Raw genomic sequence first — 115,343 nt, forward strand, 5'->3', positions numbered from 1 at the left:
ACGGTTCAATATTCGCTTGGCCTTCCATACGAAAAGACCTAATTGCTTACTTTGATGAACGGTTTGAAGGAAATGACACAGTTTAATGAACACTCCCTTTCAAAACCCCAAAAGGTCTTGAAGTTTAACACATATGCCACAATTGTCTAATGAAATCAGTCTTTGTGATTTTCCTTAATTACCAACCTTCTTAACCCATCAATTGAGTCCGCTTATTTTTTTATCACCAAAATGTCTCGTCTGGAATAATCTGATGGTATAGTCAAGCAAGCTGCTGCCGCCGTGTTTTCCGTGTCCAGGGACGACAATTTCAACATCAGGGAATCTATTTTTAATTTCCTCCACAGTAGCGGACCAAATCTCCACATTTGCATCCCCTAGAAATCCTTTGCTTGCATTCATTTCTTTTATCAAACAACCTCCAAAAAGTACGTCTTCACTAGGAAAATATCCCACGATATTGTCTCTAGTATGTCCTTCTCCAAAATACCGGGCCATGATAATTCCATTCCCCACACTTAGGGTAAGGGAATCGCTGAAGCCATTTTGGGGGATGACAAAATCATTTTCTTTGGCAAGTGCAATGGTTTTGACATGTGCGTAAGACGGGATGTTGTGGTCATTAAATGCCTGAAGCCCGGCAAGACAATCATTATGGAAATGGGTTGGAATGATGGCGTTTATCTTACAATTCAGCTCTTGATTGACCCATCTGATCAATTCTTCGGAGCTTTCATTATTAGTGGGTGTGTCAAAAATGATGGTTTCATCGCTGTTTCTGACAATCAGCCCGTTGCAGGGAACGTTTCCAAAATCATTTGTCTGCAAAAATGAGGTATGCACAAAAGAATTCGGGGCAACTTGGGTAATAATCAAATCATTGGATTTGTATACTTCTTTAGGACTGAAGGCATCTTGTCCTTGCGCAAAACAATTAACAGCTGTCAGAGAAATTACAATTACAAAAAGGCTTTTGATGATGGCTTTCATTGGATCAGTAGTGGTTTTTTTCAGTTTCTAAAGATATATCATTTACCTTTTTGAATTCCGAAAGAAATCTAAGCGGTTTTAAGAATTTTCTTAAAAGCCACACTTATTAATCCTGTTATCAAGATGAATCCAATACCCACTAAAAACTTATAATCCTTAAAAATATTGTCGGGATATATGTCAGTCAGGGCTATGATCAAAAATGCTAAACTCAAGGTCCATACAATTACTAAAACCACTTTTGTAAGTTTTTTCATATTCATAAAGTTTATAGGCTTCTTTCTTTATCAATTTAAAAAGTTGTTTCAATATAGCATGTTTTCCCTCGTATAAAATCCACCCTTCCGTCCCTCCTCCTGCGCAAGCTTCCTTTGGTGATGGAATTACTTCAAGGTTAATTTATAAATCTTAGAATTTTTGTCAGGAAAAACATAGCCATTGGGTAAGTTTTGTTTGTCTGATTGGATAAACCCGTTTCTCTCGTAAAATTGATGGGAGGCAGTTGCCACTGCAGGCGTATCAAGCCAAATGGTTTGAAAGCCTTTCATTTTTGCCTCTTCAAATAATGTGTCGAAAAGTTTTTGGGCAATACTTAATTCTCTCCCCCTCAACTCTTTCTTGACAAACATTTTTCTCAGCACTGCATTGTGGACATCTATTTTTTGAAGTCCTATAGTGCCTACAATTTCGTTTTGGCTTTTAGCTGTCCAAAAACCACCGTCACGATAGAAATGTGCAATATCAATAAGGTCCGGCTGATCCATTTCTGAAAAACCTAAAAGGAATTCGTTATTCTGAATGTTCAGAACAAAATCTTTAACCTCATTTTGGTCATTCAATTGAAAGCTCTCTATGGTGATCATTTGGCTATTTTTCAGTTATTTTTTCAACCCTCATATAAAATCCACCAATCCTTCCAGCTTTATGCCGTGACTTCCCCAGAGTCCCCCGGTTCCGCTCGCTGTATCCAAGTTAATGTTAGCGAAAATTTATTTTATCTCTTTACCCAATTTTCGATTTCAATACCTGAAATTCTTTCAAATTCTTTTTGATTTTCTGTCACCATAATCAGGTCTTTATCCACTGCGGTACATCCGATTAATAGATCAAAATCGCTTATCATCAAGCCTTTTGACCTTAATCGGGCTTTCTCTTTTCCATATAGGTAGATGGCATTAAAAATCGGGAGGATTAATACTTGATTTGAAAAAATCTCAATTAATTCAAGATTCTTTTTAGGATTAGTGCTGTTTTCAGCTCCAAACACTAGTTCAGCAAATGTAATTTCAGAAATAGCAAAGTTTTCAGTTCCTAATTCCTGAAACTTTTCTATCATTCCAAATTTTCCTCTTAAAAAATGGATGCAGATATTTGTGTCTAAAAGATATTTCATTCGAAACCAGGATCTTCTGCTTTTTCAACTCTTGATTCTCTAATTTCTTTGATGATTTCATCAGAATCTTTGTTGTCTTCCCATGCTCCAAAAAGGGTTTTCATGTCAACTTTCTCTTCTTTTTTTTCAAGAGATTCGGTTAATTTTATGATAAGCTTTTTCTTGGAAAGATCATCTAGACCTCGCAACATACCAAAATACTTTTCCAAAGTCTTATTATTTAAAGTAAGGTTTGCCATGCTTTTTTTCTTCAATTTAAGGAATTAATAGATTGATGGTAAATGATTTGTAAAATTAAATTCCCAACTCTCTTTTCTTTTTCTTTATTAAGTCGCCCATTTCACTTGTATCACTATTTGCATTTGAACTATTCAACCAAACACCCAAATGAAAGGTAATTCTTGCTAATTTGAATTGCAAATTCTACTAAATAAAAAGGTGTAGAGACAATCTACACCTAGCGGGGTTACCGTAAACCTGTCTGCGGAGTATGAAACCCCGCCTATTTCAAATGTGCTGTTACAAGCTGCCGTTCTTCTGTCGCTGCTGTCAAATTGGTTTTTTGCTCTTATAGTTTAGTCGTTTAGCCATTTGGAATATTCTCTCCAGTCGTCCAAATAAACACTTTTCATTTGGTTCTTGTCAAAGTCGTCAAAACCAATTTTGGAACATCTCGGATATTCTGCTAGTGATAAAACATCTCTACTGTCAGCATTAGCCATTTCAATGTAATGGTCAATTGACGATAAGTCTTTGTTTGCAAGCTTTAAGATTGCTGATGATATTCTATTTATTCCGTTAGGATTATCACCCTTGACTTTGTACAACTTTAAAGTTACTTCGTCAATATGCTTGGGAAACTCTCTTGCAATAAGTCTTTCAAGTCGAAGGGTTGTCACTTTAGCTACAGGTTGAATTCCTAAATATTTGATTCTAAACTCTTCAAACATAGTGTTGTCTATTTGTCTGTCTATTGTTCGGTGGTTGTTTCATAAGGTTGCCTATAACTTACTTATATATATACCAAAGCTATACATACCCCACCAAAAAATAGGGTTAAAATACCTTTGGTTATTCAATTAAAAATCTTCCAATTGGGACTTAACTAGGTTTCCTCAAATAAAATCCACCAATCCTTCCAACTTCATCCCCCTGCTTCCTTTGATCAGGATCAGGTAATCCTCTAGTTGGGAATCCTGCAGCCAGTTTCTGAAGGAAAAAGGGTCGGGAAAATACAGGGCAGAAATCGGAGCCTTTGATAGCGCTGCGTGCACATGCTTGCCGGTAAAGCAGATCTTGTCAAACTTGTATTGGCTGACCCATTCCCCAAGTTTTTGGTGTTCCGGTTCGGTATGTTCACCCAATTCGTACATATCGCCAAGGATGATCATTTTATGCTTTTTACCGCTCATTTCCCCAAAAGTCTTAATCGCTACTTCCATGCTGGAAGGGTTGGCATTGTAGGCATCGAGGATGATGAGGTTGCTTCTTTTTTCGATCAGTTGGGAGCGCATATTGGATGGCTGATAGGAAACGATGCCTGCCACGGCTTGGTCCATCGGCACACCGAAGTACTTTCCAAGTGTCAAGGCAGTCGCGATATTTCCAAAATTATACGCTCCGATCAGTGCGGAAAGGTGGATTTTATCCTCTCCTTCCACACGGAATCTCACAAAGGGATCTGCCCCTTCGAAAGTCACTTCACAAAAATCTCCTTTCGCCGGATAAAGAATCGGATTCTCAAACCGCTTGGCCATGTTGGAAAGGATCGGGTCTTGGCTGTTGATGAAAACGGTTCCCTTGTTTTCTCTCAGGTGTTGAAAAAGTTCGGTTTTGGTTTTGAGCACGCCTTCCGGACCGCCCATTCCCTCGAGATGCGCTTTGCCGATGTTAGTGATAAACCCATGGGTCGGTTCGGCGATATCGCAAAGTTCCTTGATGTCGCCCTGCTTGTTGGCGCCCATTTCTACGATCGCGATTTCGGTATCGGGGGTGATGGCGAGCAAAGTCAGGGGTACGCCGATGTGGTTATTGAGATTGCCGACAGTGGCAGAGGTTTTGAATTTTTGCTTCAGGACGGCATGCAGGAGTTCTTTGGAAGTGGTCTTTCCATTGCTTCCTGTCAGTCCGATGATCGGAATAGGAAGTTGGTGCCGGTGGTGATTGGCTAACTTTTGCAAAGCCAATAAAACAGCGTCCACCAAAAAGTACCTCGGATCTCCCTCCGGAATTACCCTTTGCTCATCGACTACCACCAAGCTTGCGCCGGCTTCCAAAGCCTTTGGAGCAAAGTCGTTGGCATTGAAGTTTGGACCTTTCAGTGCAAAAAAGATATTGCCTTGGCCGATCTTTCTTGTGTCTGTGCTTACACCTGTGGATTGTAGAAAATGGGAATAAAGGGATTCGATGCTCATAAATATTTTTGTATGGCTAAAATTATATGATTATCGGGAATGTTGCCAGTAAATCAAGTGAATTGACCACAGACCACGGTCGACAGTCCATAGCCACTGCTCTTGAACTTTAATCCAGGTTTTAATAAGCTGACATTTACAGAGTCAAAATACCAATAATGCTCAAATGCTAGAAAGATGTCCGTAAATCTTAAATCAAAAATCGTAAATCAAAAAGGACCTCCAAACATCTTATATCAAATTCATTCGTTTAATTTTATGGCATATAAAATTCTGTTTTGATGAGGTATTTGATTCTGATTTTGTTTTTTTCGACCTGCACCTTGGTAGTGGCGCAACAGACTTTTTCTTTTGACCAAAACAAAAAAATAAGTCAAAATGGGATTGAAATCCCTCTTCCTTTTGCAGTAGGGATCAATGCTTCCCAATACCAGAGAATGGATGTCAACGCAGACGGAGAGGAAGAATGGGTCGTTTGGGATATCAATGCAAGAAGGGTTTTGGTTTTTGAAGAAATCGGTGGGGAGTTCAAATACCTTCCCGAAATGAGCTATTTTTTCCCCAATGACATCAATGGCTTTTTGATTTTGGCAGATTTTAACCTGGATGGCAGAAAGGATTTGTTTACAAGTTCCCCTTTTGGGATCAAGGCTTATAAAAATGTCAGTAATTCAGGAGATTCATTTCCAAAGTGGGAAGTCGCCCAAAATTTTCTCAGACTGGAAAACGGCTCCAACCTCACCGCCAATAACCTAGACATTCCCATGGTCCTTGATATTGACGGCGACGGGGATCTGGATATAGCCTCATTTAATTTGGGAGACTATATAGACTTTTACCTCAATACAAGTGTGGAAAGGAAAGGAACTGCGGACATCGACGGTTTTGCTTTTCCCGAACCTTGGTGGGGCAGATTCGAATTCTGCGGATGCGGGAATTTCAGTTTTGGGATTACCTGTGAAGGACTTCCGATGGGAAGGTTGGCAGATGCCGATGAATCAGCAAGAATCCTGCATACCGGAGGACATTCAGTTTTGTATTCAGACTTTGATAATGATGGGGTGAGGGATTTGCTTTTGGGAAGGGATGAATGCAATTCACTCTATTATTTGCCCAACAAAGGAACCGATCTAGAACCTTTGTTTGATGCTTTTTCGCAGGATGTTCCTGATTTTGGGACTTTGCCGGATTTTCCCATTTACCATGCTGCCTACCCTTGGCAAAATAGCCTGATTGTGAGTAGCAATTCCTCAGCTTCAGCCGGGGTATTCAAATCAGACTTTTCCGAAAATGTGTTTCAAATTTCCAAGGGAAGTTCTGGCTTGCCAAGCAAAAGCCCGTTTTTGCAGTCGGAGATATTGGATTTGGGAGAAAACAGCAGGCCGTTCTTCAAAGGTCTGTCCACTTCCGGGGAAATGATTGTCACTGCCAATTCGTTTGTAGGAGGAAGGAACATTGGTATGGCTCATCGGTATGTAGTCAGCGGTGAGCGTTGGGAGTTGGTAGAAAACGACTATTTGGGTTTGTCTCAATTGGATTTTACTGACCTCCAGTATTTTGAATACCTTAATGCTGCCAATCAGGAGACATACTGGATCACGGGCCTTGATACGGTCAATAATTCACTGCGCCGTCTGGTTTTTTATGGCACCAATCCTGATTTTGGCCAGATGAAACAGATATTCATTCCAAACCGATCTCCAGTTGGTCAGGATCAAATCGAAATGTTTTCATTTGAGGGAAAAGATTATCTTTTGCTCGCAAGACAAACTGGAGAATTACTTCTTTTCTTCTTCGACTTTTCCAATGCTGAAAACATCAAATTGGTACAAAGTGATTTTCTGGGATATACTGACAATCCCGGATCCCGCAACCTAAATGTCCATGTTGTCCCAGGAAAAAACCCCTCTCTTTACGCTGTTGATCAAAGAGGAGTTTTGGTCTATATCCCTGACTTTATGAATCAGGTGGAGCGAGAGACCATTTTGGTAACAACATCTCCTACTGCCACTTCCCAAAGCAGGTTGGGAAGAAATACCTGGATCACTTCTTTGCCAAAGCCATTTACTGACGAAAGGGATTTGGTCTTGGGAAATACAGCGGGAGGGTTGGAATACCTGAAATTTCAGGCAGAAGGTCCCTTGCCGGGTGAAGAAGATTTGTTGGTCAAAGTTTATCCCAATCCCAACAGAGGTTCATTTAAACTTATAGCTTCCCAAACATCTTCTGTGACTTTGATCAGCAGTTTGGGTCAGGAAATAGTGGGCAGTTTTGAGTTGACTGCAAATTCAGAATTGGAAATTACGCTTCCTTTGGCACCAGGATTGTATATCGCACGGTTTACCAACGCAGAAGGGAAAAGTAAAAGCCAAAAAATAGTGGTGTGGTAATTCTCAGATCAAGCCGTTTTTGTATGCAAACAATACCAATCCTGCCAAAGTGTTGTTTTTGGTTTTTTTGAAAATATTCTTTCGGTGGGTTTCCACCGTCCGTTCAGAGATATAGAGTTTTTCACCGATGCTTTTGTTTGGGATTTCCTGCACAAGAAGTTTGAGGATTTCCTTTTCCCGTTCAGACAGCAATTGGGTTTCTTCTTGAAGCCTTTGGCTGCTTTCCAATACCGCATTGATCCCTGAGCTAAAATAAGTCTCGCCTTGGTTTATAGATTCTATGGCTTTGAGCAATTCCTCATGTGATTCACTTTTCAAAACATATCCATTGATTTCTTCTTTGATGATTTCTCTTACCAAATGAATCTCATCGTGCATACTCAGCATGAGGATTTTTAAATCTGGCTGTATTTTTTTAACCATCCTGATCAATGACAGCCCATTCATTTCCGGTAGATTAAAATCTGTAACCATCAAATCCACCGGGTTGGTTTTGATAAAATCCAAAGCTTTGTATGCTGTATTGACTTCACCGATCACTGTCAATGAAATTTCCTTGGCCAGGATACTTTTGATCCCGTCAAGTAAAATTTCATGATCGTCGACCAACAATATTTTTAATGACATATCTATTTTTCCTGCTTTATCGCAATTAATTTTTCTTTTGAAGGTATAGGAAGGAAAATAAGCATAGTACTTCCCCTACGGTCCGGTTGGGAATCCAACTCCCAAGTTGCAGAGATTCTTTGCAGTCTGGATTGGATATTTCGCCAACCATTTCCTTTCCCTTTTTCCAATATTGCAGGGTCAAACCCTCTCCCGTCATCTTCAATCATGATGCTTACTTCATCCTCATGACGGACCAATTGGATGGTTATTGACGTAGCTTCAGCATATTTGAGGATATTATTCACCCATTCTTGGATCACCCTGTACAAAGAGATCTCCTGCATTTCGCTCAGCCTTTCCTCCAAGCCATGCGTATAGGTTTCGACTTTGACGGCCCCCGAAGTATGGATCCGATGTGCAAATTCACTGATTGCTTCCTTGAGTCCTGATCGAATCAAAGTTGCCGGCATCAGGTTGAATGCGATATTGCGAATTTCGCTATGCATTTCCTTTAAAATCAACTCACTTCTCTCCACGGTAATTAATTTTTCCTCCAGGTTGGTCTTGTTTCTGATTTGAAGAATATTGAGTTGTAAGGCAGAAATGAGTTGTCCGAATCCGTCATGCAGGTCTTGTGCAAAACGCTTTCTTTCTGTTTCCTGTGATTCCAAAGCGGCGTGCAGGTAAGCTTCCTTAATGCTTAATTCTTTTTCTTTTTGGAGAATCTGCTGCTTCTTTTTGAACCTGTTTTTATTCAAAAAATGGACAGTAATCAAGAGGCTGACGATAACCATGAGCAAAAAAGTAAGGATTAAAACCCGCTGAAGACTTTGCTCTTTTTCGAGGATTTCTGCCTCTCTATCTTTGATCTCTTGGTCTTTAAGAGCAGTTTGGAATTTTATTTCCAGGTCTTTTGCGACTTTTGCCCTTTCTGATACAAACAAAGAATCTTTGATGCCCAACAAATTTTCCATACTGCTGATTGCTTTGGGATAGTTACCTGTGGCTTTATAGATCTTGGATTGTTCGTCATAAATCCAAGTGTAGAGTTCGGCATATTGGGATTTTTCGGTGTAGACAATGCCCGAATCCAACAAAGCCAAAGCAAGAGGATAATTTTTCGCGGCGTTTTCAATCATTCCAAGATTGATATAGATCACAGCTTTGGCGTAATCATTGTCTGATTTTTCATACAGTCTCAAACCTGCATTGGTATAATCCCTTGCTTTTTCGATATCCCCTTTCAGCAAATATGCATATCCTGCATTCACGATGGTAGGTGCCACTGTCATGGAGTCCAAGGCAGGGATAAATTCCAAAACTCTATTGTAATAATAGACGGTACTGTCAGGAATCTTCATTTCACTAAAAGCCGCCCCGATGATATTCAAGGCCCTCGATTTATAAGTCAGGAATTTGTCCTCTTCAAATTCCACTGCTTCGAAGGATTTTTTACCATAAAAGACAGCTTTGTCATAATCCTTAAACAAGCGGTGGACTTGGGACAATGACCTGTATAAATCACTGATAAGTTCAGCCCGATTGGTAGGCAAGATCTCCTCTACTGCCATTAAGTAATGTTGGATGGCTTGGTCGTACAATCCGGCACTTTCATAATAGTAGGCAATACGCTCGAATACATTTGATTTTCTGATCCTATCCGAAAAAGAATCCAACAGGGGAATCAGCTCTTTTTCTACCAAAAGCATGGAGTCTCTTTCATTGCGAATACTGTGGTAGCGGTGAAGCGCAAAAAGATAATCCGCTTTGTCCTTATTATTATTGATCAGTTTTTTAGCCTCCGAAAAAAAGTATTGTTGTTTTTCACCTGACTGCAATGCACTGTCCAAAATCACCCCAAGATCTTGGGCATTACCGGAAAAGGAAATGAGGAGAAAAGCCAGAAACAGGTATTTCATGGGTGGGCTTAAGAAGCATTTTTCAATTGGAAAGTAAAAGAAATTATTCTATAAGAATAGATAATTCCAATAAAAAATATCAAAAAAAAATTTTATTCAAATACAATTACCAAATAAGGCAAAACTGTCAAAATGCCAAAATGACTCAAAAACCTGATTCAAACCCTCAATAACTCTCCTCTTTGGTTGGGAAGTTCTTTGATTTGACATCCTTGATATAATCTTGAACCGCTTTGGTCATGATGCCCTGAAGGTTGGCATATTGACGCAGAAACCTTGGTTTGAATTCCTGATTGATACCTAGCATGTCATGCACCACCAATACCTGTCCATCTACATCCGGACCCGCACCGATGCCAATGACCGGAATGCTGACTGTTTCGGCAACCTGCTTGGCCAAAGAAGCCGGAATTTTTTCCAATACAATGGCAAAGCAGCCGCAAGCTTCCAGCAATTTGGCATCTTCGATCAGTTTGTTTGCCTCTTCCTCTTCTTTGGCACGGACGGTGTACGTTCCAAATTTATAGATAGACTGTGGAGTCAAACCCAAATGACCCATGACCGGAACACCTGCACTCAGAATCCTTACGACTGATTCTTTGATCTCAGCTCCTCCTTCCACTTTGATGCCATGGGCACCGGATTCTTTCATGATTCTGATAGCAGACCTAAGTGCCTCCGAACTGTTGCCCTGATAGGAACCAAAAGGAATGTCGACCACCACAAATGCCCTTGAAACTGCCCTGACCACTGAAGTGGCATGGTAAATCATCTGATCCAAGGTAATCGGAAGGGTAGTTTCATGTCCTGCCATGACATTGGAGGCGGAATCACCGACAAGGATGATATCAATTCCTGCAGCATCAATAATCCCCGCCATGGAAAAATCGTAAGCGGTCAACATCGAAATTTTTTCACCACGGGTTTTCATTTCCTGCATGGTGTGGGTGGTGATTCTTTTGATATTGGAGGAATTGTGGACAGACATGGGAGACTTAATGAAGGTGTACGGTGTGGTTTTGGGAAGAAAGGTCAACGGATATATGCTCGCTGAGCGTGGTCGCTAATTCCAATCCCGTGTAATCCGGACTTACAGGGAATAGCTTATGGCTTCGGTTGACCAAAACGGCAACCTCGATTTTTTTGACAGAAGATTCAAGAAATGGCAATAAAGCATAGACCAAAGTTTTGCCGGTATTGAGGACATCATCCACCACTACGATACATTTATTGGTCAAATCAGCATGTGAAGAAAGGGAGACTTCACCTCTTGTGACGTCTGATTTGTCAAGGATAATTTCGAGCACTGTGATTTCTAAAGGTGAAATTTCCTTCAGAGCGCCTGCCAATGATTCTGCGAGCTGATGACCCATCCCTGTGATGCCTGCAAAGACAATGCTGGATTCGGAGGCATTGCGCTCATAGATTTCATAGGCCATGCGGGTGATTTTTTGGCTGATCTGACGGTGGTTCAGTACCAAAGTCTTTGTCTTGCTCATGGGCTTGTTTTTGAAAAAGGAAAATTAAATCAATTGGCGGTGGTTTCAAAGCTTCTGAATCAAACTTCTGACTTCCCTCTACCGAAAGTCATCCTCTTCAGTCAGGATTTTGACATAGCTGTCATAGCGGTAAGGATGGATAAATCCTTCCTCAAGTTTTTGCCTAACCACACATCCCGGTTCATTGAGGTGCTGACAGTTGTTGTAGCGGCACTGACCGAGGTATTTTCTAAACTCCGGAAAATAGTGGGACAGCTCAAATTCATCGATATCCAAAATCCCAAATTCTTTGATCCCGGGAGTATCGATCAGGTAGCCTCCGTCTTCGATTTCAAACATCTCGGCAAAGGTGGTCGTGTGTACTCCTTTGGCGCTGAATTTGGAAATTTCCTTGGTGGCCTGCACCGCTTCGGGGACGATTTTATTGAGTAAGGTGGATTTGCCAACACCGGAGTGGCCAGAAAGCAAAGTGGTTTTTCCTTTGAGCAGCGGCAGGAATTGTTCCTGCAATACGGTACTGTTCAGGGCAGAAATTTCATAGACCGGATATCCCAAAGGAACATAGATATCCTTGATGTCTTCTAGGTATTCCATGTCTTTGTCTTTGTAATCCATGTCCATTTTATTGACCAAAATGGAAGTTGGAATCCTGAAGCTCTCCGTGCTGACCAAAAACCGGTCAATGAATCCAAGCGATGTTCTCGGATTTTTTAATGTGATGATCAAAAAAGCCTGGTCGATATTGGAAGCGATGATGTGTGAAAAATGGTTTTTTCTTGTGGATTTACGGATGATGTAATTTTCCCTCGGAAGGATATCCGTGATGACAGATGAGGGTTGGTCCGCTTCCTGCTCGAGCTCGACATAATCTCCAACTGATATTGGATTTGTCAATTTCAGATCATCCTGCTTGAATTTTCCCCTCAAGCGGGCATTGACAAGGCCTTTTTCTGTTTTGACCGTGTACCAGCTTCCTGTGGATTTGAGTACCCTTCCTTTCATATTTTGGAAGCCTTTAGGCTTTTAAATTCCCTTCCATCCATCTGATTATTTTCTCCTGATCGCTTTTATTGCACAATTCCAGACTTTGGACATTCATGAATTTGATCTCTGGATTTTCAACACATTTTTTGATTTTCCTGTCGACATACCCTTCCTTCCGTCCATAGGGATGCAAAAATGAAAATATAGGTTTCGCAAAATTGGTGTTACCGGATCGGATTTCCAGATGATACGTCAATGATGCAAAATTGAACTGATCGTTGTGGCGGAATTTAAATGAAATCTGATTTTCCAGAATTTCCGGGTTCTCATTAAAATATGTTTCTAATGTCTTCTTGCTTACGGCATGAGGCGTGTGGCTTGAAAAAAAATACCTCCATTTAAACCCTAAGAGGGCAGCCGCATTCCATTGCCCAAAATGAAAAGACGGCTTGGGCTGAAAATCATGATTGTTCAAAATATTTTTATTCACACCCTTCCTTAAGGAATTCCATGCTTTTCGAAGCACAGGCGTCAACAGCCATGTCCCTCTCATGACCGGTCGATTTTGGACAAACAAGTCCTCGGGCTTGATTTCTTTGACCAAAAACATGTCATCACTAAAAAAAACAAAATTATCAGACATGCCTTCGATTCTCCAAATCACAGATTCTATGGACCTGCTGTTGAATGTGGGCAGGTATTTTTCATATCCCCTGAAAATTTCCTGATGATCTACAATCCTGATGTCATTGACCCTTTCAGGGAAGTCTTGTTCGATAAAGGGAATTACATTGGGGTCTTGCTCATCTGTGACAATAAAAATCTTTCTGATAAATGGAGCAAAAGTCAGGATGGACAGTAGACAGTATTTCAGTTCATTGGCATTTCCAAATCGCGTGTTGTCTGCACCGGGGATTTTTCTTCTTGATTTACCCCCCAATGCTTTTTCTAATTTCAGTTGGTGTTTTGGATCATTGCCGTCAACCCAAGTGATCACTGCGTCTATCTGTCCTTGTTTTTCAGAATCCATAACTGTATTTTAAACAATGCCTTTAAACCGCACAGGAATCTTGACTACCAATTTCCACTTTGCCATTGAAGGTTTATTGAGCGCATAGATCGGCCTGAATAAAGTCTGAAAAGTACGCGCTCTTGCCAACCATTTTTCGTCTTCTTTGGGTTCTGAGTTGGTGATGATATCTATGGTTTTCGCTCTTTTTTTGATGTGGCCTTCTCTCCCTGTTGCCATCCTGTCCTTGTCCAAGAAGCGGTCCTGAATCATTTTGTAATCCACAGACCCAAAATGGAACAGGAATAAACCCGGATCAATCCTAAAATTGTGGCCTTTTACGCGATGAAAACCTGAACCCCAATTCACCGGTTTTGCGATCACAGAAGGTTTGGTATACCTGGACGAAATCAGGGCATATTCCCTTTGGTCTAAAAAAAGTAAATCCATATCCAGGTCTTTTTCTTTTCCCAAAACCTGCCCTACATCTATTCCAAGTCCGGAAACCGATGGATTGATTTCGATTTCGCTGAGATATTCGACCAATGTTTTGCCGTAATTGGGATCCACAAGCAGGAATTCATCAGCATCTACGCCGATGACGATGTCGTATCGCTTGAACAAAGATTTGGCAACGTCAGATAAAAAGCCCAATCGGCGTTTTTCTGCTGAAACGACATGTTCAACAACCCTTTTTTCATGAAATACATTGACACCATCGGCGTTTTTCGGGATTGGCTGATCTTCCCCGTCCAAATAAATATAGAGGTTTTCTTTACCCAATTCCCGGCCGTAATAATTGATCCACCTTGTCAAGAAAAAATCATCATTTCTTGCCATGGTAATCACTGCAACCTTCTTGATATTTGTAGCTGTAGGAGTTTGAGGCATATATTTTGAATCGCTTCTAAGCCCTGTAAAGGTACTCGTATTGTTACTAAAATGAAATGAATGGGGAGTTTAAACCAGTTGAATTTAAGTGAATCAATTAAAAAAGGATTTAAATGGGAATTGGTAACTGTCAGTAAATAATATCAGGGCTGTTTGTTATTCATATCAATTGACAGGTCTTGGTAGAATTAGAATTCAATTAGCCCAAAAAGGTATGATGGGACAAAATCAGGAAAAGAAAGGCTGCGTAAAAAATTCAGAAAGCCTTGAAAAAATTTCAAGGCTTTCTGATTGAAAGATGGAAAGTTAAATTGCTGGGTCTTTTTTGTTGGAGCAATTTTTAGCTAACCCTTTGATAAAATCAGGAACTTTGATCGGGACTTTCCTCTGATTTTCCCAAGCTCATTCTGTTCCAATCAATGTTTCTAGTGATATACATCGTGGTAGCCAATATTATAAATAATCCGATACTTCCCATCAAAAGCGCATAGTCTTCCATCTGCAAAGTCACAAATAGGAATCCAAACGAGCCAAGAAGTACTGTCGCCAAGATGAAGGTATATTTTTTTACCTTGAACAATGAAAGTGAATAAAGACAGATCGTACCCACCACTGCTATGGTAGAAATCAGATAGGCAATATTGAAACTGACCTGTTCTGAAATGGAGACTAACAGGATATAGAAAAGGCAGATGGCAAATCCCACCATGGCATATTGGAAAGGATGGATGTTCTTTTTGCCTAATACCTCTACAAGGAAAAACATTAGGAAAGTCAATCCTATCGTCATCAGGGCATATTTAGCTGACCTGGTGGATTTTTGATAATCCTCCATCGGCGAAAGTAAATCCACTCCAAATGATGCTGATTTCAGGTTTTCAGCATAGGCGTTGTTGACCCAGGATTGAGGGAAATTCCTGTTCAGTTCGAGGACTTTCCAGTCTGCGGTAAATCCTTCTTCGCTCAGGTTCCTGTTGTTGGGCAGGAATTTTCCATCAAATTTTGGGGCTGTCCACGGAGATTGGATGTGTACATCGGTGGTCTTTCCTGTCGGGATAAAGGAAAGATTTTTGCTTCCCTTCAGCTTAAGCCGGATGGTAAATGGGATACTGTCCCCCACGACAAGTTCGCTTCCTCCCATGGAAATGCTGAATCCTGATGCAATCATCTTGAAGTTTCCGGTACCGGGATTGACCTGTTTCTTTTCACCATTTATGGTAAAATCGACCTCATCCTCAATTCCCCGGAGATCGGTGACTCCGAATGAAACTTTGGCCTCGTGAGTTTTGAAACCCACAAAATCCTTTTTGTCAAAATCATCCAAGACGACAAAGCTTCCCTTTATCACGAGGTCAGAGCGGTAGACAACTCCTTTGTATATCCCCCGCTTCAGGATTTCGGGAAGTACTTTTCCTTCGATTTTAAGTTGGTGGGGGAGGATCTGGTAATCTTCATTTGTGATGGTTTTTTTTCCGTCTTTTTCAGTTTCGTAGACAAGAGGAATAGATAGGATCGGTCCAACGATTTCTTGTGATTCGGCCCATTTGGAGCCGATTTCTTTGATGGCTTCCTCATTGAGAATAGACCTTTCTTCGATGATAGAAACGATAAATGCATTGGGTATTAATAATACCAATGCCAGAAATCCGATAATCAGTAATTTGAGCGTGACTGAATACTTGAGGGAGATAAGGGGTTTGAGCTGAGAGTTTTCCATAGTTGTTTTTGAAAGTACTTTGAATTTCAAAGTGAGTGAAGAAATTTTTTTATTTCAGTAAGTTTTCAATTGCTTTAAGGTGTCTGAGAAAAGCATCTTTGCCGGTCTCGGTAGCCATATATTTGGTATTTGGTTTTCGGTCCAAAAATTCTTTTGTAAAGGTGATATAACCTTCTTTTTCCAAGGTTTTGAGATGGCTTGCCAGGTTTCCGTCTGTGGCGTCGAGGATTTCTTTCAGGGCATTGAAATCCAGGAAATCATTTACCAGCAATGCTGACATGATTCCAAGCCTGAGCTTGTTTTCAAAAGCTTTGTCCAAATCCTTCAGTATGTCTTTCACGATCCGTAGCGGTAGTGCATGATGATGCCGTACACAATATGCAATAAGCCAAAACCGATTGCCCAAAATAAAAGCCCGAATCCGATGAAATAAGCGGACATAAGTCCCAAAATGATCTCAATGATCCCGAGACTCCGGATTTCTTCATGGGTATATTTGGATGCATTGACCAATGCGAGTCCATAAAAAATAAGTGTCAAAGGTGCGATGATGCCGATAAATCCCCTTGATAGAAATATAAGGCTGAGCAATCCTCCTGTGACCAAAGGAATGGAAAGGTTGACCAACAGTCTTTTGGCTTGGGAATTCCAGATTTTTTGATTGGACTTTTTAGCTTTTTTTGCTGTAAAAAACAATCCTGCTCCTATGGCCAAGGTTAGGATCACCGCTCCCAATCCGATCAATGACCTGACGTCTCCGGAGCTGAGCAGGATTATATTGTAGCTGAAGTAGTCACTTTCGGTGTAGATGTAATTATAGGCATACCAAGCTCCGGCCAAAGCAATAACACCGGCTGCGATTCCGGATAAGCCACTGAGCGAAATAAACTTGGAAGACCTGTCCATGATCTCTTTGATCTGTCGGAGGTCTTGGATATATTTTTCTTTTTCCATCTAAAAGTACTTTGTGATTCAAAGTAAAAAAATAAAACAATAGAAACCAAGAAGACAAAAAATAAAATCTTGATGAGCGGAATGGCAAAGGAAAAATTTCTAAAATCTTATCATTGGAATGTAAACAAAATGATGAAATTTTGAACTTTAGGAAACCGTTTTCCGCTTTCGATTTTTATGATTTGAAAAAAAATTGAAAAACGAGTAAAAAAATTATCAGAATTTTGTTTGGAATAAATTGCTGTTATCCAGAAAAACCACATTCAAAATATGGAAAAGTTTAATTTTTTCGCATGCTATTCCTGCAAAAATGAAATAATCCAAAATATTATTTTGAAATTTCCTCCTATTCTTTGCCGGAAATAATTTCTGATATCAAGACATCAACAAAAATTTTATAACTTGTACATCTCTTTCACCTCGAAAACCTATAAGCCCTGGAGTATGGTAAAAGTCTTGTTCATTTGTTTGGGAAATATCTGTAGATCTCCTTTAGCGGAAGGTATTTTTAACCATAAAGTCAAACAACTTGGACTTGAAGGAAAATTCACGAGTGACAGCTGTGGAACTTCGGATTATCATATCGGAGAATTGCCGGACGAAAGGACTTTGGCTTGTGCCAAAAACCACCAAATTCCCATTTCTCACAGAGCGCGACAGTTAAATAGAGTTGATATCCGTGAATTTGATTACCTCGTCGCTATGGATATGTCCAATAAGCGGAACATCCAAAATGTAATGACAAGGTATAATATCAGTCATGACCAATTGTTTTTGTTAAGGGAATTCCATCCCGACCCGGACCATTTGGAAGTTCCGGACCCCTATTATGGTGGTGAAGAAGGTTTTGAACAGGTATACAAGATTATCGATGAATCTCTTGACCATTTTTTGGAGAAGCTGAAAGTGGAGCATAATCTTTATGTTTGAGCACAATGCCATATTCGAACGCATTTTATTTCTAAGTTTTGGTCCCACTATCCGCCTGAAGCAAGCAAGGCTTATTGCAGCAGGAAATGTAAACCAAGGTGTATTTTTAGAAACCTCAGAAGGCAGTTTTTTTTTGAAAACCAATTTTGAAGAAGATAATGACATTTTCGAAAAAGAAGCTGACGGCCTGAATGAAATGCGGGCCAACAGTCCTTTAAAGATTCCTAAAGTTTATCAATTTGGAAAAGAAGGGGACTATAGATTTATCCTGATGGAATGGATTCAGACTGATAAACCAAACCCTGTTTATTGGCAGGAACTTGGAATGGGATTGGCCCAGATGCATATGACTACCCAACAGGATTTTGGGTACAAGACCCCAAACTACATCGCTTCAATCCCACAGAAAAATACAGTAATTCATGCTTGGTCTGAATTTTTATCCAAAACAGACTTGAGCCACTTATCGGAAGGGCTTATTATGAAAATCTTATTGACCTGGATTTTTTCAAAAAATTTCAGCAGATCTATCCGGTTTTGGAAGATTTTTTCCCAAAAGAAAAACCCGCCCTGCTTCATGGAGACCTTTGGTCAGGCAATATCATGCGGGGAAAAAACGGCATGCCTGTATTGATTGATCCAGCTGTTTATTATGGTCACCGTGAAATGGATCTGGCATTTTCAAGACTTTTTGGCGGATTTGAAGCCCCTTTTTATGAATCCTACGAGACGGTCTTCCCCTTGGAACCGGGTTTTGAAGATCGTATTCCTGTCTATAACCTCTATCCGCTATTGGTTCATTTGCTCCTTTTTGGCAAAAGCTACCTGCCGGGAATTGAAAAAACTGTCAACAGGTTATTGGGCTAAAGGCTTCACAACAATCTGAAAAGTCGTCCTGGTAACTTGTTCCAAAAGGACCTCCTTTTCTGACATTAACTCTTCTGTAATCTTTCTGTTGTGGTTTTTGACTGTGATGAGTTGCAGGGATTCATTGTATCTGATATCAAAATCCTTTGCCAAAACAGCGATCAGTTTTTCCATTTTAAATAGTTGTTTGTCTATCACAATCGAAATACTGATAGCTGAGGTCTGCAAAAGATTCACCCTCAGTTTGAGTTTTTCGATTTCGGTATACACTTGATGGATGTGTGATTCATTGATAAAAGTGAAGTCCGTCACCCTGAAACTGACCAAAACCTGTTCATCCTTCACTACGATGCAGGGAACGGTATTCGGCTTGTCAACATGGTGGATTTGCGTTCCGCTTCCATCAGGATTCAAAAATGACTTGACAAAAAGCGGAATGGAAAGATTGGCCAAGGGCTTGATGGTCTTGGGATGGATGACCGACGCCCCATAATATGTCAACTCAGCGGCTTCCTTGTAATCCAACTCCTCAAATTTCACTGTGTTGGGAAACCGCTTCGGGTCGGCATTGAGTACGCCTTCCACATCTTTCCAAATGGTGACGGATTGGCTATGTAGGCTGTGGGCAATGATGGCAGCTGTAAAATCCGAACCTTCTCTTCCTAAAGTAGTGGTTTTCCCTTTTTCATCCGAACCGATAAAACCTTGGGTGATGACAGGAAACCGCTCCAACTTTGCCATGAGGTGTTTTTGACATTGGGAGGCGGTTTTATCCCATTTTACTTTGGCAAACCGATAGTCACTGTCGGTAGAGATAATCTCCCGCGCATCTTGCCAAAGGCAAAAAATCCCTTCTGCACAAAGGTATTCCTGGACAATCCTTGAGGAAATCAGTTCCCCGAATGAAACTACCTGATCGTAATATTCATCATAGTTTTCTTTGCTAAGGGGTTTTTCCAAGATCCTGTCCAGTTGGGAGAAAAAGTTTTCAATAGCAGGAAAGATCAGGTTTTCTGGTAGGAAAAGTTCCCTGCAGATCTCAAGGTGATAATGTTTTAATTTTGTACTTTTCTCATAAATAGGCTTGTCTTCCAGTTTGAGATTCAATAATTCTTCTAGGGCGTTTGTGGTTTTTCCCATGGCAGAAACAACGATTACAGTATGATTCCGCAATCGATTGAATAAAATTTCACGTAAGTTTTTGATAGATTTGGCATCTTTCACAGAAGCCCCGCCAAATTTAAATACAAATGTTTTTGCCATAAAAATTAATTTGTAATTTTAAATATATAAACCCAATAATTGTATTTTTCCTATTTTATGAAAATCAAACATTACAGCCCCTCTGATTCCTCTTTGGCGTATTCTGTCGGCACCACTTTAGACCGTTTTATCAAAATGAAACAAGAGGAATTTTCCTTTGCCTCCGGGGAATTGTCCCAACTGCTAAGAGATATTGCCCTTGCTGCCAAGATTGTAAACCGCGAAACCAACCGCGCAGGTCTGGCAAATATCGGTGGTGCATTTGGACAAACCAATGTGCAGGGCGAAGAACAGCAAAAACTCGATGTCATCGCCAATATCCGTTTCACCCGGGCCTTGACGAAAGGCGGAGAAGTCTGCGCCGTCGTGTCCGAAGAAGACGATGAAGTTATCGACTTGCAAAACGGCTCCGGCAAATATGTTGTCGCCATTGACCCTTTGGATGGTTCATCCAATATCGATGTGAATATCTCGATCGGGACGATTTTTTCAATCTACAGGAGAGTGACGCCCATCGGCAGTCCCATCCAACCTGAGGACATCATGCAGCCCGGCAACCAACAGGTAGCGGCAGGATATGTGCTCTATGGTTCTTCGACAATGTTGGTTTACACTACCGGACATGGCGTCAATGGCTTTACCTATGAACCTTCGCTGGGGGAATTTTTCCTTTCCCACCCCAATATGTGTGCTCCGGAAGACGGCAAAATATACAGTGTGAATGAAGGAAGTTACAACCTTTTTGAACCGGGATTAAAAGCCTATATAGAAAAATGTAAATCCCAAGAATACAGCGCCAGGTATATAGGAAGCTTGGTGGCAGACTTTCACCGCAACCTGCTCAAAGGTGGTATTTACATGTATCCTGCTACCGCAAAATCACCCAAAGGAAAACTCAGATTACTCTATGAAGCCAATGCTTTGTCTTTTATCGCTGAACAGGCGGGAGGTATGGCGACAGATGGACATGGCCGGATTTTGGATATCCAACCTACCTCCTTGCATCAGCGGACGCCTTTGCATATCGGTTCCAAAAAAATGGTGGAGGAAGTAGGGGAGTTTTTGAATGTTGGAAAAGAAAGTACTGTAAAGATTTAAAAATATTTAGCTTTCTGAATACTTCCTTCTGATTTCTGCTTTCAGGATTTGTCTTGCGACCAAGGCACGGGCAAAGTCGGAAGCCAATGTTTCTGTATCTGATTTGTGGAGGATGGTTTTCAGCTTTTCTTCCCCTAAATCTACCCGATAGCAGATCTGAAGAAGTTTTTCGAAATCCCGGCCGAGCATGGTTTTGATCAAAGGAGTCAGCAGGGAAACCAACTCCTCCTCTGAAAATGCTTCCGCTATTGCCGGGAGTGCAAAATCCTTTTGGAGGGAATGTGCTGCTTCTGTGATCAAAGGAAGATTCATGGTAATTCAGAGTTTGGTATAAACAAAGAAAGTGGGGAAAGACCCCCACTTTTATTCTAAGATTTAAATTCAATACATTGATTGAAATCAAGCTTCCGGTTCTGTTTCTTTGGTTTCTTCGGTGTTCTCAACTTGATCTTCCAAAACTTCGGGAGCATGTTCGCGGATGATTTTGTACCAAGCGACGAGTTTCTTGATGTCGGATGGATATACTTTTTCCTCGTCAAAATCAGGGAGTATATGCTTAAGAAATGCTTTTAGTTCGTCAGTGTCCGCATCTGCCTCAAGACCGATATCGCCCTTGAATTCTTTTTCGATGCTCTTGAGGATATTTTCTAAAGGCGTCGCACCTTCTTCATTCATGGTGTACATGGAGATTTCGGCAAGAACAGACACCCTGTGGTTGGCACCGGCGATGAGTTTTCCTTTTTTTCCATCCATAGTTTCCAAGATGACTCCACCCCGGGAAGGTTTCAGTATTTTATAAAGACCCGGCTTGCCGGAGATGGTAGCGATTTCGTTGAATTTCATTTTCTGCTTTGATTTAAAGGCTGCAAATATAGGAAGATATGATTATCCGCAAATATGTATGAAGGTTAATTATGAGTCATTTTGGGTGCGGATAATTGTCCATAGTCTATAGTCCACAGCAGATAGTTTTTTCCTTCAGGGATTAATTTTCTAGCCACAACAATTAACATTTATCACTTTAACCAAATAACCATTTTCACTTTTTCGATTCCAAATATTCCCTGACTTCCCCTTCAATGAACGCACTCAGTTCCTCCCGGCCTTCTTTCTTTTCGGCGGAAGTGATAAAGTATTGGGGTTCTTCGCCAAAGATTTCAATGGCTCTGTCAAGAAAAACACGGGCGTTGGCAGTGGACTTTTCGATTCCTTTTTTATCTGCTTTGGTAAAAACAAGTACAAACGGGATTCCGTTTTCGCCACACCAAATGATAAACTCAAGGTCTATTTTCTGGGGCTCAAGTCTGCTGTCGATGAGCACAAAAATGGCCGCTAGGTTTTCCCTTTTAGTCAGGTAATTTCGTATCATTTTCTCCCAAGTTGCTTTCATGGCCTTGCTTGCTACCGCAAATCCATACCCGGGAAGATCGACCATGTACCATTTGTCATCTATGTGAAAGTGGTTGATCAATTGGGTTTTTCCGGGTTTTTGAGAGGTTTTCGCCAAGCCTTTGTGGTTGGTGAGCATGTTGATCAAAGAGCTCTTGCCTACATTGGATCGACCGATAAAGGCAAACTCGGGTTTATCCGGAGGTGGACATTTGGTGTAGTCAGAGTTGCTGGTAAGAAAGACCGCTTTTTTGATCATGGGAAAGAATGTTTGGCACAAAGGTAAGTCATTTGGCTTAAAAATAGTCAAATACCCGCAAGGGCCAATTTTCACACACTTTTGGGGAGATTACCTCTTGATGGATTAGGTAAGTTCATTTAAATTTTTTAGTGTACCCAGATTAACGGAACTTCCAAAATGAACTTTAAAGAGATTCTCAAGGCTTTATGAAATCGATCATTTATTTTTATAGCTACTTTTTTTCTTGACAAAAAAAGTAGCCAAAAAAGTCAAGACGGCGGAATCCTATCCGCGTACAAGGCCTGTGCCGGCCCGGTCCGCCGTCATTCCTCCCCACCTCGATCAAATGGAGTTCAGTTTTCAGGTTGAAAATTTCGAAATCTGTCAAGTACGTGCAATAATTCGGATACATATTTAAATATTTATCTAGGATTAAAACCCCTTGAAGAAATTGAAAAGGCATTAATTCCCAACAATTTTAGATTGCTCGGGTTTCCTTAGTAATATTGCACCACAGTTTCAAAAATGACATGTCAGTAGTTCCGTACAAAGAAAAGCAGGAAGGCAAAAAAGAGCAGGTTGCCGAGATGTTCAACAACATCAGCAAGAAATATGATTTTTTGAATCACCTTCTTAGCCTGGGTATTGATATTACCTGGAGGAAAAAAGCCATCAAACTATTGCAGAAGGACAAGCCAAAGTTGATTTTGGACATTGCGACCGGGACGGGTGATTTTGCTATTGAGGCATTGGCACTCCATCCTGATAAGGTGATCGGCGTGGATATTTCTGCCGGAATGCTTGAGGAAGGCAAGAAAAAAATGAAGAAAAGAAACCTCGACCATATCATCGACCTACAGATGGGTGATTCGGAGAAGTTGCTTTTCGAAGATAATAAGTTTGATGCTGTCATCGTTTCATTTGGTGTCAGGAATTTTGAGAATCTGGAAAAAGGACTTTCGGATATGTACAGGGTATTGAAACCGGGAGGCAAGACTGTAATCGTCGAATTTTCCAAACCCAAAAAATTCCCGATGAAGCAAGGATATAACTTTTATTTCAAATATATTTTGCCTCAGATCGGAAAATTGGTGTCAAAAGATAATGCAGCATATACCTATTTGCCTGAATCAGTCCAAGCCTTTCCCGACGGGGAGGATTTCTTAGCAGTATTGAAAAAAGTCGGATTTAAACAAACCCAATGCAAACCACTCACTTTCGGAATCAGCTCAATTTATATCGGAGAAAAATAGCATTCTCCATTTTTGGCGTACTCATTCTGATCGGCGAGGCAAGTGGTCAATCCCGATTCAATGAAATCAGTAAATCCGGGCAGGATGAAAAATTTATTTCTTATGGATTTTTCTTGGCCGGTCATTCCAATTCCTGGCGGATGAAATATTCCGAGGCCTTCCTTGATCCCAATAATGCGGACCTTAGAAGGATCCAAAGTATTGTACCTGTCTATTCAGCAGGTTTTTCATTGGGATTTTTGGCGACCATCAGGTTACATGATCAACTCAATTTGCTATTCACACCCAAAGTCGGTTTTTACGAGTTCAGGACAGATGTCAATTATTTTGAACCCAACACCAGCAACAATAACCCAAACAACGAAATTACATTTAAAAGAGAGACCTACATCAATGAAGCCACTATGGTGGAATTTCCATTGATCTTCAAATACAAAGCCCAACGTTTCAACAATACAAGGATGTTTTTTACAGGAGGTGGGTCGGCGATGTTTCGTACCAAAGACCAGGAAGAGGCAAACATTGAGGATCTGGTCACCACAGGAAGGGACTTTACTGTAGACTTTGGAATGGGTTTCGACCTCTATTTCAAATTTTTCAAATTTTCTCCGGAAGTCCGGTTTTCCCACGGTTTGTTGGATCTCTATGTACCGGAAGAGTCAAATCCGGCATTCAGAGATGCCATTTCCCAAATCAGAAGGAAATCGATCACACTCTATCTGAATTTTCAATAGTTTTTTTGACCATAGTCGACAGTCCATGGCCACTTCATTTGATATTCAATCCGGGTTTTAAATGGTTAGGGGTCAAAAAGTAAGTATACATTTTCAAAGCCAAGTTTTTAAATAATCCCATTAGTTGTCAATTTTTTATTTTAAGAAATCATCGGTAATCTGACATTGGTCTTTTTACCTCTTGCATTTAAATTTTCAATCCATACCTCTGAATACTGCCCTCTGAAATACTGATCACTGAAAACTGTCCACTGAACTCCACCTCTCACTTTTCACCTCTTACCATTTACTTCCAATACCGCTGTCTCAGAAAACTGCCCAAGCCTTTTTTCCTCCTTTCATAGATTCCTTATTTCATTCCATGGCAATAATTTTTAGATTCAGGCTATGGAAAGGAAAATTGCCTGCATCACAGGTGCTACTTCAGGAATAGGAAAAGCCACAGCCATTGCTTTGGCAGGACTTGGCTATGCCATCATCGCAACAGGAAGGCGCAAAGAACGCTTGGAAGATCTTTCAAAAGAACTTCCGGCAGGAACTGATTTATTGACGCTTTGCTTTGATGTCAGAGAAAAAGAAGAAGTCCAAAAGATTTTGGGCAACCTTCCCAAAGGATGGCAGGATGTTGATATCCTCGTGAACAATGCAGGAAATGCCCACGGCCTAGATCCGATCCAAAGTGGCAGTCTCGAAGATTGGGATGCCATGATGGACATCAATGTGAAAGGATTGTTGTACGTTTCGAAAGAAATCATGCCGGGCATGATTGCCAGAAAATCCGGCATAATCGTCAATATTGGATCCATTGCAGGCAAGGAAGTCTATCCAAACGGCAATGTCTACTGTGCTTCCAAGCATGCTGTAGATGCTATTACCCAAGGAATGCGGATGGATCTCAATCCATTTGGGATCAAAGTGATCGGCTTACATCCCGGCTTGGTGGAGACAGAGTTTTCCATGGTCAGGTTCAAAGGAGATGCCGAACGCTCCAAAAAAGTTTATCAGGGTTTTCAGCCCTTGACTCCGGAAGATATCGCAGAGACCATTGCATTTGCAGTAACCAGACCGGCACATGTGGTTTTGGCAGATATAGTAATGTTACCCACAGCACAGGCCTCAGCCACTGTCATCAACAAAAAACTTTAAAATAAATCTCCCTTGAAATACCTATCCTATTTATTCTTCCTTCTAATCTTATTCGGCTGCGAGTCTAAGATCAATGAACAGACTTCCAACGGAGTGGAAATCGACGACTTGGTGGCTATAGGCGATGAGCAGTTTAAGATCAAATATGAGGTCAGCGAATTGGAGCAGAAAATCATTGAAGCGGGGTTGGTGGATGTGGAGGTAGTGATTCCTGGGATTTTTGTGGATTTGAAATATTCAACCACCGATAATTTCTTTGGCAAAGATGTGTATGGAGACCTGACGAGATGCTATGTGCAGCCCGAAGTCGCCGAGATGCTCAAAAAAGCCCATGAAAAACTGAAAGAAGAACACCCTGATTTGACTTTTTTGGTTTTTGACGGTGTCAGACCACAGAGTGTACAACAGATCCTTTGGGATGAATTGGACAAACCCGATAGCGTCAAACCCCTGTATGTCGCCGACCCTAAAGTCGGTGGTCTGCATAATTTCGGTGTTGCAGTAGACCTTACATTGGCTTATCAGGAAAACGGCAAAGAATTGGACATGGGAACGCCTTTTGATTTCTTTGGCTATCCGGCCTATCCCGAGCGTGAAGCCCAGATGCTGTTGGAAGGGAACATCACAAAAGAACATATCCTCAACCGTGAAATTCTGAGAAGCGTTATGGCATACGGTGGATTTACTGGAATCGGATCAGAATGGTGGCATTTCAATGCATTCTCTAGAAAAGAGGCAGGAGAGAAATTTTCCATGGTGAAGTAGGGATTGGAAGATTACAAAATTTTAAAATTGAAAAATTGGAAAATTTCACAAAGTCTCGCTTCTCGCTACTGGTTTCTCGGCTCTAATCTCTCGCTTCTAAATACTTGATACTAAAATCTTGATACTAAAAATTAACATGAACCTAAAAACCTACTTATCATCCCTACTGCTCGTCTGCATCATGATGCTGGGCTTGAGCTTGGAAACATTTGCGCAAAGCAATCCCCAATTTCGTGTCTTGGTTTTTAGCAGGACCAAAGGATTTCGTCACCAATCGATTCCTGATGGTGTTGTGGCATTGAAAAAAATGGCAAGAGACCAGATATTTGATATTTTCACCACCGAGGATGAAGCCTTCATCACAGACAAAAACCTGGAGCGTTTTGATGTAATCGTCATGATGAGCACTACCGGGACGATTTTCAACGACGAGCAAAAAGCCGTTATCCAACGTTTTGTCCAGGCAGGAAAAGGAATAGTGGGTATCCACAGCGCCACTGATACCGAATACCAATGGCCATGGTACACAAAACTCATCGGAGCGCAGTTTATGAACCATCCGCATCAGCAGACTTTGAAGCTGAATGTTGTCAACCGTGAGCACCCGGCAACCTATCACTTGCCTGAAAAATGGGTTTGGTCCGACGAGATTTATGCTTTCAAAAATTTCAATCCTGATGTAAAAGTCTTGATCACAGCAGATGAAAGAACCTACGATCCCAAAAACGGTATGGGAGAATTCCATCCTATGTCCTGGACCAATGAATATGACGGAGGAAGGATGTTCTATACTGCCATGGGCCATACAGATTGGGCATTTTTGGACGCAGACTTCCTCAAACATGTCTATGGAGGAATCTGGTGGGCAGCCAAAGGGTTCCCGATAGATTAATAATTTGAATTTCATCTCTTTAATTCAAGGCAGGTTTCCCAAACCTGCCTTTTTTTTATTCATTTTTTGGGGAAATACTTTCTAAAAAAACCATCTGCTACCTATCAATTATTTCAATTTATACCTTCCATATTTCCATTTAAATCTAATCTCCCCAAAAATTCTTGGAGAACTTTGTCATATAATCGTAACTTTTTGACACTAAAGATCAGAAATGAAAAAACACTGGCTGGAAACCATACTCAAAGAACTTCATCCTGAAGCTTACCATTGGTCGCGACAGTGTTGCTCATTTGATGAGGACAAGGCAAAAGATGTCCTTCAGTTGGTGTATCTGAAAATCCTGGAAGGCAAAGCAGTCTATAAAGAAAAGTCCCAAGTGAAAACCTGGCTCTTTTCAGTGATCAGGATTACGGCTTACGAAGAATTTAAAAAAGAAGGTAAAAACACCTCATTGGATCAGCTAGCAGACATGGCCTATGAAGATGATCCTCCGGAAAATGATTCCCATGAAGCTTTGCTCCAAGCGCTGCCGGATAGGCAAAAGGAAGTGTTGCTGATGGTATTCTACCACGACATGACTTTGGAGCAATGTGCCGAAGTGATGCAGCTACATATCGGCACGGTGCGGACCCATTATGACCGGGGAAAGAAAAAATTGAAAGAGTGGATTGAAAAAACAAGAATCGAAAAGTGATGAGAAACGAAACCGATAAAGAAATACAAGGCTTCTTTGATCAATTAAAGGAGAAGGACCAAAAGATTCAAATTCCGGCTTTTCCGGAACCTGCAAACCAAAGAAGCATTAATTGGTGGATTCCTTTGGGGATTGCAGCTTCGTTGGCGGTAGCAGCTTGGTTATTTCCAGGAAATGAACCGAATCAATCCTTGCATAAGGATGTGATCATCATTACTCTCGAGGAGGGTAAAAACCATGAACTTCAATTCAAAATTGAAAGAACATCCGAGTTGGAATCCTGGGAATCCCCAACATCATCACTATTGACAGAATTTTAACTCAAATCGTATGAAAAAGCTATTGATAATTGGGATGATTCTATGTTCAGGTGTAACCAATGCACAGGATATGTTCCAGGAAGTACTCTTTTCGGCCGATCTGGTTTTCCAAAACAGTTTTGCCATTTCCCTAACGGACAAACAGGCAGATAAAATCACCAAAATTTACAGCCAAAATTTCATGGACTTCAGGAAGGTAAAATGGGACTTAGATGAGGCTAACGTAAAACTGAGAAAGATGCTCAAAGAGCCAAGGATTAATTCGGAGGCCGTTTCCAAGCAATTGGACTTAATCCTTGGATTAGAAAACTTACTGAAGAAGAAGCAATTATTGACTTTGGTTGCGATCAAGAATGAACTTAGTGAAACACAACAAAAGGAGCTTCAGGAACTTAAGGAAATAAGCGATATTTCAATACCATTTTCCCACGGCCGTAGCAAAACTGCGACTGAAGCCAACAATAATCCAAACGTAAAACTCAGGCTTTCAGCAAATTCTGAAAATAGCCCATTGATGTTATTATCAACAAAGGATGGTATCATTAAGATAGCGGATATTAATAAAATCAATCCTGATGACATCCAAAGTCTTGAAGTGTTAAAAGACAAATTTTTAATCGATAAATATGGGGAGAAAGCCAAAAACGGCGTCGTCATCATCACTCTCAAAAAAGATAAGCAGTAAGCGATACCCTCTAAAAGTTCGGACCCTAAGATTAGAATTACATTTTTCCTCAAACCAATCCAAACCTATTTAACATGAAATTCATACTCCTTGCATTTTCAATTTTAATTCTTTTTTCATGCGCAACTTCAGTAAAAGAAAATGTCGAAGATTACTCGAAAATCACCCTGACAATGGACACGGTGGTGGTGGATTCAGGTGATGATATTATTAATCTTAAATATGGAATCTGGACCAATACCCTAAGTGAAGACAATAAATTTCTTTATCTGTGGAACACTGGAGAAAGCACCATGGACAAAATCAACCTTGAAGCATTGCGGTTGGAGAAAAAAATCCCATTTGAAAGGGAAGGGCCTAATGGTGTAGGGGATTATGTGTCTTGGATGAGTTTTTTACATGAAAATGAGGTATTGTTGGCGGGTTTCGGGACGCTGTTGAATTTTGACATGGAGGGGAAAAAAATCCGTGATCTTGATTTAGGTAAAGTAACATTCGGGAAAGTCAACTTAGAGGCAGGCGATGGCTTTGACAGAAATCCAATCCCCTTAGAAAAAGGAGATGTTATTTACGGATACCTTGGCAATGGAATTAAGGGTACATGGACTTTTGTCAAGGCTAATTTTAAAGAAAATAAACTGACAAGGATTGAGTTGCCCGGGATCAATGAGCTTCCCGACTACAGGATTCTGTTGGAAGGAGATAACATCAATTCCTCCGCTTCACCCGAAAAGTTTTTGAAAAAAGCCGGCAATAGAATCATCATTTCCAGTTCAGCCTATAGTACCCTGTATGTGTTAAATTTAAACGATGATTCTGTTTATCAGGCCAATTATACCCCAACGCTTTCTCCCAAACAAAAAAAAGGGGGATATCCTGAGAAAGTGGAATCAGTGGAACGATTTAGGGAAGTAATGGCCGAGATTGATACTGAGATCAACTTTCAGGCCCCGGTTTGGGATGAACAAAACCGCAGGTTCTACCGCTTCTCATTTGAAACACTTCCTAAAGATATTTACAAAGGGCCATTATTTCTAAGCGCACATCAACGACCCATTTCCAAGGTTTACCTCAGTATTTTAGATGAAAACTTGAACCTGTTAGGGGAGACTCTTTTGAATATCAAACAAGTCCCAAATACTGTATTCGTCCGTGACGGCCAAATATGGTCCTATGTCAATGTGGAGGATGAATTGGGTTTTGTGAGGATGACTATCAATTATGAATAACTGACACTTCAAGGGTTCTGAACCCTTGGAGGATTTATGAGAAAGACCGTTGAGGTTTTTTTCAAACCTCGAAGGTCTTCTGGTTAAATTTTTAATGACTGATTTGAAGAATTTGATAATCTTCGAGGTCTTCAAGACCTCGAAGATTATAGCATACGGCCTTTGAGTTTTATATCAAACCTCAAAGGTTTTTTTATTATAGACCCCAAAACCCTCGAGGTCGAAAAGACCTCAAGGGTTCAAAAACCTCCAAGTACTCTTAAAATTCCTTGGCAGATTTTCTTCTTTCATCCTTGCACGGAGCAGTTCGATCGGCATGTAGTTTTGACTGATAAAGAAATCATGGAATTGCTTTTCGGTCATTTTTCCCGAGGCCAACATCTCGTTTTTCAAAGCATAGACCTGCAATCCCCCGATCATATACGCCAACTGGTAAAGCGGGCCATAACTTCCTTCAAATGACCTTCTGACTTCCGCCTCGGCATTAGCCCGCTCATGACCGACCTTGTCCACGAGGAAGTCGATGCATTGCTGCGGTGTCCATTTGCCAAGGTGGTAATTGAGCGAAAAGACAATCCTTGCTGCCCGGTGCATTCTCCAAAACAACATACCCACTTTATCCTCGGCATTTCTTGGGAAATTTTTGTCCCAAAGGTTAAACTCCCAATACAATGTCCATCCTTCCACCCAAAACGGCGTATTGAACATCCTTCTGTGTGGAAAATGCCGCTGATTCATGAATTGCTGCATGTGGTGTCCGGGGATGAGTTCATGCTGCACTGTCGCCCTAGAGAAGTGGGGATTGTTTCCCCGCATGCTCATCATTTTGTCGGCATGCGACATTTCGGAGGTGGGATAGGAGATGATAATCGTTTCCCCACCCAAAAAGAAGGGACTGACTTTTTGCCTTTCTGCCGACATCATGGAAGTCCGCCAGGTTTCTTTGGCCATCTCCGGAATGGTCATCAGGTCTCTTTCTTCCAAAAAGGTGATCGCTTCCTCTGCCATTTCGGTGACCATCTGCGGCCATTCTCCGGCAGGAACGTAGGTATTTTTGACTTTCTCCAAAGCGGCTTTCCAGTCATTTCCAAATCCCAATTCCTGCGAGGCTTTTAACATTTCGCGCTCGCACCAGGCATACTGCTTTTCCCCTTCTGCCAAAAGTTCTTCTGCTGTATAGGGAATCATGTTGTAAGCCAGTTCCTTTTCAATGGCTGTTTTGCCTACCACTTTGCCGATGATTCCCGAACCGTCATCCTTCACAACGGTATTTTCAAAATGGTTTTTCAAAAATTCGCCATAGGCTTTTAAGCTTTTGTCCATGCTAGACATGGGTTCTTTCATCCACCAAGTGAATTCCGGGTCATAATCAAAGTAAAACTTGTAAGCTTCTTCTGTACTCTTTCTCATCGCTTCTACCACTTGGGAGGCAAGTTCCGCTTTTTGCCAACTGTCGTAAGGCTTGCTTTTTTTGCTTTGCTCCCATTTGGTTTTCATGGCCATTTCGACTTGGGTAAAAGTAGCCGCCAATTCCTGCGCATTGGGTTTGATGGCCATCCTTCTTGCCTGATAGAATTTTTCCAGTGGGGCTTCAAAATCCACCACGTTTTTTACGGCTTTGTATTCTTCAAAGGCAGCGGAATGAAAGTAGCTTTCCTTTTCAAGGTAATTTTTGAAAATCTGATAGTCCAACTTGCCATCTGCCGAATAAGAATCATAAGGCATATTCTCGAGGGCTTTCAGCCAATCAAGATACAGGCGGCCGATCCTTTCAAAATATTCATCCGAAAGAGGATTGTTATACTTTCTGTTGAGGGCAGTCCTGTCAGCCTGATAGCTCATAATGGCAGGATAGAGTTCGGAGGCGGATACCTGCCAAGCCATCAAGAACATGATAGAAATGAGGAGCAGTTTTTTCATAGGTTTTGAAAATGGATTTGTTTGCGGAATGATTTCGGGGTGGTCAGTATATATTTTTTAAATGCCCTATTAAAGTAAGAAAGATTCTGGAAACCTGTCTGATAAGCGATTTGGGAAATGGAAAGGTCGGTTTCTTGGAGCAGGTGACAGGACTTGTGAATACGGAGTTCATTCAGGAATTCGGTAAAGGTCTTGCCAGTTCTCTGTTTGAAGAACCGGCAAAATGCTTCCTTGCTCATATTGGCAGTTCCTGCAACTTCTTTGAGGCTGATGTTGCGGTGGTTCTCCGCAAGGATAAAAGCCATGACATTCCCCATGCGTTTGCCTTCAAGTTCGGAATAATCCCTGGTAGGAAGCAGACGGTTAAGTGGTTGCATCGCATTGGTTTGTTGCAAGGTTCTGATCATTTCCAAGGCTGCAAGGACTTTTTCCATTCCTGTTTTTTGGCCAAATGTCCGGATGCTGTTTTTAAGGAATTCCTGATTTTCGCACCTGACCACGTAGCAACCTTTGATGGCGTTGACCCATTGCCTGAGTTCCAGAAATTCTTCTACTTCCCAGATTCCTTTACCGAGCGCCTCAAAATCAAAGAAGATCGTGTTGCTGACGGATTTGATGAAATTGGTTTTTTGGAAGTACTCCTCATCAGAACGGAAAACATGCGGCACATTTGAACCAAGCAGGTAGATATCCCCCGGTTCAAACCTTCCCAAATAATCCCCAACCATCAGTTGGCCTTTTCCTTCCAGGATGAGGGTAAGTTGCCACTCCGGATGCTGGTGGAGTTTGTCATAGAAGTGACTCCCTTCATCGACCTGAAAGCGGACAAATTCCTTTTGTGATTTGGGGATTTTGAAGGGGATAATTTTTAGACTCATAATTGAGAAGCGAGAAGCGAGAGCCGAGACAACAAGAGACTATCTAGTTTGATTACTTATGAAGAACATTGAATATAATTTGTATCTGCTTTCATCCACGTAGCCAAATCAAAACCATGGTTGGAAAACGATTAGCAGCTCTGTTGACTGTCGACCATGGACTATGGACTAATTAATTTTCAATATGATATTAATTAATTTTTACCAAAATATCTAATTCAAAATCAATATGGTATTACTATTGACTAATCAAGTGTAAGTATAAAGCCATTAATCGCTTTACCTTTGGGTAAAAAAAAGAAAAGAATATGAATTGGCAAGGTGTATTTCCGGCAGTGACGACCAAATTCCATCAGGATGGAAGCTTGGACATGGACATGTTTTTCAAAAACCTCGATGCCCAGCTCGGAGCCGGCGTACATGGTATCATTCTCGGAGGCACTTTGGGTGAATCCTCGGTACTTAGCTTGGAGGAAAAAATCCAATTGACAACCGAAACGGTAAAGTATGTCAATGGCAAAGTTCCAGTGATCCTAAACATTGCAGAAGGCGCAACGAGAGAAGCTATTTTTTGGGCGCACAAGGCAAAAGAAATGGGCGCTTCAGGATTGATGTTGTTGCCTCCGATGCGGTATGGTTCTGACGCGAGAGAGACCGTGGCTTATTTCAAGGCGGTGGCCAACAGTACGGATTTGCCTATTATGATTTATAACAATCCAGTGGATTACAAGACTTTGGTGACTTTGGCGATGTTTGAGGAATTGACCGATTGCCCAAATATCCAAGCCGTCAAAGAATCTACCAGAGACATCTCCAATGTGACGAGGATGAGAAACCTATTTGGTGACAGGTTCAAAATCCTATGCGGAGTTGATACATTGGCAATGGAAGAATTGCTGATGAGCGCGGATGGATGGGTTGCCGGGTTGGTATGTGCTTTTCCAAAAGAGACTGTCGCCGTCTATAACCTCGTGAAGGCCGGAAAGACAGAAGAGGCTTTAAAAATCTACCGTTGGTTCTTACCTTTATTAGAACTCGATATCCATCCGAAGTTGGTGCAGTACATCAAACTCGCAGAGCAGATGGCTGGCATCGGAACAGAATGGGTTCGCGCTCCAAGACTGACTTTGATCGGGGAAGAGAGGGTTAAAATCGAAAACATCATCAAAAGGGGTTTGGAACATAGACCGAAGTTGTAATCATGGTACGAAGTACGATGTACCAGGTACGAAGTAAATGGGGTAAAAAAAGGTATTCTTATGACATACTAAAACACGGCTTGAAATTTAAGAATCTAGGTGATTTAGATCAAAAAGATGTGGTAAATCGGGAATAAGTATGAGAATACTAGCAGCAGTACTTTTGATGTTCTCTTTTCTTTCAAGTTGCTCTGAAATTCAGACAAACGACCCAGTCGAGGTTTACAAATATTGGTCAGGTTCAAAAAACCCAAAAGAGCTTGAATTATTAAAGGGTCAATATTGGCAATCCGCTCACTGGACAAAAGAATATATAGTTTATTTGAAATTTAGACCAACTGAAAAATGGTGGGATGAATTTACATATCAAAATAAATTAAAAATTAAGGATGAAAGTTGGACTAAACCGATTAATGCACCTAATTGGTTTAAACCCTCTAAAGGTATGATCATCTATGGTAGCGGAGATAAATTTGACCAAGGATCAAGATATTTCATAGACACATTGACCAATGAGAGCTACATTTATGAAATTCAACTTTGAAAAGACTTCTCTCTACGTTCGAAGTGACAATGTGAACTTTATTAGGTTTCTTGACCTTTTGATTTGTAGAATCTATATTTTACAAAACTCGACAACTTGATAACTCGACAACAATTAGAACCATTACAACAATTACAACCAATCATCAATAACCATTAACTCAATTACTTATTTACCAATTCCAAACTCCATGACCTACGACCAGATTTTTGCCAAAGCACAGGAAGCATTTTTGTTTTATAAAAACCTTCCAGGAAAAGAGAAAGCGGCTTTTCTCCGAAAAATCGCAGATGGATTGGAGGCTGAAAAAGCCACCATTATCCCTTTGGCATCCAAAGAATCAAACCTTCCCGAAGGAAGGATTACCGGTGAACTCGGTAGGACCACAGGTCAGATCCGCATGTTTGCAAAGTTGGTGGAGGAAGGAAGCTGGGTGGAAGCGACCATCGACCATGCAGATCCAAACCGCACTCCGGCACCAAAACCGGATATCCGAAGGTTTTTGACACCACTCGGTCCGGTCGTCGTATTTGGAGCGAGTAATTTTCCCTTGGCATTTTCTACAGCCGGAGGTGATACGGTCTCTGCTTTAGCAGCTGGTTGTCCGGTGATTTATAAGGCACATCCTGCCCATCCTGAGACTTCCAAACTTGTTGCCCAGGTCATTCATAGAGCGGTCGTAGATTCAGCTTTGCCGGATGGAATATTTCAGCATGTGGAAGGTGGAGCCAAAGAAGGACAGGCCTTGGCAGTTCATCCGATTGCAAAAGCCATTGCATTTACCGGTTCACACTACGGAGGAATGGCATTGTTCAAAACGGCAAGCCAAAGGAATGAACCGATTCCTGTTTATGCCGAAATGGGTTCTGTGAATCCGATTTTTACTTTCGAACAAAAACTTTCTAAGGATATTGCAGGAAGTGCCAAAGCATTTATATCTTCTTTGACCCTTGGAGTGGGGCAGTTCTGTACCAATCCGGGTTTGATCTTTGTCCCAAAAAGTCTGCAAAAGGAATTTGCGGCAGCAATAAAATCCGAAATCGAGGACATAGTCGCCGCACCGATGCTGCATGAAGGCATTGCGGATGCTTATTACAATGCACTGCAATACCTTCAGGGCAGAGAAGAATTGGAATGGGTCAAAGTAGCTGCAGCCAAAGACTTGATCAAAGGCCATCCTGCCTTGGCAAAAATCAAAGCCAAGGATTGGTTGAGTGATGATAAATTCCAACAGGAGGTTTTCGGGGCATTTGCGCTGATGGTGGTGTATGAAGGAGAGGATGATTTGCTTGCCATAGCCGAAAAACTCCATGGACAGCTGACAATCACCATTTGGGCTGAAGAAGAAGAACTCAGCGACAAACTTTTTCTGATCAATCTTCTTGAGGAAAAATGTGGCCGAATGCTGTATAAAGGCGTTCCGACCGGAGTTGAAGTGGGCTATGCCATGCAACATGGAGGTCCTTATCCGTCCACCTCTGACAACAGGAGTACTTCCGTCGGTGTCTACGCGATCAAGAGATTTGCAAGACCGATAGCATTCCAAGACATGCCGGATATTTTGTTGCCGGATGCACTGAGAGAAAGCAATCCTTTGGGAATATGGAGGACTGTTAATGGGGAATTCAAGAAATAATTTAGTCCACAGTCCACAGTCCACAGTTTGGTTTAGTTTGTAGGTTAGTTTGGGTTAAAAACCTTGTAACTTTCAAAACCTTACAACATTGCAACATTAAATTTTCGGATTTTCCCAATCTTCCAATTTCTTATGTCCTCTAGAAGTACATTCTCCTGCATCGACGCCCATACCTGTGGCAACCCTGTACGTGTTGTCTCAGGTGGTGTGCCTTTTTTGAAAGGTAACAACATGCTCGAAAAGCGTCAATATTTTTTGGATAAACTGGATTGGATAAGGAGAGGTCTGATGTTTGAACCACGGGGTCACGATATGATGTCAGGCTCCATGCTATTCCCACCCCATGACCCTGAAAATGACTTTGCGGTGCTTTTTATCGAGACCTCAGGTTGTCTTCCTATGTGTGGGCACGGGACCATCGGTACCATCACCATCGCCATTGAGGAAGGATTGATCCATCCAAAGACTCCGGGATTTTTGAGGATGGAGGCCCCGGCAGGATTGGTTTTGGTATCCTACAAACAGGAAGGCAAGAAAGTTAAATCCGTCAAACTCACCAATGTCAAAAGTTATCTTGCTGCCGAAAGTCTGGAGATCGAGACCGAAGAACTCGGAAAACTCATCGTGGATGTGGCTTATGGCGGCAACTTCTATTGCATAGTCGATCCGCAAAAAAATTTTCCTGGATTGGAGCATTTCAGGGCAGAGCAGTTGATCTCTATGGCTAGGAATCTCAGACAAAAAATGAATGAAACCTATGAATTTGTTCATCCTGAACATTCCCAAATCCGCGGTTTATCACATGTGATGTGGACCGGAAAAACCCTTGATCCAACAAGTTCCGCAAGAAATGCGGTTTTCTACGGAGACAAAGCCATCGACCGCTCACCCTGCGGGACGGGCACTTCGGCCAGGATGGCTCAGTGGTTTGCCAAAGGACTTTTGAAGCCCGGAGATGATTTTATTCATGAGAGTTTTATCGGGTCCAAATTTACAGGACGGATAGAAGAAGTGACTGAGATCGGAGACAAACCCGCCATTGTTCCAAGTATCGAAGGATGGGCCAAGGTATATGGCTACAATACAATCATCTTGGATGATGATGATCCTTATGTGCATGGATTTCAGGTAATCTGAAAGAAGCGAGAAGCTAGAGGCGAGAATTAAGTTCAACATTGTACGAAGTACCAAGTACCAAGTACAAAGCACCTAGAAAAGATAGACAAAAAGCGAAAATTGAGTACAAAGTATCAAGTATCAAGAACAGAAAAGCCCATCTTTACAATTTTGAAATTTTCCAATCTTTCAATTTTCCAATTCTCCCATACCCATCCCGAATTCAGTCTCATGTCTCACGTCTCATATCTCCAGTCTCAACCATGAAACCAACCATCATCATCGGCGGCGGGATCGTCGGACTGTTTACTGCATATTTCCTTCAAAAATCAGGAACGGAAGTTATCATCATCGACAAAGGAGACATGCAGGTCAATTGCTCCACCGGAAATGCCGGGATGATCGTGCCGAGCCACATCATTCCGTTAGCCGCTCCGGGCATGATCAGCAAGGGGATTTCCTGGATGTTTTCTTCCAAAAGTCCTTTCTATATCCACCCAAGATTTGACCGGAAGCTCTTGCAATGGTCATGGTTGTTTTACCAATCTGCCAACAAATCCCATGTCGAGAAAAGTATTCCGTATCTGAAAAACCTCAGCTTGATGAGCAAAGCGCTGTACCAACAGTTCAAGGTTGAGCACATCGAGTCTAACTTGGGCTTGGTAGAAAAGGGTTTGATGATGATCTACCAAACTGCCGAGGTTGAAAAGGAAGAGATTGAATTTGCACATTTGGCGCAGAAACATGGTTTGGCGGCAGAAATCCTCAGCCCCGAGGATATCAAGAATATCGAACCCAACCTTGAGGTAAAAGCCCGCGGGGCAGTTTTATTTCCCGGTGATGCCCACCTTTCCCCCGCAGCTTTGTATAGCTTTTTGAAAAATCATTTGGAAGAAAATGGTGTGCAGTTCAAAAACCAAGTGAAAGTCACCGGATTTGAAACAAAATCCGACAAAGTCATCGGCGTATTGACTTCGGAAGGAAAAATCGAAGGGGATAAGTTTGTGCTTTGTGGAGGCGCTTGGTCTGCCGAATTGGCTAAGATGTTGGATTTTTCACTTCCCATGATGGGAGGAAAAGGATACAGTTTTATCCAGGACAACAAGCCTGAAATCAAGCAGGCGAGCATTTTGACAGAGATGAAAGTTGCCGTCAGCCCTTATGGCAATCAGATCCGATTTGGTGGCACGATGGAAATCGCCGGTACAGACGAATCCATCAACATCAACCGCGTGAAGGGAATCTTCGAATCCATCAACCGGTATTATCCGGATTTCCAATCCAAATTTCCCGAAACCGATCAGATCTGGAAGGGCTTGAGACCTTGTTCGCCGGACGGATTGCCTTATATCGGTTTTGCGCCAAATTGGAAGAATGTCCTTGTCGGCAGCGGCCATTCCATGATGGGAATCAGTTTGGCACCCGCAACGGGAAAGATCCTCGCAGAACTCCATACCCAAAAATCCCCAAGCATGGAATTGGAAGGGTTTAAGGTGGATAGGTTTTGAGCATTAATCCGATATTTTTGTAGGCGTATTTCCCAAAATTGTATAGTTGCGCGTACCGTTAAGGATATAAATTTATAGGCGAATGTACATATGCAGAATATTTTGAAAATGCATTGAATGTTTGCAAAGTTTAAGGAGTATTGGCGTTACTAATTCTAAATGAGTAAAAGATGGGCTTATGCAGGTTGGTCAAATTTGGTATTTGGCTGTTTCTTATTTTTACTATCACAAATGAACCTCTAACAAAAAAATGAAATATTATGTCGTTTCAAGCATATATTGACAATATCAAAGCCAAGACAGGAAAGACACCTGCTGACTTTAAAAAAATGGCAAAGGAAAAAGAATTCATCATTGATGGAAAACTTAATCCTAAAATTAAAGCAACAGAAGTTACGAATTGGCTCAAGGAAGAATTTGAACTCGGACACGGTCATGCCATGGCAATTTATGCCACATTCAAGGGAAAAACGGAGTGACCCAAACCACGAACCGCTAACAGAAGTTCGGCAAATGGCAGGTTCAGTTCTTGGTTGACAGTGAAATACTCCGAAATCCTTTACCCCAAACGCCAAACCGTCAAATACACATTCCAAACCCGCCCAATTACCATCCCAATCTGCAAAAACTAGATCTGGAAGTTTACCGGCAGAGAATCGGATAACCACTTAATCTACTCCTCAAAAACCTGATCTTCTGCATCGATAATGATTCTGATAAACCTGATCATATGGTCGATTTCCTCCCATGAAAAACCCAGATTTCCCTGAGAGTGGGCAAGTGCATCGCGCAACTGACCGATGTCATTCATCATCTTGACAAAGCGGTCTCTGCTATACTCCGGATCAAATTTTTTGAAGCGTTGGTTTTTGGAAAAGATAGAACCCAAGTCGCCAAACTGCAGGCATTGCACCAAATCAATCTCTTCCTTCCGTCCCTTTTTCCACTCATAAAGTGATCGGGCGCTGTTGAGCCTGTTTTCGGAAATGCTTTGCTCCCAATGTGGCAGGTACTTGCGGATCAGTTCTTTCAGGTGGGTTTCCAACAGGCTGATCAACCCAAAAAACCCGATCCTGAGCGGAATTTTGTCCAGATCTGTTCTGGTGACAATGTGTGCGATTTTTCCATCTTCTTCAATGAAATACCGTCTCTTTTCGATAAGTTTTCGGAAAGCAAATAATAGAGGCGTATCTGACGGCAAAATATCTTCCGAAGCGATAGGAACCGGCCTTTCGTCACCCAAGTCAAACTTCATCAAAACTCCATTCACGTCCACAACGGCCGATTGGAAATTCCTTTTTTCCATTTCTTCCCTATAATTTTCTATTCCAAAAACAAGCAGATCTTCAGAGATGGGCATGACATTGATCTGTTCTTCAAATAGCAGGCGGAGCCGGTCAAGGGATTTCATACTTTGTTGTTTTGGTTTTGTGAATTTATAAAAATACCCTTTATATTGACCGGATAGTTAGGTAACAAAATCATATATTTTATGTCAGCAATGGAATTGGGAATCGGCAGTCAAGTCAGACATCCAAAATTTGGAAAAGGGGTAGTCGTGGAGGCAGACGCTTCCTATTACAAGATTTATTTCAACTTTATCGCAGAGGTCAAAACCATCGCAAGGGACTTTCAGCATTTTGAACTCATCGAAAAGAAAGAAGCAGAACCGATAGCATTCAGCCTTGCGGATATCGAAAGGGCAGTAGAAAACGCCATCAAAAAAATCCCACCTGCGGAAGCTTTGCCAAAGGTCAGCATGGCCCAAAAGTGGCTCAAAGGTACCATGATTCTCAATCCCTACAATCCCGAACTGAGCAACAAGGAAGTGCCGATCGCGACATTTTTTCACAAGATCGTCATGGTCAGGGAGCGACTCCGCGTGCTTGAGCAAAATATCAACAACCACGAGAAACTCGACGATCAGGACAGGATCGCACTGCAGCAATATATCACCCGAGCATACGGTTCACTGACCACTTTCAATGTGCTCTTTGCCGATAAGGAAGATTACTTTAAAGGGGCGGGGAAGGAGGATTGATTAAGTTTGAAGGTTTCAAGGTTAAAAAAGTTTTAAAGTTGGGAATTGGGTAAGAAGTTGAAGGTTTGAGGTGAAAAGTAGGAGGATCGAAGTTTTGGAGATATGGAAAGATGCGGATTGTCTTAATGACTTGTTAAAATTGATTTTGTGAAATGTGAAAAATAAAGAGTTCGATTCGAGGTATTCTGTTATTGAAAACACATTTTTTTTATATTTGATTAAATCGAAGAGATATGTTGACAAAAACTATGGTTAAAAAGCAATTGGAAAAACTGCCTGAAGAGTTTTCTTTGGATGAATTGGTAGGACAATTGATTTTGATCCAAAAAGTAGAAAAAGGCTTGATGGACTCCAATGAGGGAAGATTTATTTCTGAAGAAGAACTCGAAAAGGAAATCGGCAAATGGTTCGAATAAATTGGACCGCACAATCGGTTATTGATTTGAAGGAAATTGCGGAATATATAAGCAAAGACTCAAAAAAGTATGCCTCGCTTCAAATCCAAAGAATTAAGAATAGAACGCAAATCCTTAAGACAAACTCATATTCTGGTCAGATTTTAGAATTCTTCGGCAAGAAAGAAATTAGACATCTTGTTGAAGGAAATTATTTAATAATATATAGAATTGTTGATGAATCAAGGATAGATATTCTGACAATTCACCATTCAGCTAGAAATCTAGGAAAAAGGATTGATATTTTTACTCCAATAGTTTAGTAGGAAGAGCCATGGATACTAAAAAGGAATTGTCAAGCGATCAGCGCGAAGTGCTTTTCAGAACGTTGAAATCCAGGTTTGAGAAAAACAAAAACCGTCACCAAGGCTTGGAATGGGCTTCGGTCCAATCCAAATTGGAATTCCATCTCAATGGCAAAGGAAGCCTAGAAAAGCTTTGGTCACTGCATCAAATGGAAATCACAGGCGGAGAACCTGATGTGGTCGGCTTCGATGACAACACCGGAGAATTTATTTTTTATGACTGTTCGGCAGAAAGCCCAAAAGGCCGTAGGAGCATTTGCTTTGACCGGGAAGGATTGGAATCGAGGAAAGATTTTCCCCCTGCAAACAACGCTGTAGACATTGCTACTGAAATGGGCATTGACATCCTGACCGAATCCGAATACCGGGAATTGCAGCAGTTGGGTGATTTCGATACCAAAACCTCAAGTTGGATCCAAACACCCGATGCCGTCAGGAAACTTGGGGGAGCACTTTTTTGCGACCGTCGCTATGACCATGTTTTTACCTATCATAATGGAGCCCAATCTTATTATGGAGTCCGGGCATTCCGCGGGAAGCTTCGGATCTGATTTCAATCTTCCAGAATGTATTTTCAGGTAATTGTTTTGGATCAATGATTTGCGATGAGTTATAAAAATCAGATTTATAACTCATAATTTGCCCAATTTTGAGTTATAAAATTTTACCCAAGATTCTATTTCAATCAAAATCAATATTTTCTAAAATGAAAATAGCTACCCGATATCTCAGGTAGCTATTTCTATTTGGTGACTATCCACCGTGGACCGTAGACCGTCAACTGTGGACAATTATTACTTCTTCCAGCTTGCTTTTCCGCCTTTGGCAGAATCCACGTTGATGCTGTAGCTGCTGTTGCCGGAGACGATCCATCTCACTTTTACCGCACCCATTCCCGGGATATTGGCGACAGAGATTTTTTCAGGATTTGTCTTTTGCTCGGAAAGTCTGTTGAAGTCCTCATTGTCCACCACAAATCCCGCCACTACTTTGGCACCGGAGATGCTGACATAATCAGGTCTTTCGATTTTGTATTTCAGATCCTGGCTTGAGTGGGTTGGGATCAACCTTTCGTTATAGATCGTAGCCGTAACTGCTTTTAATCCTCCTCCAAGGTCTTCTTCCTTGACATCCATCACGCTGAGTTTTGGAGTGTGGTAGCCGTGGAGGATGGTGAAGGCAGCATTTCTATGGGCATCCTGCTCCAACAAGAATCCTGGGTGCAGACGGCCAAAGTTTTTCTTGAATCCGCCGACTTCGATTTTGCCATATTGAGGGTGGTCATATTCTGCCCAGTTGACAAAAGCATCGCCAAAAGTCAGGTAAGTGTCTACCATCATTTGCTCATCCTGATTTCCTCTTCCTGCATTTTTGTGTACATAGAGGTAAGAAGTCATCAATTCATTGGAATAGGTGAAAATTCCCCTTCCACCGTAGAACCAATCCAACTGACCGCCAAATACGGAGTAGAGGTCTTTGTATACCACGAGGTATTTATAACCCGGCATGAACTCTTCTCCTTTTTTGGCAATCGCATCATAGATGCGGATGTCAGTTTGGTTATACGTTCCCAAGTCTTCCTCTGCGCCAGGACCTCTGAGGATCATGCCACCATAGTTGTGGTAGCTTTGCGCTGCGGCAATGTTGGGGTGCTTCATCACATATTCCATCACAGCTTTGTTTTCCGGGACACTGAAAGGATACTTCCAAGCACCTCGCTGTACATAATCAGGCTGCCAGTTCCATCCCCAATCTCTGTTGGGATCATAATAGCCTATTGCATCATCATTGACGACTCCGTCTCCATCATTGTCAATTCCTTCAAAACCCAACATTTCATATTCTCCTTTTTGATCTGGAGCGACCATGATGAGTTTTCTTGGATCCATTTGGTCTTTGACATAGCGGCCTGTCGGCGACTTTCTGATCATCATCGTGATATGACCGTCTTTGTTGATGTCATCAAAAGGATCCTCGCCGATCATCCCGTCGCCGTCATCATCCATATTCATCATGCCTGATCGTGGAGAATTCAGCGTGTTTGGTTCCTTGATAAAGTTATCGTGCGCATCCGGATTGATGGTAGGTGCGATATAGAAGGTTTTGTCTTTGAGCAATTGGGTGATGAATTCCAGTTCGCCATACATTTCAGAAAGGTACCAAGCGGTGTAAAGGGTGAATTCAGTTCCCTGAATCTCGTTGGAGTGGATGTTGCCATCGATCCACATACCCGGTTTGTCCTCAGCTTTGCCCGCTTTGAAGTCCGTGACGATCAATACCCAAATGTCGTTTCCTTGGAAAGATTTACCGATACTTTCGAGCTTCACCAGATCGGGATGCTTTTTGGCCATATCCTTCATGATTTCCTCCAAAGCAAGGTTGGTATGGTACCTGTTCCAGGAAACAGGAACTTTGGGATTGTGCGGAGTACCGATGGCGCGGAAATATTTTTCCTGTGCGTTGGTCTCCTGAATGCCTGCAAAACCGATTGCCAGTCCTAAGGCAGTTGTATATATCCAGTTTTTGAATTTCATTTTTTTGTCGGTTTAGAGTTTCACATTGAGTGTGGCGATACCGGTATGTGCTGCACCGGCTTTGATATCCACTGAGCCGCTTCCTTTGACGACCCATGACAGCGTAATTTTGCCATAAGCATCAAGCTTATTGATCAGCTTGATTTTTTCACCGGAAACTAAGTCAGCAGCATCTTTGCTGATGTCTACCCTGATATTCCTCAACCAACGGGATTTTTCACCCATTTCAGAATGTGTCGGCAAAGAAGAATTGTTGAAAAGGTCTGCGGTGATTCTAGTCAGACCGTTGCCAAGTTTCTCTGATTTCACATTGTGAAACTCCAGCTTTGGACTCATCTCGGCTAGCTTCAAGATAAATGCCGTATGCTCAATAGCAATTGAATCCACTTTGGCAAAAGGAGGATTGTACATCACAAAAGGCTTGATGCCGCCTACTTCTACTTTTTGTCCCGGGAAATCGGGGTGCGTCACCGCTGTCCAAGGTGCGAATACATTGGAAAGGTTTTCTTTGGCTGCCCAAGCGAGGAAGTTGATTTCTGCATTGTTGTTTGACTTTCCGTCTTCTCCTTTGACCTCAGGAACCCACCATCCCGGGGTGCTGAAGCTGAGTCTTCCAAAGTGGAAATATGCCCATTGGAAGAAGTCTCCATCTGTACCCTGATTGTTTTGGTTAAAGGCCTTTTGGCTGATGGTTTCATTGTAAATTCCTGAAACCATACTGTTGAGCGCTACATCTTTTTCCAACATAGAGGTGATGATTCTCTTTCTTGCATCACCGGCATTGTATTTAAGTGGGGCCGAAAGGTTGTTAGCCGGACTGAAAGTCACGAAAGCGAAGATGTTCCACTGATTGAAAAGGTAATCTAATAAGGCGCGGCTTTCCACTTGCGATACCGCAAAATCACCTGCCAATGGTTGGAAAATCGGGAATTTGTAAGTCTGATTTTTGTTGAAGGCGATACCTTCAGACAAGTCTTCACCAAAGCTGCCATCTTTGTCTTTGTCCATGCTTTCGGGCATCATTATGTAATTCCCTTTTTGGCCTTTGGACCTGTCAGCTTTGACCAATACCCTGTCATCTTTGTCACTGACCATGTACTCACCCATCGGGCTTTCGACACGCATCATCGTGATGAGTCCGTCTTTATTAAGGTCTTCATATCCGTCCTCTGAGACTTGTCCGTCACGGTCGTGATCGACTTTGGCAGCATTGCCTCTTCTTTCATATTTTAGGGCAGCATGGTACTGCTCATAGGCATCAGGTGACATGTTTGGAAAAACGTAAAAAGTATTTTTGTCCAATGCTGCTGCATGGTCTTTGACCAGTCTTTCGGCAAATTGGACTGCCAATTCCACGCTGAGGACATGGAAACCTTCTGCTCCGCCGACTACTGCGATGGCGGGCTTGTTATCCAGATCTCCTTTTCCGATTTTGACTACCCAGATGTCTTTCCCGCCCTCGGTCTTGGTCAGGGAACTGAGTTTGGCCGAGCTTCCGCTGCCTGAGATGGCCTGCAGCCTTTGGGTAACCTGGTCCAAAGTGGGATAATCCCCTTGTGCCAGCGTGAAAGCGTTTACGGAAAAGAGCAATCCCGCACCCGCTACCAACGATAAATACATTTTCTTCATAAAGTATATCAGGTTTAGTTCTTTAATGAAAAAAGACACGTTCGGTGTCTTTTGCCGTGCTATGTTACAAAATTTAAACCGTTAAATAAAAGCGGTTTCGTCCTAATGATTTGCATGTTTTTAAAAGGTTTGCAGCATGGATAAGTGGGATCTGATTTTGGGCCGTTTAAAAAACAAAGCTGAAAAAGTTATTTCCAAGCCAAAAAAAATGGTATTTTTCCACAAATACTGCTCCCTAGTTATGTTTCGTAAAATTGCCCTTGCTATCGCTTTCTCTCCAAGAATGGAGGCTTTGATTGCCGAATCCAAAAGACTAAAAGATCTCTTTCAAGCCGAATTGTTGCTCATCCATGTCGGTGAAAAAACCGTCGCCCTGGAAGAAAAACTCAATGAGGAACTTCAAAAATACGGTCTTTTGAATAGCGGAGTAAAGACGATCTGGACAGAAGGCAAGCCTGCCAAAAGAATACTTCAAACCTGTGAAGCCGAAAATGTGGATCTTCTTGTGGCCGGAGCACTCAAAAGCGAAAGCCTATTGAATTATTACATAGGATCTATTGCAAGAAAAATCATTAGGAATTCAAAATGTTCTGTATTGGTATTGATAGAGCCCTTGGAAAAGCCCACTCCGTTTGACAAAGTAGTTATCAATGGAACAGAACAGGATCAGACTCCTCTGGTCATTCAAAAAGGGCTGGATTGGTGCAAATTGGATGGAGCCAAGCAGATTTTTATAGTCAATGAAATCAAAATGTATGGACTCCAAATGGCCACTGCAGGAGAGGGAGGCGAAGGAGAAATATCCAGTACGAGAAGAAAACTGATAGCAGAAGAAGTAGCTTATGTGAATAATATATTGAAAGACATTGATAAGGGAGACCTTAAGGTCAACATCAAGATTACCTGTGGAAAGTGGGCTATCGAGTTGGCAAAGTTTGCTGAAGATGTGGAGGCTGATTTATTGGTTGTGGGAGATGAAGGCAAACTTGGATTTTTGGACCGTATTTTTCCCCATGACCTTGAAGAAATTCTAAACAACCTGCCTTGCAATTTATTAATCCTTAAGAAATAATTGGCTACATATGGAGACCCTTTCACACCAAGATGTAGTCAACTTATTTCTTCAATTGGCGGCAATGTTGTTGTTGGCAAGAGTATTTGCAGAACTTGCCAGAAAAGTAAATCAGCCTTCTGTGGTAGGCGAAATCCTTGCAGGAATTTTGATGGGACCCACGATATTGGGTAATTTTTTGCCCGAAATCCACACCTACCTTTTTGACTCAAATGTCAATTCCAATCTTGCCTTGGATGGATTTGTACAAATTTCGGTTGTTCTATTGTTGTTTATAGCGGGACTGGAAGTCGAACTCAATGTAGTGTGGAGCCAAGGAAAAAACGCCTTCAGGATTGCAGTTTTTTCAATGTTGATTCCGATAATTTGTGGCTTTATCCTGGCTTATAGTTTTCCTGAGTTTTTGGGGCTGAATATTGAAGAGCCGTTTGTGGCCTCTTTGTTCTTTGGACTGTCAATTTCCATTACAGCTTTGGCTGTTGTCGCCAGGGTATTGATGGATCTCAATGTTTTTAAAACCCATTCCGGGCTTTTGATCATTGCGAGTGCAATGATCGTTGATATATTGGCTTGGATTGTATTCTCTATTATTTTATCCGTTTCTGATACCGGTCAACAAGGCCTCGGGGTATTTTGGACTATTTTCCTGACCTTGGGATTTACCTTTTTTATGTTGACCATCGGGAAAGGTGTCATTGGAAAAACACTTCCCTGGATAAATAAAAATTTAGCATGGCCTGGTGGATTGCTTTCATTGGCATTGGCTACCTGTTTTTTGGCAGCTTCCTTTACTGAGTTTATCGGCATTCATGCCATCTTTGGAGCTTTTATAATTGGCGTGGCGCTTGGGGATTCTGAACATTTGTCCGAAAGGGCCAAAGAAATTTTACATCAATTCATCAACAATATTTTTGCTCCTATATTCTTTGTTTCTATTGGCCTAAAAGTCAATTTTGTCGAAGGTTTTGATCCTGTAATTGTAGGAGTAGTGGTGGTTGTAGGTTTGTTGGCCAAAGTTGCAGGAGGGTATTATGGGTCAAGACTTTCTGGCTTTCCAAAGTGGAAGGCCAAATTGATTGGTTTTGGGTTGAATACAAGGGGTAGCGTGGATATCATCTTAGGCTTGATTGCCTTGGAAAATGGCTTGATTCAGGAACCAATGTTTATAGGCCTTGTCATCTTAGCCCTGATTTCTGCCATATCCTCAGGACCTTTGATGAAATGGGCCATTCAGGAAAACCATCCTTAAAAAATCTGACGCATTTTCATATTTAGCAAGTCTTCGAAAAACAGTTTTTTATTGAAAGGATTACTCTAAATCATACCCTATGTTTACTTTGAACAGCATATATGATTTTGTTTTATTGGACTTAATCAAAAAAGTTACTGAAATGCTATCAGTATGATTCAGCTTATTCATTGTCCATGCCATAATCCAAAGGCATTTGGTCACCGATTTTTTCCCAAGCCATATAACCTTGCAGAAAAAGGTCAAATGGATGGTAGTAGCTCCCGTTTTCAAATACCTGTACAGCTTTGGCCCTCAGCAACATTATACTGAGTTGACCGGGTCTCTTTTCTTCAGATTCGCCGGACTCTGATCCCAAATTCCGAATGGTAAAATTCAGGTTCCTCAAACTATAAGGGAAAAATGAGCTTTCCTCGATTTCCCGTGAAAAATTGATGTAAACCGGCTTATTGTATGTGATAAATACCTTTCCGTCTGCTGTTTTTTGGATTAATTTCGCCGGATCAAAAGGTTCATTGAATGGGATATCTAAGGAATCCATAGCATTGAACCCTACAGGCCTTTCTTGTTTGGCAGGGTTCTCTTCATCTTTTGAATCATCATCCGGCCAAATTATTTCAGAAGAGGCCTGTTTTTGGGAATTGGGATTGAGTACCCTCTGAGTAGCAAAAACCTTGAAACCTGAAGATTCCATTTCATCCTTGTACAGGCTTCGCATAAAATGCATCACGCTCCCCTGGTAGGCTTTTTCCCTACTTTCAGTCACTTTTTTGATCCTTCTTTTTGGGAGATTTTCTTCCTGGAAATAAGGATATCCGGCATAGGTAATCTGCCCTTGCTCTTTGTCATATTCAAAGCCTGTCAGGACATATTTGATGTTATAGCCGAGGTTAGGGTTTTCGATTTCGAGGATATCTTTTGCGCGGGCGGTAAGGCGGCCGGGTACTGTCTCCCCATCCAATATCAATACTTCGGGGTTTTTGATTTCGCAATTGGAAGCGTTGACACTAGTTCCTAAAAACAAGGTCTTGAATACCGCAAGGTTATCATACCAAGCTTTGTCTCTTTTTTCTTTTACTTCACTTTCTTCGAGCTCTACGGTTTCCTGCAATATTCTAAATTCATAAAAGGGTCTCAACACTTTGGTCGATATGGCATAGCTGAAAGTTTGGAAGCCGATATAGCTGATTATAAGTTCATGATTGCCCTCGGGAATAGTCAGTTCAAATTCCCCTTGCTTATTGGTAGAAGTACCGATACTGGAATTGCTGATAAAGACTGTAGCAAAAAGTAAAGGCTCTAAGGTCTCGGCATCCACTACCCGGCCTTTGAGACTGTATTGGGCAAGAATTTCAGTGGTTACACCCAACCAGATTATCCCAAAGGCAACCAAAAATTTTAAGTTGTACTCGAAAGTGTAACTTTTCATCAAACAGTTTATTTTACCTGAAATCGATATGTAGCACGGATAGGTTCTCCGGATTTGGAGATTCCCTGTAGGTCGACATTAACCTCGGGTTTGCTTTCCGTCAACCTAAATTGAAATCGGGCTTTGCCTTCACTGTCGGTGATGACTTGTGGATTCCAATAGATGGTGGACCTGAAGTCTATCGCAATCGGGGCATTAATGTCATATACACCTGAAGGGGTATAAAATTCCCGAATAGGATCATAGCCTTTGGCTTTGATGGCGGCATTTCCGATGACGGGTTCGTCTTTCCAATCATAGTTTGGATTTCCGGCTTTGGTCAGTACGTTGATGACTCCTCCTGCTCCGTCAGCACCAAAAACAGCACCTTTGCTTAGACCCGTAAGGATGTCGATCCTTTCTATTTCCGAAACAGGCAGCAATGCAACCATTCCAGGCATGGCTCTCATGCCATCAATTAAAAATGTCGCACCACCGGCATTTACAATGGACGCACCTCCACCACGTATTATTACATTTGGGGGAGGGTTGATGCTAAACACATCTCCTACCACATTCACACCGGGAAATCTTCCCCTCAGCAATTGGAATATATTCTGAAAATAGTAATATTCTTCAGTCACAGGCAGCGCCCGATCTGGGCTGTTGTTATATTGTATAGCACGTTTGTCCGGGATAGGTTCACTTCTCCTTCCTCTGACTGTAACTTCACCCAATTCTATCTCTTGACTGAGTCTAAACTGCTCAAGCATGTCCTTGGCTTCTTTGACCGACACAAGGTATTCATCGAAATCCTGAAATTTATCTCCTGAAGGAAGCAATGCTTTGTTTCTGATTTGAAAGTCGGGTGTTGTTGGCACAGACATCACTACCTCATTTCTTTTAAGTTCAGTGGTATCTCCGTTGTTTTTTTCTTTTTCGGTAAATGCCTGCAGGTAGATCCCGACTGAATCCTGATAATCCATTCCTACAAAAGAAAAACTGCCGGATTGGTCCGTTTTGCCTTCATATAAAATGGGCAATCCATATTCATGGGTTACCAACATACGCAGTTCGTGTGGAGCTTCAATCGGTTTGTCATTTACCTTGTATACTTTTCCGCTCAAAGAAAGCCCCTCTTCAAATCCAAAAGCCGGAGGGTTGGCTAATTTTGCCAGGTTTTCCCAAGAGAACCTTCTCCAGCCTTGGGTCAAAAGGAGGTTATCCAAGTATTTTTCAGCATTTGGGTTTTCAGGATTGAAGTAATAATCGGGTTGCTCGATTTCTCCTTTGACTTCCGAACTCAGCTGAAAGTAAGAATAGATGTTTTCCCCGTTTTCAGGGTGCAAAACCTGGAACGCGTCCCTTATTGATACCGAGAAATTTCCTTCCACAGGACTGCCAAATTCATCCACGATGGCGATCTCCATCTGCACAAGTTCTTTGGGTTTATATTCTGTTTTTTCAGATTTGAAATTTGCCATTGCCTGAGAAAATGGATAAACATAAACCAACCTTTCTGCCAAAAGGGTGGTTTCCTCATCCATCAGGGTAAACGTGATGATTCCCGGGAAAAAATCCTCTTTGGAGATCAATACAGAATGATCGGCCTTTTCTCCATCAAATTCCTTTTCATATACTTTTTGGCCTTTGGACAAACCTATCAAGTATAATTTCTTGCGCTCATTCCCCTTCCCTAGGTTGTGATGGATAGTCACTTTGATCTCACCTTCTGAATAATGTGGATCGAAATCAAGCACATATCCTTGTTTTAAAATCCGGCTTAGGGCAAACTTCATCCAATTCTGTTCGGCAGATTTGGCATAGACCTCATAAGCTTCATTCTCTTTTGGGGTAAATTCAAAGCTCCCCATCCCCAAATGTTCTGATTCAAACCTAATCAGGGTATCAGATTTGCTGTTGAGTATGTATCCAATGACATCTGTACTCCGTCCATAAGCATCGGTGGCTTTGAATCCGATTTTGCTTTGAATCCCCTCCACGAGGTCACCGCTTTCGGGAAAAAACCCCAGATTCAGCTTAGAGTCTCCTCCAACATATTCCCAATTTTCACCCAATTCTCCTACCCAAATATCTTTATGAAAAAATGCAGGATCCCCAAAGTTCCTCATCCATTGGGTATAGGCCCTCAGGGAATAGGATCCGGGTTCAAGGTCTTTTGGTAGCAAAATATCCCCCTGACCTTTGCCCTCTTCAAGTTTGATGATGATCCTGTCGATATATCTTTCAAATTTGGCATCGTAAAGGTCCACATATAATGGTACCGATTTGGTTGCTTCAGGGGCTTCTCCGCCATTTTCAATCATCCCATAGGCTTTTATCCAAATGGTATCGTTCAAGAAATAATGGGGTTTATCGGTATGGAGGAAGACTTTTTCCCAGGGGAAAGTTTTATTGTAGTCCTTGTAGGAAGCTGTAATTTTGTCTATTGGGGTTTGGGCAAAAAGGCTGAATTTCAAAAAACTAAACAGACCAAAAGAAAGAAGGCGGAATAGGCATTTTTTCATAAGCATACTGAGGTTTTCTTAAACTTAAGAAATATACGCCTGAATAAAAAAATAGTTTTTAGGTTTTGGATTTAAATCACCTCATTTAAACCAAAATAAAAGGCGCGCTGATCTCCAAAGGCTATGTCCAAACGGATATTTAATCCTTCATCATTGAGTTTGTACCGAAAACCAAATCCTGCGCCATACCTAAACCTTTTCCATCCAAAATCTCCGACTTTTGGAGCCACTTGTCCTGCATGACCAAAAAGTACCATTCCGAGATTTCGGTAAACAGGTAAACGGTACTCTGCTTGATGGACCATGGCATGATTGTCCCTAAATCTTCCTTCAAAAAATCCACGCATTCTGTCGCTGCCACCGATTAGGGAAATATGCTGAAATGGCGGATTTCCCGTTGTAAAACTCCACCAAGACTGCAGTGCAAGGACATGGGTATCGGAGGTCTTGAAGTATTTTCTAAAATCTGTCGTGTATTGGTTGAAGCTGAAGTTACTTCCCAAAAAAGAAGTAAATCCCATCCAACTGAACCGGTTGTTCCATCCTTTGGTGGGTTGGAAGATATTGTCTCTTGTGTCATGGTTGAGGTTTAATCCCAAACCGGAAAGCCGCTGCCCGTCGTATCCCGGGACTTGTGTGGTTTCCAATATTCCTCCGGGAACCCGCCTGTAAATGTCATCTACCCGAAATTCATATCTCGGCCCGAAGAATATTCCCGGTATGATTTGGCGAAGGTAATTCAGGTGAAAATAGGCGAAGCGGGTGGTGTAGGATTCGCCTTCATCTGTGATGGGGTCATTGCCAATGCCATAAAATTTGAAAGGAAAATTGGAAAGTTCGAGGCGTGCATTCAGGTATTCCTTGTTTTCATTTGCCCACAGGTCAAGTTCTGTGGTGAAGATCGTCTGATTGTTGAGGGTGTACAAAACCGTGATAGGAATCGAGGAAGGACGGAGGTTGGGATCGGTCTCTCCCTTGTGTTTGAAAACCCTGATTGCACGGACCCCAAGCCCTAATCTTGTCTCAGGGGAATAAGTGACCGCCGGAATAAAGGCCCATTTTTCCCCCGAAATCAAATCGATGACTCGATCTCCTACATCAAAAAATTTATCAATTGCTCCGGATGTCGGAATGGTATCATTTACTTCTTGAGCATTTGTCAAAGAAATCGTGATTGAAAAAAAGAGAAACAAAAAAAGGGCTGTTTTCATCAGCCCCAAAAGTAAGGAATGTTTTCAAATACCTTAATCCATAAATTTTTCAACTTCTTCTCTGATGATGACATATTGGAAGAGGTCGCCGACTTTACCGTTTTTGATGTAGGCATGTTTCAAAATAGCCTCAGGTTCATAACCTGCATTTTCTAGGATTTTCATTGATGGCACATTGAAATCAAAAACCTGGGCATAAATCCTTTTTATGGACGGAAATTTTTCTAGCACATATTCAGTAAACAACTGCACAGCTTGTGTGGCGATTCCCTTTCCCCAAAACTGTTCAGCCACCCAAAATCCGATTTCCATATTTGTCCGGAGCTCTTCCTTGCCTATTTCACATCCCACAGATCCCACCAATTTGCCTTCATATTCGATTGCGAAATTTTGGGGTGGGTTGAATTTTTGATTATGCTCGATCCAGTGTCTCGCATCGTGAATGGTGTAAGGAGAGGGAAAACTGTCTCTCAGGTTTTTGGCAATATTTGGGTTGTTGGCGATAGGATATAGGCTGTGGTAATGGCCCTCATGCCATGTTACCAAACTTACATTTCCTTTTCCTTGAATCTTCATTTTATGGCTGGTTATTGCTCTTTAAGATAACGGAGTTTTTTGAGTTTCCTTAAAAAGAATTCGTGTTTTTTTGATTTGAGGCAATCATCATTCCCTTTTTAAATACCCTTGAGATAAAATTCCAATTTTAATTTAAATTTTGATGAATCTTCTTCCACGCTATTCTGGCCAATGATTTTGAGAATATGTTTTGAGGTTCAATTTCTCCAACTGTCGACTGCTGCCTGTAAACTGTAGACTTTTTCCTCAATCCTCCAAACCTGAAGCATTCATCCTTTCAAGATTTTCCGAAAGTCTCAATGCAGAAATGAAATCTTCAATATTTCCCTCCATCACATCAGGAAGATTATAGACAGTTTTGTTGATGCGGTGGTCAGTGACACGGCTTTGGGGATAATTGTAGGTTCGGATTTTGTCAGAGCGGTCCCCGCTACCTACCATTGTCCTTCTTTGGGCGCCTACTGCTTCATTGTGTTTATCCAATTCGATTTCGTACAAGCGGGACCGAAGTACTTTCAATGCTTTTTCAAAGTTTTTGATCTGGGATTTTTCATCCTGACAAGTTACGACTAGGCCTGATGGAATGTGTGTTAACCTGACTGCTGAATAAGTCGTGTTGACCGATTGTCCACCCGGACCGGAGGAGCAATAGGTATCCTTTCGGATTTCATTCATGTTGATGTTAACCTCGACTTCATCCATTTCGGGAAGTACTGCGACGGTGGCAGCGGAGGTATGGACACGGCCTTGAGTTTCAGTGGCAGGTACCCGCTGCACTCGGTGGACACCTGATTCATATTTCATCATTCCATACACATCCTCGCCGGTGATGGTGCTGATGATTTCCTTATATCCTCCCGAGGAGCCAAAAGTAAGGTCGAGTACAGTCAGTTTCCAACCCTTTTTTTCGCAAAAACGCTGGTACATCCTAAACAAATCACCTGCAAAAATCGCCGCCTCATCCCCTCCGGTACCGCCCCTGATCTCCAGGATACAATCCTTGGAATCATTCGGGTCTTTTGGGATCAGTTGTTGTCTGAGTGACTCCTCCAATTCTTCTTCCCTTTGCTTCAGTTCGTCAAGTTCAGCTTTGGCCATTTCACGGAAGTCAGGATCTTTTTCTTTTTCCAGAATTTCCTTGGTACTGGTAATATTTTCTTTGACCAACTTATATTCATCATACAGGTTTACCACTTTTTCGAGGTCCCTATATTCCTTGTTCAGTTTGGTGTACTTGGACATGTCGGACATGGAGTCCGGCTGAATGATCAGTTGGCCTACTTCTATAAATCTTTCTTTCAGCGCTTGTAGTTTGTCAAGCATAAATCAATAATTGTTGAGCGGGTGCAAAATTAACAAAAATATCGGTTTTGGGATTTTAAACCTTTGCCTATCGGGCATCGGAATCCTGTTATCTTTGTGCCTCATATAAATATTTGCCATGAAACTCTTTACCAACACAGTCAGCGCTGTCATTGAATCCCTGGATGAAATTTTTAACCAAAACAGGTATGCTGATAAAGTGATTGAAAGAAAATTGAAATCCAATCCAAAATGGGGAGCAAGGGACAGAGGATTTATTGCCGAGTCCATCTATGAAATGGTAAGATGGTGGAGGCTACTCAATCAACTTAGCCCATCGGATGACTTCTACCATCTTTTTGGTACCTATTGGGTGCTTCAGGGAAATGAACTTCCGGATTGGAGGGAATTCAAAGGCTTGGATCCAAAATTCATCAAAGCAAATTATGACAGGATCCAAGAAAGGGCAATCCTTCAATCTATTCCCGATTGGCTTGATGACATGGGTGCTGAACTTTTGGGAGAAAATTGGGAGAAAGAAATCGAAACTCTCAACCAAGAAGCAGATGTCGTCCTTAGGGTCAACACACTCAAAGTCACCCGCGAGCAACTCATGAAAAGGCTTGCTGACGATGGCATCGAATCCTATGCTCCCAAAGGCTACAAAGACGCATTGGTACTTGCAAAAAGGCAGAATATTTTCAAAAATCCGGCCTTTAAAGAAGGGCTTTTTGAGATTCAGGATGCCTCGTCCCAACTCGTGGCAGCAGCTTTGGAAGTGGAACCTGGCATGCGGGTGATTGATGCCTGTGCGGGTTCTGGAGGAAAATCACTTCACCTAGCCGCCTTGATGCAAAATAAAGGTAGGATCCTATCCATGGACGTGGAGGCATGGAAGCTGCAAAACACCAAACTGAGGGCGAGAAGGAACGGGATTAGCATCATTGAACCCAAAGTAATCGAAGGAAATAAGACAATTAAAAGATTAAAGGAATCTGCTGACCGGGTGCTGTTGGATGTGCCCTGCTCGGGATTGGGAGTATTGAAACGCAATCCGGATACCAAGTGGAAACTGACTCCTGAATCCATAGAAAAGGTGCAGGCCATCCAACAGGAAATCCTTCAAAACTATGCCGGCATGGTAAAACCGGGCGGATTATTGGTTTATGCTACTTGTAGTATTTTGCCTACCGAAAACCAAATGCAGGTCGAGAAATTCCTTTCTTCCGAAAACGGTAAAAACTTTGAATTGGTGGAAGACCAAAAAGTCTTGGCACAGGATAGCGGGTATGATGGTTTTTATATAGCAAAGATCAAGAGGAAATAAAATTAGGGTTAGAAAATGATGGTATTCATTTAAACTGAACTGTTTTTTTTGAATCAGAGATTCTTGTATTCTAGCCTATTCTAGAATAATAATTACGTTTCCAAATTTTTCTTCGTGCCTTTGCGCCTTTGCGGGATAATTTTCCCTAAATTTAAAATAACCAAACATCCGATCCCCATGACACTAGAAGCTGTTTTTGGCATGGCCAGTACCTTGGCCTTTTTTTCATGGATTGCACTGTTTATTTTTTATCCAAGGAAATGGATTTACCAAACGCTATTTTCAGGAGTTTTCATTTTGATGGCAATTACTTATGGGTTTTATATCATTCCGGCTTTGTTCAGTGGAGGGGAGGGAGGATTCAGTACATTGTCTGAAGTGAGGTTGCTTTTCGGTTCAGATGAAGCCCTTTTGGCGGGATGGATTCACTACCTTGCTTTTGACATGTTTGTCGGAATGTGGATCGCTCAGGATGCCTGGGAAAAAGATATCAGCCGATGGTTGGTGCTTCCTTGTCTGCTGTTGACATTTATGATGGGGCCTGTAGGCTTGTTGTTGTACTTTTTGGTCAGGGCATCCAAAATCAAAAAACTCAATCAGAGTCCTTATCACCCATGATATTTATCAGAAAGATTTTCAAAAGAAGCATGTCCCTTGGGCAGTTTGGCCTGCTCAATTTCATTTTATTTTTCATATTGTTGGCTATTTCTTTTTTTGATGACAGGACTTTAAATGGGGTCAATGTCTGGATGAAACCTATGAAATTTGCTGTTTCCATTGGAATCTTTTCTTGGACGATGGCTTGGTATTTATTTTATCTCCCCCAAATCCGAAAAGTCCAGAAGATCAAACTAACCATTATCACCGCTATGATAATCGAGATGGTAATCATCATCTATCAGGCTTCTAGGGGAGAGCTCTCCCATTTCAATGTCAGTTCTGTAGGCAATGCGGTTTTGTTCCAAATCATGGGCATTGCCATTCTCATAAATACCATCATGGTTTTTTGGGCCTATCGATTATTTTCAGTTGTGGAATCCCTTTTTGCAGGGTATAAGAGAGGCATTCGCTTGGGCATGTTGATTTTTATTGTTGCGAGTATGGAAGGTTATCTGATGGCCGCCAACTTGAGTCATACAGTTGGAGCGCCCGATGGCCAGGAGGGAATTTTCTTCCTGAATTGGGCAAAGGCCTATGGTGACCTTCGGATTTTCCATTTTTTCGGAATTCACGCCTTGCAGACTGTCCCGCTTTTTGCCTGGTATTTTGCAAGAAAGGATGTCAAGAAGGTAAATATTTTTGCTGTCATTTATTTCATTTTCTCCTTGGGCACTTTCTGGTATGCAATGGCAGGTAGGGGGATATTTTGGGGATGAAATGGTTGTAGTTGTTATAATTGTTGTCAGCTTCGCGTTGTCATAGTTGTCGGGTTATCTACCGTCACCCTGAGGCACGAAGGGTCTCACCTAAGGCAAATGAGATCCTTCAGTTCCCGGAGAAAACGGGACAGGCTGTTCCTTTTTCAGGATGACGAGGAAACCAATGTGAGTTATTTAAGAAAACTGGACTAGCTGTACATCCTATGAACTGAAAAGAGAAGTTCTTCCTCATATAATGGAACCAAGTCTTGGATATTGTGTCTTGCTTCTAGAATCTTAAGTCTCCCATCTCATATCTCACGTCTTACATCTCCTATTTAATTTATTTTCAAACCGATTTGATTGACAACTGAAAATGTTCTTATCTTTGACGGGCAAATAGGGTTACCTAACCGAATTTGCTATGAACCTCAATTCCAATAAATTTCTTTTTGAAGCACTCACCTACGACGATGTGCTTTTAGTGCCGGGATATTCTGAAGTCCTTCCAAGAAATACAGACACATCCTCCCAACTCACCAAAAAAATCCGACTCAACATTCCTCTTGTTTCCGCCGCGATGGATACTGTGACGGAATCCGAATTGGCTATTGCCATTGCGCTAGAAGGTGGACTTGGTTTTATACACAAAAACATGTCCATCGAGAAGCAGGCCGCCCAAGTCAGAAAGGTGAAACGTTCTCAGGCCGGGATGATTTTGGATCCGATTACCTTGGATATTGAATCCAAAGTAAGGGATGCGGATGCCATCATGCGCGAATACCATATTGGAGGGATTCCTGTTGTGGACGAAAACAGGGTTTTGAAAGGAATCATCACCAATAGGGATTTGAGGTTCATCAAAGATCCAAATGTTAAAATCAAAGATATTATGACAAGTGAAAACCTGATTACTGCCAAGGCAGGAATTTCACTTGAACAGGCTGAAGAGATTCTTCAAGAATACAAAATCGAGAAACTTCCGATTGTAGATGAGGATGAAAAACTTACAGGTCTGATCACCTATAAGGATATTTTAAAAAGAAGGGACAAACCGCATGCCTGCAAAGATGAATTTGGAAGGCTTCGTGTAGGTGCTGCTGTCGGTGTCACCGCTGATATTGTCGAAAGGGTCGAAGCCCTTAAGATAGCAGGTGTAGATGTTGTTTCCATAGACACAGCACATGGACACTCCAAAGGCGTCATGGATGCATGCAGAAGAATCAAAGATGCATTTCCGGATTTGGAAGTTATAGTAGGCAATATTGCGACTCCGGAAGCTGCAATTGCACTTGCTGATGCAGGTGCAGATGCAGTGAAAGTGGGAGTAGGTCCGGGAAGTATCTGTACCACAAGGGTGATTGCAGGTGTGGGTGTTCCACAGCTTTCGGCTGTATTTGAATGCGCAGAAGCTCTGAAAGGTAGAAATGTTCCTGTCATCGCTGATGGTGGAATCCGCTATTCGGGTGATTTGGTGAAAGCCATTGCTGCAGGCGCAGGATCTATCATGATTGGGTCTTTGTTGGCAGGAACAGAAGAAGCTCCAGGAGAAATGCTGATTTTTGAAGGAAGGAAATTCAAAACATATAGAGGTATGGGTTCGCTGGAAGCCATGGAATCCGGTTCCAAAGACCGTTATTTCCAGGATGCAGAAGACAATATCAAGAAGCTTGTACCGGAAGGAATCGTTGGTAGAGTAGCATACAAAGGTTTGGTTTCAGAAGTCCTTTACCAATTAGTGGGTGGACTTCAGGCTGGTATGGGTTACTGTGGTACCCCAACTGTGGAAGATCTGCAAAAGAATGGCAAGTTTGTGAAAATCACTGCTGCAGGTGTCAAGGAATCACATCCGCATGATGTAAGCATCACAAGAGAAGCCCCAAACTACTCAGCTAAAATGTAAGCAAAGTTTAAAATGAAAGTGATAACTACTAGAAAAAGCGGCGGGTCCTACCTGTCGCTTTTTCGATTTCAGAGGGAATAAGACCCGGAGAAGATGGGTAATTTGCTAAAAGGGAAATTCCTAAGTTCCACAATGAAGTCAACACAGGAAATTTGTGGCAACGAAAAAAGAGTACACAAATTCAATTTTGAATTCAATTTCTTAAATCAGGATCATAACTCAATTTTTTAAGCATATCATCTGTCAGCGGATCGGAGTATATACCATAGCCATTGACCAAGACCCCTTTCAAATTGAATTTGTCGGAAGATACGGCATAGAGGACCGATTGGTCATCAGGATCAGAATTTCCCTCAAATCTAAAAACCTTATCTATTTGAAATTCATCGTGTAAAATGCGGAATTCACCCCCACGGCATTCAATACAAAATTCTTTGAGGTTAAAATCCTCAGTATATCCTTGGCTTTTCAGTCCGTTTATTGCTTGTGATAGTGTTTCGTAATTTTCCATAACTATCTAGGTTTATTTGATTACAGAATATTGAATAAGGATAAGACCAGGGTCTGAATTTGATAAGAGTTTTTCTCCTGTTTCGGATTGAATCTTTATTCAGAAAACGAAATTTTTGAAAATCGGTTTTTATAAATATTGGTTGTTATATGCTTTTAATATTATTTTCTGACCGGTTTCGTCGATTCGTATAAGTAGACTTGTCAAGTCTTAAAGTCCGAGGCTGTCCATTTTTGCCTTAAGGTAATCACCATTTTCAGCAGGATAGCGGAGATCTTTGTCATACTTTCCACTTTGCTTGGCAAGGGCCCAAATTAGACTTTCTCCGGCAGGAATTACCATTGGGACTTCTTCAAATATCGGATCCTTAAAGGCCTCATCCGCATCCATGATTTCCCATCCTTTTTCTTTGAAATGTACGATCAGGTCATCCAAGAATAATGCCGAGGCAAGGTTATGGTGAAGTAAGATCGTATGGTTGATTTTCCTACCGGTCAATTGGTCAGCCAATCCATCATAAAATAAAGCTCGGTCATACATGTGTTCGATGTAAAAATCCCTAAACCCGCTGATGTCGGCCTGCGGATTTTCTTTGAGCCTATCTACCAATCTGCTGGCGATATACCAATCAGAGGCATCTATGGTAACATGGCCGTTTTTGTAACCTTTTTCTATCATAAAAGTCCTGAATCCTTCCACTTTCTCTTTTGTTTCACCCTCCTTGAGGTAAGGGAATCTGAAGTATTGGTAGAAGTTGGGATAGGCACGGATCACAGCATCATTTCTAATGAGCTCTGTCTTGAACATCTCCAAAGTCGTCTTCGGATCGCTGAATCTCGGATGGGTAAAAGTGTGGTTTGCAATCCGGTGGCCTTCTTTGTCCCAAGAAGAAAGTACATACCTGCCTTTGTCATTGTCCAAGGGTCCGACAGTAGCAAATAGAACCGCTTTGGCATCATGTTTTTTCAAGCTTGTAAGTATCATTTGGTTCCACTCCTCCAATTTTAGATTAGGCATATCACGTGTGGACCCATCATCAAAAGTAAAAGCAACCTTGGGTCGGATGGATGATTGTTCCTTTTCCTGTGATTTGATTACTGTCATATCGCCTAGATTTAGAACGATGGACAGAATTAGGAAGTAGATAGTATTGGCCATTTTGGAAGACTAGGTTTGGTATATATTTACAATCTAATCAACATTCAATTCGATAGTAAGGAAGATTATGCAAATGGATAAAAATCCGGCTTAAAGTAAAACAGGCTTACATACTCCTTGGGAGACTTCTTTTGAAATCTCCTTCTTTGGATTTATTGTATATTTGGGAAATATGGACTTTTGTTTGCCAACATTCCATAATCCGATCAACAAATCAACATTAACAAGCCCAAAGATGAGAAACCGGTTTTTTATTTTATTTGGATGGCTATTGATAATTGCATCCTGCCAATCTCCAAATGAAACTCAGGGAGAAAAAGAGGAACAGACAAAACCACAAAAAGTCTCTATTGCCGAAATAGAAATAGGGATCAAAGCCTATATTGAAAAGGAAACAGAGACAGGTGACGGCTATTTTCAAGTCAATGACGAAAGAGGAAATTTCAATTTGAAGCTCGTTCGTGTCCATACTGAGTACCTTTCGAACCTTGGTCCGAAAAAATATTTTGCCTGTGTGGATTTGGCGGATGAAAAAGGAGATGTCTATGATGTGGATTTTTTTATGGAGGGTGAACCGGGAAACATGAGGGTAACAGAAACTTCCCTTCACAAACTGAACGGCAAGCCATTTTACACTTGGAAGCAGGTGGTGGACAAAACCTGGCGGAGAGTCCCGGTTGAAATTGCATCCACGGATTTGTTAGGAGTTGTCGAAGGTCAGGATGAATTTGATTTTCATTACTATTCCAAACTTCCCAAGATTGACGGATCTGCCAAAATGTGGATTCCTATCGCCAAAAGTGACAGTTTCCAAAATGTTGAGGTGGTCAAAATGAACCTTCCTGGAAAACATCAAATGTTGAAAGAACAGGATTTTGACAATACGATTCTTTACCTAGAACTCGGGCCAGAGGATAGCGGAAAGGAAATTGACATTACCTATCAGGTGGCAAGGAAAGAAAAAGGTCCTTATGATGCTTTTGATCCCGTCGACAAGAAATACTTACAGCCAAATCTTTTGATGCCAATCGGCGGTAGGTTTGAAGAAATAGCCAAAGAAGCCATCAAAGGCAAGGAAAATGACAATAAACTCGTCCAAGCTCGGGCTTTGTATGATTATATTATTGACAACATGCGGTATATGAAATTTGGTAAATTCGGCCGCGGGGATTCCAATTATGCCTGCGATTCCAAGACGGGAAACTGCACTGAGTTTCATTCTTTTTTCATTTCCTTGGCGAGATCAATTGATATTCCGGCGAGGTTTTCCATAGGTGCCTCAATTCCCTCAGATAGGGACGAGGGAGGTATTGATGGGTATCATTGTTGGGCCGAATTCTACGCAGATGGCAAGTGGTGGCCGGTGGATATCAGTGAGGGTAATAAGTACACAGCCCTTGCTACATATTATTTTGGAAGGCATCCTGCCAATAGGATTGAATTCAGTCAGGGCCGTGACCTCAAAGTAAGCCCTGGTCCATCTGGAGGACCGATCAATTTTATGGCTTATCCCATCATGGAAATAAACGGAGAACCTGCTTTTCCACAAACTGTATTTTCATTCAACAGAAAATCAGAGTAAACTTGACCATTTTTCTGAAAAACGTGGGAATTCCTTTCATGGGATTTTGATAATGCCTTCTGATTTTTTTGATTTGGTAAGATTGGATATGGAGGAAAAAAGAAGTGTCTGAAAAAACCATATCCTGAGAGCTGGTTTCCAGACACTTTTAAAACGCCTTTTTGAAATTAATTGGTAGCAGTTGTGTCTGCAGGATGTTCTGAAGTAGAATCAGTGGGGTGTTCTGCACCATCGGATGGATGTTCAGCACCTTCAGCAGGATGCTCGGCACTTTCTACTTGTTCGGTTGATTCTTCTCCTTCTTTTTTACCTCCACAAGAACTAACGGTTGCTACGAAAAGGAAGCCAAAGGCCAATACCAATAAGGTACTTGATTTCAGTTTTTTTAACAGGGTCATAGTCTTTCTGTTTTGTTGTTGGTGATTTGTTTTTAGGCTAATCTAATTTAAGCCAAAACAAATTTATGATTTTTTGCCAGTTTCAAGAATTTATTTGCCATTTCAAAAGTCTTTGCCATTTTTTTTCTTTGGTTTTGAATTGGTTTTCAGATCACCGGATACTATTTATTTGCCTTGTTTCAACCTTTTGTTTTGACTTTGAATTTTATTTACTAATGATCACCCTAGTCGGGGTTGGTCCGGAGATACTGTTTTTGTCAAAAGCTGATCTGATTTCTTCTTGAACAGAGAAGAACGCATCCCAATAATGTGCAGGAGATGAATAAGGCCTGATGGCAAGAGTGACCATTCCATCACCTACTTTCAAAACATTGACAGAAGGAGCTGGTTCTTCCAATACAAACTCATTTGCTTTTAATACTTCTAAGGCAACATTTTTTGCTTTGACCACATCACTGTCTGGGGCCAAAGCCATGGTGATATCTACACGGAGATTGCCATGACGGGAATAATTGACGATCGTACCGTTAGAGACAGCGCCGTTTGCAAGAATGACGGTTTTGTTTTCTGCCGTCAGCAGGATTGTATTGAAAATTTGGATTTCGTTGACCACGCCGGTCTGACCGTTTGATTCTATCAGGTCTCCGATTTTAAAAGGCTTAAAAACCAGGATCAATACCCCGCCGGCAAAATTGGCAAGCGAACCCTGTAAAGCCAAACCCACAGCTAAACCCAAAGCACCGACGACTGCCACAAATGAAGTAGTCTGAATCCCAAGCATGCCCGCGACAGAAATCAGCAATAGCACCTTTAAACCCCCACTCACGAGACTACCCAAAAATGATTGCAGGGAAACTTCTATTCCTCTTTTGTTAAGTGCCTTTGAAACAAGCTTCGAAATGAAATTGACCACGTAAAGGCCAATGATAAATACTGCAAGTGCACCTAGTAATTTTGGACCGAAAACGTATACCCAGTCCATAAACTTTGTTGTGTAAGTGGTTACTTCTTCCATAGATTGTATTTTAAATGAAGATTGTATAAAATTAAAATTCTATAAAAATATAAAAATGATGTGAAATATTTTACCGTTAAGTAGGCCTAGTTTATTGATTTATTATGAAAAAAGAGGATAAAAATCAAAGATATCTAACCTTGGCAATAAATTATTAATTAGCAATTTAATAGGGACATTGGTCTTAATCTTTGGTAGGATCTTCAATATAATAAGTAAGTTCAGGAGCATTAAAAGCAAAAAACCCAATGATATTTATCATTGGGTTTTTTTGAGAAAGAACTTATTTCCTAAGGTTGGATTGGAGTTCACCTTCCAGTTCCATCAGGAAGCTGTCAATCGTTCCCGGCTTGACGTGGGGCATGACGACGATTTTGTACCATTCCGGTTCAAATTCATAGGAATTGGCAACGAGGTAGTATTTGTATGCCAATTCTTTGGATAGGTATTTGGCTTTTATCGCGATGATATTCAGGTAAGGATTTCTGAAATATTCCACTCCCATTCTTTCTAATCTCTTGCAAATTCGCTCTGTTTGGTCGCAAAGGGTTTCCATTTTGTATTTCCATCCTTCCGATCCATGGATCTGCAATATCATCCACATAGAGATGGCATTGGCTCCGGACCGGCTTCCGCTGACGGTATAATCTTTTCCGGGGATATATTGCGCTTCTTCCGTTTTGACATAGTCAAAAAACCCTTTTCGGATCAAGAAAAGCCCTGTTCCGTAGGGTGTCTGAAGCATTTTGTGTCCATCTGCTGTAATGGAATTCATGTAAGGATTTTGGAATGTAAACCTGCTCATTGGGTTTGTAAAAGGGTAAATAAACCCTCCATAAGCGGCATCTACATGGATTTTGAATGGTACATTGAGATTAGTGAAAAAATCGCCTAGTATATCGATGTCATCTACAGACCCAAACATGGTAGTGGAAAGATTTGCGATGACGATGAAATACTTGATGCCTTCTTGCATGGCGGTATTTACTTTGGACTCTAAGGATTCCTTGGTGATCTGCCTGCTTTCCGGTTCCACTTCGAGGATGATGCTGGTAAGGTTAAGCAGATTGGCACCTTTAGGCATGGAATAATGAGAGTCTTGGGAATAAACCAGTCCGATTTCACCAAGTCTGGCATCATATTCTTTTTTGAAAAAATTCCTGTAAATCCACATGGCCTGAATATTGGCTTCTGTTCCGCCGGTTGCCACATATCCGTCTTGTTGGTTTGGATCTCCATTAAGGATTTCCTCTGCTACCAAGCGGATCAGGTCCTTTTCGATTTTCTGGGTACCTTCAAATATCTCCAGGACCGATTTGTCGCTGAGAGAATGTACGCCGATATGGTTTGGATTGCGGACCATGGCAGACATGTATGGCGCATCTTTCAAAAATGGTGCATCTGGATAAAATTCTGCAGTATCCAGGTATGTTCCGGGAATTCCAAGTATGGGGTGATCGCCTCTGTAATCCAGATTTTGGGAAAGGGCATTGAATATGGTTTCTTTGATTTGTTCGTGTGATAGTTTTTTCCAATACATGGCAATAAAATTAAAATGTGAAAAGAAATCAATTCCAGATCTTCCAGGCAGCTTCTGCCTGAAGTTGGAGCATTTCCAATCCATTCTTTACCAATGCACCGCGCGCCTCAAGGGAGCGCATCAAAAAAGTTTTTTCAGGATTGTACACCAAGTCATAGACCTTGTGCATTCCTGTAATGTAATTTGGGTTGATTTCCGGCATTTCTTCGGTTTTTGGAAATGTCCCTACCGGAGTGGTATTGATGATAAGCTGGTGGGACTCAAGTATGGTGGGATTTGACTCCAAATCTCGGTAATTGATCCAACCGGGTTTTTCAGAAGAATTTCTAGAAACCATCAATAAAGAAATTCCCATATCTGAAAGCGCCTGCACCACTGCTTTGGATGCTCCTCCGGTTCCCAGAACCAATGCTTTTGGCTTGCTCGATCCAAGAAAACCCTCAAGTGATTGTCTAAATCCTATATAGTCGGTATTGTAACCTTTGAGTTTTCCTTCTTTGATTTGGATACAATTGACCGCACCGATTTTTTGGCAGGCGGGATCCATTTCATCCAGAAATGGAATAACCTTTTCCTTGTAAGGAATGGTGACATTAATGCCTTCCAGTTCAGTATTTTCGGACAGGATTTTGGGAAAAAGGGAAATGTCCGGGATTTCATACAAATCATATTGACAATCCAAGATCCCTTCCTTTTCGAATTTTGAAGTGAAATACTTTTTGGAAAAAGAATGGGTCAACGGAAAACCTATCAATCCGAATTTTCTCATGATCGCTTCAGGTAATTTGCTGTTCTTTCAATTCCCAGAACCAAAAGGATTCCAAACAAAAATGACAACACTGCATAAAGTATCTGCGGTTCCTGTCCTGTCACTTCCAAATAATGTTGGGGCCAAATATTTTCGGTTAGGAAAGGTTTCTGTTCTCCAGAAGAAGACATCCTGTAAGAGAGGATTTCTTTCCAAGGCCAGATTTTGTTAAGTGATCCTAGCATAAATCCGGACAGAACACCGATAGTCACCGCATGGTAATGTTTCAGCAACCAAGAAATCAACCTACTGAAAGAAAGCAATCCTACAACACAACCTGAACCAAAAACGATAATTATCAGAAAATTTTTATCAGTGACTGCTCCGAGAATTCTTTCGTATTGGCCCATGACTAATAGCAAAAAGCTTCCTGAAATACCCGGCAAAATCATCGCGCAGATCGCTATGGCTCCGGCTACAAAGGTAAACCAAAGCGCATCCGGAGTAGTGGTGGGAGGCAATCCTGTAATCCAATAGGCAGTTATTGTTCCTAAAAGTAGAGAAAGGATCACGCCAACATTCCATCTCTTGATGTCTCTTAGGATAATTACCGCAGAAATGATGATCAATCCGCAAAAAAACGACCACAGAGGAATCGGATGGTTGTCCATCAGGTAAGTGATTACCTTTGAAAGAGAAAAAATACTTGTCAGAATCCCAGCAAGCAAGGTGAATAGAAAACCCCCATTGATATGCTCCCAAAGGCTCTTAATTTCAAATTTGAATAGAAAACCTAGGGCAGTTTTATCAATGGACTTGATACTGTCGAGAAGTTTTTGGTAAATGCCTGCTATCAGGGCAATAGAACCTCCTGAAACTCCGGGAACGACATCAGCAGCTCCCATGGACATGCCTTTGAGGAAGGTTAAAATATAATCTTTGAGATAGTTCATTGTGGATCAAAAAAAGGACTGCCTTCTTAATCAGGCAGTCCAGAAATAGTATTACATAAGGTGTGCACCTAGAAAATGGTCAAAAGTGTCTCCTCTGAGACCTAATCGGATGGTTTCTAGGGGAATAAGTTCATTTGGGGCAATATTGCCCAGATTGACGTTGGCTCCAAGAAGTTTTACAAACCAAACTTGTTGCTCTTTTTGGGGAGCTTCCCAAATAATTCTGTCCTCAGGGATTTTGGTAAGAATTTCTTCCACCAGACCCTGTCTGACTTCTCCTGAATCTCTGAACAAACCCACGTTTCCGCCTTCTCTTGCTTCCCCGATTACTTTCCACGAACCCGCATCAAGTTCACTTTGCATCTGTTCGATCCATTTGTATGGAGGGATGATTTTAGCAGCATCTTTTGATCCAACTTCTGACAAAACGGTGACATCCTTAGATAAAATTTGGATGTATTCACATTTTTTGCCGTGGTTGAGGCTGATTGATCCGTCAGAGACCTCTGCAAAGGAAAGGTCAAATTTCTCCAGAACCCTTCTGTAATCCTCAAATTGACCTCTGATGACAAATGCCTCAAACAAAGTACCTCCCAAATAGACAGGGATCCCTGCATCTTTGTAAATCTGGATTTTCTGTGCAAGATTTTTAGTGAGATAGGAAGTAGCCCAGCCTAGCTTGACAATGTCCACAAAATCACTGTTGGCCTCAACGAAGTTTTCAACCTCCCTGATACCCATGCCTTTGTCCATAACCATGGTAAACCCCGTAGTACGTGGTTTTTCAGTTCGTACAGGCAGATTCTTCAGAACGTAATTCATTAAGTTCGAATTTCAGGTAATTAATTGTTTAGATCGGATGATGTATCGGCATCCTTATATTGGGAGATGATTTTGAAAATAGCCTTTTGGTGTTTGATCTCCGGCATCAAATCGTACAACAATGTGTGTCTCCCAAAGTCCAAAGTTAATGCATTTTCTAAATATGAAAAGGCTTCCTTGTATTTAGCTGATTTAATCAGATAGACCACGAGTCTGTAATATAATTCAGCTTCTTCGGGCAATTCTTCAATACCTTCCTTGATGACGTCTTCAGCTTCCTCAAACCTGTTTTGGTCAAAATAGATGATAGAAAGGTTGACATAGGTTTCTATAATCCCCGGTTCAAGGGTGATGGCTTCTTCATACGCTTCAGAACTGGCCTGAAGGTTGCCGAGGTTGTATTCCGCATCCGCAAGTCCTACCCAATAGGTGGCATTTTCTTTGGTAAGTTTGATTGCTTTTTTGAAATAGTGGATGGCTTCAAAGAATTTTTCTTTTTTGAGCATGCACATTCCCAATCCAAACCAGGCATCGTCATATTCAGGATCAAGCTTGGCTGATTTCTTGAAATTTTTGAAAGCCAGGTCTATTTGATCCAATTTTTCATAGGCGGCACCGAGATAGCAGCAGTTTTCGGCATTTGCACCCTCACAGTTAATGGTGTTTTGGTATGCTTCAAGTGCAAGCTCAAATTGGTTGGTATTCATATAGGCATTGCCCAAATTGAAATAGGCAGAGGCGAAAGCATCATCAATAATCAGGGCATAATCATAGGCCTGTATGGCTTCCTCAAACCTTCCAAGTCTGTTGTAAACCACACCTAGGTTATACCAAGCACCTGCGCTGTACGGGTCCTGATCAATAAATTCCCTATAAAAATCAAGGATTTCATCAAAAGAACCCTCTTCCTCAGTGATCATTGCCAATTGGAACAGTGCATCCTCATGGTTGATCCTGATTTTGACACATTCCTTATAATAATATGTGGCTTTTTCGTTGTTTTCGTTGGCTTTGTAAAGGTTGCCAAGTGTATAATACACTTCAGCTTTGTCCTCGGCCATAGGTAAAAAATTCTCCAGCAGTTCGATCGCTTCTTTGATATTGCTGTTGATCATCAAGGCCTGACTGAGTGCTAAAACGATATCCTCGTTGTTCGGAGACAGGTTGTTGAGATTCTCGAGAATTTCCAATCCCTCCTCCAGTTCATCATTGAATATCAGGCACTGCGCCTTCAACAGCTTGATTTCGACGCTGAAGGGAAATTTTTCCAAAGCATGTGCAGATGCTTTTAGTGCTTTTACAAATTTCTGTTGATCAAAATAAAATCGGACTATGTTTTCTAATTCCTCTTCCTCAAAATAAAGATCCATATTGGACTTAAGTGAATTTTCAAACCGTTCTACGAGTTCTTTGTCTTCTTCCCAATCGTTATCAAAATCTCCGGTCATCTGTTTCTTTTAATAGTTTACTTAAGATACCAAATTATTTTTTGGTACAAAACCCCTCTTTGATTATTTTTTTATGGAAGTGGCCAATATGTGCCAAATCCCCCAAAAAGAGGATTTTTAAATTTTAAATGGATTAACGTCCAGAATTTAATTTTCGTTCGACTTCGCCCACCTGAAACTGTCTTCCAAAGAATGGTACCTGAATTTGATTGCTTCCGTCACTTTTCTATTGTCCATGGTAATCGAAAGCTGTGCAAGCATCGCTGTCTGCTTGTTTAGCGGATTTTTGCTTATTCCCAAGAGCCTTCCTATTCCAATAAAAAATATCGCTAGTTTGATCTGAAAAGGGCTGACTTTCTTGGCAGGAGCCTTTTTTTCAAAAACCTTTGCCATAGTTTCAAAAAAATCCTTGTACAATACAGCGCTGTTGTTTAGAATAAATTTTTCTCCCCAGAGGTTTTTTTTAAATAGTTGATGGGTGATTTCTACGGCATCCCTGATATCAATGAAATTGACAGTACCTGCAGGGTAGTATTTACTTTCTTCCAGGACATAATGGTAGATCTGTGTACTACTGCGGTCATCACTGACTTTGCCCAAAATGATCGAAGGCAGTATCACTATTGCCTCCAAACCTTCCTGTACGCCCCTCCAGACTTCCAGTTCGGCCTGGTATTTAGAGATAGCATAGGGAGTGTTAAGCGTAGATTCTACCCAAGGGGTATTTTCATCAGCAACTTTTGCCTCGGCGGTTCTTCCCAAAGCCGAAACTGAACTGACATGGATCAGTTTATTGACTCCTTTGGCTAGCATTGCGTTTACCACATTGGCAGTGCCATCTACATTGATTTTCATCAATTTACTTTCATCTCCGGGATTGAACGAAACCATTCCAGCTGCATGGATTACGAGATCTACTTTATCCATAGCCTCCTCCAAGGAAAGAGGATCCAAAATATCTCCCTCGACCCAAGTAATTCCCGAATCAGAATTTTCCAATAAACCCTTAGACCTGTGCTCTCTTTTCAAGGCCAGGATTTCCCCTTCTCCCATAAATTTTTTAGAAAGGTAACTTCCAAAAAGTCCGGTAGCTCCTGTGATCAGAATTTTCATAGATAGGTATTGAATATGGAAATTTCCTGGATTTTGTCGTAATATTTACTCTGGGTCAATGATTCCAAAGCATCTAGATATCGGTGATTATGAGTGTCGGTTCCTACGTATTTAATCCTGTTTTCTTTCACCAGCAATTCAGCAAAAGCCTGGACATGCCTGGAATAAAATCCGGTAAGGGACAAAAGATTGAGCTGAAAATAAATATCCCTATCAATCATTTCATGAAGCAATTTTTTGTCTTGGGCAAGGTATTGATAGCGCTCAGGATGTGCCAGTATCGGTTTATATCCGTTCATTTCCATTTCAAAAAATATCTCCACCAGCATCATCGGTTTTGTTACAAAACCTGTCTCCACCAAAACGTGATTTTTGTATACAGTGAGGAGTGGTTCGCCACTTCTGACTTTTTCGAGGAAGAATTCATCTAGGTAATATTCTGCGGCTGCGTTTATTTCTATGTCAATGGATTCTTTTTGAAGGGCTTCCTTCACTTTTTTCAATCCACCAAGAATAATCTCAGGCGTATTTTTATAAAATTCGGACATGATATGGGGGGTAGTCACGACTTTCTTGACCCCAAAGTCCTTTAACCTTGAAATCATTTCCAAAGATTCTTCCAATGACTTAGAGCCATCGTCTATGCCCGGAATAAGGTGCGAATGCATATCAGTCTGCATCCAGCCCAGATCAAGTTTATTTGGGGTTAATGCTTTGCTTTTGCTCTTCAAAAAATCAAATAATCCCATTATAGTCCTCCTTTGGTCATTTCTGTAAATTCTTCGAATGTTGGAAGAATTTGGTCTTTGGCAGAAATTATGGGTGTATCCACCTGCCAGTCAATATTTAAAACCGGGTCATTCCATATTACTCCGCCTTCGCTTGCTTTGTTGTAATAATTGGAACATTTATAGGAAAACACCGCATCTTCCAACACAGAAAACCCATGTCCAAATCCCTCAGGTACGAAGAGCATGTTATGGTTTTGGTCATCCAGAATTTTGCTGTACACTTTTCCATAGGTCTTTGAACCTTTTCTTAGGTCAACCACTACATCTAGAACTTTTCCGCTGATAACTTTGACAAGTTTGGCTTGAGCATGAGGTTCATTTTGATAGTGAAGACCACGAATGGTGCCAACTTTGGAGAATGATTGGTTTTCCTGAACCCATTCTTTATCGATGCCCTGAGAGAGGAGATCTTCTTTTCTGAATGACTCGAAAAAATAACCGCGTTCGTCCTTAAAAATCACAGGATATATTTCAAAAAGACCCTCAAGGGGCGTTGCTGTTATTTTCATTGTTTGTTGGTGAAGGTAAATATGATAGCTAGAAACCGATAATTAATTTGGGAATAGACCAAAAACGGAAACTATTTGGGAGAATTGAATTTAGGATATTACCAGGTCATGGGGTTTTAATGTCGCAAATATAAGGCTTATTGTCCTTAGGATGTTAAATTTGTAGGACATTCCTGTTTGGAACTATTTTCAGTCAGCTTCTCTTTTTCCAATATATCGCCAAAATGTATGAGTAAAATTTCAAGAAAATTCCAAAAATTATTTGAAACTGCCCCTATTCAGGAAACTGCCGTCATGGTAGCCCTGATCCGTCAGGGTCAGACCGAGCAACAGGTCCAGGAATATCTGGAAGAGCTTGCTTTCTTGACGGAGACTCTCGGCGCAAAAACAGTGTATAAATTTACCCAAAGGCTCGAAAGACCTGATGTGAGGACATTTGTAGGCACAGGTAAACTGGAAGAAATAAAAGCTTATGTAACCCATTTTGAAGTGGATATGGTGATTTTTGATGATGACCTTTCTCCTTCTCAAATGAGAAACTTGGAAAATGAACTCAAAGTAAAAGTCTATGACAGGTCTTTATTGATCTTGGATATTTTTCTCAATAGGGCGCAGACAGCACAAGCTAAAACCCAAGTTGAGTTGGCAAGATTCCAATACCTCCTACCAAGACTTACGCGAATGTGGACTCACCTTGAAAGACAGAGAGGCGGTACGGGTACAAGAGGTGGAGCAGGTGAAAAAGAAATCGAAACAGATAAAAGGGATATCAGAAATAAGATTACCCTGCTAAAAGAAAAACTGAAAGAAATAGAAAAACAGAGTGCTACACAGCGAAAAGGAAGAAAGGGAATCGTAAGGGTAGCATTGGTCGGTTATACCAATGTCGGCAAAAGTACATTGATGAACCTGATCACAAAATCGGATATATTGGCCGAAAACAAGCTCTTTGCCACGGTAGACTCCACAGTCAGAAAAGTGGTGTACGAAAATATTCCGTTCCTACTTTCAGACACAGTTGGTTTTATCCGAAAGCTGCCGACGCACCTTATTGAATCTTTCAAATCAACTTTGGATGAAATCAGGGAAGCTGACCTCTTGGTACATGTGGTGGATCTTTCCCATCCTAACTTTGAGGATCATATCAATGTTGTCAACAACACTTTGAATGAAATCGGTGCAGGAGACAAACCGGTCCTTTTGGTATTCAACAAAATCGATTTGGTTCCAAAAATGCCCACAGAAGAGCAGATGATGCACATGACTGAATTGGAATTGGCTGAAAGTAAGTACCTGGATTTTGAAAAACTTTCCCTTGCCTACCAAAAGAAGTATGGGATAACCCCCGTATTTATGGCTGCCGGTGATGGGACCAATGTCGAGACGTTCAGGGAATCACTTGTGAAAGAAGTCAAAAAGCAACATCTCAAAATCTATCCTCATTACCTCGAAGATGAAGTAGTGGATATGTCAAAGTTTGAGGGGGAATGAAAATAGCCCACAGGTTACAGTCCACAGCAATGGATTTCAAACCTTTATTATTTGTTCAGATGCAAGTAATTGTATAAAAATTAAATTTTATTAAGTAAAATCAGGTTGTATAAAAAACAAGCTCTGAAAAACTATTTCATCCTGATCCGCCAATCTTTTGGGTAGTAATTGTTGGTCCGGTTGCCAAGGTTTTTAAGCCATCCCAAAGGCATGTTTTTAAATGTCACCAAAACCCAACCTTCCGGTAAATCCTTTAAAGGAATATCCTCTTTTCTCAAATAATCCAAGGCCTCCTTCAAGTCAAGGTCATAAGTCAAAAATCCTGATTTTGGTAAAATACTTACGGCCAATTCATGGTTGGGGATAAATTGCTGCTTGTTGATTTTGCCAAGTTCTACTCCAAAATACCGGATATTCAAAAACCTGCAAAGGTATTCGAAATGCTGCTGAAAATCTTTGTTTACCCAAAAATAGCTGTCCTGAAGGCTATAAAAACCGCTATATTCAGGTAGTCCCATTTGAACCATCAGCTTTTCTGCTTCTTGTTTTCCAACTGGTTTGATATAAGGATGCTTAAAGTCTTTGGTTCTTTTTGGCTCGTGAAGTAAAGCGTTTTCCGGCCTTTTGAAAACTGTAATAAAAAATCCCTCTCCTTCCACACGGTGAGGGAAAAATCGGTACCCAAAAAAACTGATTCCGTCTATGTCAACTTGCGATTCCACAATTCCCCAAGTGCTATCCAAAGGAATTCTGACAGGTTCATATTCGTATCCAGACACGATAAACCTGATCATTTCCTCATTTTCTTTTTCGTTGAAAGTACATGTGCTGTAAATCAGATAGCCTCCGCCCTTGACAAATGAGCCGGCATGGTCCATGATTCTTTCCTGTCTTGCGGCACATAGGGCCACATGGTCTGCTGACCATTCCGACATGGCGTCCGGATCTTTGCGAAACATCCCTTCGCCCGAACAGGGAGCGTCCACCAATACCAAATCAAAAAAACCTGCCAAATCCCCAAAATGCTCAGGGTCATTCTGTGTGACAAGGGTGTTTCCGATCCCCCATTTGATGATATTTTCTTTGAGAATACTTGCCCGGGATTTAATGACCTCATTGGCTACCAAAAAACCGTTTTTTCCCAAATAGCTACTCAACAAAGTCGACTTGCCTCCGGGAGCTGCCGCCAAATCAAGATAAATTCCATATTGCGGAGCATCAATACTCTTCAATATATGTTGGATAAACATTGAGGAAGCTTCCTGTACATAATAACATCCTGCGTGAAAAAGTGGATCTAGGGTAAATGAAGGCCTTTCCTCCAAAAAATAGCCATCTTCATTCCAAGGTACGTGTTTGCTGTTTTCAGGTTGGAAGTTTGTTTTATGCCTGTTGAGCCGAATGGATACCCTTGGCTCTTTTTCCAATGCCTCGACAAATTCCCTGAATTCATTTTCGCCCAAATAGGATTTCATTTGGGTTTCGAATGCTAAAGGAAGGTTGATTTCGGACATCTTGGTTTTTTAACAAAAATAGGGATAAACATGGAACAGGAAGGAATTCATTCCTGGATAATGGCCGTTTCATCTAAATTCATGGTCTTTATTTCAAAATCTTTTTTCAATTCCTTGATTTCGGCCAATTGCTCTTTGAGAGTTGTTTGGATAATTTTAAGACTACTTTTATTGGCCTTGTTCTTTTTCATCCAAAGTTCCGTCCGGTGGAGGTCATGCCATTTTCCGATTTTATCCTGAAGAAGATCCAGGTAAGACCAGTTTAACTGCAGGTCTCCGATTTGGTCGAATGCAGGTATTTCATGGAGATGAATCAAAACCTTAAGGGATTTTCGGCTTTCATGTAAGTGGTTGAATAGAAGCTTTCTTTTAAGGTTTTTAGCTGCAAGATTTAAATGGAATCTGTAAAAATCTAATGCTTTTTCTTCCTTTATTGGCTCTATGCTCTTCAGGGTTTTTTTTAGACTTTTATTTAGCTGATCCTCAAAAACCCCGGTTTTCGAAAGGAAATCCTTTGTTTCTTTCTGGACAATATTTTGAAGACGAAGCTTCATTTTCTCATCTTGAATTTGAAATGATTCCAAGTTTTCCAGATTCAACTGAGCTTCTCTTATCAGGCCCGCCTTTTTAAAAATTTTCCTTATAGGACGAAAAAAATAAACGGTTTTGGTTTTGGGATTTTTAAACTCCAGAAGTTTCAATAGGGAATTTGCCTTTTTGACTTCAACCCTCACTTGGTGGAGGGCTTCATGGTTTTGGTCTTTGACAAAAAGGGATAAATGGTCTGATACTGATTTTATCCTTTCTTTGATGTAATCCTTTTGGGCAGCTTTTTTCAACCTCTGATTATTTTTAGAAGTTAAATATACCGGTATTTGATTTTTTCTGGAAAAAAGACTTTGCTATTTCCTTTTGAAAGAAAAACCAATGCCCATGTTGTATCGAATTTTTGAAAAATCAAATCCCACAAGACTTGTTCCCCCACGGAGATTGAAACCATTAAAATCCAAAATAAAGCCACTTTCTACCAATGCCTGATTGAGGTTGATTTCAGTGTTTCTTGCCCAAATTTCACCCAAGCTGTTGCCGTTTTCTTCAAAAATTGTTACCTCCCAAAACTCCCTGGAGTGGTTGAGTCCTGCACCAGCATACCACCATAAAGGTTGGTGTATTTTCCACGTCACCCCCATGACAAATTCAGCGGTTCCTTTCCTTATTTTACCTGTTGCCTCTGAATCTTTATTTTGGGTACCATAAATATTCCCATTGCTCCTTACAGTGATTTCGCCACTTTTTGTAAGAATTTCTGAATTTCCTCTGACTTGAAGATAAGTAGCGATCCCATGATGGTTGATACTGCCTACTGCTATGCCAAAAGGTAATTTAGAATCATATGAAAAAGAAAGGAACGACCTATCGTAAAGCCTTATTCCTTTTTTTGGATCATAGTTCAAAAAGAAAGTTTCTTTGATTCCCTTGTTTTCACCCGAATTCAATCTGTCATGCAGTTCTTTTATTTTGGGGTCTAATTCTGTTTGATCCATTTTTCTCAAGTGGTTCATATAGGGCTTGGCCATCTTATTTTTTCCAAGGTTATAAAATGCAAGGGCTGAATAATAATATCCTTCTGCGCGGTCAACGTCAGATTTGATCTGTGATTTTGCAAGTTCAAGTACTCTCAGCCACTCCCCATTATTGATTGCAGACTGAACCTGAGCGTCCAAATCAAGGAATGTAAGGTCTTGTGCATTTACACTGATAGTAATGACAAATGGCAGAATAGCCAAAAATAGAATACGTCTTAGGCATTTCATGGGAAATGAAATTTTTGCTGAAAATTGAAGAGTTATAGTTTAAAATGGGGGGTGATCGCATTTTAAATTCAGATGAAATAACAAATAAAAATCAAATTTACCAAATTTTATTTTGAATATAGAGACTTGCCTTTCGCCTCCAAAAAAATGTGGTTATAACCTATATGAAATAGGCAGTTTAGTTTGTCTTGGAATTAAATTGTAAAAACATATTAGTTTCCTTCCATTGCTAAAGATTGCCGGAAAACTTTTTTTCTTCTTCAAAAAATCAAGTCATAGCTTTTTGGCTTCTTCCCAGTAAACATCCATCTCGGCTAGGCTCATGTCTTCTATTTTTCTGCCGGCTGATTTTGCGGCATTTTCGAGGTATTGGAAGCGTTTGATAAACTTGAGGTTGGTCCGTTCCAATGCTTCCTCAGGATTGATATCGATAAACCTTGCGTAATTGATCAAAGAAAAAAGTAAATCTCCAAACTCCCCCGTTGCCTTTGTTTTGTCAATTTCCTGTCCCTCCAAGGTGTTGAATTCTTCCTTGAATTCCTGCATTTCCTCTTCCACTTTTTCCCATACCTGATGCTTTTCTTCCCAGTCAAAACCCACGCCCCGTGCTTTTTCCTGGATCCTCATGGCTTTGATCAAGGCAGGCAAGGACTTCGGAACACCGCCGAGAACAGACGTATTTCCTTTTTCACTCAGTTTGATTTTCTCCCAGTTTTGTTTGACGGTTTCTTCATCTTTGGCGACCGTATCACCATAGATGTGCGGGTGTCGGCGGATTAGTTTTTCACATAGACTGTCAATTACTGAGCCGATATCGAAGGCTTCTTTTTCGGATCCTATTTTGGCATAGAAAACAATATGGAGGAGAATATCTCCCAATTCCTTTTTGATTTCTTCTAGGTTGTTTTCAAGGATTGCGTCTGACAATTCAAAAGTTTCTTCGATAGTAAGGTGCCTGAGGCTCTCAAGGGTCTGTTTTCTATCCCAAGGGCATTGCTCTCGGAGCTCATCCATAATGGTCAAAAGTCTGTCAAACGATTCCAGTTGGTCTTTTCTATGAGATATATCAGTCATGCGTGGGAAACTAATCGGAAAGTGAGGACGTTTTCAAAGTATTACGTAAATTTGCGCAAATTATATTGATATGGCAACCTTGTATTTGACTTTGGGATTCTTGGCATTGTTCTTCGTTTTGATGTCTGTTAGGCTTATTTTCCTCAAAAACGGTGAGTTTAAAGGAACCTGTGCTTCGCAAAATCCTTACCTGAACAAAGATGGAGGTACTTGTAGCTATTGCGGCAAAACAGTAGATGCAAACAGTTCCTGTGGCAATCCAGACAATGAAGTGGACAAAGTTTTGGCCAAATTCAAATAAAAACTTTTCATCTCCCGGATTTACCGGGATTTTTCAATTAGCACTTAAAACTCTTCAATGTGGCGTTAATCAAATCTATTTCCGGTATCAGAGGTACTATTGGAGGTAAACCCGGTGAGGGCTTGACTCCTTTGGATGTTGTCAAATTTACTTCAGCCTATGGCAGTTGGGTGATCAACCAAACAAGAAATCCAAAAGTGGTCATCGGCAGGGATGCAAGAATTTCGGGTGAAATGGTTTCCAAACTAGTAGCAGCGACGCTTCAGGGTTTGGGAATTGATGTGATCGACCTTGGTCTGAGCACTACTCCGACAGTCGAATTGGCTGTTCCTTTGGAAAAAGCAGGTGGAGGAATCATCCTTACCGCAAGCCATAATCCTATTCAATGGAATGCCTTGAAACTGCTCAATGACAAAGGAGAATTTATATCAGACCTGGAAGGAAAATCCATTTTGGATAATGCAGAGAAAGGAAATTTCTCCTTTGCGGAAGTCAAAAAAATTGGAAAATATATCCAGATCGACGATTACATCGACCGACATGTACAGCATGTTCTCGGTCTCAAGCTTGTAGACAAAGAGGCCATTGCTGCCAAAAAATTTAAAGTAGTCATTGATTGTGTGAATTCCACAGGAGGCATCGCCTTACCAAAATTGCTGAGGGCACTTGGCGTTGAGGATATCGAGGAAATGTATTGTACTCCTGACGGACATTTTCCCCATAATCCCGAACCTCTTCCTGAAAATCTCAGGGACATTGCCGATAAGCTTAAAAAAGGCAAATATGACCTGGGCATCGTCGTCGATCCTGATGTCGACAGACTTTGCTTTATGAATGAAGACGGGAGTCCTTTTGGGGAGGAATATACCTTGGTAGCTGTGGCGGATTACGTGCTTTCGCAGACTCCCGGCAATACCGTTTCCAACCTGAGTTCTACCAGGGCATTGAGAGATGTCACCGAAAAAAGAGGCGGCGAATACCACGCTGCCGCAGTGGGAGAAGTCAACGTCGTCAATAAAATGAAGGAGACAAATGCGATCATCGGTGGGGAAGGCAATGGCGGGGTCATCTATCCTGAATCCCATTATGGACGTGACGCATTGGTGGGAATTGGTTTGTTTTTGACGCATTTGGCCAAGTTTGGTAAGACAATCTCAAGACTGAGAGCGAGCTATCCGAATTACCATATTTCTAAAAACAAAATCGAACTGACTCCCGAAATCAACGTGGACAAGATCCTAGAGGAAGTCAAAAAGAAATATAAGAAGCAGCCGATCAATGATATTGACGGTGTCAAGATAGAGTTTGACAAGGAATGGGTGCATTTGAGAAAATCAAATACCGAACCCATTATCAGGATTTATTCTGAATCCGAAAGTCAGGCCACTGCTGACCACTTGGCCAATAAAATCATTCTTGATATCAAAGAAGTGGTGACGAGCTCAAAGTGATTTCAACTGTTGTTTGTGTCTTCACAAACAATGGCTGACAAAAACAAAATAACCCGACCCAAATAGAAGAAAATGAGAGTTTATTTAGACAATGCCGCCACCACTGCCATGGACGACCGCGTGATCGAGGCCATGCTTCCTTTTATGAGACAGCATTACGGCAATCCTTCATCCGTGCACAGCCATGGAAGGGAAGTTCGGTCTGCTATCGAAAAGGCAAGAAAGAAAGTGGCGGAATTGCTCAATGCCTCTCCTGCTGAAATATTTTTTACCTCAGGTGGCACCGAAGCTGACAATACTGCTCTCGTCTGCGGCATTGAAACTCACGGGATCAAGCATGCCATCACTTCCCCGATAGAGCACCATGCCGTCTTGCATACTTTAGAGGATTGTGCCAAAAAAGGAAAAGTAAAGCTCAGCCTTTTGGATGTCAATAATAAAGGAGAAATCAACCTTGACCAACTCAGGGAATTACTTCAGGCGAATCCCAATTCGTTGGTTTCCTTGATGCATGCCAACAATGAAATCGGAAATATCAATGACTTGGCTGCCATCGGTGCTTTGACAAAAGAATACGGGGCTTTCTTCCATTCGGACACCGTACAGACCATGGGACATTTTGTCCATGACCTCAAGAACCTTCCCGTCGATGCCATCGTGGCCGGTGGGCACAAATTTCATGGACCAAAGGGCTCAGGCTTTTTGTATGTGAGAAAGGATAAAAAAATCCATCCATTCATCCATGGAGGAGCCCAGGAAAGGAATATGCGGGGAGGTACAGAAAATGTCATCGGCATCGTCGGTATAGCTAAAGCTTTGGAACTTGCTTATGAAGACATGGCAGGGCACCGTACACATATCGAAGGATTGAAAAGGTATTTTATCGAATCCCTTCAAAACAATATTCCAGAAGTTGATTTTAATGGGCTTTCCTCAAATTCTGAAAAAAGTCTTTATACTGTATTGAACGTGAGTCTGCCTCCTTCTGAAGAAAACAGGGGCATGCTGCTTTTCAACCTTGACCTTCATGGAATTTCTGCATCGGGCGGTTCGGCATGCAGCAGCGGCGCTACTGTCGGTTCTCATGTACTCCGCGCTATCAATCACGATGCGGAGAGAGAATCAGTTAGGTTTTCCTTTAGTAGGTTTAATACCAAAGAAGAGATCAATTATACTGTGGAGAAGTTGAAAGAATTGTATGGGGTGACGGTTTGAAAGGGTTTTAAGGTTGTAAAGTTTTAAGGTTGAAAGGTTTGGGATACTGACTTCAACTTATTTTCCTTAATGATTAATTAAGCCATGATGAGATCATGGCTTTTATTTTTGAACTATATTTTCCATAAATGGAATTTGATCCTTATTTTTCCAGAAACTTCTCATCAATGAAAAAGGTCTTTCTTTTGGTCGCAACTGTGATTCTTTTATCCTGTTCCAAAAAAGGTAATGAAAACTCCACAGGTGCATTTGAGGAAAATAATTTAGAAATAGACACTGTCCTAGTTGATTCTAAAGGAGAAGTGTTGATGGCAGGGACTTTTTTGGGAGTGTTCGATTTATCTGAAGACAAAAAATTCCTATACAATTTCGATGGCAGTTCCCATCAGATCGAAGTTATTGATTTGGATAAACTTGTGTTGGATAGAAAAATCCAGCTGGAAAAGGAGGGTCCAAACGGTATCGAAAATCCCAATGGCCTTCTTGATCTTGGTGAAGGCCGTTTTCTTTTCTCAAATTTTAACTCGTGGACTGTAGTTAACCAAGATGCCCAAAAAATTTCAATGTTCAATTATGAAAAAGAAAAACTCTCCGGAGATAGTCTTTTTGGAAAGGAGGACCTTAATCCTCATTACTTATTCGTGGAAGGTAAAAAAGAGTTTTACACCATTATTGATCAAATTGATCAAAACAGTACCACAATTGGATTGGTCAATCTGGATACTAAAACCCTAAAAAGAATTGAAATTCCCCAACTGGAAAAACTAAAGGATTTTAGAGTGTTGATGACCATGTCTGGTTCTATAGCGTCAAATAAACCAGTGGTAAGCATGTATTCATGGAATGATAAAATCTTAATTGGTAACAATGCCATAAATCAATTTATCATTTTTGATCCAAAATTGGAATCAGTTAATGTAAAAACCTTTGAAAGTAAACTTACCCCTAATCAAAAAACGCCGAATGAAAAGGTTGAAGTAGGTTCCATTGAAGAATTAATTGCGGCAGGCAAAAAATTGAATGAACAAATTGATTTCAAGAATTTAAATTGGGATTCCGATTCCCAAAGATTTTATAGGCTTTCTAGTATTTCTTTACCAAAGCCTGAGGGTGAAACAATTAATAAGGCTGATGTATTCCTAACGGTTTTTGATAAGGAACTCAATATGATTGGGGAGATGAAGTTGGATGGTTTTACCAAACCGCCGGTTACAAGTTTTTTCAAAGACGGAGCAATCTGGATACACCAAAACCTCAATGATGAATTGGGTTTTATAAGAATAAAAGTTTTAGAAAATTGAAGGCTTGTGAGGAAAGTCAAGATCTGCAAATTGCTTCTTTAATAACTCCACGTTAATGTTTAAAAAACCTCTAAATATGAACCCATACCCAAGTGTGAGATTTGTTTGTCTGATCCTTGCTTTTACGCTTGTTAGTCACTTTTCCATGTCCCAAAAGATAGGTTTGGGAGAAAAAATTCCTTCCTTCGAAGTAATTGATCTTAAAACTGATGAAGTGAAGAAAGTTGAAAGTGATTCTGAAAAGATTATCCTAATCGACTTTTGGGCAACTTGGTGCGGACCTTGTATTGCGGGGATGCCGCACTTGGAAAGTCTACAAAAGTCTTTTCCTTCTGAACTTCTGGTGCTCGCTGTCAGTGATGAAAGTCCGGAAAGAATAAAAAAATTTATGGTGAACAGACCCTTCGGCTTTTCCTTTGTAACAGATAAAGAGAATAATCTGGTGAAATATTTCCCACACAGGATTATCCCGCACACAGTTTTGATTGATAAGTACGGCGAAGTGATAGCCATTACCTCACCGGATCAAATCACCGAAAAAACAATCAGGGATGTTTTAGAAGGACAAAAACCTATTTTCCCATTAAAACAGGAACAGGTAGGTTTTGAACCCAGCCATGATTTTTTTGAAGTTGCCGAGGATGTGGACCAATATTTTGTGATCCAGAAGGAATTCGAAGGTGTTCCTACCTTTGCCAAAGTTCCAAATCAGGGAACATTTGGAAACAGAAGAATCTCTGCCCATAATTTCTCAATTGAAGGGCTGTATAGGATGGCATTTCAAAAAAGCTCCATGAGGATAGATTATTTGATTGATCAAGAATTGGTAGCCTACAAACCTGGAAGCCTGTACAGCGTGGATGTGATTGTGCCCATCGGAAGTGAATCTGACCTTTATGAATATTTTGCAAAAGGCCTTACCGAATGGTTTGAGATAAAAGGAAAACTTGAGAAAAGGCCTACTGAGGTATTCGTTTTGTATTCAACAGGACAGGCAAACCTGACAGAGTCAAAAGAATATAGCTCCTACAGCGGACGAAGCGGTACATTTCAAAGTGATGGAGCTTCCATGAATGATTTGGCCGAATATCTTGAGGATTTTGATATTTTGGGCTTGCCAGTAGTAAATCAAACCAACCTTAATGGCACCTATTTCTTTGACCTGAATTTTGAACCGGAAAATCCCCAAAGTCTTATCTATGCCTTAAAAAGTTTAGGCTTGGCAATCAAAAAAGAATCAAGGGAAATTGATGTCTTGGTGTTGTATAAGGATTAAAATTTAAGACTATTGGTCTAACCCTCCAAGGGTTTCAAAACCCTTGGAGGGTTTCCTTTCTACTCCGCAAATTGCAACCTCACCAGATTGGCATAAAACCCATCTTCCTGCAAAGCCAGTTGTTCATGGGTTCCTTCCTCGACAATTTCACCTTCCTTCAGCACATAAATCCTGTCCACCTTGCGTATCGTGGATAAGCGGTGGGCGATGATGATGGTTGTCCTGTTTTTCATCAGTTCATCCAAAGCTTCCTGTACCAAAGCCTCAGATTCAGCATCCAAAGAGGACGTCGCTTCATCCAAAATCAAAATCGCAGGATCCTTCAGGATGGCCCGGGCGATGGCTACACGCTGACGTTGTCCACCGGAAAGTTTGATCCCACGCTCACCGACCTTGGTTTCCATTCCTTCCGGAAATTTGCTGATAAACTGCCAGGCATTTGCTTTTTTGGCGGCTTCGATGATTTCTTCCTCCGAAGCATCGGGCTTGGCATAGGCAATATTTTCTTTGATGCTTCCGCCAAATAAAAGAACTTCCTGTGGGACGATTCCGATGTTGGAGCGGAGTTGCTTCAGATTCCAGGTGTCGATTGATTTGCCATCAATCAAAATCTGACCCTTGTCTATCGGGTAAAACTTCAGCAAAAGCTGGATAATGGTAGACTTGCCGGCTCCGCTTTGACCTGCCAAAGCGACTTTTTCTCCGGCAGGGATTTCAAAGTCAATGCTTTTCAACACTTCCATTTCGGGACGGGTAGGATAAGAAAACCGTACACCCCGGAAGCTTACTTTTCCTTCCATCGGGACTTTTTGGAAATCTGCTGTGGAGACTTCCGGTGCCTCGCCCAAGATTTCCAAAACCCGCTCAGACGATCCTATGGCTTTTTGGAGTTGGCCATAAATGTCTCCCAAGCCCGCAATCGACCCGCCGATAAAGGTGGTATACAGTACAAATGAAACCAAATCTCCCACGCTCATGTCTCCCGAAGCCACCAAAGTCGCCCCGTACCACATCACCGCTACAATGCCGCCAAACAAAGCAAAAATGATAAATGAGATAAAAGCGCCTCGGAATCCCGCAGCTTTCAAAGCCACAACCACGACTTTATTCAATCCTTTTCTATACCTGTTGGATTCGTATTCCTCACCAGCAAAGGATTTGACAGTCATGATGGACTGCAATGTCTCTTCCACTATCACATTGGCAGCAGCAAGTTCATCTTGGGTTTCTTTGGAGAGTTTACGGATAAATTTCCCAAAGACCATCGCAATGATCACCAAAACCGGGAATGTCGCCAACATAAAAAGCGTCAATTTGGGCGTGGTCATCATCAGGAAAATCACACCTGCGACCAAGGTGATGATCTGTCTTAGGAGTTCAGCTAAGGTCGTCGAGAAAGTATCCTGCAACATGCTGACATCTGCAGTGATCCTGCTGATCAATTCTCCGGTTCTCCTTTTGTCAAAAAAGGTCATCGGCAACTGTACCAATTGGCTGTACAATGAAATCCTGATGTCCCTCATACTGCGCTCGGATACTTTGGCAAAAAGCCAAACCCTGAAAAAAGAGAAAATACTCTGAACCAATAATATTCCTAAAAGGATAAAGGCGATTCCATTGATGTCATCCACCAACCATGTTTTTCCTGAAGCTGTATCGATGAGTTTTCCCGCTACATAGGGAAAAGTCAAAAGTGTAAGACTTGAAAATATGAGGAAAAGCATCCCCAGGAAAAAATTCAATTTGTAAGGTAAGATAAACCTAAAAATCCCCCCAAGCTTACTCAGATTCTGTTTGTTTAGCTTGCGCTTTTCGTGCTCTTCAAGGGCATTGCCTCTCTTTTTTGCCATGGATACTTTTAATTCTGAATTCCTAACCTGCAAATCTAAACAATATGCCCGTAGACGGAAGATAAAAGATCAGATTTTCAGGGAGAGAACCTGACTGTTGTAATATTTATTTTGAAAATAGGCTAGTAGTCCAATTACAAGTTCTGTATTTTTATGAAAAACAAACCCAAAATCCATGAGCCTCTCTACCCTGACTCCCGCCCAAGTAGCTGATTTTCACCGTGACGGTTACGTCCTGGTCAAAGGATTCTGTTCTAAAGAAGAGACAGAAAAAATGTACAGGACAGCCATCGAAGACGATGCCATGAGAAAAAACGCATTGGACCTCAATGACCTCTCAGGGAAGAAAACAAGACTTTCACTTTGGTTTAAGCCCGGGAATGATGTTTTTGGATACCTGACAAGGAGTGAAAAAATGGTGAACTCAGTGGCTAAATTGTTAGACAGTGATGCACCTGTCTGTCACTTTCATTCCAAACTCATGCAAAAAGAACCACGTGTCGGCGGAGCTTGGGAATGGCATCAAGACTATGGGTATTGGTATAAGAACCAGTTTATTTTTCCGGATCAACTCCTCAGCGTCATGGTGGCATTGACGGAAGCCAACAAGGAAAATGGCTGCCTTCAGGTTATCAAAGGTTCCCACAAATTGGGCAGGGTTAATCACGGGTTTTCCGGGGAACAGGTAGGAGCGGATATGGTCATGGTCGAAAATGCCCTCAAAACAATGGAATTGGTTTATTGCGAAATCGATCCGGGAGATGCATTGTTTTTTCACAGCAACCTGCTGCACAGGTCAGAAGCCAATCTTTCTGACAAACCCCGTTGGTCGATCATTGCCTGTTACAATTCCCAATCGAACCTAGCCTACAATGAAACATCCACTTCCTGGAAAACTCCTGTAGACATGGTTCCGAATGAAGCCATTTTGGAATGGGAGGCAGACTCACTTTCCTCTGCTGATTTTCTCAAAAAGGAAAATGATCCCGCGCTCAAAGAAACAGGTTGGGAAAAAGATGTAAAGTCCTCTTGATTCCAATTTCATCATTATGAAAATAGCATACTTTTGCCCGCTTTGGGGCTGCGAAGCCATCCCTTTTGAAGATTTCTTAAACCGTGTTTTGGAGGCAGGGTATGACGGTGTGGAAATGAGTTTTCCTTTGGATGAAAAGGAAAGAGATCAAAGGGCAAATCTGATTAATTCTTATGGTTTAAAATTGATAGCCCAACATTGGGAAACTGTCGATGCTGATTTTTTGGTCCACAGCAAAAATTTTGAAAGAAGACTCAGAAATTTGGCTGCGACCAATCCCCTTTTTATCAATTCCCAAACCGGCAAGGACTACTATTCCTTTGATCAAAACAAGGGATTGTTTGATTTGGCCAACCAAGTTTCAAAAGAAACAGGAATCCCTGTCCTTCATGAAACCCATCGGGGAAAATGGAGTTTTGCTGCCCATGTTACCAAAGATTACCTTGACCGCTTTCCTGAACTGAAAATCGCCTTGGACATTTCCCATTGGTGTGTGACTGCGGAATCCTTTTTAGAAGACCAAGAGGAGGCTGTTCAGACGGCCATAAGGTCGACAGCCCACCTTCATGCGAGGGTTGGGTATACAGAAGGGCCGCAGGTGCCTGATCCAAGAGTTCCTGAATGGAAACCCGCTTTGGAGAGGCACTTTATGTGGTGGGATCAGGTAATTGAAAAGGCTTCCAAAGAAAGTAAAAAAACCTTCACGGTGACACCGGAATTTGGGGCCCCGCCCTATATGGTCCTACATCCTCAGACCGGTAAACCCCTCGTCAATCAATGGGAAGTAAATGTATGGATGATGGAAACTTTCAAAAAAAGGTATCTTTAATCAAAAATTATTTCCTGCAGATGGCGCAGATTTTCGCAGATAGATTCTTGGAAAAGTTCGAATAAATTAGAGACCTAAATAAAATCTGCGGCAGTCTGCGAAATCTGCGGGAGCAAATCTTTAGAAAATAAAAAACCGCGAGCCTATAAAGTCAGAAAACATGAACAAGTTCTTATTTGCCACATTGATAATAAGCCTGCTTCTGGTAGGAAACATTGAAGCCCAATCCAAAAAAGCACTGTTTCCTGACACACCCGGGATGGTTTCTTACACTTATCGGCACAGCTTTCAAAAGGATGTAGCGGCCACTTTGGACACTTTGCAGGCTATGGGCATCAAGGACATGGAGTTTTCCAATCTGTTTGGAAAGACGGCAGCGGACTTGCGGACAATGTTGGATGAGAGGAATATTTACTGTTCGTCTTTTGGGGTGAGTTATGCCGATCTGATGGAAAAAACTGATCAGGTAGGGGAAAATGCCAAGACCCTTGGAGCGAAGTATGTCAGGATTGCATGGATTCCCCACACTGCTCCCTTTGATTTGGTGGCTGCAGAAAAAGCTATTGCAGATTTCAATGCAGTTGGGAAAGTTTTAAAGGAGAAGTATGACCTTACTTTTTGCTACCATAACCATGGCTATGAGTTTCATCCACATGGGGACGGGACGCTATTTGACCTGATGATTCAAAAGACTGATCCCAAGTATGTGAGTTATGAAATGGACATCTTGTGGACATTTTTTCCCGGAGCAGATCCTGTGGCTTATCTCGAAAAGTATGGAGAAAGGTTTGCTTTGATGCATTTGAAAGACCTGCGAAAAGATGTGGAAGGAAACATGTCGGGTGGAACACCTGTAGAAAATGATGTTGCCCTCGGTACCGGACAATTGGATCTTCCGTCAATTTTGGTTGCTGCCAAAAAAGCAAAAGTGAAGCATTACTACATTGAGGATGAAAGTCCTGTGTACTATATTCAAGTTCCCCAAAGTATGGAGTACCTGAAAAGTCTGAAAAAATAATTTTGTCCACAGTCCACAGACCATTGTCCACAGCCACGGCAATTGGACTTCACTTCAAGTCCTAAATGTTCAGCGCCAAGAAGGTGTATCAATGCATATAAAAAGTTGGATTAAGTACAATATCAATTAGTATCTAATATCCATTAATATCCATTTCTCGAAATTAGGCCAATTATTTTAAGAAGCTATTTCCTCCCAAATATCCTCCTAATAAACTGTTTCTCCTTTTCCCAAAAGAAGGAAAACTGACCAAATACAAATCCCCACATCAGGAGAATAATCTGATAAAGCGGTAATACCAAGAGCAGGTAGAGAACTGTTTTCCAAAATCCACCCCTTTCCATACTGACTCCCAAAAAGTCAAAAATCGGTTTTTTGATAAATAAAATAGTAAAGCCTGTCAGGGCAAAAACGATGAGAATCAAGACAACCTGCAGCAAGCTATTCAGTTTCCATTTGGTCTGAAGCCTGGTCAGGAAGTTCGGTTTGGGTTCTTGAGACATTTTTGATTTTTAAAGGTAAAGGGAATCTCAGGGACATTTTGAAATGACTTTGGGTGAATTTTAAGTGAGAGTAAATTCAATTTTCGACCCTGAAGACTGGATAGCGGTTATGTTCTTTTTCTTTCCATGGAGAGCGTTCATGAACCCATCTCAACTGTGCACCTGCATTCTTGGCCAATTCCTCGTTTTTTGCTTTTTCCTCCTCCAGCTGCTTTTTGAGTTCGGGGTTTTGATTCAGGTATTCTGCTGCCAAGTCTTCAAAGACGTAGGCTGAAAAACCCTCTTTGGCTTGGAGAATGGTGTCAAAGAAATTCCATGCAAAAAAGCTGTCCTCCCCTTGCGGTTCCAACACTTCCATGATATAGCGGTTGGTTTCCTGATTCATTTCAATCATGTAATCTCCTTTTCTGAAAGTCAATGCAGACTGGGATTTTTCAACCTGTATCCCGGTATGCATATAATGTCCTTCAAAAGGACGCTGCCCGGTCTGGAAATCTTTGATATGATAAACTGTAACCTGGATTGTCGTATCCGATTTCAGTTGTTCGGTTCTGATTCCGTTTCTCTGAAGGTTTTCAATCACCGGATACCAAGCTTGGGGAATGATATAGGCTTTTGGTTTTTCGATGACCAAGCCATCTGAATAGGTATCAAAGAATTTTACTTCTTTAGAAAAGGGTTTCGTCCGGTCATAATATAGCCTGGGAAGCCCTGAGATTTCTGAAGATTTTTGACCTGATTCATAGCCGTTAAACTCAATCAGTGAATGTTGATTTTTGTCCAACACGTGGTTTAAGGCAAATTCTTTTTGGGTTTTTCTTGCCATCCGGTCTGCCTTTGCCATTTCAACGATTTTATCACCGTCTTTTTGGAAGATTTCAATAAAGGTTTCAAACAGCGCATAGGTGGATTTCACCCTTTGGTCATAGGGCTTCAGCATGTGGGTCTCCGGCATGAAACTCAGGGTACTGAAAAGCGCCGCATAGCCGCTGCTATACCTGCCGCTGTCCTTGAATTGGTTCCAACCGTCTTCGGGTTTTGAACCATAAGCATTGACATAGGGAACCATCGGGAATTCCCTGGCTTTCATCTTTTCATACAACACTGGATTCATTTCTTGATCCAGATAGCTGCCCAATTTGCCACCAAGTCTATTGTGTTGGGTGGAGATCAAAGTCATCACATGCTGGTAATCGGCACCGTTGCTGACGTGCGTATCGATAAATACCTGCGGCCTCAGCCAATTGAAAATCTGCTGGAACGACTTGGCATTTTTTGTATCTGCTTTTATAAAATCCCTGTTGAGGTCAAAGTTTCTAGCATTTCCACGAAAGCCGAATTCCTCTGGACCGTTTTGGTTGACGCGGCTAAATGAACCTCTGTTCAGGTGGCCGCCGATATTGTATACCGGGATGATGGCCATGGCGAGGTTTTCTGGAACCTCGATTTTTTTGAGCAAAACATCCTTCAAAAACATCATCGAGGCGTCTATGCCATCGGGTTCCCCAGGGTGGATGGCATTGTTTATGAAGAGTACGAGCCGGTTGGAATCATGCCATTCTTTGGGATCAAATGCGCCTTTTCGGTCAAATAGGATCACATGCAGTGGAAGTCCGGCATCTGTCATGCCCATCTCCACAATTCTTACTTCCTTAAAATCATCAGCCAGAATCTGAAAATATGCGATTACCTCTTGGTAAGTGGGCGTTTCCTTTCCGCCGCTGGATTCAAATTGGGTCTGGTATTTTTTTTGGGCGAAAGCCGAGAAACCAAGGCAAAATACCAAAAATAGGAAGAGCGATTTTTTCATGCCCGAATTTGGGGAAATTGGCTAAATAATGCTAAAAGAGATTGTAATTATTGGGATTGAAAATCTGAAATCCATTTTACCCTTTGGGTAACGGAACTCTAAAAAATCAGATTTGTAAATGATAGGTGTCGAGAAATGAAAAAACCCACCCGCTAGGCGTAGATCGTATCTACACCTTTTTATTTAGTAGAATTTGTAATTCAAAATGCCAAGAATTACCTTTCGTTTGGTTGGTTAATTCCAAATTGGAAAGGATAAAAGGGTGGAATTACAAATCCCACCCAGTCCTAGCATCTATCGTTTGACTACACCCAGGTGAGGGTATAGCGGAGATTAGAAATTTGTTTAGCTATGGCAACAAACTTGGCCCCTCTATTGACGATCACATAAAAAAATTCACAATAAATAGCAAAACCAATTGGAAGGAAGCATATGAAAATATTTGGAGAACAAGCTCAAATTTTGACAAATTTAAATAGGTCATGAAGAATATTTCCGTGAAGTCTGTATCGCTTGAAAAAGACGGGAATCAAGTAGTGATCGAAAACGCGAGAAATGAAATTAATCAAATCAAGTTGACATACAGAGAAACTAGGTTTTTTTCATATCTAACTATTGTAACTCCCAATCAAGTATATCAACTAAAAAGACTGAAGTCGCTTTGGGAACATCTGAATATTTCTACCTACGACATATCTGACAAATGCGATGACAATACCGTGTTTCATCTGTATTGGCGCCTGAATTATCACCTTGAGGAAAAATCTGAAAGTCGGAGAAAATAGCCCCCTGCTACAGATAGCTGACCTGATCGCTTCCGACCTTCAAAAGAAAGAAACCCTCTTCCGGGCGTAGAAAGGCGATGGCGCTAGGCGTAATTTGAAATTAAGCCTTCTTATGATTTTGAATTTGTAATTCAATAAACTACAATTACCTTTTGATTAGAGATTTTTGATTTGTATTCAATTACAAATTGAATATGATAAAAGGGTGGGATTACAAATCCCACCCAGTCCTAGCATCAGACGTTTGACTACACACAGGTGGAGGTTTCGAGAAATGAAAAAACCCACCCGATCAAGTGATTTTGGGTGGGTTTTTCAATTCTGAGGATTATTGCTTACCATTCAAACAAGCCTTCATTCAGGCTTTTTAATGCTTCATTTTTATATTTAGCATCCAAGAGAAGAGAGACATTGTGCCTGCTTCCTCCATAAGAAACCATCCTGATCGGATAATCCTTCAGGCAATTCATGATTTTGGCCATAGTTCCTTTGGATTCGGCTATCATATTTCCCACGATCGAAACGATTGTCTGATTGCTGTCCACCTCAACTGTTCCGTAAATTTCAAGTTCTTTGACGATTACTGCCAAATGTGAAAGGTCATCAATAGTCACCGAAACAGCCACCTCTGAAGTAGTGATCATGTCGATGGATGTTTTGTACTTCTCAAATACCTCAAACACTTTTCTCAAAAAGCCATAAGCCAAAAGCATTCTACTGGATTTGATTTTGATGGCAGTGATGCCATCTTTGGCTGCTAGGGCTTTCACTCCTGAGCCCTGTTCTTTGGCGGTGATGGTAGTTCCGGGTGCATCCGGTTCCATGGTATTCAGCAACTTGACCGGGATGTTATATTGTTGGGCAGGCCATATGGAGGCAGGGTGGAGGATTTTTGCTCCGAAATAAGCCAATTCAGCTGCTTCATCAAAAGACATCTGTGCAATAGGACGGGTTTTGTCCACGATCCTCGGGTCATTGTTGTGCATGCCATCGATGTCAGTCCAGATTTCAATTACTTTTGAATTGATCGCCGCACCTATAAGAGAAGCAGAATAATCTGAACCTCCCCTTTTGAGGTTATCCACCTCATTTCTGTGGTTTTTGCAGATATAACCCTGTGTCACAAAAATCCTGTCTTGGGGATAGTTTGCGAGAATAGCTTTGAGTTTTTCAGAGATTTTCTTCAGCTCAGGCTCATGGTTTTCGTCGATACTCATGAAATCCAATGCCGGCAAAAACACTGCATTAATCTCTAATTCCTGCAACAGGGTAAAGAAAAGCTTGGTAGAAAGGAGTTCTCCCTGAGCCAGAATATCCCTGTTGATGGCTTCATTAAAGGAGATTTTCAAAATAATATTCAGGAACTCAAAATGCTCTTTGATGATTTTTTCTGCCTTGTTTCGGGCGGCTTCTGTCTTCAGCAATTCTTTGTAAAAGGTAAGATAATGCTGGTGTAGGACATCGATTCTTTGTTTTGCCAAGTCTTTATTGGCATCTTCCAAAGCTTCTCCAATCCCCACAAGGGCATTTGTAGTCCCGGAAAGTGCTGAGAGGACAACGATTTTTTTGTCATTGTCTCGGGTTATCAGGTCTTTGACTTGGTGCATTCTCTCGGGTTTGCCTACTGAGGTTCCCCCGAACTTCATTATTTTCATAATGGATATGGTTTAAAAGGTTTGTTCTTTTTGGAGTGGGTCAAAAGCCCAACATTTTGATAGCGGTGATGGCTGCTTCATCTCCTTTGTTACCGTGTTTTCCACCGGACCTATCCAAAGCCTGCTGAAGGGTATTGGGAGTCAAAACACCAAAAATTATCGGTTTGTTGAACTTCAGAGCAACATTGGTAATTCCATGGGCTACGGCATCACAGATAAAATCAAAGTGCCTTGTTTCTCCCTGAATTACACATCCTAGGCAAATGACGGCATCGATTTCTTCCAATTCAGCAAGCCATTGAGCCCCAAGGGTCAGCTCAAAGGAACCCGGCACATTCTTTCGGAATATGTTTTCTTTCTTGGCACCATGCATCAACAATGTTTCTACTGCACCGGAGAAAAGGGATTCCGTCACCTGCTCATTCCATTCAGAAACGACTATGCCAAATTTTTTACCGGAAATATCCTGGATGTTTTTGTCAGAATACTGACTTAGACTTTTCAATGAAGTTGCCATGGGAGTTTGGTTTTTGGTATAAATAAAAAAGAGTAAGACCACAGGGCCTTACTCTTCCAAAATGCTATTGATAAATCAAAGCATTACTTAGAGGCAAGGCCTTCCAAGCGCGCTTTGTGTTTTCGTGCATTAGTATATTCAAATGACTCAAAGTACTTGTCTTCGATTTCGCCATATGCTTTGATAGCATTGTCAAGGTCGCCTGCTTCTTCGTAAGCCACGGCTAATTTGCTCAGGTAACGAGGTGCGAAAAATTTGTTTTCTTTATGGTCAATGGCTCTTTTATAAGCAGCGATCGCATCTTTGGTGTTGTCCAACTCCATGTAAGCATCTCCCAATAGGGCAAATGCTCTTGCCTGAACAAAAAAGTCATTTGCAGAGAATTGCTTCAGGTGATCGACAGCTTTTTGAAATTCGCCTTGAGACAGATAGATCGAACCTACATAGAAGTGGGCAAGGTTAGCTGCATCTGTTCTTCCATAGTCATCAATGATTTTTAGGAAACCTGCGTTAGAACCGTCACCGTTAAGCGCAAATTCAATGCTGTCCTGCTCGAAGTAGTAAACAGCTTGGAACATTTCAGCCTGTGCCTTTGTGTTTTTATTCTGGGTATCAATCTGAAAGTATAATACAGCGGCAATCAATAAGATGATACCGATGAGTATGCCTCCAAATATTTTTGAATTCTTTCTGATAAAGGCTTCCCCTCTTTCCAATCTTCCTTTGATTTCTTCCGGATTTTCCAGAAGCTCATGTTGATGTTCAGATTGGGATTTCTTTGTTTGTTTCGTAGCCATTCTTTAAAATTTTCCGCCGCAAATATAAGGCTTTTACTTAATTCACAAATAACAATAAAAAAAACCAGTCATGAATAAATGAATCTATATCCAAGACCGGTTTTGTTTTAGGTTTTAATTATTCCATTACAAAAGGATAATCCTCCTGCATATATACATCTTCAAATGCCTTTTGTCCATCAGGCCAAGGAGATTCTTCCGCAAATTTGACAGAATCATCCACTTGCTGTTTTACTCTTTTATCGATTTCGGCTAATTTTTCCTCTGTCAATATTTTATTGTCCAAGATGGTTTTTTTAACCTGTTCGATTGGATCTCTCTGCTTGTATTCTTCTACTTCCTCCCTTGTTCTGTATTTTTGGGGATCTGACATGGAATGGCCTTTATATCGGTAAGTTCTGAATTCCAACAATGTCGGTCCGTCACCCCTTCTTGCTCTGTCGGCAGCTTCGGCGACAGCTTCATGGATTGCTTCTACATTCATCCCATCTACCGGGAATGAAGGCATGTCGTATGCTTCGCCTATAGTGTATAATTCAGTGACATTGGAAGTTCTTTCTACAGAAGTTCCCATAGCGTAGCCGTTGTTTTCGATAACGAATATCACCGGGGTTTTGTATAACATGGCAAGGTTCAATGCCTCGTGTACTGCGCCCTGTCTTACTGCGCCGTCACCCATGTGACAGATACAAAGGTTTTTTGTCCCTCTATATTTCTCAGCAAAACCGATTCCAAGGCCCATAGGAACCTGTGCACCCACGATTCCGTGGCCTCCCATGAATCCTCTTTCCTTATCAAAAATGTGCATAGATCCACCCTTACCTTTTGTGGTACCGGTAGCTTTTCCATACAATTCAGCCATCACAGCTCCGGGATCAGTACCCAATCCAAGTGGATGGGCATGGTCACGATAAGCTGTAATCCATTTATCATCTTTTTCAAGTGCAGTGATCGCGCCAGCTGCGCAGGCTTCTTGTCCTATGTACAAATGACAAAATCCTCTGATTTTTTGTTGTCCGTATAATTGACCTGCTTTTTCCTCAAACTTCCTCATCAAAAGCATGCTTTCATACCAGAACGCATAGGTTTCTTCTGAATATTTCGCTTTTGCTTTGGTAGCAGTACTCTTCTTTGCCATATCGTGTAATGTAAAATATGCTAAATTAGGCCTCAAATATAATCAAACAGGCTGAATTTTAAGGCCGAGTGCGAAATTAGTCAAAAACCCAACAGATTCTAAGCATGCACCTCAAAAATATCCGCCTCCAACAGTTTAAGAATTACCAAAAGGCGGAAGTGCAGTTTTCCCCCGAAATCAATTGCTTTGTTGGGGTCAATGGCAGCGGGAAAACCAATCTATTGGATGCGATTCATTATCTCTGTCTGACCAAAGGGGCTATCAACGGCGTAGACCAACTCAATGTGCTTCATGACCAAGAATTTTTTACAGTTTTTGGAGACTTTGACCTTGAGGGAAAAGAAATCGAGGTCAGGTGTATTTTTGAGAGTGGAAAGAAAAAGCAGTTGCTGCAAAACGGCAAGGCCATAGATAAAATGAGTGACCATGTTGGACTTTTGCCGGTGGTCATGATTGCGCCGGATGATACGATGCTGATCAAGGATGGAAGCGAAGAGAGAAGGAGGTTTTTTGACAATATGCTTTGCCAAATGGACAAGCAGTACCTCGAAAAACTGGTTAGGTACCAACACTTTCTCAAACAAAGAAATGCCCTGATCAAGCAATTTGCCGATAGAGGTAGGTGGGAAAAGTCCCATATTGAACCCTATGACAGGGAGATCATTGCGCTTTCGCAGTTTTTGGCAGTGGCAAGGAATGTCTTTTTGGAAGAATACCTTCCTTTGCTCAAAGAATATTATGCCATCATATCTGATAACCACGAGGCAGTGAATATCACTTATGAAACTAATTGCCTATCAGAAGATTTTTCAAATCAGTTTTTACAGAATGCGCAAAGGGATTTCATCTTGAAGCGGACCAATATGGGAATCCATAAAGATGATTTTGTCTTTGAAATCGGTGGCTACCCCATCAAAAAATTCGGTTCTCAGGGACAGCAGAAATCATTTGTAATCGCACTCAAGCTGGCGCAGTTTCAGATTTTCCTGACTCATAAAAAGACAAAACCTGTTCTGCTACTGGACGATATTTTTGACAAGTTGGATGACAACAGGATCGAAAAGCTGATGAAGTTGGTGGCTGACCACCGCTTTGGTCAGCTTTTTATCACCGATGCAAGGCCCGAAAGATCGAAAGCGATCCTAAATGAAATTGATGCAGAAAGCAGGTTTTTCCTGATAGAAGAAGGGGAAATTTCCTTCTGGAATCTGTGATTTATTTTTTGATTTGACCGTCAACGGAATACTTCCCCGGACCTGCAAAAAACAGGAAGATAAAAATCAGGAGAAAAAGCAAAGACTTTTCTTTTGAACCAAAAGGATCGTCTGCATGGGCAATAAATGCCGCGACAGACATCGTAATCATCAAGGGGATCAGTGAAAGTCTGGTCAGAAAACCAAATGCCAACAAGATCGCGCAGAAAAACTCTGCAAAAATAGCGAGCTGAAGAGATAAAGCCGGTCCCAAACCGATCGGATCGCTGAATTTGACAAGGTAGGTGCTGAAATTGGCAATTTTCGGCCAACCATGTGTCAACATCAACAAAGCTGCGCCGATCCGTAAAATTGCCAATGAGATGTCCTGAAAATAGGATGAGGTCGAGAAGATAAGTTTTTTCATTTTTTTGGAAATCAAATGGATAAGAATATGGTTTAATCATTCAAATGTAACAAGAAATCTAAATCAGATTTCTAAATTGTACCCTGAATACCTTGAATTAATCATCCAAACAATTGATATGAAATCATCTCGCAGTTTCATTTTACAGGCTTTGTTCCTGTTTTTCGCCTTTTCGGCACAGCATTCGGCATTTGCCCAAACCCCAACCCAAGCTTATTTGGATTACATGTCAGGCTTGGAAAATTATGTCCAAAACGACCTTTATGGAAAAGTTTCTGCGGTATTATATGACACAGAATCGGCTCCTTCGGCTGAGGAATTTATCCTTTTCTCTAAAGGAGTGAAGGAGGAAATCGGGAAATTTTATTCTCAAAATTCCACTGGTCTTTTAGAAAATGAAAAAACAGCTGCCCGGACTTTTTCCCATACCATGTTGCTTCAGCTTGCAGAAGTATATCTTGATAGGGTTCAGGAACTTGAACCCACCCAAAAATTGGGTTTCTTGGATCAATATTTTGAAGGTATCGGACTTGATTCAGACATCAATAATTTATCCGAGGATCTCTCAAGGTCGATGATGATGACATTACATGCTGCCATGGGAATCCCTTTTGGAATGCCAAATACCGAAGTTGAGGATTATATCAATGGAATGGCAGAACCAAAAAAAGAGCTATTTCAGGCGGCCTTTATCTTGAATGACATGCTGATGCTGACAGGAGGCTATGAATCGAGCAAAAATCAAGTGGCAGGTTTCAGGAATTCTTATCCCAATTCCATCTATTTGGCAGATGTCAATAAAAGTCTCTCTGCCATCGAAAAACTCAAAGAAGGAGCAGTTATAGAAAATTTTTCTTTTGTTGATTTGGAAGGAAAGTCCGTCAGTCTGATAGATTACAAAGACAAGATAATTTATCTGGACCTTTGGGCATCTTGGTGCGGTCCATGCATCAATACTTTCCGGACCAAGACACCATTTTTCGAAAAGAAGCTGGAAGGAAATCCGGACATTGTCCTGATGTATATATCCATTGACGAACAACCCGAACCGTGGAAAAATTACCTCAGCAAAAACAAAATGGGCGGCGTACACCTTTTTGCAGGAAAGGGATTCGAAGCAGAGATCATGAAATACTTTAAAGTTTGGGGTATTCCCCGCTACCTGATCATCGGCAAGGACAATAAGATCATTGATGTCAATGCACCTAGACCCGGTGATGAGGCCTTTGAGGTTTTGAAGGAAATTTCGGGAAGTTGATTCGTTTACAAAACAAAAAAAGGCTGCCCTGATCGTTCGGGGCAGCCCTTTTTTTGATTAGAAAATTTTTATTTCCAAAGTTTCTCAGGGTATTCTCCTGACTCGTGCATTTTTTTCAATGAATCGATCACGACAGGTTTGTCTTCGGTGTAGGTGACGCCAAACCATGTTTTGCCACCTTCCAGGATTTCGAAAGCAGCTTCGCCTGATTGGATCAGGTTGTTGGCCACCGTCGGGATATAAAATTCAGACTTGAGATTCTCTTTGTTGGCAGGCAGGAAATCAAGCCACATCTTTTCAATATCCGAAAATACATTTTGGTGAAAACCCCAAAAATTCATGGATACGGGCGTTCCTTCTTTGATTTCTATTTCTTCACCGTCTCCTTTGGCAAGGATTTTTTCTCCTTCTCTTGAGATTGAAGTCCTTTCGACCATGCCGATGAGTTGGTTGGCTTCATTCATGGAACATACGCCGCGACTGACGGTGCCATGTTCTGATAATACATTCTCAATGGCGTAGCCGACCATGGCATGGAGGTCAGGTCTTACATTTTCTACCAAGAATTTCCCCAAAACCTCGAACGCCTCTTTACCATAAAAATCATCTGCATTGATTACTGCAAATGGTTCTACGATGGCTTCTTTGGCACAAAGCACCGCATGGGCTGTTCCGTAAGGTTTTACCCTTTCTGGATTTTGGAATTCAGCAGGAACAAAACTTTTGATCGACTGAAGGACAAAGTCTACTTCAATTTTGCCCTCCAGTTTTGGTAAAAGTAAATCATTGGCGGTTTGAAGGATTTCTTCTCTGACGATCAGGACTACCTTTCCAAATCCTGCACGGATGGCATCGTAGATGGAATATTCCAAAATCGTTTCGCCACTAGGGCCAAATCCGTCTATCTGTTTGTTGCCACCGTACCTGCTTCCCATACCGGCTGCAAGGACTAAAAGTGTTGGTTTTTGAATCATAAAATTTCAATGTCTTTTTTACCGCCCCAAAGTTAGTTTTTTTGCCATTCTCACAAAGATTTAGAAGATTTTAATTTATGAAAGCGGATTTTTTGCCAATTTCTGATTATTTCTTACATATTGGTTTAAAAAAAGACCATAAAAGTATTATTGAATATAAAAAATTGAAATAGTGGATTTGTAAATATGAATAAAGCTTATAAAATGTGCTTTTTTTGCATAAATAGCTTGAATTTAAAAGCAAAAATGTTTTTAAATCAATTTTTAGCTTACATTAGCGGTGTTTTTCCAACAAATCACCGTTAAAATTGAATAAAATGAAAAAAATAGAAGCAATCATTAGAACATCCAAATTCGATGAGATCCATAAATGTATCGCAGGACTTGGAGTGAAGTTCCTGACATTTTATGAGGTAAAGGGAATGGGGATGGAACATGCCAAGGCACAGACTTACAGGGGTATTTCTTATGAGCCAACCTATATTCCAAGAACCAAGCTTGAAATCGTGACAGTAGATGAGCTTGTTCCTGCGGTGGTTGATTGTATTCTCAAACTGGGAAAAACCGGAGAGGTGGGTGATGGGAAAATCTTCATTTATGAGGCGCTTGAGGCCTACAGAATCCGAAACAGTGACAAAGGAGAGGAAGCTTTGTAAAAATAAAAGAATGAAAAATCAAGATTAAAGAACTTAAAAACCTATCAAACCTATGACTCAAGAATTATTTACCATCAATAACCTATGGATGATGGTGGCGACCATTTTGGTTTTTATCATGCACCTTGGCTTTGCAAGTCTGGAGGCAGGCCTGACGAGGGCAAAAAATACCGTCAATATTTTATTTAAAAATACGCTTATTCCCGCCATTGGCTTACTTTCCTATGCTTTTGTAGGATTCAATCTCATGTATCCAGGCGGAGATTTTGCGGGTGGATTCATGGGATTCGCCGGTTTTGGATTAGCATTACCAGAAGGATGGGATTCCAGTAATTACAATGCAGGATATACATTCTATACAGATTTTATTTTTCAAGCGATGTTTGCGGCTACAGCTGCAACTATCGTCTCTGGCGCTGTAGCAGAGAGAATGAAACTCGGACCATTTATTTTCTTTTCAATCCTTTATGTTGGCCTTTGTTATCCAATTGTCGGAATGTGGAAGTGGGGCGGAGGATTTTTGCAAACAATGGCAACACCTTTTTATGATTTTGCAGGTTCTACCATTGTCCACTCGGTAGGCGGATGGGCGGCTTTGGCTGGAGCATTTTTGTTGGGCCCGAGATTGGGAAAATATACACCTACAGGTATGAAGGCCATCCCAGGTCATAATATTCCCATGGCGACAATCGGAGTGTTTTTGCTTTGGTTTGGCTGGTTTGGGTTTAACGGAGGTTCAGTTTTGACAGCAGATCCGGGCACTGTTTCACTGGTATTTGTAACCACAGCAATTGCCGGAGCCGCGGGTGCTTTTGGGGCTTTGATCGCTTCTTATATGAAATTCAAGACTTATGACATCACCATGGTACTCAACGGCATCCTCGCAGGATTGGTAGGTATTACAGCCGGAGCGGACCAGATGGGAGTGGGTGAATCTGCCATTATAGGTTTCATCGGGGGAACATTGGTGGTATTTGCAGTGGTGTTTTTTGATAGGATCAAAATTGATGATCCCGTAGGAGCCATTTCAGTACATTTGATCGGTGGTATTTGGGGTACCCTGGCTGTTGGTTTGTTTGGAAATCTTGCTGGATTCCAACAAGTTATCTCTCAGTTGATTGGAATAGGTATAGTTGGAGCCTTTTGTTTTGGAACTAGCTGGTTGATATTCTTTACTTTAAAGAAAACTGTGGGTATCAGAGTTGATGAAAGAGAGGAGTTGGAAGGTTTGGATATCAATGAGCATAGCATGCAGGCATATCCTGATTTTGCCTCTAAAGATTAATCATAGCCTATCATTTAAAATCAAAATGCCCAAGAATTGATTTCTTGGGCATTTTGATTTTTAAATTTTAATTATTTTAAATTTTCAAAATTTTTTAAACCTAATTAGGCATAATAACGGATTCAATATCCATTAATATCGAATTTAATAGGCCTTAAGACTGATATCCATGCTTCTCACATGATGTGTCAATGCGCCGACAGAAATATAATCGACACCACATTCGGCCACATCTTTCAATGTTTCTTCGGTAATTCCACCTGATGCTTCAAGAGGGTATTTGCCGTTTACTATTTCGACTGCTTTTCGCATGGTGTCATAATCCATATTGTCGAGCATGATATAATCTATGCCTCCAACAGCAAGAACTTCCTCTACTTCTTTGAGATTTCTTGTTTCGACCTCAATTTTGAGTTGGAGCCCCTGCTGTTGCAAATAGCGCTTAACATTTTGTACCGCATTAGAAATCCCGCCTGCAAAATCAATATGGTTGTCCTTCAACATAACCATGTCATATAAAGCAAACCGGTGATTGAGGCCTCCGCCAAGTACCACAGCCCATTTTTCAATCATTCGAAAATTTGGAGTAGTTTTTCGGGTATCCATCAGGCGAGCTTTGGTATGGGATATCATTTTCGAAAGCTGATGGGTTTTCGTGGCGATTCCACTCATCCGCTGCAGGCAATTCAATACCAGCCTTTCGGTTGTCAATATGGAAGCTGCAGAACCCTTTACCTTCAAGCCAATATCTCCCGGATTCACAGAATCGCCATCTTTTAATAGAATTTCCACGACTAGACTCGGATCGAATTGATGGAAAATCTTTTCGGCTAGGTCAAGACCTGCGATGATTCCGGCCTCTTTGATGATCAGTTGGGCCTGCCCGTATTGGTCTTTTGGGATGGACCCCAAAGTTGAATGATCTCCGGAACCGACATCCTCTAAGAGTGCCTGCTGTATAAATTCATGAATTTTTTCCGCTGATAGATAAGGTAAATTTTCCACACCCAAAATTAAAAAATATTGTTGGTGTTCCCTTAAATTTTGGTTTTAATAATGTCGATGCTGAAAATTCTCAGCACCTCTGATTTTGAATTTCCCTTTATCAGGACCCTAAATTGTTCACCTTTGCTTTGATAGGAACCCACGTAAAAAATGGTAGGTCCGGGTGAACCGGCTTGATGCAAAACATTGAAATCCAAAGGAGGATATTTGAGAAAAAAATCCCTTAAAATATACTCAGCCTGAGATTTCGAATAGTCCCCGTTCTTTCCATTGATATTCAACAAAACAGTCTGGTCAAAATATCTGGCAATCTCTTTGCTCGAACCGCTTCTAAAATAAGTAAATACATCGTTGATAGTCAATGTATTATTCCTTACTACAGTGGCTTCAGAAAACCAAATGATGGCAAATAAAAACACAAAAAGAAAAGGTAAATTTTTCATGGCAAGAAATAGTTCAAATATTAAGCCAATTCTTTTTGGAATTTTAGTTTTTTTTTAAAAAACTAAAAGGAAATTCTGAATTCAGGGATTTGAAAACCGAAACTTAAGCCCTCGTACCTGAAGATTATAAAAATTAACCCGATGAATTTTGTGCGCTTGATAAAGAATAGGCAACTTTACGAGTTGATTGAATTCAATTTTCAATATTCCAATTTCTTTTTCCATGAATAATAAGAAAGTAGTATTAATGATTTTGGATGGATGGGGCATTGCTACCAATCCTGAGGTATCAGCAATAGATAAAGCCAAAACGCCATTTATAGATGGGCTATATAGCAAATACCCTCATTCCAAACTTCAGGCTTCAGGTTTGGCTGTCGGATTGCCGGAAGGTCAAATGGGAAATTCGGAAGTCGGTCACATGAATATTGGTGCCGGCAGGGTTGTTTATCAGGATTTGGTTAGGATCAATCAAGCTGCCCAAGAGGGGGAATTTGAAACACATCCCATTTTGGTCGAGGCATTTGAATATGCCAAAAAATCCAAAAAGAATGTTCACTTTATCGGTCTATTATCTGATGGAGGCGTACATGCCCATATCAATCATCTCAAGGCCCTTTGCGACGCAGCCAAAGCAAATGACTTTCATGAAGTTTTTATCCACGCATTTACTGATGGCAGGGACACAGATCCAAAGGGAGGTATCCACTATATTAACGAACTCAAAGAGCACTTACAGCATTCTGTCGGGAAGATAGCTTCAGTAATTGGAAGGTATTATGCCATGGACAGGGATAAAAGATGGGAAAGAGTAAAACTCGCTTATGATGCCATGGTACATGGAGAGGGAGAAAAATCCAAAGATATCATCGCTTCGGTTACCAAATCCTATTCCAACGGCGTTACAGATGAGTTTATCCGACCTATTATTCAGGTCAACGAGGCAGGAAAGCCTTTGGCTATCATCAAAGAAGGCGATGTAGTGATCTGCTTTAACTTCCGTACAGACCGGGGCAGAGAAATCACCCAAGTCCTAACCCAACAGGATTTTGAGGATTTCAATATGAAAAAACTCAAGTTGAATTATATCACCTTTACCAATTATGATGATACTTTCAAAAATGTCAAAGTCCTATATGACAAAGACAATTTGAACAATACACTAGGAGAAGTACTTTCCAAGCATGGCAAAAAACAGATCCGTATCGCAGAGACTGAAAAGTATCCCCATGTAACATTCTTCTTTTCAGGGGGAAGAGAGAGTGAGTTTGAAGGTGAAAGCAGGATTCTTTGTCCTTCTCCGAAAGTAGCTACTTATGACCTCAAACCTGAAATGAGTGCATTTGAAATTGCAACCAAAATCAAAACTGAACTCAAAAAGAAGGAAGTGGATTTCGTTTGTCTCAATTTTGCGAATCCTGATATGGTCGGCCATACTGGGGTTTTTGAAGCTGCGGTAAAAGCCTGCGAGACTGTTGATGAGTGTGCCAAACAGGTGATATCCACAGGACTTGATAATGGCTATACTTTCATCGTCATTGCTGACCATGGAAACAGCGACATGATGATCAATGAAGACGGTACCCCAAATACTGCCCATACGACTAATTTGGTGCCATGTATCATGGTAGACGGCAAGGATCAGATAATGGTAAATGATGGAAAATTGGGAGATCTAGCACCTACCATCCTTACTTTGATGGGTGTCCCCGTACCTTCCGAAATGACCGGAAATATCCTGCTGAAATAAATCAAGCCATTTGTGGACAAAGGGTTCATTCATAAATATTTGGATGGATTCTTTGTCATTTTATACCGATTTGAAAATATCAAGAGAATATGAAAAATAGTTTGATCGCAGTTTTGGTTTCTGTCACCCTGTTAGGATGTGTTGCTGAAAATAATAATGGGAACGATTCTGAGACAGTATATTTTCCCGTGAAAGATTATATTGAAGTCACAGCTCTGAATTTGGAAGGGGCCGGGATTATCAAAGAATTGAATTTGAACGGGGAGAAGGAAACAATAAGAGATACTTTGACTGCTGAAAAATGGCTGGAGGAGCTTGACTTTTTTATTAAAGCGGATATCAGCAGGCCAAGTTTGGCAGGATCCTATGAAACCCAAAGGAGTCCTGAGTTCCTAATCCATAGCCTGAAGGAAGGCGAAAAGGGGGAAGTACAAAAGATTGTAGTAAAATATGAGGATGAAGTGATCAAAGAAGTTTCTTTTTCTATCAAAAATTCAAACTTGTTTTACACTTCAGAGACTCGTGGTGTGATCTTCAATCAAAGCTTGACCGGCAAACTTGACCATTTTGTAGTAGAAACCATGCAAAAAGTGATTTTTTTGAAACCTAACAAGATGATCATCAATGCCTCTGTTGTTTGGTAACAATCCGACCAATTTTCAGCAATTGGTCGGATTGGAATTAATTTTTTTAGACAAAGGCAAAAAATACCAGCCAGACTATCAATAAGATCGGGAGCAGAATCGGGAGTGAGAACCTGATGATGTACCCAAAGAATGAGGGCATTTTAATACCACTTTGCTCAGCTATAGACTTAACCATAAAATTGGGACCGTTTCCAATATAAGTCATCGCCCCAAAAAACACAGAGGCAAGTGAAATAGCCATAAGCTCAAATGATGAATCTACATAATTATTGAGGGCAAAATTTCTGACATCTTCAATGTTGCCGATTTCTGCACCTTGTGAAGCCATGGCTGCTGCAAGGAAGTTGAGGTAAGTTGGAGCGTTGTCCAATACTCCGGATAAAACCCCTGTACCCCAATAAAGCGTATTGTGGGTGATCAAAGCAGCCCCTTCAGGGGATTTGGCAAAATTTCCAACCAATTCCAAAGCAGGCATCATTGTTCCAAATATTCCGATGAAAATGAAGGCTACTTCAAGTATGGGTTCAAAGTTAAACTCATTTCCTTTTATGGCTTTTTGGTCAGCAAACCTGTAACTCATGTAGGCCACAGATAACATGATGATCTCCCTTACAAAAGAGAATTTTTGCCCATCATAATGGATGGCAGGTACCCAATCCAACACATTTGGATCCAAAAATACAGAACCAATGATCACCATCAACCAAATAAAATTCTTAGAGCCTATCAAGGCAAATTTATTGGTATAAGTCACTTCTTCAAGGTTTTCCTCTTCATTTGCTTTGCCAAGTTTTCTGTCAATTACATAAAATACGCCTGCCAACAAGAGCAATGCCAACATCCAAGCAGGCCAGTTATGTTCGATTGTCCAGAAAAAGGGCACACCCTTAAGGAAGCCAAGGAATAATGGCGGATCACCGATGGGAGTCAGAGATCCTCCGATATTGCTGACCATAAAAATAAAAAAGATGATGTGGTATGGCTGGATATTGCCTTTGTTCAACCTGATGAAAGGACGTACCAGAAGCATAGATGCACCGGTGGTCCCAATAAGGTTAGACACCACAGCCCCAACCAAAAGAAGTGTCACATTGGCAAATGGTGTAGCTTTTTTATCAATTTCGATTAGAATTCCACCGGATGCAATATAAAGGGAAGAAAGAAGGGCAATGAACTGGATATATTCTGCCAAAGCATGGACGGGACCATGGACATTATGCAAAACAAACAGATAATAGAAGACTACTAAAATAGCCAATCCGACAGCAATTTTTGGATAATTATGGTGCCAGAAATTTTCATAGAATAAAGGCCCTGTTGCAATCATCAACAACAAAGCCACAAATGGAATAACCAGCCATACAGGAGCGGAACCATGAACATCATGTCCATCTTCGTGACCGCCTTCACCCGAATGTTGATCCATGGATTCCCCATCAATCAGTTCTGATTGGGTCTCTGTTTGGGCTTTTGCATCGGGAACAGTGGCTAAAAAAACCATTCCAAAAACAAATATGAAAACGGCAAATAGGTTCTTCATTAATTTTAAAATTAAGCAGTCTTTCTCAACAGTTTTTGGTTTCCGAAAACCCAATAATTTACATTAATCAATATACAAATTTGGACTTTACTTTCGCTAAACTACTTATTTTGATTGAAAAGGTCAGCATACTAAATAAGCTCCGAGAGGAATTAATTTAAAATTAACGCCTCTCGGCTGATGATTGGTAAAATGTTTATACCAACTGTTTCGTTTATACCAACTGTTTCAACGCTATCTCCAGTGAGGTTTCTCCAAGTTTTGTTTTTGAGCTGTTTTTATCAAATGTAAGGTTGAGAGCATCAGCAATCGTTTTGCTTACATCACCAAATATCGCCTCATCGGTCAATACCGCATTATCAGACATCAGGTAGGCAAATACCCGCGCCATTCCACAATTTGCAATAAAATCCGGGATCAGTGATATTTTTTCATCAAGCCAAACCCCAATAGGACCAAAGAAAATCTCGGGATCGGCAAAAGGTACATTAGCGCCACAGCTGATCACTTCCAATCCAGCCTTGACCATTCGTTCAGCTTGGTATTTGGTCACCAATCTGGAAGCAGCAGCCGGAATAAATATTTCACATTCCACATCCCAGATTTGCTCATTCAGGTCCGCAAAAGGGATCATGTTATCGGCAATCAGTTTATTACCTTCTCTTTTGATGAACAATTCTCTGATTTCATCCAATGTAAATCCTGCAGGATTGATCAAGCCTCCGTCCCGGTCAATGATTCCGACGATTTTTACCCCTTCGACTGCTAAAAAACAAGCGGCCGCTGCCCCGACATTTCCCCAGCCTTGAATGATGGCACGCTTATTTTTGATTTCTCCTCCCCAAATGGAGTAATAATGCCTGACCGCCTCCGCTACGCCAAAGCCTGTAATCATGTCAGCTACTTTGTATTTTTTTGGACCGTTGGGAGTGTAATGAGGATCTTCCAATACTTTGGATACCCCCTGCCTCAACTGTCCTATCTTTCTGATTTTTTCTGGCTCTGTGGCATGAAAATGTCCGTTTACAATTCCTTCTTGGGGATGCCAGAGACCATAATTTTCTGTAATGGGAATGACCTCATGAATCTCATCAATATTGAGGTCCCCGCCGGTCCCGTAATAACTCTTTAATAATGGCATGACCGCCTTGTACCAGCGTCTGAGCACCTCTTCCTTTCTAGGGTCATTTGGATCAAAATTAATACCTGATTTTGCGCCTCCGATATCAGGTCCAGAGATGGTAAATTTGACCTCCATGGTTTTGGCAAGGGACTCTACTTCTCTTCTGTCAAGCCCTTTTCGCATTCTGGTGCCCCCGCCGGCAGCACCACCTCTAAGGGAATTGATGACAACCCATCCTTCTGCCTCGGATTCGCTGTCACTCCATTCAAAAATAATTTCGGGTTGTTTGTTCTCAAACTTTTTGAGTAGTTCTTTCATGGTAATTATTTGGGTTTATAGCTGGCAAAAATAGAAATATTCTCCATGCTAAAAAGCCCTTCAGATTCATAATCCATGAAGAAGACCACCACTGTTGTCTCTCAAAGCTCCAGTCACCGTTGAGAGCGAATTGTTTTCACCCCTTAATCGTAACACTCCCAAAAATGCAAAAATAAGGGCCTCTTTGAAATTGATGAGCATGGGATCTGCTTGGGTGATTTCAATATCCTCTCCAATGAATTCACCTAATTTTTCCATAAAAAACGTGTTGAAAGCGCCACCTCCTGTCACCAAGACTTTTGTTTTTTTACCCGAGTGAGGAATCATTATTTTACTGATTTGTTCGACATAATGAATGACCAAGGTGTGGAGCACATTTTCAGGCTTATGCTTTCCACTTACTTCCAATATTTTAAGATAGTCGTCGAGGTCTTCTCTTCCGAGTGATTTGGCTCCTTCTATCTGATAATAGGGCAGGTTGTTGAGTTGCTTAAGTACTTTTTTCAAAAGCTTTCCTTTTTTCGCCAGTTTTCCATTTTTGTCATAAGGTTTTCCACAGATTTCCGCAAAATGGTTGAGAAGAAGATTGAAGGGACAAAAATCAAACGCGATCCTCTTATCCTCTAAATCCATGCTGATATTGGCAATTCCGCCAAGATTGATACAATAATCATATTCTGAAAAAAGAAGCTTATCGCCGATCGGTACCAATGGTGCTCCCTGACCTCCGAGCTGTACATCCAGCATTCTAAAATCATTGATGACAGGAATTCCGCATGCAGTGTGCAATGCCCAGCCATTTCCAATCTGAAGACTCAGTTTTTTGGACGGCTGATGGAATACTGTATGTCCATGAGAGGCAACAGCTTCGACTTCAAGTCCATTGTTTTGGACAAAATTCCGGACTTGCTCCCCCATCCATTGCCCAAATTCCACATCAAGAAGCGATAAACGATAGCCATTCATGAGATGGGATTTCTTAAGTTTTTTTCCCAAGTTTTTTGGAAAAGGAACCGTTTCACTTCTTTGGATCTGAAAAGTCCAGTTTTCCTTTTTTTCAAATTCGCAATAAGCGATATCCAGTCCATCTCCTGATGTGCCGGACATCAGTCCGATTACTTTATAGGTATTGGTAAGCGTCTTCATGGGTTAATTTTTGTTAAATAAATCTCCCTAAAGTTAAATTTATTTTATTCAAAAAGTGGGATGTTGGATTTTGACTAATTTCGCCTAAGTCTATCGATTTTGAAAACTTGAATTTGAAACAGCTAGTAGTAGATATCGGAAATACTAGGATCAAAGCAGCCATATTTGGAAATGATATGCTGTTGAAAGAATTCATTTTTGAGGACTTCAATTCGTTTTTGGAAGAATCCAAAATTCAGGAATTCGACCATGCCATCATCAGTTCGGTGACATATACCGAGGACAGGCTTAAAGAATTGTTGGATTTTGAGTTTTTATTCCTGGGTTCCAAAACATTATTGCCTTTCAAAAACTTATACGCCACGCCTGAGACATTGGGAGTGGACCGCAAAGCTGCAGTAGTAGGTGCCAGGACTATTTTCAAAGACTGTCCTATAATCGCCATAGATCTGGGAAGTTGCATAACCTATGATTTCATGGATGTAAATGACCGCTATTTAGGTGGCGCGATCACTCCCGGACTGCAGATGAGATTAAAGGCAATGAACCAATTGACTGCAAGACTTCCCTTGGTGGATTTGGAGCAGGGAATTATCCCAAAGTTTGTAGGAGACAGCACCGTCTCCTGTTTAAGGTCAGGAGTATATTATGGAATACAGTTTGAAATGAAAGGGTTTATCCAGGAATATCAGGAACAATACCATGGTTTGAAGGTCATTATTTGTGGAGGTGACTCAAAAATCTTTGAAAGCTTAACAAAAGACCACATATTTGTAATCCCTAATTTGGTCCTGCATGGATTGAATAGAATATTAAGCTACAATGTCAATTACCAATAGGATTAGATTTCTGGGTGTGTTATGCACCTTTTTCATTTTCTCACGGGCCTTCCCACAGTCAAGTTCGTCCACTTACAGTGCACTTGGGTTGGGTGAATTTAACTATGCCGGCCTTACCCAAAATCAAGGTATGGGCGGTTTGGGTATAAGTTTTGGTACCGGATGGGGAGTCAATTACATGAACCCGGCATTGACCACGAGGAATACGATTTTTAATTTTCAGGCAGCTCTTAACTACAAAAGAATCAACGTGACGAGTGCTTCCGACAATCAGACTATCGATGGAGGAGGTATTTCATATGTGGCCTTGTCTTTTCCTGTCAAGTCCGGAAAAAGAACCTTAGGGATGGGATTGGGAGAAATTTCAAGTGTCAATTACAGCATTCTTGTCAGTGGGGAAGTGACCAATTCTGACTTCAATTCTATCAATAGAGTGGAAGGAGAAGGCGGAATTTCGGAGGCATATCTTTCATATGGTTTTGTTTTAGCCAAAAATTTAAGCCTTGGAATTCATGGTTCTTATTTGTTTGGATCTACCATCAGAACAAACCAATTGGCCTTGTTGAATCCGGAAGAAGAGGAATTTGGATTTCAAACTGAGTACTATGAAAGATTGACTATAAGCGATGTCACTTTCAAAGGTGGAGTTCATTATTATTTCAAATCAGGCAGCAAAAGTAATATCCACCTTGGAGCCACCTATCATGCATTTGGAAATATTAATGGAAAAGAATTTGCTAAGATTGCCGATTTTGGTCAAGCTAGCAAGCCCGATTCGGATGGCGACGTCCTCAGGAATAATGAAAAAGGAACAGTTTTTATACCAAGTAACTTAGGTTATGGGATTTCTTATGAAAAAATAAATAAATTTGTAATTGGTCTAGAAGCTCAAATGCAAAATTTTAGCCAATATCGTTCCTTCTCAGGGGTTCAGGGTGAACTAGGTGATACTTACAGGGTTGCATTGGGAGGACAGTTGATTCCTAATTTCTCAACGGTCAATTCTATATTCAAAAGGTCGACAATTAGGTTCGGCGTTGAATACCAGCAAACTCCCTTCATCTTGAACCAGACTCAGATCAGTGATATTGGCATCAATTTTGGAGCTTCAGTACCTATCAACAGTTTATCATTGATGAACTTTGCAGTCAAATTTGGTTCGAGAGGTACCCTCAACAATGGATTGATCAAAGAAGAATACTTTGGCGTTACCTTAGGATTCTCATTGAATGACAATAGCTGGTTTTACAAACGCGTATTCGAATAACACTAACAGATATGAAACTTAAAAACGCACTCATCGGGTTATTTACCCTCAGCCTTGTAGGTATGGCTCAAGCACAGGACGGTTGGAATTGGCCGACTGATGCTGAAACTGAAGCAAAAGCACGTGAATACAATGCGGCTTATGTGGATTATATGAAGTCAGAGCAGTTTGTAGAAGCTACCAAGCCTCTATATTGGCTTCTTGTCAACACCCCTAAGTTGAATGAATCCATCTATATCTATGGTGTGGATGTCTACAAAGGTGCAGTAGCTGCCACCACTGACCCTGCTCAGAAAAGGATCTATCAGGATTCTGTTATGAAGGTGTATGACCTTAGAAAAGAAAATTTTGACAATGAGCCTAAGTGGATTGAAAACAAGGCATATTATGGATACCAATATTTCAGAGATGACAAAACCAAACTGGCAGAAGCCATTGGAGTTTATGACAGGGCTTTTGAAGTAAATGGTACCATCAATCCGGCCTACACAGCAGCTTACTTTGATTTAGTAAGAAGGCACTATCTGTTAAACAAAGCTTATACTGCCATTGAGGTTTTGGAAATACATGATAAAATTACAAAACTGTTGGATGAAGCTGAAGCAAATGGTAAAGATGTTTCCACGCCAAAGTCAAATGTAGAATCCCTATTAGTTGCCATGGAATTGATCAATTGCGATTTCATAGAAAATACTTTGGGACCTAAATTGACTGCTGATCCTACAAACATGGTTTTGGCACAACAGATATTTAATTACTCAGTAAAATATAAATGCTTTAGTTCTGCATCGTTTCTATCTGCATTAGAAATCATTGATAACCAAAATCCTACCTATGCGACATCTCAAGTCCGAGCAATGAGGTATATGCAAAACAGGGAATATGAAAAGGCACAGCCGGTGTTGGAAAAAGCATTAACACTTGCTGAAAATGATGTACAGAAAGCCGAAATTCATTACGATCTTGCCAAAGTTCATGCTCAGGCCGGCAGAAAAAGTTCTTCAAGATCTGAAGCTCTTGAAGCAGCTAAATTAGATCCTGAAAAAGCAAAAGAAGCATGGTTACTTATTGCACAGCTATATATGGGCTCTTCTGGAGATTGTAGAAAGGGAATAAGCAGAGTAGATGACCAGGCAATATATATTGCAGCATACAATGCTTATTCAAGGGCTGGTGACAGTAAAGGAATGGCTGAAGCAAGAGCAAGATTCCCTTCCAAAGAAGAATTGTTTACCGAAAGCAGACAAGTAGGCGAGACTGTTAATGTAGGTTGCTGGATCGGAGAAACAGTAACTTTGGCTACAAGAGATTAAGTTTACATAACATAAAATCAAAAGGCAGTCAAAATTGGCTGCCTTTTTTTATGGTCTCGATCATTTAGCAATCTTTCCTATCTTTGTGGGCATGAGTACCATTGGCAGAATTAGATTTCCTATTATAGTCATTTTACTTTCTCTGGCTTCATGTGGAGAGGAAGTTGATAGCAGTATTTTGGAAACGTATAAAGGCCCTATCGGTCTTGCAATGGACATTGAACTCTTCCATAGCGATTCTACCATCATCCGGACTCAGGTCAAAGCCAAGAAGCAGATGAAGTTTGGGACTGGTGATCTGGAATTTCCAGAAGGAATAGAAATCTTTTTTTTTGACAAAGACGGTAACACAAGCTCCACAATGCGGGCGGATAAAGGCTACTATGACAAAATAAAAAATATCTATAGAGGAGAAGGTGATGTGCAGGTCCATAATCTCGAAAAAGACCAAAAGCTATCCTCAGAAGAATTGTTTTGGGACCCAAATGCAAAGAAAATTTATACCGAAAAATTTGTGACCATTCAGGAAAAAGAGACGATTTTCAATGGGACAGGCATGGAGGCAGATGATAGATTTGTTGAATATAAGCTATTTAAAGTAACAAACAGCAGGACCATTCTCCCCGGAGAAGGATTATAAAAATGAAATTACCTGACTTCTTAATTTTATCTCTTTCCGCAGCCTTGGTAATCATCGGTACTCACCTTACCTTCACGTCAGGGTTGATCAGTTCATATCCCGTTTTCATGTTTGCGGTGGCACTGCTCTTTTGGTACAGGTACCGCAAAAATGAAGCAACACTCAAATCAGAGGCTGAAAAGTCCAACCCCATCAAAAAAGTAAAAAGCCGTAAATCAAAATGATAGTATCGCCATACCTTATTTACGTCGCCATTACCTTGCTTTTTTCTGCGTTTTTTTCGGGAATGGAGATGGCTTTTGTATCTGCCAACAGGCTTCAGATAGAACTTCAAAACAAACAAGGTTCAGTTTCGGGAAAGATTCTTTCAAACTTTATCAAAAAACCCGGACAGTTTATCGGGACGACACTGATAGGAAATACCATCGCTTTGGTGCTTTATGGTATTTTCATGGCTTATTTGCTTGAACCTTTGATTGAAGGTTGGCTTGAAAGAATTCTTAATGGTAATTTCAACAACCAAGCCTATGTGGTAATTATCCAGACAGTATTGTCAACGATTATCGTTTTGATTACAGGGGAGTTCCTTCCCAAAAGCATTTTCATGCTGAATCCAAACAGCCTGTTGTCTTTATTTTCCTTGCCATTTCAAATTATTTATTTTTTGATGTATCCTTTAGTCTGGATGATTGTAGGGCTGTCAAGGTTATTTATTACCAAGGTCCTTAGACTGGAATACAATGAAGATAAGCCGGTTTTTAAAGTGACCGATCTGAACAGCTTTATTAAAAACAGCCTACACCACAGTGGTCAGGATGTGAAGGTTGACCTTGATGCTAAGATTTTTGACAACGCCATAGAATTCAAAACCATCCGGGTTAGGGAATGTATGGTTCCTCGGACAGATATTGTGGCGGTTGACATAGAAGATTCGATGGAAGACCTTAAGCAGGTTTTTGCTGAAAGCGGCCATTCAAAAATCATCGTATACAAAGAATCCATTGATGATGTGATTGGGTATTGCCACCAATTGGAAATGTTCAAAAAGCCAAAAAAAGTATCTGATATCCTTACTCCGATTATCATTGTACCGGAGTCTGCCTTGGCCAATGAGCTTTTGATCCAATTCATCAAAGAGAGAAAAAGTCTTGCATTGGTAGTGGACGAATTTGGAGGGACCAGCGGGATAGTAAGTATGGAAGATATCATAGAAGAAATCTTTGGAGAGATCCAAGATGAGTATGACCAGGATGATCTCATTGAGCAAAAACTTTCAGACCATGAATATTTATTGAGCGCAAGGCATGAAATAGATTATTTAAATGAAAAATATGATTGGGATCTACCCTATGGAGATTTTGAAACTTTAGCGGGATTTATACTCTCCCTTACAGAGGATATTCCCCAAAAAGGTGAGTCAATTACCTTTGAATCATATACTTTTAGCATAGTTTCAAAACTAGACCATAGGATAGAAACAGTAAAAGTGAAGATCCATTCGGGGTCAGAATCCAATAAGTAATTTATTGACAGTGATATTATTTTGAATTTACAGGTAGATTGAATTATTTTGCGGCACTTC

111 protein-coding genes and 1 pseudogene are annotated in these 115,343 nt (G+C 41.1%); 52 read left to right on the top strand and 60 right to left on the bottom strand.

The window, feature by feature from the left end:
- Positions 1-198 precede the first annotated feature (198 nt).
- The 6 genes from bla to NK987_RS13715 form a co-directional block, all read right to left on the bottom strand.
- Positions 199-990, bottom strand: coding sequence for a subclass B1 metallo-beta-lactamase (gene bla / locus NK987_RS13690; RefSeq protein ID WP_259264310.1), 792 nt, complete (start codon positions 988-990; stop codon positions 199-201).
- A gap of 383 nt (positions 991-1,373) precedes the next feature.
- Positions 1,374-1,853, bottom strand: coding sequence for a GNAT family N-acetyltransferase (locus NK987_RS13695; RefSeq protein ID WP_258422328.1), 480 nt, complete (start codon positions 1,851-1,853; stop codon positions 1,374-1,376).
- 131 nt (positions 1,854-1,984) lie between these two features.
- A complete protein-coding gene (locus tag NK987_RS13700; RefSeq protein WP_258422329.1) occupies positions 1,985-2,383 on the bottom strand; it encodes a type II toxin-antitoxin system VapC family toxin in 399 nt (132 codons plus the stop codon).
- The gene (locus tag NK987_RS13705; RefSeq protein ID WP_258422330.1) at positions 2,380-2,622 is read right to left on the bottom strand and encodes a hypothetical protein; all 243 of its coding nucleotides are present in this window, start codon (positions 2,620-2,622) and stop codon (positions 2,380-2,382) included. Before NK987_RS13705 ends, NK987_RS13700 begins: the two co-directional genes overlap by 4 nt.
- Positions 2,623-2,958: 336 nt before the next feature.
- Positions 2,959-3,333 (bottom strand): hypothetical protein, encoded by a 375-nt coding sequence (locus tag NK987_RS13710; protein ID WP_259264311.1) that lies wholly within the window; start codon positions 3,331-3,333, stop codon positions 2,959-2,961.
- A 165-nt stretch (positions 3,334-3,498) separates the two neighbouring features.
- The gene (locus tag NK987_RS13715) at positions 3,499-4,797 is read right to left on the bottom strand and encodes a UDP-N-acetylmuramoyl-tripeptide--D-alanyl-D-alanine ligase (RefSeq protein WP_259264312.1); all 1,299 of its coding nucleotides are present in this window, start codon (positions 4,795-4,797) and stop codon (positions 3,499-3,501) included.
- 281 nt (positions 4,798-5,078) lie between these two features.
- Between NK987_RS13715 and NK987_RS13720 the strand changes: the two genes are divergently transcribed.
- The gene (locus NK987_RS13720; RefSeq protein WP_259264313.1) at positions 5,079-7,187 is read left to right on the top strand and encodes a T9SS type A sorting domain-containing protein; all 2,109 of its coding nucleotides are present in this window, start codon (positions 5,079-5,081) and stop codon (positions 7,185-7,187) included.
- A 3-nt stretch (positions 7,188-7,190) separates the two neighbouring features.
- On the opposite strand, the gene NK987_RS13725 is transcribed toward NK987_RS13720, so the two are convergent.
- The 10 genes from NK987_RS13725 to NK987_RS13770 form a co-directional block, all read right to left on the bottom strand.
- Positions 7,191-7,814 (bottom strand): response regulator, encoded by a 624-nt coding sequence (locus NK987_RS13725; protein ID WP_258422337.1) that lies wholly within the window; start codon positions 7,812-7,814, stop codon positions 7,191-7,193.
- A 2-nt stretch (positions 7,815-7,816) separates the two neighbouring features.
- On the bottom strand, positions 7,817-9,715 hold the full coding sequence (locus NK987_RS13730) for a sensor histidine kinase (RefSeq protein WP_259264314.1): 1,899 nt from the start codon (positions 9,713-9,715) through the stop codon (positions 7,817-7,819).
- Positions 9,716-9,881: 166 nt separating this feature from the next.
- Positions 9,882-10,703, bottom strand: coding sequence for a 3-methyl-2-oxobutanoate hydroxymethyltransferase (gene panB, locus NK987_RS13735; protein ID WP_258422339.1), 822 nt, complete (start codon positions 10,701-10,703; stop codon positions 9,882-9,884).
- A gap of 7 nt (positions 10,704-10,710) precedes the next feature.
- Positions 10,711-11,214 carry a phosphoribosyltransferase family protein gene (locus tag NK987_RS13740; RefSeq protein WP_259264315.1) on the bottom strand — a complete coding sequence of 168 codons (504 nt, stop codon included), beginning with the start codon at positions 11,212-11,214 and terminating at the stop codon, positions 10,711-10,713.
- A 78-nt stretch (positions 11,215-11,292) separates the two neighbouring features.
- On the bottom strand, positions 11,293-12,216 hold the full coding sequence (gene rsgA, locus NK987_RS13745) for a ribosome small subunit-dependent GTPase A (protein ID WP_259264316.1): 924 nt from the start codon (positions 12,214-12,216) through the stop codon (positions 11,293-11,295).
- A 13-nt stretch (positions 12,217-12,229) separates the two neighbouring features.
- Complete coding sequence (locus NK987_RS13750; protein ID WP_259264317.1) at positions 12,230-13,228, bottom strand: stealth family protein; 999 nt, start codon at positions 13,226-13,228, stop codon at positions 12,230-12,232.
- A 9-nt stretch (positions 13,229-13,237) separates the two neighbouring features.
- Positions 13,238-14,098, bottom strand: coding sequence for a glycosyltransferase family 2 protein (locus NK987_RS13755; RefSeq protein ID WP_259264318.1), 861 nt, complete (start codon positions 14,096-14,098; stop codon positions 13,238-13,240).
- Positions 14,099-14,459: 361 nt separating this feature from the next.
- A complete protein-coding gene (gene creD, locus NK987_RS13760; protein ID WP_259264319.1) occupies positions 14,460-15,815 on the bottom strand; it encodes a cell envelope integrity protein CreD in 1,356 nt (451 codons plus the stop codon).
- Between the two features lie 49 nt (positions 15,816-15,864).
- Complete coding sequence (locus tag NK987_RS13765) at positions 15,865-16,155, bottom strand: winged helix-turn-helix domain-containing protein (protein WP_258422345.1); 291 nt, start codon at positions 16,153-16,155, stop codon at positions 15,865-15,867.
- On the bottom strand, positions 16,152-16,769 hold the full coding sequence (locus NK987_RS13770) for a hypothetical protein (RefSeq protein ID WP_259264320.1): 618 nt from the start codon (positions 16,767-16,769) through the stop codon (positions 16,152-16,154). The genes NK987_RS13765 and NK987_RS13770 overlap by 4 nt, the downstream gene beginning before the upstream one ends.
- A 444-nt stretch (positions 16,770-17,213) precedes the next feature.
- Between NK987_RS13770 and NK987_RS13775 the strand changes: the two genes are divergently transcribed.
- On the top strand, positions 17,214-17,699 hold the full coding sequence (locus NK987_RS13775; RefSeq protein WP_258422347.1) for a low molecular weight protein-tyrosine-phosphatase: 486 nt from the start codon (positions 17,214-17,216) through the stop codon (positions 17,697-17,699).
- A pseudogene (locus tag NK987_RS13780) lies at positions 17,692-18,566 on the top strand (fructosamine kinase family protein). Before NK987_RS13775 ends, NK987_RS13780 begins: the two are co-directional and overlap by 8 nt.
- Here NK987_RS13780 and NK987_RS13785 read toward each other — a convergent pair.
- The gene (locus NK987_RS13785) at positions 18,555-19,829 is read right to left on the bottom strand and encodes an aspartate kinase (RefSeq protein WP_259264321.1); all 1,275 of its coding nucleotides are present in this window, start codon (positions 19,827-19,829) and stop codon (positions 18,555-18,557) included. The pseudogene NK987_RS13780 and the gene NK987_RS13785 overlap by 12 nt on opposite strands.
- A 57-nt stretch (positions 19,830-19,886) precedes the next feature.
- On the opposite strand from NK987_RS13785, the gene fbp reads away from it, so the two are divergent.
- A complete protein-coding gene (gene fbp, locus NK987_RS13790) occupies positions 19,887-20,927 on the top strand; it encodes a class 1 fructose-bisphosphatase (protein ID WP_259264322.1) in 1,041 nt (346 codons plus the stop codon).
- Between the two features lie 6 nt (positions 20,928-20,933).
- On the opposite strand, the gene NK987_RS13795 is transcribed toward fbp, so the two are convergent.
- From NK987_RS13795 to yihA, 3 genes are all read right to left on the bottom strand, one after another.
- A complete protein-coding gene (locus tag NK987_RS13795) occupies positions 20,934-21,239 on the bottom strand; it encodes a hypothetical protein (RefSeq protein ID WP_259264323.1) in 306 nt (101 codons plus the stop codon).
- A gap of 87 nt (positions 21,240-21,326) precedes the next feature.
- Positions 21,327-21,770 (bottom strand): DUF5606 family protein, encoded by a 444-nt coding sequence (locus NK987_RS13800; protein ID WP_259264324.1) that lies wholly within the window; start codon positions 21,768-21,770, stop codon positions 21,327-21,329.
- A 196-nt stretch (positions 21,771-21,966) separates the two neighbouring features.
- Positions 21,967-22,575 (bottom strand): ribosome biogenesis GTP-binding protein YihA/YsxC, encoded by a 609-nt coding sequence (gene yihA / locus NK987_RS13805; protein WP_258422353.1) that lies wholly within the window; start codon positions 22,573-22,575, stop codon positions 21,967-21,969.
- Between the two features lie 512 nt (positions 22,576-23,087).
- On the opposite strand from yihA, the gene ubiE reads away from it, so the two are divergent.
- The 9 genes from ubiE (at position 23,088) to NK987_RS13850 (ending at position 30,278) form a co-directional block, all read left to right on the top strand.
- Complete coding sequence (ubiE, locus tag NK987_RS13810; RefSeq protein ID WP_259264325.1) at positions 23,088-23,810, top strand: bifunctional demethylmenaquinone methyltransferase/2-methoxy-6-polyprenyl-1,4-benzoquinol methylase UbiE; 723 nt, start codon at positions 23,088-23,090, stop codon at positions 23,808-23,810.
- On the top strand, positions 23,759-24,544 hold the full coding sequence (gene porT, locus NK987_RS13815; protein ID WP_259264326.1) for a type IX secretion/gliding motility protein PorT/SprT: 786 nt from the start codon (positions 23,759-23,761) through the stop codon (positions 24,542-24,544). Before ubiE ends, porT begins: the two co-directional genes overlap by 52 nt.
- Before the next feature lie 387 nt (positions 24,545-24,931).
- Positions 24,932-25,690: an SDR family NAD(P)-dependent oxidoreductase gene (locus NK987_RS13820; protein ID WP_259264327.1), complete on the top strand. Its 759-nt coding sequence runs from the start codon at positions 24,932-24,934 to the stop codon at positions 25,688-25,690.
- A gap of 93 nt (positions 25,691-25,783) precedes the next feature.
- The gene (locus NK987_RS13825; protein WP_420841186.1) at positions 25,784-26,455 is read left to right on the top strand and encodes a M15 family metallopeptidase; all 672 of its coding nucleotides are present in this window, start codon (positions 25,784-25,786) and stop codon (positions 26,453-26,455) included.
- A 136-nt stretch (positions 26,456-26,591) separates the two neighbouring features.
- Positions 26,592-27,347: a ThuA domain-containing protein gene (locus tag NK987_RS13830; protein ID WP_259264329.1), complete on the top strand. Its 756-nt coding sequence runs from the start codon at positions 26,592-26,594 to the stop codon at positions 27,345-27,347.
- Between the two features lie 214 nt (positions 27,348-27,561).
- Positions 27,562-28,044 carry an RNA polymerase sigma factor gene (locus tag NK987_RS13835; protein ID WP_259264330.1) on the top strand — a complete coding sequence of 161 codons (483 nt, stop codon included), beginning with the start codon at positions 27,562-27,564 and terminating at the stop codon, positions 28,042-28,044.
- Positions 28,044-28,364: a hypothetical protein gene (locus tag NK987_RS13840; RefSeq protein ID WP_259264331.1), complete on the top strand. Its 321-nt coding sequence runs from the start codon at positions 28,044-28,046 to the stop codon at positions 28,362-28,364. Before NK987_RS13835 ends, NK987_RS13840 begins: the two co-directional genes overlap by 1 nt.
- Positions 28,365-28,374: 10 nt before the next feature.
- A complete protein-coding gene (locus NK987_RS13845) occupies positions 28,375-29,049 on the top strand; it encodes a SusC/RagA family TonB-linked outer membrane protein (RefSeq protein WP_259264332.1) in 675 nt (224 codons plus the stop codon).
- 74 nt (positions 29,050-29,123) lie between these two features.
- Positions 29,124-30,278 carry a DUF4221 family protein gene (locus NK987_RS13850; RefSeq protein ID WP_259264333.1) on the top strand — a complete coding sequence of 385 codons (1,155 nt, stop codon included), beginning with the start codon at positions 29,124-29,126 and terminating at the stop codon, positions 30,276-30,278.
- Positions 30,279-30,509: 231 nt separating this feature from the next.
- Here NK987_RS13850 and NK987_RS13855 read toward each other — a convergent pair whose 3' ends face one another.
- On the bottom strand, positions 30,510-32,198 hold the full coding sequence (locus tag NK987_RS13855) for a DUF885 domain-containing protein (protein ID WP_259264334.1): 1,689 nt from the start codon (positions 32,196-32,198) through the stop codon (positions 30,510-30,512).
- Positions 32,195-33,076, bottom strand: a complete 882-nt coding sequence (locus NK987_RS13860; protein ID WP_259264335.1) for an AraC family transcriptional regulator — start codon at positions 33,074-33,076, stop codon at positions 32,195-32,197. Before NK987_RS13860 ends, NK987_RS13855 begins: the two co-directional genes overlap by 4 nt.
- Before the next feature lie 308 nt (positions 33,077-33,384).
- On the opposite strand from NK987_RS13860, the gene NK987_RS13865 reads away from it, so the two are divergent.
- From NK987_RS13865 to NK987_RS13890, 6 genes are all read left to right on the top strand, one after another.
- Entirely contained in the window at positions 33,385-34,275 is an 891-nt protein-coding gene (locus tag NK987_RS13865; RefSeq protein ID WP_259264336.1) for a dihydrodipicolinate synthase family protein, read from the top strand.
- Positions 34,276-34,414: 139 nt separating this feature from the next.
- Positions 34,415-34,819, top strand: a complete 405-nt coding sequence (locus tag NK987_RS13870; RefSeq protein WP_259264337.1) for a hypothetical protein — start codon at positions 34,415-34,417, stop codon at positions 34,817-34,819.
- Positions 34,820-34,997: 178 nt separating this feature from the next.
- On the top strand, positions 34,998-36,455 hold the full coding sequence (locus NK987_RS13875) for an aldehyde dehydrogenase (NADP(+)) (protein WP_259264505.1): 1,458 nt from the start codon (positions 34,998-35,000) through the stop codon (positions 36,453-36,455).
- A 132-nt stretch (positions 36,456-36,587) separates the two neighbouring features.
- A complete protein-coding gene (locus NK987_RS13880; protein ID WP_259264338.1) occupies positions 36,588-37,592 on the top strand; it encodes a 4-hydroxyproline epimerase in 1,005 nt (334 codons plus the stop codon).
- A 242-nt stretch (positions 37,593-37,834) separates the two neighbouring features.
- On the top strand, positions 37,835-39,079 hold the full coding sequence (locus NK987_RS13885; protein WP_259264339.1) for an NAD(P)/FAD-dependent oxidoreductase: 1,245 nt from the start codon (positions 37,835-37,837) through the stop codon (positions 39,077-39,079).
- A 260-nt stretch (positions 39,080-39,339) separates the two neighbouring features.
- Positions 39,340-39,558, top strand: a complete 219-nt coding sequence (locus NK987_RS13890) for a DUF4287 domain-containing protein (RefSeq protein WP_259264340.1) — start codon at positions 39,340-39,342, stop codon at positions 39,556-39,558.
- A gap of 194 nt (positions 39,559-39,752) precedes the next feature.
- Here the strand turns inward: NK987_RS13890 and NK987_RS13895 are convergent, their stop codons facing one another.
- Complete coding sequence (locus NK987_RS13895) at positions 39,753-40,490, bottom strand: CBS domain-containing protein (protein WP_259264341.1); 738 nt, start codon at positions 40,488-40,490, stop codon at positions 39,753-39,755.
- A gap of 81 nt (positions 40,491-40,571) precedes the next feature.
- Between NK987_RS13895 and NK987_RS13900 the strand changes: the two genes are divergently transcribed.
- The 4 genes from NK987_RS13900 to NK987_RS13910 all read left to right on the top strand — a co-directional run bounded on the left by NK987_RS13900 (position 40,572) and on the right by NK987_RS13910 (position 42,431).
- Positions 40,572-41,120, top strand: a complete 549-nt coding sequence (locus tag NK987_RS13900; protein ID WP_241125980.1) for a hypothetical protein — start codon at positions 40,572-40,574, stop codon at positions 41,118-41,120.
- Positions 41,121-41,353: 233 nt separating this feature from the next.
- Positions 41,354-41,536 carry a hypothetical protein gene (locus NK987_RS13905; RefSeq protein ID WP_258422368.1) on the top strand — a complete coding sequence of 61 codons (183 nt, stop codon included), beginning with the start codon at positions 41,354-41,356 and terminating at the stop codon, positions 41,534-41,536.
- Positions 41,524-41,838: a type II toxin-antitoxin system RelE/ParE family toxin gene (locus NK987_RS21485; protein WP_420841183.1), complete on the top strand. Its 315-nt coding sequence runs from the start codon at positions 41,524-41,526 to the stop codon at positions 41,836-41,838. Before NK987_RS13905 ends, NK987_RS21485 begins: the two co-directional genes overlap by 13 nt.
- An 11-nt stretch (positions 41,839-41,849) precedes the next feature.
- On the top strand, positions 41,850-42,431 hold the full coding sequence (locus tag NK987_RS13910; RefSeq protein WP_259264342.1) for a DUF4256 domain-containing protein: 582 nt from the start codon (positions 41,850-41,852) through the stop codon (positions 42,429-42,431).
- A 243-nt stretch (positions 42,432-42,674) separates the two neighbouring features.
- On the opposite strand, the gene NK987_RS13915 is transcribed toward NK987_RS13910, so the two are convergent.
- Together NK987_RS13915 and NK987_RS13920 are read right to left on the bottom strand one after the other, a co-directional pair.
- Positions 42,675-44,414 carry a M14 family metallopeptidase gene (locus NK987_RS13915; RefSeq protein ID WP_259264343.1) on the bottom strand — a complete coding sequence of 580 codons (1,740 nt, stop codon included), beginning with the start codon at positions 44,412-44,414 and terminating at the stop codon, positions 42,675-42,677.
- 12 nt (positions 44,415-44,426) lie between these two features.
- Entirely contained in the window at positions 44,427-46,043 is a 1,617-nt protein-coding gene (locus tag NK987_RS13920) for a M14 family metallopeptidase (RefSeq protein ID WP_259264344.1), read from the bottom strand.
- A 241-nt stretch (positions 46,044-46,284) separates the two neighbouring features.
- Between NK987_RS13920 and NK987_RS13925 the strand changes: the two genes are divergently transcribed.
- Positions 46,285-47,115 (top strand): universal stress protein, encoded by an 831-nt coding sequence (locus NK987_RS13925; RefSeq protein ID WP_259264345.1) that lies wholly within the window; start codon positions 46,285-46,287, stop codon positions 47,113-47,115.
- 10 nt (positions 47,116-47,125) lie between these two features.
- Positions 47,126-48,364: a cation:proton antiporter gene (locus NK987_RS13930; protein WP_259264346.1), complete on the top strand. Its 1,239-nt coding sequence runs from the start codon at positions 47,126-47,128 to the stop codon at positions 48,362-48,364.
- Between the two features lie 163 nt (positions 48,365-48,527).
- Here NK987_RS13930 and NK987_RS13935 read toward each other — a convergent pair whose 3' ends face one another.
- From NK987_RS13935 to prfA, 5 genes are all read right to left on the bottom strand, one after another.
- The gene (locus NK987_RS13935) at positions 48,528-49,793 is read right to left on the bottom strand and encodes a carboxypeptidase-like regulatory domain-containing protein (protein ID WP_259264347.1); all 1,266 of its coding nucleotides are present in this window, start codon (positions 49,791-49,793) and stop codon (positions 48,528-48,530) included.
- An 8-nt stretch (positions 49,794-49,801) separates the two neighbouring features.
- Positions 49,802-52,300 (bottom strand): TonB-dependent receptor, encoded by a 2,499-nt coding sequence (locus NK987_RS13940; RefSeq protein WP_259264348.1) that lies wholly within the window; start codon positions 52,298-52,300, stop codon positions 49,802-49,804.
- Between the two features lie 71 nt (positions 52,301-52,371).
- Positions 52,372-53,511: an outer membrane protein assembly factor gene (locus NK987_RS13945; protein ID WP_258422376.1), complete on the bottom strand. Its 1,140-nt coding sequence runs from the start codon at positions 53,509-53,511 to the stop codon at positions 52,372-52,374.
- A 33-nt stretch (positions 53,512-53,544) separates the two neighbouring features.
- Positions 53,545-54,087, bottom strand: a complete 543-nt coding sequence (locus tag NK987_RS13950; protein ID WP_258422377.1) for a GNAT family N-acetyltransferase — start codon at positions 54,085-54,087, stop codon at positions 53,545-53,547.
- A gap of 246 nt (positions 54,088-54,333) precedes the next feature.
- The gene (prfA, locus tag NK987_RS13955) at positions 54,334-55,410 is read right to left on the bottom strand and encodes a peptide chain release factor 1 (protein WP_259264349.1); all 1,077 of its coding nucleotides are present in this window, start codon (positions 55,408-55,410) and stop codon (positions 54,334-54,336) included.
- A 118-nt stretch (positions 55,411-55,528) separates the two neighbouring features.
- On the opposite strand from prfA, the gene NK987_RS13960 reads away from it, so the two are divergent.
- From NK987_RS13960 to guaB, 4 genes are all read left to right on the top strand, one after another.
- The gene (locus NK987_RS13960; RefSeq protein WP_259264350.1) at positions 55,529-56,716 is read left to right on the top strand and encodes an RsmB/NOP family class I SAM-dependent RNA methyltransferase; all 1,188 of its coding nucleotides are present in this window, start codon (positions 55,529-55,531) and stop codon (positions 56,714-56,716) included.
- 177 nt (positions 56,717-56,893) lie between these two features.
- Positions 56,894-57,334 carry an ABA4-like family protein gene (locus tag NK987_RS13965; protein WP_259264351.1) on the top strand — a complete coding sequence of 147 codons (441 nt, stop codon included), beginning with the start codon at positions 56,894-56,896 and terminating at the stop codon, positions 57,332-57,334.
- Positions 57,331-58,092, top strand: coding sequence for a hypothetical protein (locus NK987_RS13970; protein WP_259264352.1), 762 nt, complete (start codon positions 57,331-57,333; stop codon positions 58,090-58,092). The genes NK987_RS13965 and NK987_RS13970 overlap by 4 nt, the downstream gene beginning before the upstream one ends.
- Before the next feature lie 406 nt (positions 58,093-58,498).
- Positions 58,499-59,977 carry an IMP dehydrogenase gene (gene guaB / locus NK987_RS13975; RefSeq protein ID WP_258422382.1) on the top strand — a complete coding sequence of 493 codons (1,479 nt, stop codon included), beginning with the start codon at positions 58,499-58,501 and terminating at the stop codon, positions 59,975-59,977.
- A gap of 193 nt (positions 59,978-60,170) precedes the next feature.
- On the opposite strand, the gene NK987_RS13980 is transcribed toward guaB, so the two are convergent.
- A complete protein-coding gene (locus NK987_RS13980) occupies positions 60,171-60,488 on the bottom strand; it encodes a phosphoribosylpyrophosphate synthetase (RefSeq protein ID WP_258422383.1) in 318 nt (105 codons plus the stop codon).
- A 210-nt stretch (positions 60,489-60,698) separates the two neighbouring features.
- Positions 60,699-61,646 carry a polysaccharide deacetylase family protein gene (locus NK987_RS13985; RefSeq protein WP_259264353.1) on the bottom strand — a complete coding sequence of 316 codons (948 nt, stop codon included), beginning with the start codon at positions 61,644-61,646 and terminating at the stop codon, positions 60,699-60,701.
- Between the two features lie 235 nt (positions 61,647-61,881).
- Here NK987_RS13985 and NK987_RS13990 point away from each other — a divergent pair, with 235 nt between their 5' ends.
- Positions 61,882-63,228 carry a transglutaminase-like domain-containing protein gene (locus NK987_RS13990; RefSeq protein ID WP_259264354.1) on the top strand — a complete coding sequence of 449 codons (1,347 nt, stop codon included), beginning with the start codon at positions 61,882-61,884 and terminating at the stop codon, positions 63,226-63,228.
- A gap of 167 nt (positions 63,229-63,395) precedes the next feature.
- Here the strand turns inward: NK987_RS13990 and NK987_RS13995 are convergent, their stop codons facing one another.
- From NK987_RS13995 to rfbC, 10 genes are all read right to left on the bottom strand, one after another.
- Positions 63,396-63,626, bottom strand: a complete 231-nt coding sequence (locus NK987_RS13995) for a hypothetical protein (protein ID WP_258422386.1) — start codon at positions 63,624-63,626, stop codon at positions 63,396-63,398.
- A gap of 205 nt (positions 63,627-63,831) precedes the next feature.
- Positions 63,832-64,641, bottom strand: a complete 810-nt coding sequence (locus NK987_RS14000) for a mechanosensitive ion channel family protein (RefSeq protein ID WP_259264355.1) — start codon at positions 64,639-64,641, stop codon at positions 63,832-63,834.
- A gap of 283 nt (positions 64,642-64,924) precedes the next feature.
- Positions 64,925-66,181: a pyridoxal-dependent decarboxylase gene (locus tag NK987_RS14005; protein WP_259264356.1), complete on the bottom strand. Its 1,257-nt coding sequence runs from the start codon at positions 66,179-66,181 to the stop codon at positions 64,925-64,927.
- 28 nt (positions 66,182-66,209) lie between these two features.
- Positions 66,210-66,950: a shikimate dehydrogenase family protein gene (locus NK987_RS14010; RefSeq protein WP_259264357.1), complete on the bottom strand. Its 741-nt coding sequence runs from the start codon at positions 66,948-66,950 to the stop codon at positions 66,210-66,212.
- Positions 66,947-67,882: a polyprenyl-phosphate transporter gene (locus tag NK987_RS14015; protein ID WP_259264358.1), complete on the bottom strand. Its 936-nt coding sequence runs from the start codon at positions 67,880-67,882 to the stop codon at positions 66,947-66,949. The genes NK987_RS14010 and NK987_RS14015 overlap by 4 nt, the downstream gene beginning before the upstream one ends.
- Before the next feature lie 51 nt (positions 67,883-67,933).
- Positions 67,934-68,704 (bottom strand): phosphosulfolactate synthase, encoded by a 771-nt coding sequence (locus tag NK987_RS14020; protein ID WP_258422391.1) that lies wholly within the window; start codon positions 68,702-68,704, stop codon positions 67,934-67,936.
- 20 nt (positions 68,705-68,724) lie between these two features.
- Positions 68,725-70,152: a tetratricopeptide repeat protein gene (locus tag NK987_RS14025; protein WP_258422392.1), complete on the bottom strand. Its 1,428-nt coding sequence runs from the start codon at positions 70,150-70,152 to the stop codon at positions 68,725-68,727.
- Between the two features lie 147 nt (positions 70,153-70,299).
- On the bottom strand, positions 70,300-71,265 hold the full coding sequence (locus NK987_RS14030) for an NAD-dependent epimerase/dehydratase family protein (protein WP_258422393.1): 966 nt from the start codon (positions 71,263-71,265) through the stop codon (positions 70,300-70,302).
- Positions 71,262-72,014: a tyrosine-protein phosphatase gene (locus NK987_RS14035; protein ID WP_259264359.1), complete on the bottom strand. Its 753-nt coding sequence runs from the start codon at positions 72,012-72,014 to the stop codon at positions 71,262-71,264. Before NK987_RS14035 ends, NK987_RS14030 begins: the two co-directional genes overlap by 4 nt.
- Positions 72,014-72,565: a dTDP-4-dehydrorhamnose 3,5-epimerase gene (rfbC, locus tag NK987_RS14040; protein ID WP_259264360.1), complete on the bottom strand. Its 552-nt coding sequence runs from the start codon at positions 72,563-72,565 to the stop codon at positions 72,014-72,016. The genes NK987_RS14035 and rfbC overlap by 1 nt, the downstream gene beginning before the upstream one ends.
- Positions 72,566-72,793: 228 nt before the next feature.
- On the opposite strand from rfbC, the gene hflX reads away from it, so the two are divergent.
- Complete coding sequence (gene hflX / locus NK987_RS14045; RefSeq protein WP_259264361.1) at positions 72,794-74,056, top strand: GTPase HflX; 1,263 nt, start codon at positions 72,794-72,796, stop codon at positions 74,054-74,056.
- 131 nt (positions 74,057-74,187) lie between these two features.
- Here hflX and NK987_RS14050 read toward each other — a convergent pair whose 3' ends face one another.
- The 4 genes from NK987_RS14050 to mazG all read right to left on the bottom strand — a co-directional run bounded on the left by NK987_RS14050 (position 74,188) and on the right by mazG (position 78,458).
- Positions 74,188-75,570, bottom strand: coding sequence for a methyltransferase RsmF C-terminal domain-like protein (locus tag NK987_RS14050; RefSeq protein WP_259264362.1), 1,383 nt, complete (start codon positions 75,568-75,570; stop codon positions 74,188-74,190).
- A gap of 47 nt (positions 75,571-75,617) precedes the next feature.
- The gene (locus NK987_RS14055; protein WP_259264363.1) at positions 75,618-76,409 is read right to left on the bottom strand and encodes a CHAD domain-containing protein; all 792 of its coding nucleotides are present in this window, start codon (positions 76,407-76,409) and stop codon (positions 75,618-75,620) included.
- A 63-nt stretch (positions 76,410-76,472) separates the two neighbouring features.
- Positions 76,473-77,384, bottom strand: a complete 912-nt coding sequence (locus NK987_RS14060; protein ID WP_259264364.1) for a hypothetical protein — start codon at positions 77,382-77,384, stop codon at positions 76,473-76,475.
- 273 nt (positions 77,385-77,657) lie between these two features.
- Positions 77,658-78,458: a nucleoside triphosphate pyrophosphohydrolase gene (gene mazG, locus NK987_RS14065; RefSeq protein ID WP_258422400.1), complete on the bottom strand. Its 801-nt coding sequence runs from the start codon at positions 78,456-78,458 to the stop codon at positions 77,658-77,660.
- A gap of 70 nt (positions 78,459-78,528) precedes the next feature.
- On the opposite strand from mazG, the gene NK987_RS14070 reads away from it, so the two are divergent.
- From NK987_RS14070 to NK987_RS14090, 5 genes are all read left to right on the top strand, one after another.
- Positions 78,529-78,759 carry a hypothetical protein gene (locus tag NK987_RS14070; RefSeq protein ID WP_258422401.1) on the top strand — a complete coding sequence of 77 codons (231 nt, stop codon included), beginning with the start codon at positions 78,529-78,531 and terminating at the stop codon, positions 78,757-78,759.
- 59 nt (positions 78,760-78,818) lie between these two features.
- Positions 78,819-80,210 carry a phosphoglucosamine mutase gene (gene glmM / locus NK987_RS14075; RefSeq protein WP_259264365.1) on the top strand — a complete coding sequence of 464 codons (1,392 nt, stop codon included), beginning with the start codon at positions 78,819-78,821 and terminating at the stop codon, positions 80,208-80,210.
- A gap of 72 nt (positions 80,211-80,282) precedes the next feature.
- Positions 80,283-81,425, top strand: a complete 1,143-nt coding sequence (locus NK987_RS14080; RefSeq protein WP_259264366.1) for a cysteine desulfurase family protein — start codon at positions 80,283-80,285, stop codon at positions 81,423-81,425.
- A 167-nt stretch (positions 81,426-81,592) separates the two neighbouring features.
- Complete coding sequence (locus NK987_RS14085; RefSeq protein WP_259264367.1) at positions 81,593-82,726, top strand: DUF4221 domain-containing protein; 1,134 nt, start codon at positions 81,593-81,595, stop codon at positions 82,724-82,726.
- Positions 82,727-82,802: 76 nt separating this feature from the next.
- On the top strand, positions 82,803-84,002 hold the full coding sequence (locus NK987_RS14090) for a redoxin domain-containing protein (RefSeq protein WP_259264368.1): 1,200 nt from the start codon (positions 82,803-82,805) through the stop codon (positions 84,000-84,002).
- Positions 84,003-84,061: 59 nt separating this feature from the next.
- Here the strand turns inward: NK987_RS14090 and NK987_RS14095 are convergent, their stop codons facing one another.
- Positions 84,062-85,852, bottom strand: coding sequence for an ABC transporter ATP-binding protein (locus NK987_RS14095; RefSeq protein WP_259264369.1), 1,791 nt, complete (start codon positions 85,850-85,852; stop codon positions 84,062-84,064).
- Between the two features lie 175 nt (positions 85,853-86,027).
- Between NK987_RS14095 and NK987_RS14100 the strand changes: the two genes are divergently transcribed.
- The 3 genes from NK987_RS14100 to NK987_RS14110 all read left to right on the top strand — a co-directional run bounded on the left by NK987_RS14100 (position 86,028) and on the right by NK987_RS14110 (position 88,732).
- A complete protein-coding gene (locus tag NK987_RS14100) occupies positions 86,028-86,885 on the top strand; it encodes a phytanoyl-CoA dioxygenase family protein (protein WP_259264370.1) in 858 nt (285 codons plus the stop codon).
- A 16-nt stretch (positions 86,886-86,901) separates the two neighbouring features.
- On the top strand, positions 86,902-87,714 hold the full coding sequence (locus NK987_RS14105) for a sugar phosphate isomerase/epimerase family protein (RefSeq protein WP_259264371.1): 813 nt from the start codon (positions 86,902-86,904) through the stop codon (positions 87,712-87,714).
- A 160-nt stretch (positions 87,715-87,874) separates the two neighbouring features.
- Positions 87,875-88,732 (top strand): sugar phosphate isomerase/epimerase family protein, encoded by an 858-nt coding sequence (locus NK987_RS14110; RefSeq protein ID WP_259264372.1) that lies wholly within the window; start codon positions 87,875-87,877, stop codon positions 88,730-88,732.
- A gap of 185 nt (positions 88,733-88,917) precedes the next feature.
- Here the strand turns inward: NK987_RS14110 and NK987_RS14115 are convergent, their stop codons facing one another.
- Together NK987_RS14115 and NK987_RS14120 are read right to left on the bottom strand one after the other, a co-directional pair.
- Positions 88,918-89,235, bottom strand: a complete 318-nt coding sequence (locus NK987_RS14115) for a DUF6787 family protein (protein ID WP_259264373.1) — start codon at positions 89,233-89,235, stop codon at positions 88,918-88,920.
- Positions 89,236-89,311: 76 nt separating this feature from the next.
- Entirely contained in the window at positions 89,312-91,045 is a 1,734-nt protein-coding gene (locus tag NK987_RS14120; protein ID WP_259264374.1) for a M14 family metallopeptidase, read from the bottom strand.
- Positions 91,046-91,527: 482 nt separating this feature from the next.
- Between NK987_RS14120 and NK987_RS14125 the strand changes: the two genes are divergently transcribed.
- The gene (locus tag NK987_RS14125) at positions 91,528-91,830 is read left to right on the top strand and encodes a hypothetical protein (protein ID WP_259264375.1); all 303 of its coding nucleotides are present in this window, start codon (positions 91,528-91,530) and stop codon (positions 91,828-91,830) included.
- 335 nt (positions 91,831-92,165) lie between these two features.
- Here NK987_RS14125 and NK987_RS14130 read toward each other — a convergent pair whose 3' ends face one another.
- From NK987_RS14130 to pdhA, 4 genes are all read right to left on the bottom strand, one after another.
- Positions 92,166-93,485 carry an aspartate kinase gene (locus tag NK987_RS14130; protein ID WP_259264376.1) on the bottom strand — a complete coding sequence of 440 codons (1,320 nt, stop codon included), beginning with the start codon at positions 93,483-93,485 and terminating at the stop codon, positions 92,166-92,168.
- Between the two features lie 40 nt (positions 93,486-93,525).
- A complete protein-coding gene (ribH, locus tag NK987_RS14135) occupies positions 93,526-94,002 on the bottom strand; it encodes a 6,7-dimethyl-8-ribityllumazine synthase (RefSeq protein ID WP_258422414.1) in 477 nt (158 codons plus the stop codon).
- Positions 94,003-94,085: 83 nt separating this feature from the next.
- Entirely contained in the window at positions 94,086-94,799 is a 714-nt protein-coding gene (locus tag NK987_RS14140) for a tetratricopeptide repeat protein (RefSeq protein WP_259264377.1), read from the bottom strand.
- Positions 94,800-94,917: 118 nt separating this feature from the next.
- The gene (gene pdhA / locus NK987_RS14145; RefSeq protein WP_259264378.1) at positions 94,918-95,937 is read right to left on the bottom strand and encodes a pyruvate dehydrogenase (acetyl-transferring) E1 component subunit alpha; all 1,020 of its coding nucleotides are present in this window, start codon (positions 95,935-95,937) and stop codon (positions 94,918-94,920) included.
- A gap of 104 nt (positions 95,938-96,041) precedes the next feature.
- On the opposite strand from pdhA, the gene recF reads away from it, so the two are divergent.
- Positions 96,042-97,151, top strand: a complete 1,110-nt coding sequence (recF, locus tag NK987_RS14150) for a DNA replication/repair protein RecF (RefSeq protein ID WP_259264379.1) — start codon at positions 96,042-96,044, stop codon at positions 97,149-97,151.
- Position 97,152: 1 nt separating this feature from the next.
- Here the strand turns inward: recF and NK987_RS14155 are convergent, their stop codons facing one another.
- Positions 97,153-97,557 (bottom strand): DoxX family protein, encoded by a 405-nt coding sequence (locus NK987_RS14155; protein ID WP_259264380.1) that lies wholly within the window; start codon positions 97,555-97,557, stop codon positions 97,153-97,155.
- A gap of 118 nt (positions 97,558-97,675) precedes the next feature.
- On the opposite strand from NK987_RS14155, the gene NK987_RS14160 reads away from it, so the two are divergent.
- Positions 97,676-98,815, top strand: a complete 1,140-nt coding sequence (locus NK987_RS14160; RefSeq protein ID WP_259264381.1) for a TlpA family protein disulfide reductase — start codon at positions 97,676-97,678, stop codon at positions 98,813-98,815.
- A gap of 68 nt (positions 98,816-98,883) precedes the next feature.
- Here NK987_RS14160 and NK987_RS14165 read toward each other — a convergent pair whose 3' ends face one another.
- On the bottom strand, positions 98,884-99,789 hold the full coding sequence (locus NK987_RS14165; protein ID WP_259264382.1) for a nucleotidyltransferase family protein: 906 nt from the start codon (positions 99,787-99,789) through the stop codon (positions 98,884-98,886).
- A gap of 317 nt (positions 99,790-100,106) precedes the next feature.
- Here NK987_RS14165 and NK987_RS14170 point away from each other — a divergent pair, with 317 nt between their 5' ends.
- Positions 100,107-100,445 carry a P-II family nitrogen regulator gene (locus tag NK987_RS14170; protein ID WP_259264383.1) on the top strand — a complete coding sequence of 113 codons (339 nt, stop codon included), beginning with the start codon at positions 100,107-100,109 and terminating at the stop codon, positions 100,443-100,445.
- Positions 100,446-100,497: 52 nt separating this feature from the next.
- Positions 100,498-101,730 (top strand): ammonium transporter, encoded by a 1,233-nt coding sequence (locus tag NK987_RS14175; protein ID WP_259264384.1) that lies wholly within the window; start codon positions 100,498-100,500, stop codon positions 101,728-101,730.
- Between the two features lie 144 nt (positions 101,731-101,874).
- Here NK987_RS14175 and nadC read toward each other — a convergent pair whose 3' ends face one another.
- Together nadC and NK987_RS14185 are read right to left on the bottom strand one after the other, a co-directional pair.
- Complete coding sequence (gene nadC, locus NK987_RS14180; protein WP_259264385.1) at positions 101,875-102,735, bottom strand: carboxylating nicotinate-nucleotide diphosphorylase; 861 nt, start codon at positions 102,733-102,735, stop codon at positions 101,875-101,877.
- Positions 102,736-102,767: 32 nt separating this feature from the next.
- Positions 102,768-103,178: a DUF4783 domain-containing protein gene (locus NK987_RS14185; RefSeq protein WP_259264386.1), complete on the bottom strand. Its 411-nt coding sequence runs from the start codon at positions 103,176-103,178 to the stop codon at positions 102,768-102,770.
- Between the two features lie 223 nt (positions 103,179-103,401).
- On the opposite strand from NK987_RS14185, the gene gpmI reads away from it, so the two are divergent.
- Together gpmI and NK987_RS14195 are read left to right on the top strand one after the other, a co-directional pair.
- A complete protein-coding gene (gene gpmI, locus NK987_RS14190; RefSeq protein WP_259264387.1) occupies positions 103,402-104,928 on the top strand; it encodes a 2,3-bisphosphoglycerate-independent phosphoglycerate mutase in 1,527 nt (508 codons plus the stop codon).
- A gap of 89 nt (positions 104,929-105,017) precedes the next feature.
- Complete coding sequence (locus NK987_RS14195; protein ID WP_258422428.1) at positions 105,018-105,572, top strand: hypothetical protein; 555 nt, start codon at positions 105,018-105,020, stop codon at positions 105,570-105,572.
- Positions 105,573-105,618: 46 nt separating this feature from the next.
- Here the strand turns inward: NK987_RS14195 and NK987_RS14200 are convergent, their stop codons facing one another.
- From NK987_RS14200 to NK987_RS14210, 3 genes are all read right to left on the bottom strand, one after another.
- Positions 105,619-107,001, bottom strand: a complete 1,383-nt coding sequence (locus NK987_RS14200; RefSeq protein WP_420841187.1) for a sodium:proton antiporter — start codon at positions 106,999-107,001, stop codon at positions 105,619-105,621.
- Positions 107,002-107,329: 328 nt separating this feature from the next.
- The gene (locus NK987_RS14205; RefSeq protein ID WP_259264389.1) at positions 107,330-108,556 is read right to left on the bottom strand and encodes a Glu/Leu/Phe/Val dehydrogenase dimerization domain-containing protein; all 1,227 of its coding nucleotides are present in this window, start codon (positions 108,554-108,556) and stop codon (positions 107,330-107,332) included.
- Between the two features lie 66 nt (positions 108,557-108,622).
- Positions 108,623-109,702 (bottom strand): anhydro-N-acetylmuramic acid kinase, encoded by a 1,080-nt coding sequence (locus tag NK987_RS14210; protein WP_259264390.1) that lies wholly within the window; start codon positions 109,700-109,702, stop codon positions 108,623-108,625.
- A gap of 113 nt (positions 109,703-109,815) precedes the next feature.
- On the opposite strand from NK987_RS14210, the gene NK987_RS14215 reads away from it, so the two are divergent.
- The 6 genes from NK987_RS14215 to NK987_RS14240 all read left to right on the top strand — a co-directional run bounded on the left by NK987_RS14215 (position 109,816) and on the right by NK987_RS14240 (position 115,283).
- Positions 109,816-110,541 carry a type III pantothenate kinase gene (locus tag NK987_RS14215; RefSeq protein WP_259264391.1) on the top strand — a complete coding sequence of 242 codons (726 nt, stop codon included), beginning with the start codon at positions 109,816-109,818 and terminating at the stop codon, positions 110,539-110,541.
- Positions 110,525-111,808 (top strand): BamG family beta-barrel-assembly machinery protein, encoded by a 1,284-nt coding sequence (gene bamG, locus NK987_RS14220; RefSeq protein WP_259264392.1) that lies wholly within the window; start codon positions 110,525-110,527, stop codon positions 111,806-111,808. The genes NK987_RS14215 and bamG overlap by 17 nt, the downstream gene beginning before the upstream one ends.
- A gap of 11 nt (positions 111,809-111,819) precedes the next feature.
- A complete protein-coding gene (locus NK987_RS14225; RefSeq protein ID WP_258422434.1) occupies positions 111,820-113,121 on the top strand; it encodes a tetratricopeptide repeat protein in 1,302 nt (433 codons plus the stop codon).
- A 91-nt stretch (positions 113,122-113,212) separates the two neighbouring features.
- On the top strand, positions 113,213-113,761 hold the full coding sequence (gene lptC, locus NK987_RS14230; RefSeq protein ID WP_259264393.1) for an LPS export ABC transporter periplasmic protein LptC: 549 nt from the start codon (positions 113,213-113,215) through the stop codon (positions 113,759-113,761).
- Between the two features lie 2 nt (positions 113,762-113,763).
- Complete coding sequence (locus NK987_RS14235) at positions 113,764-113,985, top strand: hypothetical protein (protein ID WP_258422436.1); 222 nt, start codon at positions 113,764-113,766, stop codon at positions 113,983-113,985.
- Positions 113,982-115,283, top strand: a complete 1,302-nt coding sequence (locus NK987_RS14240) for a hemolysin family protein (protein ID WP_259264394.1) — start codon at positions 113,982-113,984, stop codon at positions 115,281-115,283. The genes NK987_RS14235 and NK987_RS14240 overlap by 4 nt, the downstream gene beginning before the upstream one ends.
- Positions 115,284-115,343 lie beyond the last annotated feature (60 nt).

This window comes from Aquiflexum gelatinilyticum, assembly GCF_024813435.1.
Taxonomy (GTDB): domain Bacteria; phylum Bacteroidota; class Bacteroidia; order Cytophagales; family Cyclobacteriaceae; genus Cognataquiflexum; species Cognataquiflexum gelatinilyticum.

What these genes read in the sequence shown, in the direction of transcription:
- bla (WP_259264310.1), bottom strand. Translation starts at nt 990, where the DNA reads ATGAAAGCCATCATCAAAAGCCTTTTTGTAATTGTAATTTCTCTGACA.
- NK987_RS13695 (WP_258422328.1), bottom strand. Translation starts at nt 1,853, where the DNA reads ATGATCACCATAGAGAGCTTTCAATTGAATGACCAAAATGAGGTTAAA.
- NK987_RS13700 (WP_258422329.1), bottom strand. Translation starts at nt 2,383, where the DNA reads ATGAAATATCTTTTAGACACAAATATCTGCATCCATTTTTTAAGAGGA.
- NK987_RS13705 (WP_258422330.1), bottom strand. Translation starts at nt 2,622, where the DNA reads ATGGCAAACCTTACTTTAAATAATAAGACTTTGGAAAAGTATTTTGGT.
- NK987_RS13710 (WP_259264311.1), bottom strand. Translation starts at nt 3,333, where the DNA reads ATGTTTGAAGAGTTTAGAATCAAATATTTAGGAATTCAACCTGTAGCT.
- NK987_RS13715 (WP_259264312.1), bottom strand. Translation starts at nt 4,797, where the DNA reads ATGAGCATCGAATCCCTTTATTCCCATTTTCTACAATCCACAGGTGTA.
- NK987_RS13720 (WP_259264313.1), top strand. Translation starts at nt 5,079, where the DNA reads ATGAGGTATTTGATTCTGATTTTGTTTTTTTCGACCTGCACCTTGGTA.
- NK987_RS13725 (WP_258422337.1), bottom strand. Translation starts at nt 7,814, where the DNA reads ATGTCATTAAAAATATTGTTGGTCGACGATCATGAAATTTTACTTGAC.
- NK987_RS13730 (WP_259264314.1), bottom strand. Translation starts at nt 9,715, where the DNA reads ATGAAATACCTGTTTCTGGCTTTTCTCCTCATTTCCTTTTCCGGTAAT.
- panB (WP_258422339.1), bottom strand. Translation starts at nt 10,703, where the DNA reads ATGTCTGTCCACAATTCCTCCAATATCAAAAGAATCACCACCCACACC.
- NK987_RS13740 (WP_259264315.1), bottom strand. Translation starts at nt 11,214, where the DNA reads ATGAGCAAGACAAAGACTTTGGTACTGAACCACCGTCAGATCAGCCAA.
- rsgA (WP_259264316.1), bottom strand. Translation starts at nt 12,216, where the DNA reads ATGAAAGGAAGGGTACTCAAATCCACAGGAAGCTGGTACACGGTCAAA.
- NK987_RS13750 (WP_259264317.1), bottom strand. Translation starts at nt 13,228, where the DNA reads ATGGATTCTGAAAAACAAGGACAGATAGACGCAGTGATCACTTGGGTT.
- NK987_RS13755 (WP_259264318.1), bottom strand. Translation starts at nt 14,098, where the DNA reads ATGCCTCAAACTCCTACAGCTACAAATATCAAGAAGGTTGCAGTGATT.
- creD (WP_259264319.1), bottom strand. Translation starts at nt 15,815, where the DNA reads ATGGAAAACTCTCAGCTCAAACCCCTTATCTCCCTCAAGTATTCAGTC.
- NK987_RS13770 (WP_259264320.1), bottom strand. Translation starts at nt 16,769, where the DNA reads ATGGAAAAAGAAAAATATATCCAAGACCTCCGACAGATCAAAGAGATC.
- NK987_RS13775 (WP_258422347.1), top strand. Translation starts at nt 17,214, where the DNA reads ATGGTAAAAGTCTTGTTCATTTGTTTGGGAAATATCTGTAGATCTCCT.
- NK987_RS13785 (WP_259264321.1), bottom strand. Translation starts at nt 19,829, where the DNA reads ATGGCAAAAACATTTGTATTTAAATTTGGCGGGGCTTCTGTGAAAGAT.
- fbp (WP_259264322.1), top strand. Translation starts at nt 19,887, where the DNA reads ATGAAAATCAAACATTACAGCCCCTCTGATTCCTCTTTGGCGTATTCT.
- NK987_RS13795 (WP_259264323.1), bottom strand. Translation starts at nt 21,239, where the DNA reads ATGAATCTTCCTTTGATCACAGAAGCAGCACATTCCCTCCAAAAGGAT.
- NK987_RS13800 (WP_259264324.1), bottom strand. Translation starts at nt 21,770, where the DNA reads ATGAAATTCAACGAAATCGCTACCATCTCCGGCAAGCCGGGTCTTTAT.
- yihA (WP_258422353.1), bottom strand. Translation starts at nt 22,575, where the DNA reads ATGATCAAAAAAGCGGTCTTTCTTACCAGCAACTCTGACTACACCAAA.
- ubiE (WP_259264325.1), top strand. Translation starts at nt 23,088, where the DNA reads ATGTCAGTAGTTCCGTACAAAGAAAAGCAGGAAGGCAAAAAAGAGCAG.
- porT (WP_259264326.1), top strand. Translation starts at nt 23,759, where the DNA reads ATGCAAACCACTCACTTTCGGAATCAGCTCAATTTATATCGGAGAAAA.
- NK987_RS13820 (WP_259264327.1), top strand. Translation starts at nt 24,932, where the DNA reads ATGGAAAGGAAAATTGCCTGCATCACAGGTGCTACTTCAGGAATAGGA.
- NK987_RS13830 (WP_259264329.1), top strand. Translation starts at nt 26,592, where the DNA reads ATGAACCTAAAAACCTACTTATCATCCCTACTGCTCGTCTGCATCATG.
- NK987_RS13835 (WP_259264330.1), top strand. Translation starts at nt 27,562, where the DNA reads ATGAAAAAACACTGGCTGGAAACCATACTCAAAGAACTTCATCCTGAA.
- NK987_RS13840 (WP_259264331.1), top strand. Translation starts at nt 28,044, where the DNA reads ATGAGAAACGAAACCGATAAAGAAATACAAGGCTTCTTTGATCAATTA.
- NK987_RS13845 (WP_259264332.1), top strand. Translation starts at nt 28,375, where the DNA reads ATGAAAAAGCTATTGATAATTGGGATGATTCTATGTTCAGGTGTAACC.
- NK987_RS13850 (WP_259264333.1), top strand. Translation starts at nt 29,124, where the DNA reads ATGAAATTCATACTCCTTGCATTTTCAATTTTAATTCTTTTTTCATGC.
- NK987_RS13855 (WP_259264334.1), bottom strand. Translation starts at nt 32,198, where the DNA reads ATGAAAAAACTGCTCCTCATTTCTATCATGTTCTTGATGGCTTGGCAG.
- NK987_RS13860 (WP_259264335.1), bottom strand. Translation starts at nt 33,076, where the DNA reads ATGAGTCTAAAAATTATCCCCTTCAAAATCCCCAAATCACAAAAGGAA.
- NK987_RS13865 (WP_259264336.1), top strand. Translation starts at nt 33,385, where the DNA reads ATGAATTGGCAAGGTGTATTTCCGGCAGTGACGACCAAATTCCATCAG.
- NK987_RS13870 (WP_259264337.1), top strand. Translation starts at nt 34,415, where the DNA reads ATGAGAATACTAGCAGCAGTACTTTTGATGTTCTCTTTTCTTTCAAGT.
- NK987_RS13880 (WP_259264338.1), top strand. Translation starts at nt 36,588, where the DNA reads ATGTCCTCTAGAAGTACATTCTCCTGCATCGACGCCCATACCTGTGGC.
- NK987_RS13885 (WP_259264339.1), top strand. Translation starts at nt 37,835, where the DNA reads ATGAAACCAACCATCATCATCGGCGGCGGGATCGTCGGACTGTTTACT.
- NK987_RS13890 (WP_259264340.1), top strand. Translation starts at nt 39,340, where the DNA reads ATGTCGTTTCAAGCATATATTGACAATATCAAAGCCAAGACAGGAAAG.
- NK987_RS13895 (WP_259264341.1), bottom strand. Translation starts at nt 40,490, where the DNA reads ATGAAATCCCTTGACCGGCTCCGCCTGCTATTTGAAGAACAGATCAAT.
- NK987_RS13900 (WP_241125980.1), top strand. Translation starts at nt 40,572, where the DNA reads ATGTCAGCAATGGAATTGGGAATCGGCAGTCAAGTCAGACATCCAAAA.
- NK987_RS13905 (WP_258422368.1), top strand. Translation starts at nt 41,354, where the DNA reads ATGTTGACAAAAACTATGGTTAAAAAGCAATTGGAAAAACTGCCTGAA.
- NK987_RS21485 (WP_420841183.1), top strand. Translation starts at nt 41,524, where the DNA reads ATGGTTCGAATAAATTGGACCGCACAATCGGTTATTGATTTGAAGGAA.
- NK987_RS13910 (WP_259264342.1), top strand. Translation starts at nt 41,850, where the DNA reads ATGGATACTAAAAAGGAATTGTCAAGCGATCAGCGCGAAGTGCTTTTC.
- NK987_RS13915 (WP_259264343.1), bottom strand. Translation starts at nt 44,414, where the DNA reads ATGAAATTCAAAAACTGGATATATACAACTGCCTTAGGACTGGCAATC.
- NK987_RS13920 (WP_259264344.1), bottom strand. Translation starts at nt 46,043, where the DNA reads ATGAAGAAAATGTATTTATCGTTGGTAGCGGGTGCGGGATTGCTCTTT.
- NK987_RS13925 (WP_259264345.1), top strand. Translation starts at nt 46,285, where the DNA reads ATGTTTCGTAAAATTGCCCTTGCTATCGCTTTCTCTCCAAGAATGGAG.
- NK987_RS13930 (WP_259264346.1), top strand. Translation starts at nt 47,126, where the DNA reads ATGGAGACCCTTTCACACCAAGATGTAGTCAACTTATTTCTTCAATTG.
- NK987_RS13935 (WP_259264347.1), bottom strand. Translation starts at nt 49,793, where the DNA reads ATGAAAAGTTACACTTTCGAGTACAACTTAAAATTTTTGGTTGCCTTT.
- NK987_RS13940 (WP_259264348.1), bottom strand. Translation starts at nt 52,300, where the DNA reads ATGAAAAAATGCCTATTCCGCCTTCTTTCTTTTGGTCTGTTTAGTTTT.
- NK987_RS13945 (WP_258422376.1), bottom strand. Translation starts at nt 53,511, where the DNA reads ATGAAAACAGCCCTTTTTTTGTTTCTCTTTTTTTCAATCACGATTTCT.
- NK987_RS13950 (WP_258422377.1), bottom strand. Translation starts at nt 54,087, where the DNA reads ATGAAGATTCAAGGAAAAGGAAATGTAAGTTTGGTAACATGGCATGAG.
- prfA (WP_259264349.1), bottom strand. Translation starts at nt 55,410, where the DNA reads ATGCTTGACAAACTACAAGCGCTGAAAGAAAGATTTATAGAAGTAGGC.
- NK987_RS13960 (WP_259264350.1), top strand. Translation starts at nt 55,529, where the DNA reads ATGAAACTCTTTACCAACACAGTCAGCGCTGTCATTGAATCCCTGGAT.
- NK987_RS13965 (WP_259264351.1), top strand. Translation starts at nt 56,894, where the DNA reads ATGACACTAGAAGCTGTTTTTGGCATGGCCAGTACCTTGGCCTTTTTT.
- NK987_RS13970 (WP_259264352.1), top strand. Translation starts at nt 57,331, where the DNA reads ATGATATTTATCAGAAAGATTTTCAAAAGAAGCATGTCCCTTGGGCAG.
- guaB (WP_258422382.1), top strand. Translation starts at nt 58,499, where the DNA reads ATGAACCTCAATTCCAATAAATTTCTTTTTGAAGCACTCACCTACGAC.
- NK987_RS13980 (WP_258422383.1), bottom strand. Translation starts at nt 60,488, where the DNA reads ATGGAAAATTACGAAACACTATCACAAGCAATAAACGGACTGAAAAGC.
- NK987_RS13985 (WP_259264353.1), bottom strand. Translation starts at nt 61,646, where the DNA reads ATGGCCAATACTATCTACTTCCTAATTCTGTCCATCGTTCTAAATCTA.
- NK987_RS13990 (WP_259264354.1), top strand. Translation starts at nt 61,882, where the DNA reads ATGAGAAACCGGTTTTTTATTTTATTTGGATGGCTATTGATAATTGCA.
- NK987_RS13995 (WP_258422386.1), bottom strand. Translation starts at nt 63,626, where the DNA reads ATGACCCTGTTAAAAAAACTGAAATCAAGTACCTTATTGGTATTGGCC.
- NK987_RS14000 (WP_259264355.1), bottom strand. Translation starts at nt 64,641, where the DNA reads ATGGAAGAAGTAACCACTTACACAACAAAGTTTATGGACTGGGTATAC.
- NK987_RS14005 (WP_259264356.1), bottom strand. Translation starts at nt 66,181, where the DNA reads ATGTATTGGAAAAAACTATCACACGAACAAATCAAAGAAACCATATTC.
- NK987_RS14010 (WP_259264357.1), bottom strand. Translation starts at nt 66,950, where the DNA reads ATGAGAAAATTCGGATTGATAGGTTTTCCGTTGACCCATTCTTTTTCC.
- NK987_RS14015 (WP_259264358.1), bottom strand. Translation starts at nt 67,882, where the DNA reads ATGAACTATCTCAAAGATTATATTTTAACCTTCCTCAAAGGCATGTCC.
- NK987_RS14020 (WP_258422391.1), bottom strand. Translation starts at nt 68,704, where the DNA reads ATGAATTACGTTCTGAAGAATCTGCCTGTACGAACTGAAAAACCACGT.
- NK987_RS14025 (WP_258422392.1), bottom strand. Translation starts at nt 70,152, where the DNA reads ATGACCGGAGATTTTGATAACGATTGGGAAGAAGACAAAGAACTCGTA.
- NK987_RS14030 (WP_258422393.1), bottom strand. Translation starts at nt 71,265, where the DNA reads ATGAAAATTCTGATCACAGGAGCTACCGGACTTTTTGGAAGTTACCTT.
- NK987_RS14035 (WP_259264359.1), bottom strand. Translation starts at nt 72,014, where the DNA reads ATGGGATTATTTGATTTTTTGAAGAGCAAAAGCAAAGCATTAACCCCA.
- rfbC (WP_259264360.1), bottom strand. Translation starts at nt 72,565, where the DNA reads ATGAAAATAACAGCAACGCCCCTTGAGGGTCTTTTTGAAATATATCCT.
- hflX (WP_259264361.1), top strand. Translation starts at nt 72,794, where the DNA reads ATGAGTAAAATTTCAAGAAAATTCCAAAAATTATTTGAAACTGCCCCT.
- NK987_RS14050 (WP_259264362.1), bottom strand. Translation starts at nt 75,570, where the DNA reads ATGTCCGAAATCAACCTTCCTTTAGCATTCGAAACCCAAATGAAATCC.
- NK987_RS14060 (WP_259264364.1), bottom strand. Translation starts at nt 77,384, where the DNA reads ATGAAATGCCTAAGACGTATTCTATTTTTGGCTATTCTGCCATTTGTC.
- mazG (WP_258422400.1), bottom strand. Translation starts at nt 78,458, where the DNA reads ATGACTGATATATCTCATAGAAAAGACCAACTGGAATCGTTTGACAGA.
- NK987_RS14070 (WP_258422401.1), top strand. Translation starts at nt 78,529, where the DNA reads ATGGCAACCTTGTATTTGACTTTGGGATTCTTGGCATTGTTCTTCGTT.
- NK987_RS14080 (WP_259264366.1), top strand. Translation starts at nt 80,283, where the DNA reads ATGAGAGTTTATTTAGACAATGCCGCCACCACTGCCATGGACGACCGC.
- NK987_RS14085 (WP_259264367.1), top strand. Translation starts at nt 81,593, where the DNA reads ATGAAAAAGGTCTTTCTTTTGGTCGCAACTGTGATTCTTTTATCCTGT.
- NK987_RS14090 (WP_259264368.1), top strand. Translation starts at nt 82,803, where the DNA reads ATGAACCCATACCCAAGTGTGAGATTTGTTTGTCTGATCCTTGCTTTT.
- NK987_RS14095 (WP_259264369.1), bottom strand. Translation starts at nt 85,852, where the DNA reads ATGGCAAAAAAGAGAGGCAATGCCCTTGAAGAGCACGAAAAGCGCAAG.
- NK987_RS14100 (WP_259264370.1), top strand. Translation starts at nt 86,028, where the DNA reads ATGAGCCTCTCTACCCTGACTCCCGCCCAAGTAGCTGATTTTCACCGT.
- NK987_RS14105 (WP_259264371.1), top strand. Translation starts at nt 86,902, where the DNA reads ATGAAAATAGCATACTTTTGCCCGCTTTGGGGCTGCGAAGCCATCCCT.
- NK987_RS14110 (WP_259264372.1), top strand. Translation starts at nt 87,875, where the DNA reads ATGAACAAGTTCTTATTTGCCACATTGATAATAAGCCTGCTTCTGGTA.
- NK987_RS14115 (WP_259264373.1), bottom strand. Translation starts at nt 89,235, where the DNA reads ATGTCTCAAGAACCCAAACCGAACTTCCTGACCAGGCTTCAGACCAAA.
- NK987_RS14120 (WP_259264374.1), bottom strand. Translation starts at nt 91,045, where the DNA reads ATGAAAAAATCGCTCTTCCTATTTTTGGTATTTTGCCTTGGTTTCTCG.
- NK987_RS14125 (WP_259264375.1), top strand. Translation starts at nt 91,528, where the DNA reads ATGAAGAATATTTCCGTGAAGTCTGTATCGCTTGAAAAAGACGGGAAT.
- NK987_RS14130 (WP_259264376.1), bottom strand. Translation starts at nt 93,485, where the DNA reads ATGAAAATAATGAAGTTCGGGGGAACCTCAGTAGGCAAACCCGAGAGA.
- ribH (WP_258422414.1), bottom strand. Translation starts at nt 94,002, where the DNA reads ATGGCAACTTCATTGAAAAGTCTAAGTCAGTATTCTGACAAAAACATC.
- NK987_RS14140 (WP_259264377.1), bottom strand. Translation starts at nt 94,799, where the DNA reads ATGGCTACGAAACAAACAAAGAAATCCCAATCTGAACATCAACATGAG.
- pdhA (WP_259264378.1), bottom strand. Translation starts at nt 95,937, where the DNA reads ATGGCAAAGAAGAGTACTGCTACCAAAGCAAAAGCGAAATATTCAGAA.
- recF (WP_259264379.1), top strand. Translation starts at nt 96,042, where the DNA reads ATGCACCTCAAAAATATCCGCCTCCAACAGTTTAAGAATTACCAAAAG.
- NK987_RS14155 (WP_259264380.1), bottom strand. Translation starts at nt 97,557, where the DNA reads ATGAAAAAACTTATCTTCTCGACCTCATCCTATTTTCAGGACATCTCA.
- NK987_RS14160 (WP_259264381.1), top strand. Translation starts at nt 97,676, where the DNA reads ATGAAATCATCTCGCAGTTTCATTTTACAGGCTTTGTTCCTGTTTTTC.
- NK987_RS14165 (WP_259264382.1), bottom strand. Translation starts at nt 99,789, where the DNA reads ATGATTCAAAAACCAACACTTTTAGTCCTTGCAGCCGGTATGGGAAGC.
- NK987_RS14170 (WP_259264383.1), top strand. Translation starts at nt 100,107, where the DNA reads ATGAAAAAAATAGAAGCAATCATTAGAACATCCAAATTCGATGAGATC.
- NK987_RS14175 (WP_259264384.1), top strand. Translation starts at nt 100,498, where the DNA reads ATGACTCAAGAATTATTTACCATCAATAACCTATGGATGATGGTGGCG.
- NK987_RS14185 (WP_259264386.1), bottom strand. Translation starts at nt 103,178, where the DNA reads ATGAAAAATTTACCTTTTCTTTTTGTGTTTTTATTTGCCATCATTTGG.
- gpmI (WP_259264387.1), top strand. Translation starts at nt 103,402, where the DNA reads ATGAATAATAAGAAAGTAGTATTAATGATTTTGGATGGATGGGGCATT.
- NK987_RS14195 (WP_258422428.1), top strand. Translation starts at nt 105,018, where the DNA reads ATGAAAAATAGTTTGATCGCAGTTTTGGTTTCTGTCACCCTGTTAGGA.
- NK987_RS14200 (WP_420841187.1), bottom strand. Translation starts at nt 107,001, where the DNA reads ATGGATCAACATTCGGGTGAAGGCGGTCACGAAGATGGACATGATGTT.
- NK987_RS14205 (WP_259264389.1), bottom strand. Translation starts at nt 108,556, where the DNA reads ATGAAAGAACTACTCAAAAAGTTTGAGAACAAACAACCCGAAATTATT.
- NK987_RS14210 (WP_259264390.1), bottom strand. Translation starts at nt 109,702, where the DNA reads ATGAAGACGCTTACCAATACCTATAAAGTAATCGGACTGATGTCCGGC.
- bamG (WP_259264392.1), top strand. Translation starts at nt 110,525, where the DNA reads ATGTCAATTACCAATAGGATTAGATTTCTGGGTGTGTTATGCACCTTT.
- NK987_RS14225 (WP_258422434.1), top strand. Translation starts at nt 111,820, where the DNA reads ATGAAACTTAAAAACGCACTCATCGGGTTATTTACCCTCAGCCTTGTA.
- lptC (WP_259264393.1), top strand. Translation starts at nt 113,213, where the DNA reads ATGAGTACCATTGGCAGAATTAGATTTCCTATTATAGTCATTTTACTT.
- NK987_RS14235 (WP_258422436.1), top strand. Translation starts at nt 113,764, where the DNA reads ATGAAATTACCTGACTTCTTAATTTTATCTCTTTCCGCAGCCTTGGTA.
- NK987_RS14240 (WP_259264394.1), top strand. Translation starts at nt 113,982, where the DNA reads ATGATAGTATCGCCATACCTTATTTACGTCGCCATTACCTTGCTTTTT.